Source organism: Streptomyces sp. MUSC 14 (assembly GCF_001866675.1).
In the GTDB taxonomy this organism is placed as follows: Bacteria; Actinomycetota; Actinomycetes; order Streptomycetales; family Streptomycetaceae; genus Streptomyces.
The window spans coordinates 1-115343 of record NZ_MLYN01000071.1 but is presented as its reverse complement, the minus strand read 5'-3'; the positions used below and the strand labels follow the sequence as shown (position 1 = coordinate 115343).

The 115343-nt window shown below is 69.8% G+C and carries 90 protein-coding genes and 9 pseudogenes; 52 read left to right on the top strand and 47 right to left on the bottom strand.

Annotated features, from left to right (window positions below; translation table 11 throughout):
- Positions 1-864 precede the first annotated feature (864 nt).
- The gene (locus BIV25_RS38785) at positions 865-4482 is read right to left on the bottom strand and encodes a hydantoinase B/oxoprolinase family protein (protein WP_071377247.1); all 3618 of its coding nucleotides are present in this window, start codon (positions 4480-4482) and stop codon (positions 865-867) included.
- A 339-nt stretch (positions 4483-4821) separates the two neighbouring features.
- Positions 4822-4965 carry a hypothetical protein gene (locus tag BIV25_RS51690; protein WP_177235566.1) on the bottom strand — a complete coding sequence of 48 codons (144 nt, stop codon included), beginning with the start codon at positions 4963-4965 and terminating at the stop codon, positions 4822-4824.
- Between the two features lie 1463 nt (positions 4966-6428).
- On the opposite strand from BIV25_RS51690, the gene BIV25_RS38780 reads away from it, so the two are divergent.
- The 10 genes and pseudogenes from BIV25_RS38780 to BIV25_RS38745 all read left to right on the top strand — a co-directional run bounded on the left by BIV25_RS38780 (position 6429) and on the right by BIV25_RS38745 (position 16143).
- Positions 6429-7172, top strand: coding sequence for a class I SAM-dependent methyltransferase (locus tag BIV25_RS38780; protein WP_071377246.1), 744 nt, complete (start codon positions 6429-6431; stop codon positions 7170-7172).
- Between the two features lie 635 nt (positions 7173-7807).
- Complete coding sequence (locus tag BIV25_RS38775; protein WP_071377245.1) at positions 7808-8290, top strand: flavodoxin family protein; 483 nt, start codon at positions 7808-7810, stop codon at positions 8288-8290.
- A pseudogene (locus BIV25_RS53670) lies at positions 8262-8360 on the top strand (PPOX class F420-dependent enzyme); the annotation flags it as partial. The gene BIV25_RS38775 and the pseudogene BIV25_RS53670, both read left to right, overlap by 29 nt.
- A 791-nt stretch (positions 8361-9151) precedes the next feature.
- Positions 9152-10603: an MFS transporter gene (locus BIV25_RS38770; protein ID WP_071377244.1), complete on the top strand. Its 1452-nt coding sequence runs from the start codon at positions 9152-9154 to the stop codon at positions 10601-10603.
- 20 nt (positions 10604-10623) lie between these two features.
- Positions 10624-12441, top strand: a complete 1818-nt coding sequence (locus BIV25_RS38765) for a prolyl oligopeptidase family serine peptidase (protein WP_256257096.1) — start codon at positions 10624-10626, stop codon at positions 12439-12441.
- Between the two features lie 56 nt (positions 12442-12497).
- The gene (locus BIV25_RS53665; RefSeq protein ID WP_256257095.1) at positions 12498-12620 is read left to right on the top strand and encodes a hypothetical protein; all 123 of its coding nucleotides are present in this window, start codon (positions 12498-12500) and stop codon (positions 12618-12620) included.
- A 98-nt stretch (positions 12621-12718) separates the two neighbouring features.
- On the top strand, positions 12719-14677 hold the full coding sequence (locus BIV25_RS38760; protein ID WP_071377242.1) for a RiPP maturation radical SAM C-methyltransferase: 1959 nt from the start codon (positions 12719-12721) through the stop codon (positions 14675-14677).
- A gap of 44 nt (positions 14678-14721) precedes the next feature.
- The gene (locus tag BIV25_RS38755; RefSeq protein WP_071377241.1) at positions 14722-15381 is read left to right on the top strand and encodes a DUF5825 family protein; all 660 of its coding nucleotides are present in this window, start codon (positions 14722-14724) and stop codon (positions 15379-15381) included.
- A gap of 209 nt (positions 15382-15590) precedes the next feature.
- On the top strand, positions 15591-15929 hold the full coding sequence (locus tag BIV25_RS38750) for a DUF6400 family protein (RefSeq protein WP_071377240.1): 339 nt from the start codon (positions 15591-15593) through the stop codon (positions 15927-15929).
- Positions 15910-16143, top strand: a complete 234-nt coding sequence (locus BIV25_RS38745) for a hypothetical protein (protein ID WP_071377239.1) — start codon at positions 15910-15912, stop codon at positions 16141-16143. The genes BIV25_RS38750 and BIV25_RS38745 overlap by 20 nt, the downstream gene beginning before the upstream one ends.
- 870 nt (positions 16144-17013) lie before the next feature.
- Here BIV25_RS38745 and BIV25_RS38740 read toward each other — a convergent pair.
- Positions 17014-18294: a DUF6348 family protein gene (locus BIV25_RS38740; RefSeq protein ID WP_071377238.1), complete on the bottom strand. Its 1281-nt coding sequence runs from the start codon at positions 18292-18294 to the stop codon at positions 17014-17016.
- 45 nt (positions 18295-18339) lie between these two features.
- Positions 18340-19305: an Lrp/AsnC family transcriptional regulator gene (locus tag BIV25_RS38735; protein WP_071377237.1), complete on the bottom strand. Its 966-nt coding sequence runs from the start codon at positions 19303-19305 to the stop codon at positions 18340-18342.
- 115 nt (positions 19306-19420) lie between these two features.
- On the opposite strand from BIV25_RS38735, the gene BIV25_RS38730 reads away from it, so the two are divergent.
- Complete coding sequence (locus tag BIV25_RS38730) at positions 19421-20857, top strand: FAD-dependent monooxygenase (protein ID WP_071377236.1); 1437 nt, start codon at positions 19421-19423, stop codon at positions 20855-20857.
- 629 nt (positions 20858-21486) lie between these two features.
- Here BIV25_RS38730 and BIV25_RS38725 read toward each other — a convergent pair.
- On the bottom strand, positions 21487-22248 hold the full coding sequence (locus BIV25_RS38725) for a G1 family glutamic endopeptidase (RefSeq protein WP_071377235.1): 762 nt from the start codon (positions 22246-22248) through the stop codon (positions 21487-21489).
- Positions 22249-22659: 411 nt separating this feature from the next.
- Here BIV25_RS38725 and BIV25_RS38720 point away from each other — a divergent pair, with 411 nt between their 5' ends.
- The 4 genes from BIV25_RS38720 (at position 22660) to BIV25_RS38705 (ending at position 27444) form a co-directional block, all read left to right on the top strand.
- Positions 22660-24099 carry a hypothetical protein gene (locus BIV25_RS38720; protein ID WP_071377234.1) on the top strand — a complete coding sequence of 480 codons (1440 nt, stop codon included), beginning with the start codon at positions 22660-22662 and terminating at the stop codon, positions 24097-24099.
- Positions 24096-25247 (top strand): hypothetical protein, encoded by a 1152-nt coding sequence (locus BIV25_RS38715; RefSeq protein ID WP_071377233.1) that lies wholly within the window; start codon positions 24096-24098, stop codon positions 25245-25247. Before BIV25_RS38720 ends, BIV25_RS38715 begins: the two co-directional genes overlap by 4 nt.
- Positions 25248-25478: 231 nt before the next feature.
- Positions 25479-26474: a hypothetical protein gene (locus BIV25_RS38710; RefSeq protein WP_256257094.1), complete on the top strand. Its 996-nt coding sequence runs from the start codon at positions 25479-25481 to the stop codon at positions 26472-26474.
- 211 nt (positions 26475-26685) lie between these two features.
- Positions 26686-27444: an ATP nucleotide 3'-pyrophosphokinase gene (locus BIV25_RS38705; protein ID WP_071377232.1), complete on the top strand. Its 759-nt coding sequence runs from the start codon at positions 26686-26688 to the stop codon at positions 27442-27444.
- A 95-nt stretch (positions 27445-27539) separates the two neighbouring features.
- Here BIV25_RS38705 and BIV25_RS38700 read toward each other — a convergent pair whose 3' ends face one another.
- Positions 27540-27902, bottom strand: a complete 363-nt coding sequence (locus BIV25_RS38700; protein WP_079177159.1) for a hypothetical protein — start codon at positions 27900-27902, stop codon at positions 27540-27542.
- A gap of 50 nt (positions 27903-27952) precedes the next feature.
- The gene (locus tag BIV25_RS38695; RefSeq protein WP_071377231.1) at positions 27953-29428 is read right to left on the bottom strand and encodes a DHA2 family efflux MFS transporter permease subunit; all 1476 of its coding nucleotides are present in this window, start codon (positions 29426-29428) and stop codon (positions 27953-27955) included.
- Positions 29429-29698: 270 nt separating this feature from the next.
- Here BIV25_RS38695 and BIV25_RS38690 point away from each other — a divergent pair.
- Positions 29699-30173: pseudogene (locus BIV25_RS38690) on the top strand (ATP-binding cassette domain-containing protein); the annotation flags it as partial.
- 198 nt (positions 30174-30371) lie between these two features.
- On the opposite strand, the gene BIV25_RS51685 reads toward BIV25_RS38690, so the two are convergent.
- Positions 30372-30728: a darcynin family protein gene (locus BIV25_RS51685; RefSeq protein WP_071377229.1), complete on the bottom strand. Its 357-nt coding sequence runs from the start codon at positions 30726-30728 to the stop codon at positions 30372-30374.
- Positions 30729-31016: 288 nt separating this feature from the next.
- Between BIV25_RS51685 and BIV25_RS51680 the strand changes: the two genes are divergently transcribed.
- Together BIV25_RS51680 and BIV25_RS38675 are read left to right on the top strand one after the other, a co-directional pair.
- Entirely contained in the window at positions 31017-31364 is a 348-nt protein-coding gene (locus tag BIV25_RS51680; protein ID WP_177235564.1) for a hypothetical protein, read from the top strand.
- A 228-nt stretch (positions 31365-31592) separates the two neighbouring features.
- A complete protein-coding gene (locus BIV25_RS38675) occupies positions 31593-32267 on the top strand; it encodes a hypothetical protein (protein ID WP_071377228.1) in 675 nt (224 codons plus the stop codon).
- 26 nt (positions 32268-32293) lie between these two features.
- Here the strand turns inward: BIV25_RS38675 and BIV25_RS38670 are convergent, their stop codons facing one another.
- Both BIV25_RS38670 and BIV25_RS38665 read right to left on the bottom strand, forming a co-directional pair.
- A complete protein-coding gene (locus BIV25_RS38670) occupies positions 32294-32776 on the bottom strand; it encodes an SAM-dependent methyltransferase (RefSeq protein WP_071377227.1) in 483 nt (160 codons plus the stop codon).
- A 269-nt stretch (positions 32777-33045) separates the two neighbouring features.
- Positions 33046-33489, bottom strand: coding sequence for an ATP-binding protein (locus BIV25_RS38665; protein WP_256257093.1), 444 nt, complete (start codon positions 33487-33489; stop codon positions 33046-33048).
- A gap of 312 nt (positions 33490-33801) precedes the next feature.
- Between BIV25_RS38665 and BIV25_RS38660 the strand changes: the two genes are divergently transcribed.
- From BIV25_RS38660 to BIV25_RS48355, 4 genes are all read left to right on the top strand, one after another.
- On the top strand, positions 33802-34668 hold the full coding sequence (locus tag BIV25_RS38660; protein ID WP_071377226.1) for a helix-turn-helix transcriptional regulator: 867 nt from the start codon (positions 33802-33804) through the stop codon (positions 34666-34668).
- Positions 34665-34916, top strand: coding sequence for a DUF397 domain-containing protein (locus BIV25_RS38655; RefSeq protein ID WP_071377225.1), 252 nt, complete (start codon positions 34665-34667; stop codon positions 34914-34916). Before BIV25_RS38660 ends, BIV25_RS38655 begins: the two co-directional genes overlap by 4 nt.
- A gap of 82 nt (positions 34917-34998) precedes the next feature.
- Complete coding sequence (locus tag BIV25_RS38650) at positions 34999-35817, top strand: SAM-dependent methyltransferase (protein WP_071377224.1); 819 nt, start codon at positions 34999-35001, stop codon at positions 35815-35817.
- 445 nt (positions 35818-36262) lie between these two features.
- Positions 36263-36973 carry a hypothetical protein gene (locus tag BIV25_RS48355; RefSeq protein ID WP_143076782.1) on the top strand — a complete coding sequence of 237 codons (711 nt, stop codon included), beginning with the start codon at positions 36263-36265 and terminating at the stop codon, positions 36971-36973.
- A gap of 204 nt (positions 36974-37177) precedes the next feature.
- Here the strand turns inward: BIV25_RS48355 and BIV25_RS38640 are convergent, their stop codons facing one another.
- Complete coding sequence (locus BIV25_RS38640) at positions 37178-38059, bottom strand: SDR family oxidoreductase (protein WP_071377223.1); 882 nt, start codon at positions 38057-38059, stop codon at positions 37178-37180.
- 88 nt (positions 38060-38147) lie between these two features.
- Here BIV25_RS38640 and BIV25_RS38635 point away from each other — a divergent pair, with 88 nt between their 5' ends.
- Positions 38148-38726 carry a TetR/AcrR family transcriptional regulator gene (locus BIV25_RS38635; protein ID WP_071377222.1) on the top strand — a complete coding sequence of 193 codons (579 nt, stop codon included), beginning with the start codon at positions 38148-38150 and terminating at the stop codon, positions 38724-38726.
- A 181-nt stretch (positions 38727-38907) separates the two neighbouring features.
- On the opposite strand, the gene BIV25_RS38630 is transcribed toward BIV25_RS38635, so the two are convergent.
- A complete protein-coding gene (locus BIV25_RS38630; protein ID WP_071377221.1) occupies positions 38908-39522 on the bottom strand; it encodes a TetR/AcrR family transcriptional regulator in 615 nt (204 codons plus the stop codon).
- Between the two features lie 100 nt (positions 39523-39622).
- Here BIV25_RS38630 and BIV25_RS38625 point away from each other — a divergent pair, with 100 nt between their 5' ends.
- A complete protein-coding gene (locus BIV25_RS38625) occupies positions 39623-40792 on the top strand; it encodes a S9 family peptidase (protein WP_071377257.1) in 1170 nt (389 codons plus the stop codon).
- Positions 40793-40913: 121 nt separating this feature from the next.
- Here BIV25_RS38625 and BIV25_RS38620 read toward each other — a convergent pair whose 3' ends face one another.
- From BIV25_RS38620 to BIV25_RS38600, 5 genes are all read right to left on the bottom strand, one after another.
- Entirely contained in the window at positions 40914-41567 is a 654-nt protein-coding gene (locus BIV25_RS38620) for a hypothetical protein (RefSeq protein ID WP_071377220.1), read from the bottom strand.
- A 396-nt stretch (positions 41568-41963) separates the two neighbouring features.
- Entirely contained in the window at positions 41964-43073 is a 1110-nt protein-coding gene (locus BIV25_RS38615; RefSeq protein ID WP_071377219.1) for a PP2C family protein-serine/threonine phosphatase, read from the bottom strand.
- A 692-nt stretch (positions 43074-43765) separates the two neighbouring features.
- A complete protein-coding gene (locus tag BIV25_RS50585; RefSeq protein ID WP_071377218.1) occupies positions 43766-43969 on the bottom strand; it encodes a hypothetical protein in 204 nt (67 codons plus the stop codon).
- Positions 43970-43995: 26 nt separating this feature from the next.
- Positions 43996-44772, bottom strand: a complete 777-nt coding sequence (locus BIV25_RS38605) for a GNAT family N-acetyltransferase (RefSeq protein ID WP_071377217.1) — start codon at positions 44770-44772, stop codon at positions 43996-43998.
- 218 nt (positions 44773-44990) lie between these two features.
- Positions 44991-45800 (bottom strand): SDR family NAD(P)-dependent oxidoreductase, encoded by an 810-nt coding sequence (locus BIV25_RS38600; protein ID WP_071377216.1) that lies wholly within the window; start codon positions 45798-45800, stop codon positions 44991-44993.
- Positions 45801-46900: 1100 nt separating this feature from the next.
- On the opposite strand from BIV25_RS38600, the gene BIV25_RS38595 reads away from it, so the two are divergent.
- Positions 46901-48271 (top strand): hypothetical protein, encoded by a 1371-nt coding sequence (locus tag BIV25_RS38595; protein WP_143076781.1) that lies wholly within the window; start codon positions 46901-46903, stop codon positions 48269-48271.
- Between the two features lie 75 nt (positions 48272-48346).
- On the opposite strand, the gene BIV25_RS38590 is transcribed toward BIV25_RS38595, so the two are convergent.
- The 4 genes from BIV25_RS38590 to BIV25_RS38575 all read right to left on the bottom strand — a co-directional run bounded on the left by BIV25_RS38590 (position 48347) and on the right by BIV25_RS38575 (position 54321).
- Positions 48347-50320 carry a potassium transporter Kup gene (locus BIV25_RS38590; RefSeq protein WP_071377214.1) on the bottom strand — a complete coding sequence of 658 codons (1974 nt, stop codon included), beginning with the start codon at positions 50318-50320 and terminating at the stop codon, positions 48347-48349.
- A gap of 501 nt (positions 50321-50821) precedes the next feature.
- The gene (locus BIV25_RS38585) at positions 50822-51520 is read right to left on the bottom strand and encodes a VOC family protein (protein ID WP_071377213.1); all 699 of its coding nucleotides are present in this window, start codon (positions 51518-51520) and stop codon (positions 50822-50824) included.
- Between the two features lie 549 nt (positions 51521-52069).
- Entirely contained in the window at positions 52070-52750 is a 681-nt protein-coding gene (locus tag BIV25_RS38580) for a DUF4232 domain-containing protein (protein WP_071377212.1), read from the bottom strand.
- A 422-nt stretch (positions 52751-53172) separates the two neighbouring features.
- Entirely contained in the window at positions 53173-54321 is a 1149-nt protein-coding gene (locus BIV25_RS38575) for a serine hydrolase domain-containing protein (protein ID WP_071377211.1), read from the bottom strand.
- Positions 54322-54485: 164 nt separating this feature from the next.
- Between BIV25_RS38575 and BIV25_RS38570 the strand changes: the two genes are divergently transcribed.
- The 4 genes and pseudogenes from BIV25_RS38570 (at position 54486) to BIV25_RS38560 (ending at position 59107) form a co-directional block, all read left to right on the top strand.
- Positions 54486-55067 carry a TetR/AcrR family transcriptional regulator gene (locus BIV25_RS38570; protein ID WP_071377210.1) on the top strand — a complete coding sequence of 194 codons (582 nt, stop codon included), beginning with the start codon at positions 54486-54488 and terminating at the stop codon, positions 55065-55067.
- A 456-nt stretch (positions 55068-55523) separates the two neighbouring features.
- Positions 55524-55637: pseudogene (locus BIV25_RS54765) on the top strand (alpha/beta hydrolase); the annotation flags it as partial.
- Positions 55638-56032: 395 nt separating this feature from the next.
- Entirely contained in the window at positions 56033-57961 is a 1929-nt protein-coding gene (locus tag BIV25_RS38565) for a glycoside hydrolase family 5 protein (RefSeq protein WP_071377209.1), read from the top strand.
- Positions 57962-58189: 228 nt separating this feature from the next.
- Positions 58190-59107, top strand: coding sequence for an endo-beta-N-acetylglucosaminidase H (locus BIV25_RS38560; protein WP_071377208.1), 918 nt, complete (start codon positions 58190-58192; stop codon positions 59105-59107).
- 198 nt (positions 59108-59305) lie between these two features.
- Here BIV25_RS38560 and BIV25_RS38555 read toward each other — a convergent pair whose 3' ends face one another.
- Positions 59306-59728, bottom strand: coding sequence for an NAD(P)/FAD-dependent oxidoreductase (locus BIV25_RS38555; protein ID WP_071377207.1), 423 nt, complete (start codon positions 59726-59728; stop codon positions 59306-59308).
- A gap of 269 nt (positions 59729-59997) precedes the next feature.
- On the opposite strand from BIV25_RS38555, the gene BIV25_RS38550 reads away from it, so the two are divergent.
- Positions 59998-60387: an Lrp/AsnC family transcriptional regulator gene (locus BIV25_RS38550; protein ID WP_256257090.1), complete on the top strand. Its 390-nt coding sequence runs from the start codon at positions 59998-60000 to the stop codon at positions 60385-60387.
- A 468-nt stretch (positions 60388-60855) separates the two neighbouring features.
- Here the strand turns inward: BIV25_RS38550 and BIV25_RS38545 are convergent, their stop codons facing one another.
- Positions 60856-61731, bottom strand: a complete 876-nt coding sequence (locus tag BIV25_RS38545; RefSeq protein ID WP_071377206.1) for a PhzF family phenazine biosynthesis protein — start codon at positions 61729-61731, stop codon at positions 60856-60858.
- 43 nt (positions 61732-61774) lie between these two features.
- On the opposite strand from BIV25_RS38545, the gene BIV25_RS38540 reads away from it, so the two are divergent.
- Positions 61775-62962, top strand: a complete 1188-nt coding sequence (locus tag BIV25_RS38540; RefSeq protein ID WP_256257089.1) for a pentapeptide repeat-containing protein — start codon at positions 61775-61777, stop codon at positions 62960-62962.
- Between the two features lie 71 nt (positions 62963-63033).
- Here the strand turns inward: BIV25_RS38540 and BIV25_RS38535 are convergent, their stop codons facing one another.
- Positions 63034-63927, bottom strand: a complete 894-nt coding sequence (locus BIV25_RS38535; protein ID WP_256257088.1) for an oxygenase MpaB family protein — start codon at positions 63925-63927, stop codon at positions 63034-63036.
- 24 nt (positions 63928-63951) lie between these two features.
- Positions 63952-64803, bottom strand: coding sequence for a 4-hydroxybenzoate octaprenyltransferase (locus BIV25_RS38530; protein ID WP_071377204.1), 852 nt, complete (start codon positions 64801-64803; stop codon positions 63952-63954).
- A gap of 298 nt (positions 64804-65101) precedes the next feature.
- On the opposite strand from BIV25_RS38530, the gene BIV25_RS38525 reads away from it, so the two are divergent.
- Entirely contained in the window at positions 65102-66373 is a 1272-nt protein-coding gene (locus BIV25_RS38525) for an NAD(P)/FAD-dependent oxidoreductase (protein ID WP_071377203.1), read from the top strand.
- Between the two features lie 316 nt (positions 66374-66689).
- Here BIV25_RS38525 and BIV25_RS38520 read toward each other — a convergent pair whose 3' ends face one another.
- The 3 genes from BIV25_RS38520 to BIV25_RS51675 all read right to left on the bottom strand — a co-directional run bounded on the left by BIV25_RS38520 (position 66690) and on the right by BIV25_RS51675 (position 75122).
- Positions 66690-73151 (bottom strand): type I polyketide synthase, encoded by a 6462-nt coding sequence (locus tag BIV25_RS38520; RefSeq protein WP_071377202.1) that lies wholly within the window; start codon positions 73149-73151, stop codon positions 66690-66692.
- A 2-nt stretch (positions 73152-73153) separates the two neighbouring features.
- Positions 73154-74881, bottom strand: coding sequence for a fatty acyl-AMP ligase (locus BIV25_RS38515; protein WP_256257087.1), 1728 nt, complete (start codon positions 74879-74881; stop codon positions 73154-73156).
- A gap of 88 nt (positions 74882-74969) precedes the next feature.
- A complete protein-coding gene (locus BIV25_RS51675) occupies positions 74970-75122 on the bottom strand; it encodes a hypothetical protein (RefSeq protein ID WP_177235562.1) in 153 nt (50 codons plus the stop codon).
- Positions 75123-76183: 1061 nt separating this feature from the next.
- On the opposite strand from BIV25_RS51675, the gene BIV25_RS38510 reads away from it, so the two are divergent.
- Positions 76184-76462: a hypothetical protein gene (locus BIV25_RS38510; protein ID WP_071377201.1), complete on the top strand. Its 279-nt coding sequence runs from the start codon at positions 76184-76186 to the stop codon at positions 76460-76462.
- A 57-nt stretch (positions 76463-76519) separates the two neighbouring features.
- On the opposite strand, the gene BIV25_RS38505 is transcribed toward BIV25_RS38510, so the two are convergent.
- A complete protein-coding gene (locus BIV25_RS38505) occupies positions 76520-76945 on the bottom strand; it encodes an SRPBCC family protein (RefSeq protein ID WP_071377200.1) in 426 nt (141 codons plus the stop codon).
- A gap of 94 nt (positions 76946-77039) precedes the next feature.
- Here BIV25_RS38505 and BIV25_RS54760 point away from each other — a divergent pair, with 94 nt between their 5' ends.
- Both BIV25_RS54760 and BIV25_RS38495 read left to right on the top strand, forming a co-directional pair.
- Positions 77040-77414: a hypothetical protein gene (locus BIV25_RS54760; RefSeq protein WP_143076780.1), complete on the top strand. Its 375-nt coding sequence runs from the start codon at positions 77040-77042 to the stop codon at positions 77412-77414.
- A 275-nt stretch (positions 77415-77689) separates the two neighbouring features.
- Positions 77690-79915: a CDP-glycerol:glycerophosphate glycerophosphotransferase gene (locus BIV25_RS38495; RefSeq protein ID WP_071377198.1), complete on the top strand. Its 2226-nt coding sequence runs from the start codon at positions 77690-77692 to the stop codon at positions 79913-79915.
- Between the two features lie 12 nt (positions 79916-79927).
- Here BIV25_RS38495 and BIV25_RS38490 read toward each other — a convergent pair whose 3' ends face one another.
- The 3 genes from BIV25_RS38490 to BIV25_RS38480 all read right to left on the bottom strand — a co-directional run bounded on the left by BIV25_RS38490 (position 79928) and on the right by BIV25_RS38480 (position 83686).
- On the bottom strand, positions 79928-81553 hold the full coding sequence (locus BIV25_RS38490; protein ID WP_071377197.1) for a glycosyltransferase family 2 protein: 1626 nt from the start codon (positions 81551-81553) through the stop codon (positions 79928-79930).
- Between the two features lie 1025 nt (positions 81554-82578).
- Positions 82579-82713 (bottom strand): hypothetical protein, encoded by a 135-nt coding sequence (locus BIV25_RS53645; protein WP_256257086.1) that lies wholly within the window; start codon positions 82711-82713, stop codon positions 82579-82581.
- A gap of 94 nt (positions 82714-82807) precedes the next feature.
- Positions 82808-83686: a GNAT family N-acetyltransferase gene (locus BIV25_RS38480; protein WP_071377196.1), complete on the bottom strand. Its 879-nt coding sequence runs from the start codon at positions 83684-83686 to the stop codon at positions 82808-82810.
- Between the two features lie 761 nt (positions 83687-84447).
- Here BIV25_RS38480 and BIV25_RS38475 point away from each other — a divergent pair.
- The gene (locus BIV25_RS38475) at positions 84448-85734 is read left to right on the top strand and encodes an IS110 family transposase (protein WP_071377195.1); all 1287 of its coding nucleotides are present in this window, start codon (positions 84448-84450) and stop codon (positions 85732-85734) included.
- Here the strand turns inward: BIV25_RS38475 and BIV25_RS54755 are convergent.
- A complete protein-coding gene (locus BIV25_RS54755) occupies positions 85714-86352 on the bottom strand; it encodes an IS5 family transposase (RefSeq protein ID WP_371273119.1) in 639 nt (212 codons plus the stop codon). The two genes, BIV25_RS38475 and BIV25_RS54755, sit on opposite strands and share 21 nt — an antisense overlap.
- 325 nt (positions 86353-86677) lie before the next feature.
- Here BIV25_RS54755 and BIV25_RS38465 point away from each other — a divergent pair.
- Positions 86678-87490, top strand: a pseudogene (locus tag BIV25_RS38465) (alpha/beta fold hydrolase).
- Positions 87491-87587: 97 nt separating this feature from the next.
- Here the strand turns inward: BIV25_RS38465 and BIV25_RS38460 are convergent.
- Positions 87588-88325: an SDR family oxidoreductase gene (locus BIV25_RS38460; RefSeq protein WP_071377193.1), complete on the bottom strand. Its 738-nt coding sequence runs from the start codon at positions 88323-88325 to the stop codon at positions 87588-87590.
- A 135-nt stretch (positions 88326-88460) separates the two neighbouring features.
- Here BIV25_RS38460 and BIV25_RS38455 point away from each other — a divergent pair, with 135 nt between their 5' ends.
- Together BIV25_RS38455 and BIV25_RS38450 are read left to right on the top strand one after the other, a co-directional pair.
- Positions 88461-89033, top strand: coding sequence for a TetR/AcrR family transcriptional regulator (locus BIV25_RS38455; RefSeq protein ID WP_079177150.1), 573 nt, complete (start codon positions 88461-88463; stop codon positions 89031-89033).
- Between the two features lie 156 nt (positions 89034-89189).
- Entirely contained in the window at positions 89190-89852 is a 663-nt protein-coding gene (locus BIV25_RS38450; RefSeq protein WP_071377192.1) for an FAD-dependent oxidoreductase, read from the top strand.
- Positions 89853-90771: 919 nt separating this feature from the next.
- Here BIV25_RS38450 and BIV25_RS38440 read toward each other — a convergent pair.
- Positions 90772-91680, bottom strand: a complete 909-nt coding sequence (locus BIV25_RS38440) for an ATP-binding protein (protein ID WP_071377190.1) — start codon at positions 91678-91680, stop codon at positions 90772-90774.
- Between the two features lie 402 nt (positions 91681-92082).
- Between BIV25_RS38440 and BIV25_RS53640 the strand changes: the two genes are divergently transcribed.
- The gene (locus BIV25_RS53640; RefSeq protein ID WP_256257085.1) at positions 92083-92346 is read left to right on the top strand and encodes a hypothetical protein; all 264 of its coding nucleotides are present in this window, start codon (positions 92083-92085) and stop codon (positions 92344-92346) included.
- A 135-nt stretch (positions 92347-92481) separates the two neighbouring features.
- Here BIV25_RS53640 and BIV25_RS38430 read toward each other — a convergent pair whose 3' ends face one another.
- From BIV25_RS38430 to BIV25_RS51670, 3 genes are all read right to left on the bottom strand, one after another.
- Positions 92482-93435, bottom strand: a complete 954-nt coding sequence (locus BIV25_RS38430; protein ID WP_071377188.1) for an alcohol dehydrogenase catalytic domain-containing protein — start codon at positions 93433-93435, stop codon at positions 92482-92484.
- A gap of 69 nt (positions 93436-93504) precedes the next feature.
- Positions 93505-93969 (bottom strand): pyridoxamine 5'-phosphate oxidase family protein, encoded by a 465-nt coding sequence (locus BIV25_RS38425; protein ID WP_071377187.1) that lies wholly within the window; start codon positions 93967-93969, stop codon positions 93505-93507.
- Between the two features lie 79 nt (positions 93970-94048).
- Positions 94049-94213, bottom strand: a complete 165-nt coding sequence (locus tag BIV25_RS51670) for a hypothetical protein (RefSeq protein ID WP_177235561.1) — start codon at positions 94211-94213, stop codon at positions 94049-94051.
- 774 nt (positions 94214-94987) lie between these two features.
- Here BIV25_RS51670 and BIV25_RS38415 point away from each other — a divergent pair.
- From BIV25_RS38415 to BIV25_RS38390, 7 genes and pseudogenes are all read left to right on the top strand, one after another.
- Entirely contained in the window at positions 94988-95191 is a 204-nt protein-coding gene (locus tag BIV25_RS38415) for a cold-shock protein (RefSeq protein ID WP_071377185.1), read from the top strand.
- Positions 95192-95703: 512 nt separating this feature from the next.
- Complete coding sequence (locus tag BIV25_RS38410) at positions 95704-96267, top strand: hypothetical protein (protein WP_071377184.1); 564 nt, start codon at positions 95704-95706, stop codon at positions 96265-96267.
- Between the two features lie 602 nt (positions 96268-96869).
- On the top strand, positions 96870-97034 hold the full coding sequence (locus BIV25_RS51665) for a hypothetical protein (RefSeq protein WP_177235560.1): 165 nt from the start codon (positions 96870-96872) through the stop codon (positions 97032-97034).
- 196 nt (positions 97035-97230) lie between these two features.
- Positions 97231-99159: an SDR family NAD(P)-dependent oxidoreductase gene (locus tag BIV25_RS38400; RefSeq protein ID WP_256257084.1), complete on the top strand. Its 1929-nt coding sequence runs from the start codon at positions 97231-97233 to the stop codon at positions 99157-99159.
- A 412-nt stretch (positions 99160-99571) separates the two neighbouring features.
- Positions 99572-99814 (top strand): annotated as a pseudogene (locus tag BIV25_RS53630) (IS5/IS1182 family transposase); the annotation flags it as partial.
- 1113 nt (positions 99815-100927) lie between these two features.
- Positions 100928-101149 carry a hypothetical protein gene (locus BIV25_RS50580; RefSeq protein ID WP_143076779.1) on the top strand — a complete coding sequence of 74 codons (222 nt, stop codon included), beginning with the start codon at positions 100928-100930 and terminating at the stop codon, positions 101147-101149.
- Between the two features lie 145 nt (positions 101150-101294).
- Positions 101295-101492, top strand: coding sequence for a putative T7SS-secreted protein (locus BIV25_RS38390; RefSeq protein ID WP_071377181.1), 198 nt, complete (start codon positions 101295-101297; stop codon positions 101490-101492).
- Positions 101493-101496: 4 nt separating this feature from the next.
- Here the strand turns inward: BIV25_RS38390 and BIV25_RS38385 are convergent, their stop codons facing one another.
- Entirely contained in the window at positions 101497-102390 is an 894-nt protein-coding gene (locus BIV25_RS38385; protein WP_071377180.1) for a LysR family transcriptional regulator, read from the bottom strand.
- Positions 102391-102472: 82 nt separating this feature from the next.
- On the opposite strand from BIV25_RS38385, the gene BIV25_RS38380 reads away from it, so the two are divergent.
- From BIV25_RS38380 to BIV25_RS38370, 3 genes and pseudogenes are all read left to right on the top strand, one after another.
- Positions 102473-103375, top strand: a complete 903-nt coding sequence (locus tag BIV25_RS38380; protein WP_071377179.1) for a DMT family transporter — start codon at positions 102473-102475, stop codon at positions 103373-103375.
- 304 nt (positions 103376-103679) lie between these two features.
- A pseudogene (locus tag BIV25_RS38375) lies at positions 103680-104177 on the top strand (alpha/beta hydrolase); the annotation flags it as partial.
- A gap of 1477 nt (positions 104178-105654) precedes the next feature.
- Positions 105655-106929, top strand: a complete 1275-nt coding sequence (locus tag BIV25_RS38370) for a hypothetical protein (RefSeq protein ID WP_071377178.1) — start codon at positions 105655-105657, stop codon at positions 106927-106929.
- Here BIV25_RS38370 and BIV25_RS53625 read toward each other — a convergent pair.
- The 3 genes and pseudogenes from BIV25_RS53625 to BIV25_RS53610 all read right to left on the bottom strand — a co-directional run bounded on the left by BIV25_RS53625 (position 106857) and on the right by BIV25_RS53610 (position 109131).
- Positions 106857-107735 (bottom strand): antibiotic biosynthesis monooxygenase, encoded by an 879-nt coding sequence (locus BIV25_RS53625; RefSeq protein WP_256257082.1) that lies wholly within the window; start codon positions 107733-107735, stop codon positions 106857-106859. The two genes, BIV25_RS38370 and BIV25_RS53625, sit on opposite strands and share 73 nt — an antisense overlap.
- Before the next feature lie 450 nt (positions 107736-108185).
- Positions 108186-108323: a hypothetical protein gene (locus tag BIV25_RS53620; protein WP_256257081.1), complete on the bottom strand. Its 138-nt coding sequence runs from the start codon at positions 108321-108323 to the stop codon at positions 108186-108188.
- A pseudogene (locus tag BIV25_RS53610) lies at positions 108320-109131 on the bottom strand (tRNA (adenosine(37)-N6)-threonylcarbamoyltransferase complex transferase subunit TsaD). The gene BIV25_RS53620 and the pseudogene BIV25_RS53610 overlap by 4 nt, the downstream one beginning before the upstream one ends.
- 634 nt (positions 109132-109765) lie before the next feature.
- Between BIV25_RS53610 and BIV25_RS38360 the strand changes: the two are divergent.
- Both BIV25_RS38360 and BIV25_RS53600 read left to right on the top strand, forming a co-directional pair.
- A complete protein-coding gene (locus tag BIV25_RS38360) occupies positions 109766-110617 on the top strand; it encodes a putative RNA methyltransferase (RefSeq protein WP_071377177.1) in 852 nt (283 codons plus the stop codon).
- Positions 110614-111391: pseudogene (locus tag BIV25_RS53600) on the top strand (IS5 family transposase); the annotation flags it as partial. The gene BIV25_RS38360 and the pseudogene BIV25_RS53600, both read left to right, overlap by 4 nt.
- A gap of 210 nt (positions 111392-111601) precedes the next feature.
- On the opposite strand, the gene BIV25_RS38350 reads toward BIV25_RS53600, so the two are convergent.
- The 5 genes and pseudogenes from BIV25_RS38350 to BIV25_RS38330 form a co-directional block, all read right to left on the bottom strand.
- Positions 111602-112198 (bottom strand): histidine phosphatase family protein, encoded by a 597-nt coding sequence (locus BIV25_RS38350; protein ID WP_071377176.1) that lies wholly within the window; start codon positions 112196-112198, stop codon positions 111602-111604.
- Positions 112199-112220: 22 nt separating this feature from the next.
- Positions 112221-113369, bottom strand: a pseudogene (locus tag BIV25_RS38345) (short-chain fatty acyl-CoA regulator family protein); the annotation flags it as partial.
- 312 nt (positions 113370-113681) lie between these two features.
- On the bottom strand, positions 113682-114272 hold the full coding sequence (locus BIV25_RS38340; RefSeq protein WP_071377175.1) for a hypothetical protein: 591 nt from the start codon (positions 114270-114272) through the stop codon (positions 113682-113684).
- Between the two features lie 16 nt (positions 114273-114288).
- Complete coding sequence (locus tag BIV25_RS38335; RefSeq protein WP_143076778.1) at positions 114289-114591, bottom strand: hypothetical protein; 303 nt, start codon at positions 114589-114591, stop codon at positions 114289-114291.
- Positions 114588-114788: a hypothetical protein gene (locus BIV25_RS38330; protein WP_071377173.1), complete on the bottom strand. Its 201-nt coding sequence runs from the start codon at positions 114786-114788 to the stop codon at positions 114588-114590. Before BIV25_RS38330 ends, BIV25_RS38335 begins: the two co-directional genes overlap by 4 nt.
- Between the last annotated feature and the right edge of the window lie 555 nt (positions 114789-115343).

The window sequence follows — 115343 nt, the reverse complement described above, 5'->3', positions numbered from 1 at the left end:
GGCATTCGGCGCAGCAGGTACGCCAGCCCCTCCGCCGGCCTCTCCACGGCCCCGTCGCCCCGCGCCGACCGTGGCCGCGCCCGGTTCCGCGCCCAGCGAGGCGAGGACGAGGACCACCAGGCCGGCGGCGGCCACATACAGGGGTGACCGTCAGCGGTGAGGCAGTTCCAGCTCGGCGATCGGGGTGTTCTTGTGTGCCGGCGGCGAAGCAGGCCGACCGCATCCCGTCGGTGTCCGTGAAACGCAACTGGGCGCCGGGACGGGGGCGTTCCTTGCAGACGATCAGCCGGATCCCCTTCGACCGGAGGGCCAGGCGGTCGCTGTCGGCGTCGATGATGGTCATCCCGGCAGGCCCGCCACCGGTTCTCCGGACCCACCATGGCCTGGTCGAACCCCGCCAGCGGGTGGTGACCGCAGGTCCTCTTCCAGTCCTCGCGTCATGGCGCAAGGGGTGCGGACACCGGGAGATCCACAGCGTCTTGCGGACTGTCTCCACCAACAGCGGGGCCCCGGTTCGGGCGAGCACCGAACGACCGCCGCCGTCTGCGCGGACACGGGGAGAGGACCCGATACGCTTCGACACCACCTTGTCAAAACGAGAGGCCAAGGCGCGTGCTGTTGGGGAGTGCGGCGCTGCGGGGCCGGCAACGGACGGGGACATCAAGGGTGAGGTGCAGGCCCAGTGGCGGCAATCTGAAGAAGCGACCGGCCTGCTGATGGGGTATTGGGGGTTTCGTGGGTGCCGGTCATCCGGGACTTCGAGGGGCAGTGCTACGGATACGCCGTGCGAGGCTTTCCCGCCACTGGGCATGCTGCTGGAGTCGCACGCGGGTGCCCTGCGGAGCGGCAACTGGAAGAAGTGGCCTACACGGGTGGAGACGAGGCGCGGCCGTAACCACCTCCGCCGGGGGTGCGCATGACGAGCACGTCTCCTGCGGTGACGTCTGCCGTGTCGCAGCCGCGCAGTGGCGTGACGGTGCCGTCGGTGCGCTGGACGAGGTTCTCGCCGAGTGCGCCGGGGTGGCCGCCGGACATGCCGTAGGGCGGGACGCGGCGGTGTCCGGAGACGACCGCGAGGGTCATCGGTTCCAGGAAGCGGATACGGCGTTCGACGCCGCATCCGCCGTGCCAGCGCCCGGCGCCTCCGCTGCCTTCGCGGATGCGGAACTCCTCCACCCGTACCGGGTAGCGCCATTCCAGGATCTCGGGATCGGTGAGGCGGGAGTTGGTCATGTGTGTCTGTACGGCGTCCGCGCCGTCGAAGCCGTCGCCTGCGCCGGAGCCGGAGGCGATGGTCTCGTAGTACTGGACGTGGTCGTTGCCGAAGGAGACGTTGTTCATGGTGCCGGAGCCCTCGGCCTGGATGCCCAGCACGGCGTAGAGGGCGCCGGTGACGGCCTGGGAGGTCTCGACGTTCCCGGCGACCGTCGCGGCCGGGTAGGCAGGAGAGAGCATGGAACCGGCGGGCACGCGCACATCGAGAGGTTTCAGGCAGCCGCTGTTGAGGGGGATGTCGTCGGCGACCAGGGTACGGAAGACGTACAGCACGGCCGCCATGACGACGGAGGTGGGGGCGTTGGTGTTGCCGGGCTGCTGGGGTGAGGTTCCGGTGAAGTCCAGTACGGCGCTGCGGGTTTCGCGGTCGACACGCAGGGTGACCTGGATGACGGCGCCGCTGTCCGTCTCGTAGCGGTGCTCGCCGTCGTGGAGGGTGGCGATGATGCGGCGCACCGATTCCTCGGCGTTGTCCTGGACGTGCCGCATGTAGGCGTGGACGACGTCGAGCCCGAACTGGTCGATCATCGCGCGCAGTTCGCGGATGCCCTTGTTGTTGGCGGAGATCTGGGCGCGCAGGTCGGCGAGGTTGGTGTCGGGGGCGCGTGACGGGTAGCGGGCACCCGTCAGCAGGTTACGGGTCTCGGTCTCGCGGAACCGGCCGTCGCGCACCAGCAGCCAGTTGTCGAACAGGACGCCCTCCTCGTCGACGGTGGTGCTGAAGGCGGGCATGGAACCGGGGCTGATGCCGCCGATCTCGGCGTGGTGGCCGCGTGAGGCGACGAGGAAGAGCAGCCGCTCACCCGCCTCGTCGAAGACCGGGGTGACGACGGTGATGTCGGGCAGGTGGGTGCCGCCGTGGTAGGGGTCGTTGATGGCGTAGACGTCGCCGGGCCGCAGCGTTCCGGTGTTGCGGCGCAGCACCTCCTTGATGGACTCGCCCATCGACCCCAGGTGTACGGGGATGTGGGGCGCGTTGGCGATGAGGTTGCCCTCCGGGTCGAACAGGGCGCAGGAGAAGTCGAGGCGCTCCTTGATGTTGACGGAGTGGGCGGTGCTCTGCAGCCGGACGCCCATCTGCTCGGCGACGGACATGAAGAGGTTGTTGAAGACCTCCAGCAGCACCGGGTCGACGCTGGTGCCGACCGCGACGCGGGACGGGCGGGGCCCGGAGCGGGCCAGGACGAGGTTGCCGTGGGTGTCGGCGGTGGCCCGCCAGTCGGGGTCGACGACGCTGGTGGCGTCCGGTTCGGCGACGATCGCCGGGCCCTCGACGGCGTCGCCGGGGCGGATGTCCTCGCGGCGGAACAGGCGGGTGGGCTGACTGCGGCCCTGTACGAACATCTCCACCGTGGCGGTCGGGCGCAGCGGGCCGTGCCGTGGGGGCGCGGCGGTCACGGTGTCGGTGGTGAGCGGGCCGGAAGAACCGGTTGCTTCGGCCGCGACGGTCTCGACGACGAGGGGTTTGTTCATGGTGAAGCCGTAACGGTCATGGTGTTCGTGCTCGAAGGCGGCCCGCATCCGGTCGGCGGAATCCAGCGCGACGGGCAGGGCGAAGTCGGTGCCCTCGTAGCGCAGCAGCGCACGGACGGTGGTGCGCACCGTCTCTCGCGGCACTCCGTCCTCGCGCAGTTGTGCGCGGGCCTGCTCCTCCAACTCGGCACGTACGGCCGTGATGCGCGCGGCCGTCTCCGGTGCGTCGAGCGGGGCCTCGACGGAGCGTTCGCGCAGCGCGACCGCGTCCGCCATGCCGATGCCGTACGCGGACAGCACCCCCGCCAGCGGCGGAATGAGGACGGTGTCGATGCCGAGCCGGTCGGCGACCGCGCACGCCACCTGGCCGCCCGCACCGCCAAAGCCGACGAGCGCGTAGCGGGTGATGTCCCTGCCGCGTTGGACGGAGATCTTCTTGACGGCGCCCGCGATGTTGAGGACGGCGATGTCGAGGAAGCCCGCCGCGACCTCCTGCGGACTGCGGCGCTCCCCGGTCGCGGTCGCCGTCTGCTCGGCCAGGTCGGCGAAGCGTGCGCGGACCGCCTCGTCGTCCAGCGCCTGGTCGCCCGTCTCGCCGAACACCCGTGGGAAGAAGGCGGGTTGGATGCGGCCGAGCATGACGTTGGCGTCGGTGACGGTCAGCGGCCCGCCACGCCGGTAGCAGACAGGGCCGGGGTCGGCACCGGCCGAGTCGGGCCCGACTCGGTAGCGCATGCCGTCGAAACGCAGGATCGAGCCGCCACCCGCGGCGACGGTGTGGATGTCGGTCATCGGCGCGGTCATCCGCACCCCCGCCACCTGCGTGCCCAGCACGCGCTCGATCTCGCCCGCGAAGTGGGAGACGTCGGTGGAGGTCCCGCCCATGTCGAACCCGATCGCGCGGCCGTGACCGGCCCGGCCCGCGGCCCGCGCCATGCCGACGACGCCGCCAGCCGGACCGGACAGCACGGCATCCTTGCCCCGGAAGTGCCCGGCCTCGCGCAGGCCGCCCCCGGACTGCATGAACATCAGCCGCACGCCGTGCAGTTCGTTCGCCACTTGGTCGACATAACGGCGCAGGATGGGGGAGAGGTAGGCGTCCACCACCGTGGTGTCACCGCGCGGCACCAGCTTGATCAGCGGGCTCACCTCGTGCGAGCAGCTGACCTGGGGAAAACCGATCGCGCGAGCGGCCTCGGCGACAGCGGCCTCATGATCAGGGTGACGATAGCCGTGCAGGAAGACGACCGCGGCGCTGCGGAATCCGTCTTCGTACGCTGCCCGCAGCGTCTCGCGGGCGGCGTCCAGGTCGAGCGGCCGGACCGGCTCACCGTGGGCGCCGATCCGTTCCTCCACCTCGATCACCCGGTCGTACAGGGCGTGCGGGAGCAGGATGCGACGGTCGAAGATGCGCGGCCGGTTCTGGTAGGCGATGCGCAGGGCGTCCCTGAAACCCCGGGTGGTGACGAGGACGGTCGGCTCTCCGGTGTGGGTCAGCAGCGCGTTGGTGGCGACGGTGGTGCCCATCTTCACCACCTCGATCCGCCCGGCCGGAATCGGCGCGTCCGGCTCCAGTTCCAACACCTGCCGGATCCCGGCGACCGCCGCGTCACGGTACGCCTCCGGACGCTCCGAAAGCAGCTTTCGGCTGACCACCCCGGAGTCCGGCGTCACTGCCACGACATCGGTGAAAGTGCCGCCCCGATCGATCCAGAACTGCCAGTGACCCGCCATGAACTCATTGTGCGCTCGGCCGACCGGGCGCGAGGGCTGACGACACAGGGCCGAGAGCGCATTCCCGCCAGCCGACGCACACCGGACCACGAGCCTGAGCGCCGAGAACACGCGAGGACACTGTCCGGGACGGGTTGGTCCGGGTCACGTTGGAAGGGGACGGCGGCACGCATCCCGCGGCGCACCGGCTGACGCTGCGGCGGATCCTGCAGCCCGGAGCGGAGAGCGCCGTCACTTTCGGCAAGAGGTTCACGCACTATCGGGCCGGAGCAGCCTGCCCCCGCTGTGCTCGGTTCTCGGGGCGAGACGTGCTGTCTTCGCTGTTGGTGCTGCTTCGGTTCAGAGCGCCGAGATCGGAGAGCAGCCGATACCGACACCGAGCAGCATGGGCGTCATGCCCGAGCAGCCATCAGCGCTGGCAGGCGTGGCAAGGATTGCGAGGAACGCGACGGTTCCGAGGACGGCAGCGGCAATACGGCGCATGAATTCTGTTCTTTCCAGTCTGGTGGACGCGTCCCGACATCGCTTCCCGCAGTCCCGCGCCGGCATACCGTGTGCCACTCGTGTGGGTCTGCCGTATCGACCGCCTGGCCTTTTGACGACGACGTCTCCTCGCCGCCCGCACACGTACGCGTCGGCCCGCCGCACCATCCAATTCGCCGTGATGTCGGAAGGCCGGATCATGATGCGAATTCGGCGGGGGCGCTCGTTGCGCAACAGACGTCTTCAGGACCGTGCGGATCACAACAGGTCCGTCACATGGTGCTGGGACGGCTTCGGCCGCCCCGTCGGTTGCGGCGCGGCCTGCAGCCATGCCGACCAGGCCGACGATGAAGGCGAGGAGCAGGCCGACGGGCATGACGGCGTTGCCGACGACGGTGCCGAGATGGTGCGCGACCAGATCGGGGGTCACGCTTTCGGCCAGGGTGCCGACGCCGGCAATCCGGAACGCGATGCGCACTGCGAAGACCGGGTCCACCACCAGCGGGCAGTGAGCAGCCTGCAGGCGCCTGAGGGCGGTGCCAAGGGCTCCGCTTCGGGGCTGTCAGCCGATGCCCATGAACGCCGACATCAGCCGGCGCAGCCGCTACTTCTTCCTCACCCACCCCCGCGAGGGCCTCCACCACCCGATCGAGTGCCTTGCTCACCTCAACGCGTATGACCTGATCCGCGGGGTACGACGGGGAGCAGCCGAAGATGCCGCACTCGTGGCGAACCTGCTGGACAGTGAGCTCATCGGCGACCCTCCCGCGCCCAGCGAGCCACATGGTGAGCGCTTCGGCGGTGCCGCCAACCACCTGGCCGCGACCACGCGGCCTGCTGCCCGGCATGATGGGAACAACGCGGCAGCGGGTGCGCTACGGCCGACCGGCCAACTCCAGGTAGCGCCCACAGGCGTCCATGTTCATCAGCGTCGGGTCGGGATGCGATTCCACGTCCTCCGACCCGAAGGTCTGACGGGGCTACGGGTATGCGTGCTTCCGGGCGGCAGGCACAAGCCGGTTCCCAGCCGCTGGGCCAGGCCAATCAGCTCGCGGGAGCCTCATCGGTGCCCGTCACGGAACGAGGCGCGGGCAACCATCTCGGGATCTCGTTGGTTGCGACCCAGATCATGCACCACACCCTGGTAATGCACCGTCACGTCACCGGTGAACAGTCGGATTCGAGCCCTGTGCAAGGACTCCACAGTCACCGTATCCCATGCGTCCGCCCGCCCCGCAGTTCGGCCCGGCGGCGGTCCGGGAGGAACGTCTTTCCCGACGATGTGACAGCGACGGGTCGTTGGGCGATACGAGGATCACCCGGTCGACTTCTCGTGCCATCTGCCAATACGGCGTCCTGAGGGTACGGGAGCAGACTCTCTGCCACGACCGCGCCCCGGCGAACCACCGAATCCGCTGGGCCGGCGCGGCCACGAACAGACGAAGCACAACAGGGGGCGCCACGTGAGCGTGCAGCAGTACGACAAGATCGGCGAAGCATTCGAGGGATTCAAGTCCCTGCCACTGATACGTTACGGGGAGGTACCGAGCTTCCTGGGCACGGTTGGCAACGTGAGCGGCAAGTCGGTTCTCGACCTGGCGTGCGGCACCGGTTTCTACAGCAGGGAGTTCAAGCGGCGTGGTGCCACGGACGTCCTCGGTGTCGACATCTCCGTCGGAATGATCGACGCCGCGCGGGAGATCGAACAGCGCGATCTGCTGGGTGTGCGATACGAGGTCGGCGACGTGGCCGAACTGCGGGCCCTCGACCGGCACTTCGACATCGCGACGGGCGTGCAGTGCCTCAACTACGCCGAGGACATCGCCGCGATGGAACGGATGTGTCGCAACATCCACCGGAACCTGATGCCAGGCGGAGAGTTCTTCCTGCTCGCTCAGAAACCCGACTACCGCTTCGACTGCCCCTCGCTGGACAAGTACGGGTTCCGCTGCGAACCGACGGGCGAGGAGAGCGAGACAGGGCCGCAGGTGCGGGTCACCGCTCTCCTCGACCCGGAGCCGATCACCATCGTCGCCTCCGCCCCGCGCCGCGAGGTCTACGAGGAGTGCCTGCGGGCGGCTGGGTTCAGGGATGTGGAGTGGGTCCCGCTCCAGGTGTCCGACGCAGGCATCCGCGAATTCGGCGCGGACTTCTGGACGGACCTCCTCGCACACCCACCGCTGGAGATGCTGCGCAGCCGCGCCTGACGGCGAACACGGTTCCGACCCACCTGACGTGCCTGGACGCGCGCTCCGTCGTAGGGAAGGCTGGCATGGAGCGGGCCGCGGCGGAGAGGTTTCGTCCCGGCCCGCGGTGCACGTGGCAGCGCCGTGTTCCCAACGAGTCGTCGGCCCTCCCGGCACCCGGCACTCGACCAGGACAGGAGCCGAGCGGGGCTCCCTACCTTCCGGCAGTCCGATAGATCCGGCAGTAGAGGTCAGAGCCGTGTCCGGTGGAGACCGCGTCGATCAGGGCCTGGAGTTCGGAGGGCGGGTTACGCCGGCTGCGGCACCGCCCAGCGCCGTCACCACGGACCATTTGATCCGCCAGGCTTCTGCGGGACTGGACGGTGACGCCAGTCGGAGCAGCAGGCAGATGGGTGCTCGGCCAACAATGGCCGTGAAGTTGCAGGTCAGTGCCGCGTTGACGTCGATCGCGTGAGACCGCTCTGGACCGGTGACACTTCCTCGGCACGTGACAGTCGGCGGGTGACGGTCACACGGTGACGGTCACGACGCATTCGCCCCGCCGATGTCACACCTACGGCACCCTGCCCGGTCTCTCCCATGAAAGGCGTGACAACCGGATACGTGGACCGTGGGTACACGGGAGGAGCAGCAGCATGAGGTCACTGATCATCTGTACGTCGGTGTCGCACGGCAACACCCGCAGGGTCGCCGACGTCATGGCCGACGTACTGGGAGCGAGAGTGGTCCGGCCGCAGGAGGCGGACCCGGCGGAGCTGGCGGCTTGTGACCTCGTCGGCTTCGGTTCCGGGATCTTCGCCCAGAGGCTCCACCCGGACCTGCTCCGCTTCGTCGCCTCACTGCCGCGGCAGCAGGGGCGGGCGTTCGTGTTTGCGACCAGCGGCCTGCCCGAGCCGCGACTCCGCCCGTTTACGCGCCCTCTGGTGGGCGTGCTCCGGGCCAAGGGCTTCGAGGTGACGGACGCGTTCTCGTGCCGAGGCTTCGACACCTGGGCACCGTTCCGGCTGGTCGGGGGGATCCGCAAGGGACGGCCGAACGGGGCGGATCTCACGGCGGCGCGCGCATTCGCCGAGGACCTGCAGCGGACCCGCCCGGCACGGGGGGAAAGAGCGTGCTGAGGAGTGCGGCGCCCGCAACGGCGTTCCCGGGGAACTGCTGGTACGGCTCCGAGTCACGAAGGTCAGATGATTCCGGATTCTCGTTCCCGCTGCCCGCGCGGCGGAGGCTTCTGATGCGGTCCCCGGCACCAGACAGCGGTGAGTGCGTGCTGCCGGTTCCGGGGCGGCAGCCGTGACGCGGGCTGCACTCCGGAGGTCGGCTCGGCGGGTACCGCGTGGACCCAACTGCGTACGGTCCGGGCCGCCGGAGTCCACGGACCGGATCCGTCGCGGCCGAGCGGACCTGACTGTTCTCTGACGGTCGGACGGGGAGCGTTATCAGCCAATTGCCGCGCCTGCTCCGGCGGCCGGTCGTCAGGTCTCACCTCACCGTTCGCTGGAACACGACCGAGTGGAAGTGGCAGTGCGCACCGGGTGTCGAAGCCGCAGCGGTTTCGCGGTGCAACGCCCGGAAAGCGGGGCCCGCCGGCACGTTGCCGTCTGCACCGTGCCGGTGACTCTGACACCTCTCGCCGCTTCGAGCGGCTGACGACGGTAGGGCGAAGGGCTTTCCTCGGCGGGCTCGTACGCGGCTGCGAACGGTGCCGACGGCACGGCGCCGGGCGCAGCGGCCGACGGGCGTCGCATAGGGCCACCGGCTCCAGCCAGGCCAGACGTGTGTCGGCCATTCAAGGCTCGGGCCACGGGAGACGGGAAGGGCTGGGGCTCTTGTTCCGGCCGCCCTGCGGTGGCTAGGCTCCGGCTCGCTTTCGCACGACCCACACATTTTCTGCACATGATGACCGGAATCGCCGGTTCATCAGTCGTGGCGGCGTACCGCACCGGGAACCTCGCAAGGGTCCGCCGGACGCCGGGGGAGGGGTGGAGGACATCGGCAGGTCTCGATTACTGCGACGCGACGGCAGGGCGTCGAGCGCGCCTGGTGCGGCGCCGCCCCCGGCGGGCACCGGGATCCGCACGGCGGGCGGACGTGATCTGACCGTTCTCTGGGGGATCAACTTCGTCGACGGACTCGGCAGCCAGGCCTCCGGTCTCGTGTTCCCCCTGCTGCTCCTCGATCTGGGTCACGGGCGCGGTACCGCAGGCGCGTTCGCCAGCGCCGCCGCCCTCGCCGGGGTGATCCTGAGTCCGCTTGTGGCCCTGCCGGCCGACCGAGGCCGCCGCCGTACTCTCATGACCGGTACAGCGGCGTCGGCGTCCCTGGCGATGGCCGGGCTGGCCGTCTGCTGCCTCGGGCACCCTCCTCTGTGGGTTCTGCTGGGCCTCGCGCTCACCGAGCGTCTGTGCGCGACGGCGTACGAGGCCGCAGCACGTGGTGCCCTGTCCCGGCTGGCCGGTGCCGCGGATCTGCCCCGGGCCGTGGCCGGAGTCCAGGCGGGCGATCAGGCCGCACTGGTGCTGGGGCCGGCGCTCGGCGGGCTCCTGTTCGGCGTGAGCCCTCTCCTGCCGTTCGTCGCGGACGCCGGCTCCTACGCGGCGGCGGCATTCGGGGTGAGGACCATACGGACCCCCCTCGACGGCACACCTGCCGGTCCTTCCCGCGGACCGGACGCCCCAGGGACTCCCGCGGACGTTCCGCCGGCGACGTCGGCAACGGTCCCGGACTCGCCCCGCGCCTCCTCGGACCCGCCCGTCGGCACGATTCGTCCCGGCACGATCCGTTCCGGCGCTCTGCGGGCCGGCGTCGCCGCGGTGGTCGGTTCCCCCGTGCTGCGGCTGGTCCTGCTGTGGTCCTGCGTCGCGAGCGGAGCCGTGACGTTGTTGTTCTACAACGCTCTGTTCGTTCTGGGCACCGAGGCGGGCAGCATCGTCACCGGAGGGGTGCTCGCGGCCTCCGGTGCTGCGGGTCTGGCCGGTTCGCTGGTGGCGGCGCGTGTGGTGCGCGGGCTCGGTGCCCACCGGTCGCTGACCGTGGCGACCTGGTTGCTTCTTCCGCCGTGTGCCGCGCTGTCCGTGGCCCGTGAAGCGTGGTCGTGGACTCTGTGCTTCTGCGGACTGTGCCTGGTGCTGCCGGTGGTCACCACCGTCCTGGGCGCGGCCGCGGTGTGGGCGGTACCCGCGGAGCTGCAGTCCCGGTCCGGCGCCGTACTGGGGTCGGCGAGCGCCGTGACCGCCGCCGGCGCGCCGGCAGGAGCGGTCCTGTTGATGACCTGGGGTGGTCCGGGGGCGCCTGCGGTGGCCTGCACCGTCATCCTGGCGCTGCTGGCCGTCCGCACACAGCGCACGGCGAACACGGTGCTGCCGCCTCTCACGCCCGCCCGCGGTGACCAGGACACGGGCCCCAGCGACGGCCGTACGGGCAGGGCACGATGACGAACTCCTATCGCGTGTTCGTGACCACACTGCCCGATGTGTGCCCGGCCGACCCGCGCCGCATGGTCTTCACAGCGGACTCCGGCGGCCGCTGCGAGGTCTTCACGTGGGACGCCGCAGCCCGGCGGGTCCGGCAGGTCACCGACAGCGCCGACGGCACGGCTCACCGGGCGATCGACGCCGAGGGTTACGTGTGGTGGTTCGAGGAGGACGCGACCGAGAGCGGCCTCTGGTGGTTTCAGCACTTCGACGGCGGCCCCCGGTTGCCGGGCCTGCCCGGAGCGCCGGCCGGGCGGCCGCGCGGGCTGGCGGTGACCGCGGACGGCACGGTGGCCGCAGCCATCGCCCACGCCGAGGGGACCACGGTCGTGGTGGGCCGGCGCGGTCAGCCACAGCGACAGGTGTGGTGCGCACCGGGGCCGCTCCGCTTGTGCGGCATCACGCCGGACGGCACGCTCATCGCCGTGGCGGCCGCTGCCGACGACCCTGCCGCCGTGAGGGTCGTGTCACGTGAGGGCCGAACGGTTCTCGCCCTGCCCGGATCCGCCGCACCCGGCGTCGACGGGGACGCGGCCGAGGGCCCGGCGGGCCCGATGCCGGCCGGCACCAGGCTGTGGTGTCAGGGATTCTCGCCCGGGCCCGGGCGACACGAGTTGCTCCTGGTGCGCGACCTCACGGACGGCTATGTCCTCCAGACGTGGACGCCGGAGGAGGGCCTGTGCACCCATCACTGGTGCCCCTTCGACACGGAGATCAGCGCCCGCTGGTACCCGGACTCGCGCGCGTTGCTGGTGCGTCAGGACCGGCAGGGTCGCTCGCTGCTCCATCACGTGGATCTGGATTCCCGGAGGAGGGTTCTCGTGCCCACCCCCGCGGGCAGCGTGCTGGATGCCGCGCCCCGGGCCGCGGGCGCCGTCGACTACCTGTGGACCGACACCGCCCATGCCCCTGTGCTGCGCGCCACGGACGGCATGGGGCTGCCTCCGTGCGGTTCCGCGACCGTGGTGCCCGGACGGCACACCGATCTGTGGACGCCCTCGTCATCGGGACGGGTGCACACCCTGCTGAGCCTGCCGGAGCGGCCGGGGTCCGAGCCGCCACCGGCCGTCTTCCTGATCCACGGCGGACCCGCAGATCACGACCGTGACGCATACGACGCCACGGTGCACTCGCTGGTGGCCTCCGGTTACGCCGTCGCCCGCGTCAACTACCGGGGCTCCACCGGTTACGGGCCGCGCTGGCAGCGGGAGTTCCCCGCCGGAGTCGGCCACACTCAGGTCGAGGACCTCGCCGCAGTCCGCGCAGACCTCGTCGCCCAGGGCCTCGTCGCCCCTTCCGCGAGCGCCCTTTGGGGTGTGTCCTGGGGCGCCTACCTCGTCCTGCTGGCTCTGGGCACCCGCCCCCGGCTGTGGCAGGCCGGTATCGCCGTCAAGCCGGTCGCCGACTGGGCGGCCGCCCACCGCACCAGCACACCGGCTCTGCGCGCGGTGGACGTCCGGCTGTTCGGCGGTACCCCGGACGAGCTGCCGGAACGGTACGCCGGCAGTTCGCCCCTCACCTACGCGGCCGCGGTCACGGCACCCCTCCTCGTCGTCGGTGCGACCCGCGACGTCAAGTGCCCGCCCGGGCAGATCCGCAGCTACCTCGCCGCGCTGGCCGCTGCGGACGTACCGCACGAGGCCATGTGGCTCGACACGGGACACGACGGTTACGACGGCGCGGCGCACGTCGCCGTCCTGCGTCGGTCCCTGCGTTTCCTGCGCGACCGGCTGCCCGCCCCGGCACCCGGCACCCTCACACGTCCTCCCGCGTCGACGGGAGGACCCCGGTCCCGCTGAGGCAACAGCGGGACCGGGCGGCACAGCACCGTCCCACTCGCAGAAGGAGGAGCACCGTGCAGAAGGACATCATCCACAACGACCCGCTCGCGGGCGACGAGGAGAACCGTAAGCCGGGCATCGGCATCACCATCACCGTGCCGTTCCGCAACGCCGACGAGGGCGGCGACGAGGAGTGACCGACGGCCCGGCCGGCCCGCCCGATCGGGCGGGCCGGCCGGGCCCCCGACCACCGTCCTGCCACGCCCCTGCCCCGCCGCGCCACAAGGAGCCGACCGTGCGCGTTCTCCTGCTCAACATGCCCTGGTCGCCGATCGACCTGCCCTCCCTCGCCCTGGGCATCCTCAAACGGAGCGTCGACGAGCGCGTCGCCGGGGCGACGTGCGACGTACTGCACGCCAACCTGGACTTCACCGACTGGATCACCCGGCGCACCGAGTTCTCCGCCGAGGACTACGAGTACTACGCGCTCTCGTCCTATTTCCTCGGCTGCGGCGACTGGGTGTTCTCCAGCGCGCTGTACGACGATCCGGCCTGGAAGGAGGCCGAGTTCACCCGGGCGATGTCCGGCAAGCTGCGTTCCAAGCGGATGCGGGTGACCCGTGAACTGCACGCGGCCGTCCCGCAGTTCGTGGAGGAAGTCGCGCGGCGGGTCGTGGACCTGGCCCCCGACGTCGTGGGGCTGACGTCCACCTTCCAACAGAACACCGCCGCTCTGGCCGCCGCCCGGCACATCAAACGGCTCGCCCCGCACATCGTGACGGTCATGGGGGGCGCGAACTGCGATGCCGAGCAGGGGGCAGCCGTCCACCGCAACTTCCCCTTCGTCGACTTCGTGATCCGCGGTGAGGGCGAGGACGCCTTTCCCCGCCTGCTCGAAGCGCTGCGGGACGGGTCGCCGACCGCTGCCCTGACCGACATCGCGGGTCTGTGCCACCGCACCCACGGGACCGACTCGGTCGCCAACCCGATGCCGACGGGCCCCTTGCCGCCGGCGGCGATCCTCCCTCCCGACTACAGCGGCTACTTCGAACGCCTCGCGGGGTCCGTGGCGCGCAACTGGGTCGAGCCGAAACTGGTCGTCGAGGGCGCCCGCGGCTGCTGGTGGGGGGAGAAGCACCACTGCACGTTCTGCGGACTGAACGGATCGTTCATGGAATTCCGCAGCAAAAGCCCCGACACCTTCTACCAGGAGATCATGGACCTGGCGGAGCGTCACCGCGTCCTGGACATGTACGTGGTCGACAACATCCTCGACATGCGCTACCTGTCCACCGTGCTGCCGCGGATCATCGACAGCGGCTACGACCTGCGCATGCACATCGAGATCAAGGCGAACATGCGCCGCCCACAACTGCGGACCCTCGCCGACGCCGGTCTGATCTACGTCCAGCCCGGTATCGAGAGCCTCAACAGCCGAGTGCTCGACCTCATGGACAAGGGCGTCAGCGGGTGCCAGAACGTACGGATGCTCCGGGACGCGGCCGAGACAGGACTGTCCGTCTCCTGGAACTACCTGCACGGTTTCCCCGGAGAGACCGCCGAAGACTACGCCCCGGTGATCCGCCAACTGCCCGCGCTGGAGCACCTCAACCCGCCGGTCGACCTGTCCGCCCGGATCGCCATCGAACGTTTCAGCCCGTACTTCGACCGGCGGGAACTGGGCTTCAGCGGACTACGTCCCGAGGAGCACTACCTGTTCACCTACGACCTGCCCGAAGAGGAACTCCACGACTTGGCCTACGTCTTCCAGGCACCCGAACGCGGCATCGGCGAGCCCACGGTGACCCAGCTGAACGAGGGCATCGCCGCATGGAAGAAGCACCACACCGACGCCAGGCTCACCCACGCCGACCTCGGAGACCGCATCATGCTGGTCAGCCGGCGTCGCTCGTTCGCCTGGCGCACCCTGTGCCTGACCGACCCCTTCGCCGTCGCCGTGTTCCGTCTGCTGGACCAGCCGCACGCCCCCGCGGCCCTGCACCGCAAGGTAACCGCGGACCCGGCCTCGGCCCAGCGCACCCTGCAGGACGTGCAGGACCTGCTCGACGAATGGACGACGCTCGGCGTGACCTTCACCGACGCCGGTCAGTACGTCCACATCGCGCCGGCCGCGGTCAACCAGGAGCTGCTGCGCCTGGACTACATGCGTCACGCGCACGCACGCCCGCTGCCCGGCCCCGCGGAGGAACACGCCGCGCAGAACCGGGCCGCACCGGCACCCGCGCTGCCCTGACCCCGGTCCACGGACCCGCTTCGCCCACTGACAAGGAACCGACCATGCCATTCAGCACGCCCCGCGCGACCGTCCAGGGCTGGCGCGACCATGACGACCACACCCGGACACTGCCGGGCATGTCCCTGGGACACATACCGCTCGCCTCCGATGCACGCGACGCCCCACGGCTGTGGGACCTGGGCGTTCGCCGGGCCGAGATCGACGCTCCGGTCGACCTCGCCGCGCCGGGACCCTCGGCCGCCCGATCGGCGATCGACCGGCTCTGCCTGATCCGCGACCTCACGGCCCGAGCCGTCCAGGTCGACTGGGACCTGCTCCTCCCGCCGGACCGGGCCGACCATCTGTGGAAAGTGCTGTCCCACCTGCACCCACCCCGGACCGTCACCGGCCTGGACGACGCCGAGACCGCCCTCCACGCCTGGCGCACACGTCACTACCTGTGCAAACTGCTCTGGCGCCAGGGTCCGGGTTTCCTGCAGATCCGCGACCGGCGCTGGGGCGACCTGCGTCGGTTCACGGCGGACGACCCCCGCTACCCCATGGCGATCGCGCGGCTCGACCGGGGCGCTCACCCCGCCGACATCCCCCGCGACATCCTCGAAGAGCTCAGTGCCGAACACCTCGTCCTGCAGATGGGCGACCTCGCCTGGTGGCTGCCCTACCGAGTGTCGCGATGGCTGCAGGAGGCCATGGCCGTATGAGTGACGGTGCTGCATCAACAGCCACCGCTCCGAGCACTCCTTGGGCGCCCCCTGCGCCGGGCAGCCGCGCACGGGACGCAGCGGGTACCTTCTCCGCCCGGCCACCGCCCCGAGCCGCCCGCCAAGGGGCGGTCTGTGACGCAGGGCTCCTGTGACCCCGCACACTCCCCCTTGACCGGAAAGGGGGTGTTTATTTAGTTTCCCACGACATGACCCCTCACGACCCGACCCCCGAGACGCCTCCGCGCCGGAACGAGTCCGGGCGCACGCCGGACGGCACCGCGCCGCCCGTGCTCGTCGGCTTCGACCTCGACTTCACCGCGCACGAGATCGAGCGGCGCGCGCAGGTCCTCGCCGCCCTCGGCCCGGACTGGGACCCCATCGAGGCGCTGCACGGCGAGGAGCAGGCGTACGACCTGCTGTACTCCGGTCTGGATGCTGAGCAGCAGCGCCTGTACGACGACCTGGTCACGGCCGGGGTGCTGCCGCGGCGCGCGGGCAGTGACGGGAGTGGCGGCAGCGACGGCGATGACCGTGCTGCCGCTTGATCCGCAGGCGGACCCCGGCCGCCGCGGGTGGGCGGCCTGCCCGAACTGCGCCGACGAGCGAGGCTGCGAGCCCTGCGCGGCGCGCCGCAGCTGCTCCGCGCACTGGCGTTACCTGCTGTCGAGCACCGGCAGCCTGCTCTGCCTCCAGTGCCCGGCCTGCACCCACGTCTGGGTCCACGACAGCGGCTTCGGCGCGACCCGCTCCCCGCTCTAGATGATCAAGCCCGATGCGTTCGACCGCCTGCGAAGGCCAACTGAATGGCGGGCGTACCTGGGGGATCGAACTGGAGCGCGGGAACTTCCGGTACAGGCGCTGCGTCTCTCCCGCATGCTGGCTATGTGGGGCGCCGCGCTTCCGGCGCTGGCCTTTCTCCTGTTCGTCTGCGGCGCGGCCGGGTTGATGACGCGACGGTTCAGGCGGCGCAGCGTTCTCCACCACGGTCGCGGCCCTGAGAGCCGACCTTTGACAGGATGCTGTTGCTGACCGACGCAGCGAGCCGGGCGGTGGACGTAAGCCCAGAACAGCGACTGTGGACGCTGGTGCTCCGGAACCCCTGGTTCCTGGTCGGCGGTCTCGTCTTCGGCCTGTCCGCCTGGGAGTTCGGAAGAGCGGACGGCTCAAGGATCGGAGCAGGCTGGCTCTGCCCGGCTTCCAGAGTTGGTCGGCTGGGCCGGATACGGGTCCTGCGCCTCCCGTACCTGGTTCTGCTACCTGGTGTGCCCGCCGGTCGGCACGCCGATCCTGTGGGTCCGGGCGAGCCCGACGCCGGACCAGCGCGAGGTGCTTCCGCACCGAACTGCCGCGGCCCTCGTTCAAGCGGGGGAAGAAGCGCCGGGGTGGGGGTCTGCTGAAGCAGGACTCACCGAGTTCGACTATTTCCGGCCTGAGATGCGGCACCCGCTGGTGCGGATCCAGCTCAAGCCGCCGCGGTCCAGGAGATCTGGCCACACCGATGACAGCTCGCTGTGACAGGCCGAGGCTCGGGTTGTGGGTGGATCGCCGGCTGCCTCGTCGGGCGGGGTACGACCGACGTGCGTTCTGTCCCGGCGGGGCTCAAGCCGCTGAGCAGCAACTGCGGTCAGCTCACCGGGAAAGTCGGGGATCGCGCTCGCCGAGGACGAACTCCGCGGGCCAGTGGTGGTTCAGCACCTTGGCCAGCAACGGGTGGGTGGACTCGACCACCTCGCAGTACGGGACCCTCCCTTCCCTCCTGACCGGCTGGCCCTCCAGGACGACCGGTGCGCGCAGTGTCTCCTCGCCCCACGGCCCGACCGCGTTGCACAACAGGCCCTCGAAGCGGTGTCCGGGCAGGGTGCCGTCGTGGACCCGCGTCACGACCTCCTCGATCACTCGGGCCGCGAGGTAGATCCAGACCAGGTAGACCACCGTACGGCTGTCCGCGAGCGGGACGGGGAGGCGCACCTTGAGGAAGTTGCCGATGCCGTCCGCGACCATCATCGTGCCGGTGTCGACCTGCACGCGCTTGGCCCGCTCCTCCTCGGAGAGTTCCGCGATCAGATGGGGCAGGTCCAGCTCGAAGCCCGGGTGTTCAGGGTTCAGTTCGCCGCCGCAGGAGCACTCCGCGCCGTGGGCATGGTGGGCGTCGAGGCCGGTCGCGAGATCGTTCGGCGCGGCGGCGTCAGCCGGCAGCGGGAGCAGTAGCGCGTAGTAGCGCACCGCGGTGAACGCGGTCGGCTCGGGCAGGTTCAGCGCGGCCATGGCGGCCGAGGCGGCTTCGTGGCGCTCGCCGTTGACCCGGATCTCCGTCTCCATCGCGCCGGGGCGCCCGCCGTAGAAGACTTTGACGCCGTTGAAGTAGGGGGATTCCAGGTCCGCGGTGAACGTGTCCGCGATGCGGTGCAGTACGTTCGCGTCCAGCAGGGCATGCTGCATCCGCCGGTTCTCGGTGGTGTCGACGCCGAAAGCCACAGCGCCGGAGATGATCGAGTGCCAGCCGGGCACGCCGCGTCGGTGATCGGGGCCCGCCTGATCCGCGAAGCGCTTGCGCTGGTCGAGGAGTTCGAGCAGGCACGCGCCAGCCGTCTGCACCCATGCGTCGGCCGCCTCGCGGGGATCGGCGGACATCGCTACCACACAGTCCACGAAGCAGGGCACGTCCGGCTGGATGCTCACGTCCGGGAGTGCGACCAGGTCGTAGTGCCGGCCACCCCCGTGCAGGGGCGGAGCCACCGCCACCGCCCAGCCGTGCGGGCTGAGCAGCGAGTTGCCCTTGAGCTCGGCGCCTTCCGTCAAGCCGGGCGCGAAGGCCTCCAGGCTTGCCTTCACCAGGGCGAGGAACTCGCGGTCGGGCAGGCGCTCGTCGGGCTGCTCGGCCCTTCGCGTACGGCGTCGTATCCAAAACATGCGGTGGATCCTACTGAGCCGGCCTCGTTGACCAGTGGTTCGTTGCTACGCGTGGTTCGCCGCCTGCTTGACGGTCTTGATCACTGGTGCCGTTTCGAGGTGTGTGATGGCCGGGAGTGCGGCGATCCGGGTGGTCAGGTACCGGTACAGCTCCCGCTGGTCCGCGCACACCACGCTCGCGTACAGGTTGGTCGGGCCGGTCGTGGCGGCGGCGAACGCGATCTCCGGATGCCCGGCCAGCGCCCGACCGGCCTCCTCCAGGTGCGCGGGGGCGACCGAGAGCCAGAGCAGAGTGCGCGTGTTCACGCCGAACATGTGCCAGTCGACGTCGATGTCGAGGTAGAGCAGGCCGTGTTCGCGCAGCTCCGCCATCCGGCGCCGGACCGTCGTCGGCGACCAGCCGGTCGCCGCGGCCAACTGCTCGAACGCGGCCCGGCCGTCGGTGGAGAGCAGGGCGAGGAGCTTGCGGTCACCGTCGTCGAGCCGAACCGGTCCCGGTCGGTGCGGCACGGGAGGCGGGCGCAGTCGTTCGATCGCCTCCGCGTCCAACGACCCGAGTTTTCCGACCAGGTTGTCAGGGCCGCCGTAGAAGGCGTGCAGCACGGAGTGCGCGGTCACGCCCTCCACGCGTGGGGTGCGGGGGAGTTTGGCCAGCAGCAGGGCTTCGCTGTCCGCCTCGTTCTCGGTTCGGACCACGCAGGTGATCTCGGTGCCGCCGGAGCTGAGGCTCACCCAGGACGTGTCGGGGCGTCTGGCCAGTGCCTCGGCGACCGGGAGCGACGCGGCGGGCGCACATCGCACCCGCAGAAACCACAGGATGGCGCCCAGCGCGGTGGGGTCGACACCGCAGAGTACCCGTACCGCTCCGGCCGACCGCAACCGGGCGTAGCGGCGGGCGATGGTGCGATCCGACACGCCCAGAACCTCGGCGATGGTACTGAACGGTGCGCGGCCGTTGATCTGCAGGGCGTGCACGAGCCGTCGGTCCAGCTCGTCGTAGTCGGATTCCACCGGGCTGAGATTAGAAGGTGTCAGATATCGGCGCAATCGAGCCGGTACCTGGCTCGGGCGCATCGGCCGGCGGAGCGTTGCTTCTGTCCTGATCGACACAGACAGAGGAGAGTCCGTGGACACCGATGTGATCGTCGTCGGCGCCGGCCCGACCGGAATGACGCTGGCCAACGAGCTGCTCATAGCGGGAGTGTCGACCGTGCTGGTCGACAGGCTGTCGCAGCGCAGCGACCTGTCCAAGGCAGGCGGCGTGCAGTCCCGCACGCTGGAGGGGCTCGACCAACGAGGGCTGCTGGAACCCCTGCTGGCCACCGGAGACCACCCCGTCACCACGGGCCACTTCGCCGGCATCCCACTGCCGCTCCACTCCAACCGGCACCGCTTGCCATGGCGGTCCGTGCCGCAGGTGGCGATCGAGGGATTCTTCGAGGCGCATCTCGCCGCGCACGGCCTTCACGCCCGCAGGGAACACGAACTGGTCGGCCTCGCCCAGGACGACAACGGCGTCACCGCGACTTTCGCCAACGGCAGCACTCTCCGCTGCCGTTACCTCGTCGCCGCCGACGGAGCCCACAGCACCGTACGGTCCCTGCTGCGGGCCGAGTTCCCCGGTCAGCCGGGTACGTTGACGATCACCGCCGCCGACGTGCGGCTGGGCGGCGTCGATCCGTCCACGTCACACACCTGGAACGAGGACGGGCACTGGGCGGCACTGTTTCCGCTCGGCACCGATCCGCAGGGCAGGCAGTTGCGCCGGCTGGTTCTCGGCGGGCCGGGCCGGTCGCTGCCGAGGGAGATCCCGGTCACCGAGGAGGAAGTCCGCCACGGCCTGAGCACCGTGTTCGGATCGCGGGTGCACCTCCTCGAACTGCGCTACGCCCGCCGTATCACCAACGCGTCACGGCAGGTCGAGCAGTATCGGCACGGGCGGGTGTTCCTCGCCGGCGATGCCGCTCATGTCCACCTTCCGCTCGGCGCACAGGGCATGAACACAGGGATGCAGGACGCGCTCAACCTCGGCTGGAAGCTCGGCGCCGCGGTGCACGGCTGGGCGCCGAAGGACCTGCTCGACACGTATCACGCGGAACGGCATCCGGCCGGGGCCGCCGTACTGCGCAACGTCCGGGCACAGAGCCTGCTGATGGACTGGGCCGGCACCCGTGATCCGGACGTGCTGGCCGCCCGGGAGATCTTCACGGACCTGGCCCAACTGCCGGACGCCCAGCGCTATCTCGCCGACCTGATGTCCGGGATGGCCGTCCGCTATCCGATGCCGGGCACCGAAACCCATCCGCTCGTCGGCCGGCCCGTACCGGACCTGGACCTCGGCCTGGCCCGGGTGCACGAACTGCTACGGTCAGGGCACGGCATCCTCCTGGACCCGGCCGACACCTTCGCCAGGATCGTCGGCCCCTGGTCGGACCGGGTGGACCGGGTGGGCCAGGGCGCCGACACCGAGCCGATGCTCATCCGGCCGGACGGCTACGTGTGTTGGGCCGGCCCGAACGACCTGGAACCGGCACTCGACCGCTGGTTCGGCGAGCTCCGCTGAGCCGATGTTCACGAAACCGGCCGTTGTGGAGAGGCTGATGGTCATCAGCGGGCGCCGTTGGCGACAACTGCCGTGCTTCGGCTGAGGCTGGGGATTGGCGGTCAGTCCTGTCCGGCGAGGCAGCCGTATACGAGGCGTCTACGGCACTGGACGTGGCAGAGGCCGCCACGGATGTGCTGCATCAGGTGCTCCGAAGCCGTGAAGGCGACGTCGGAAAGCCAGCCGCGCCGCACCGGCGAATGCGGTGTTCGGTGCGCCGGTCGGGGCTGCTCCGGCCGGCCATCCAGACCGTGAGGTGCTCGTCGAGCACGGCCACGGATGTGAACCAGGCCGACTCGTCGTCGTGGGGCGGGACCACGACGAACGTGTTGTCAGTGGGTCGGCCCTCGGCGGACCGCCTGTTCGCATTCCGAGGGCGTCCGCGCTCGCCTCATAGCACGCAGCGCGCGCCACGAACACGACTCGGCCGGACAAGGCCTTCGGTGCTGCCAGCTGACACCGGCCTCCTGCCACCTGTCACCCGCCGCATCGGGACCGAGGTTTCTACGGGCGATGGCGAGCCGGTGAAGAACGGGGCGGCCCCGGGACGCCGTAGCGCCCAGGACCGCTCCGCCGGAGCGAGCCGAGGCTCAGCTGTGGTTGTAGGTGACGGAGAAGTTCTCCCCGCCGCTCAATGAGGAGGTGGTGGCCTTGGTGGTGCTGCCCGACGCCATGTTGATCTTGTCGGGCGAGTAGTTGCCGATCGCCTGGCCGTTGGCGGTGGCGTTGGTGAAGCTCGCGGTGCCGAAGTCCGACAGCGGAAGCACGCCGGAAGAGCTCGACGGTGCCTCGGCTATGACTTCCGCGGACGCGTTGGACAGGCCGCTCTGTGTCTTGGTCGTGGTCTTCGTCCACCCCTTGGTGGTGTCCGTGAGGGTGAGCGTGTACTTGGTTCCGCTGCGGGTGATCGTGGAAGTGAAGTGGTCACCTGCGCTGACCGAGTTGCTGTAGTTGACGGGGTACGCCGGGTACATCTCGTACCAGGACGAGTAGACCGCCCGGCCGCTGGAGCAGTCCGCCTCGGTGCCCGTCTGCTCCACGGAGTTGCTGCCGTCGCCGTCGATGCCGATCCAGAACGACGAGTACGTGGTCGATCTGGTGCAGCTGACCGCCGGCTGCACCCAGCTTGCGGAGACGCTGGTGAAGGTCGTGCCGGTCGCGGCGTAGCCGGCCCAGTTGGAGCTGGTGCTGTTCCTGATGCCACCGACCAGTTGGTGGCTGCCGATGTGACCGCTGACCGGTGTCATGCGCAGCGCCGGCGCGGCGATCGCGGCCGCGGGGGAGGTCGCCAGCGCGGACAGGACGGCGGCGGCTACGGCTGTGGCTGCGGTGAGCCGGATCGTGGCAGACATGCTGCTCCTTCTCGCGGGATTCGCGGTGCAGACGTAACTGGCGGCCACCAGCGGGGGGAAACGTGCGCCCGTGGTTGTCAGTGTGCAGTCAAGATGCGTCATTGCCACCCGACTTCCGGGATTTCACAGCAAAGGACATGCCAAGTACCGTCCACAAAAGGCGTGTTGACGGCGATACCGCCCAGTGGATGAGGCCGGGAACCCGCTCACCCCCCCCCGCCGTACAGCCCCTGTGGCTCTCGGCTGACGTCCGGGATGATCCGTGTGGAGGGCTCGTAGCCTGCTCTGTTACGGTCCTGTGGCCGGCCGCGGGACTCCGGTGCGACTTCCGGAACCTGCCTATGAAGCAATGATTCGCAGCTCGTGCCCCCATTCCCCGGCCGGCATCCACACCTACGGGGAAGAAAACGGATGGATGCGTACGGGGACCTCATCGCAGCCGACGACGTGCTGCTCTTCGTCAACGCGGCGATCACTTCCACCGGTCAGCGCGAATTTCACAGCGACGCGGGCGAGCAGCGGCTGTCCTTGGACTTCCTCCATGCGTACATGCTGGGGAACTACCGTGACCTGTACGCCGGGGTCCTCGCGCTCGACATCAACGACTACAACGCAGCCCTCGTCATCCGACGGCTGTTGGAGACCGCCGGGGAGGCCACTGCCGACCAGCGTCGCAGCGAGGGCCGACTGATCGCGGGCCGGCTGGCGACACTGCCGCCGCAGCGCGTGTACGGGCTGTTCGATGCCCTCCACCGGGCCGGGGTGAACAACCGTCGTACGCGCGCGATCATGCGCGACTGGCTGTCCGCCCGCCCGGACCCGGCGTTCGACGCGGTGAAGTACCGCAGTGGTCTCAAGCGAGCCATGCGCCACGCGCACCTGGCCCCTGCCACCGAAGAGCTGGGGGCGTTCCTGTTCGCGCCGCTGACCCGGAAGCACTACGCGACGCCGCTCTTGGAGACGTGGCGCCGCGCACACTACGAGCAGACCGCTCTGTACGAGCTGCCCTATACGGTCGCCGAAGGCTTCGCCGCCAAGCACGGCATTCCCCGGGATGCGTTCCTGGAGCGCATAGCCCCACGGATGACCCGCCTGGAGACCTTGCGGCTGCAGGAGTCCGCGCACAAGATCGGGACCACAGGCGTAGAGGCGGATCTGGCCAGGATGCCGCTGACGCGGTTGACGACCTATGTGCTGTCACTGCCGGTCGACGACCGCCTGCGCCGACGCGCCGAGCTCACCCACGCCCTGGAAGCGGCCGCCGGCCGGGTGGCCGGCTCCCACCGGGGGAGCTGGGGGAAGGTCACCGCCGTCCTGGACGACAGCTTCTCCGCCTTCGGTTCGGTTCACAAACGCCGTCGACCGCTGGCCGTGGCCCTGGCCTGCCACTATCTGCTCGCGGCCCTTGCCGGTGACTACACCGGGCTGTGGACGTCCGGGCGAACCGACGCGTTGCTGGCCTGTCCGTACGGTCCGACGCCGGTGGGGCGGCGGATCCTCGACGCGCTGGACACCTCACCGTCCAGGCTGGTGATCGTCTCCGACGGATGGGACAACGCACCTCCCGGCCTGGCCGCCGAGGTGCTGCGCATCTGGCGAACCCGGCTCGACCCGGATCGTCGCACCAGCATCGTGCATCTCAATCCCGTCTACGACGCCGCCGACTTCGACGTGCGTCGCCTGTCCACGGCGGTGCCCACCGCGGGTATCCGTGACGCCGAGGACCTTCCCGCACTGGTGGAACTCGCCCAGTTCGCAGAAGGCCGGACCGGTCTGGCCGAATTGATCACCTACATGGACACCCGTGCCGCCCGAATGCTGAGCGGACACCAGCAGGAGGAGGCGCGATGACCACACTGGACCTGACCGGCCTGGCCACGCGCCCCGCACAGGTCTGGGGTGCCGTCCGTCTGGTGCCGCTCGTGCGTGACGAACCTGTCGTCGATCTCCGTCTGCGCCCACAGCTCTACGGTGATGTGGCCGGCCTCGTCCAGGTCGGCCCGCGCCGGGCCTATCTCTCCTACATCCCGCACGGATTCGTCGCCACGTGGACCGGTGACGGCACCCCGGCAGCCGCCTACGGCACCCAGCTCTCCGCCGACGGTGAGTCGCCTCCTGCCGCGACAATGGGCCTGCGCTTCCACCGCAGAATGGCGCGCCGCGAGGCCAAGGACCGACTGCGGTTCCTCCCCATGCACTTGGCGCTGGAAGGCTACCTGGCGCTGCACTTCGGTGGCCCCTCGCTCGCCTGGGAGGAGTGGTCGCAGCGTGCGATCCGCCAAGGACTCTCCCCGCGCGTCGAGGAGGCCTATGCGGGCGCCGAAGTACGCGGACTCGCCGACGCGCTCCGCATCTTCGAGATCCACCCCGACCAGTGCGGCGTGATGCTCTACGTCGCCGACGCACTCGCGGCCGCGTTCGCGGTCCCGCATCCTGACGACTACCGCGCACTCCACTCCACACTCCTGCAGGACCTGTACGGCGAACTGATCCACCACTACGCCACGCTGATGCCGCCGGTGCAGGACTTCCGGGCCCGCATCCCTGACGCGCACATCCGCTCCCTCGCCCACCTGCGCACGGCAGTTGCCGCACAGGAGCACACCTGGACGCGTTTCCATGACACGACGATGCCGACCGGCCTGCTGGAGCACGCGTACACCTGGCAGACGGTCTACCGGATGGGACGCTTCACGCTCTCCCGCTTGTTGCCGGCGTTCCGTCCCAAGCAGGAGAACCACATCGGTGAGGCCATCACCGACGACCAGGGCAGGACCGCCTACCTGAAGACATTTCGCCTCTCGGAGAACCAGGTCCGCCGCGGTCACCTCCTCAGCAGGCTTGCCGCCAACGACTGGCACCTGCCCACCACCGCGGCCGACCTTGGCATCACCGAGGCCCAGCTGGGGCTGCGCCTGGAGTCCGCCGGCTTCGGTCACCTGCTCCGCCAGGACGTCCTCGACGGATATCGCAAGCAAGGGCGAGCCCGGACCGGATGAGGCCGGGCGATGAACTGCTCTGCCGCAGCAAATGCCGGAGCGATGCCGCCGAGTTCCGAGAACGCCTCGGTGCCTGCCTCGGTATCTGCTTCGGAACCGTGGCTGCGCTCAGCACCCGTACGTCGAGGACACATCGCACCGATCGATGTGACCGGGCGTCGTGCGGCATCGCCGTACGAGCTCGCGGCAATTCGTTCGTGTGGTGCCTCCCGGGCCACGTACGGTCTGCGCATGACCAGGACCACGCCGGCCAGACCGATATCCGTGGAGGCCGTGTTCCCGGAGCTGACCGCTGAGCGGGGCCGGACCACGCGGCTGCACCCCAGGCCGGGGCGGCCCGGTATGCGCGACAGCCATGTCGGCGGGCCGATGCTGTGGCCGGACGACGAACCGTGGCCGGTCTGCCACGAGCCGCACCGGCGCGAGACCAAGGGGTACGCGCCGCACGAGATCCGCACCGCCCGGGCTGCGGGCGCACGGCCGCCGAGCCGGCCGTGGCCCGGCGCCGGACCGCTGGAAGAAGGCGGGCCGGTGCCCTTCGTGGGGCTCGCCCAGATCTTTCGCCGGGATGTCCCGGCACTGGCGTCCGGGCCCGACGGTGCGGACCTGGTGCAGCTCTTCCGCTGCCCGTTCACCCACGAACCCTGCCTGGAGCGCCGCTACCGCCTACGGTGGCGCCGTGCCGACGAGACCGAGCGCGCCGAAGGGTTCCTCGCCACTCCTCCCCAAGTACCCCTGCTGCGACGGGAACACGAACTTCCCGAGCCGTGCGTCCTGCACCCCGAGGAAGTGGACACCTATCCCTGGGCAGAGGACGACACGCTGCCTGCCCCGCTGATCGCGCGCATCGACGCATGGGAAGACGCCCGGGCCTCGGAACACGGTCCTGATCCCCTCAGCTACCAGGGCGACCTGTCGATCCCGCCCGGCTGGCGGGTCGGCGGCTTTCCCAGCTGGGCATCGACGGGTCCGATGGCAGTCGACTGCGCGTCCTGCGCGACGCCGATGCGGCTGCTGTTGACCGCCGCGAGCGGCGAGTTGGATGCCGACTCGCACAGCTGGGTACCGATGGAGGACCGCGACCCGTCCCTGCGGGGGCAAGCCTCGATCCTGGGCGGTCTCTCCGTTGCCCAGCCCACTCGGCTCCGCTTCGGCCGAGACTGCGACCTACACGTCTTCACCTGCCCGGCCGACCCCGGACACCCAGCCCGATGGGTGCTCTCCTGAGTCGGGTAGCCGTGCGGCACGGGAACGTGTCCCGGCTACCCGACGTGGAACTCCTTGCAAGATGACCTACGAGGTTTCGACCGACCCGGCGCTCGCGTTCGCAGGCCGCCGCAGCGTCGCGCCTCCCGCGCTCTCGCCAGTAACTCACGCCCGGCCTCAGTGGTTGTGCTGGTCGTAAGGCAACCCCCACCAGCGTGAAGGCGGACGTCGTATGACCCTCAGCACCACCACCTCCTGCATCGGCAGGGGCCTGCTCGCAGCCGGGCTCACCACGGCCCTCACGCTGACAACCGGGCCCTCGGCCGTCGCGGCCGGCGACGACGGCTGGAAGGGAGCCGGCGGGCTCACGCTGACCAGCAGCGACAACGCCAAGGTCGACGCCTATCTCAGCCACGCCCGCCAGGCCGAGCAGTCGATCAGCACCGACGTACGCGCCGCCGCCCTGATCTCGGGCGCGGAGCTGGTCGGCTTCGACCACCGGTTGAAGTCCGCGGATTCGCTCAAGCGGAAGGTGGCCACCTCCCTCAAGGACGACCCCGGGCAGAACGTGGACACCGTCCTCGACCGGCTCACCGACGCCGTCCGCTACACCCTCCAATGGCCCGACACCACCTACACCACCGGCGTGACCCGGGCGTCCGCGCTCCTCTCGGCCTGGGGTAACGGCAGCACCAAGTGGTCCAACACCTGGAGCCGTACCCACGGCTACAAAGGCCTCAACACCGGCTGGCGTGCGCCACGTTCGGGCCAGCTCTTCGAGGTGCAGTTCCACACCCCCGAAAGCAAGCACGCCCAGGAAGTCACCCACCAGCTGTACGAGGAACAGCGGCTGCCCTCCACGACTCCGGCGCGCAAGAAGGAACTCCAGGCCCAGCAGGACGCCGTCTTCGACGCCGTCCCCGTCCCGGCGGGGGCCGGCGGCCTCACTGCGCCCGCCTGGCCGGCCGTCCCCGTACCCGCCACGCCCTGACCGGGTTGCCGCGGCCGCTTGGACGCCGGCTTTCAGCGGCTGTGTCCCCGCCCGGAGTCGAGCCGGGCGGGGACACAGCGCTTGTGCGGGATGCGTCAGCTGTCACACCGGCAGACGTGGTGGTAGCGGTTGACGTAGTGGGCGGAGGCCCAGCCCTGGCCGTCGGCGAGCTTGTACCAGCGGTTGTCGCCGCCTACGTCGGTGCCTTCGGCCTTGCACCTGATCCAGACGTGCATGCCCGGACTGACCGCTCCGGTGGCCCAGTGGTGGGTGCCCGGACCGTAGCGGACGGTCAGCGGGGTCCGTGCGACCACGCGTCCTTCGACGCTGTGGTGCCGGTAGCCGTTGTGGACCGGGGCGGCCTGCGCGTCGACGGCGCCCGCCGGCGAACCGGCGGCGATACCTCCCGCGAGCAGGACCGTGGCGGCGCTTCTGGCGATGGAATGACGGCTCACCATGATGAGCCCCTCACACAGACAAGGCGGCTCGCCCGAGCGCCGGGGCACCGTCAGTGGAGAAGCAGCGCCGCGTTGTCGCGGAGCAGTGGTTGTCGGAACCTGCGTCGGTCGAGGACGAGCAGGAGGGCGGACAGCACGCTCAGCGCGGTCATCGTGCTGAGCACGAGATACGCGATGCCGAAGGTGTGGACCTCGTGCATCGGGCCATGGGCGAGTGTGTGCGGGACGCGGGTCAGGACCATGACGAGGGTTGCCGTTCCCAGTGAACTGCCGGTGTGATGCAGGGCGTTGAACTGGGTGCTGGCCTCGCTGGCCTGGCTCGGTGAGAGCGTCTCGTACGCGGCGGTCATCGCGGGTGTCATGGTGAGCCCGATACCGATGCCCCGGATCACTGTCAGGGTGACCAGCCAGGTGTAGGAGGTCGTCGCGGTGAGGAAGGCGAACGGGACCGTGGCGGCCAGCAGGATGCTGGTGCCGGCCAGCACGGTCAGCGCGCCGATCCGCTCGAAGATCCTGCCGGAGAGCCAGGTCGCGGCGGCCACACCCACGCCCTGCGGGGCGATGAGCAGGCCGGTGGTCGAGAGGTCCTCTCCGCGCACGGTCTGCAGGTACAGCGGCAGCAGGATCGCTCCGCCGATGACGGCGGCCCCGCTGATCAGCGCCGAGTGCGCGGCGGCTCTGAAGACGGTGTGGCGGTAGAGCCGCAGGTCCAGCAGCGGTCCGCGGCCCCGCATCGACCAGAGGACGAAGGTCGCGATCAGCACCAGTCCGGTGCACGCCGGCACCAGAACCGCCGCGGAGCCGGCGCCGTGGCCGTGGCCCGCGTTGGACACCCCGTAGGTCACACCGATCAGTCCCGGCGAGATGAGCAGGAGGCCGATGACGTCGAGCGTGCGTTTCGGGCCGGTGGGCCGGGGCCGTTTCAGGCGGAGCGTGAGGGCCATGGCGACCATGCCGATCGGAACGTTGGCGTAGAAGATCGCGCGCCAGCCTGCGAACGTCACGAGCTCCCCGGCCACCAGGGAGCCCATCACCGAGACGAGGAACACCGGGACGCCGAAGGCCGCCATGACACGCGGGAGTCGGCGCGGGCCTGCCGCGGTGACCAGCATCATCCGGCTCACCGACCCGAGTACCCCGCCGGCGGCCCCCTGGAGCACGCGGGCGGCGATGAGTTGCCAGGGCGTCTGGGACGCGCCGCACAGGACCGAGGCGACGGTGAACAGGCCGAGCACGGGCAGGTAGGCGCGCTCGGGACCGAAACGCTGCATGACCCACATGCTCGTCGGCACGGCCGCCGCGAAGGCCAGCAGGTATGCCGTCACGGTCCACTGGGCCGTGGACAGCGGCACGCCCATACCGGCTGCCAGTGGCCGTAAGGCGACGTGCAGGACGGCGGAGTCCAGGTGCGGCGTGATCTCGCCCGCGGTGACGACGATCATCGTCAGCTTGAGATGTGCAGGCCAGGGGGTGCTGCCGAGCGGGAGGTCGGCGTCCGGCGGCGTATTCAGCGAGGCTTCGGCCATCACCCTCTCATCCCGTCCGTCCGCGGCACCGGGACGGGCCCCGCTCCGCGAGAGCCCGCACGGCGTGAATGCCACTGAATAGATCAATTCGTTGCCCAGGCAGACTTTCCGGAACGAGGAGAGCTCATCCGGCCTGCCGCACCGGATCACCCCAACGGCGGCGGGCCCACCCTGCGGGATCGACCCTGAGGAGCCCGCAGGGTCGGCGTGGACGGGGGGCAAGGGCGTCCGATCGGTCATTGGCCGGGCTTGATAGTTCACCCGTCGAAGGTCGGCGCGCACGACTTCGTCGCGGGGGCTCCCCGGCGGCTATCTGCACCTGCTCGCCGAACGTGGCGCGTCACTGTCGGCGGGACAGCGCCAGCTGATCGCCCTCGCCCGCGCCGAACTCGTCGACCCCGCCGTGCTGTTGCTCGACGAGGCCACGGCCAATCTCGACCTGGTGACGGAGGCGCGGGTGGCGGCGGCGATGCAGCATGTCTCGGGGCGCCGGACCACCATCGTCATAGCCCACCGGCTGCAGACCGCGCGCACCGCCGATCGCATCGCGGTGTTCGACCGGGGCCGGATCATCGAGATCGGCTCACACGACGATCTGCTCGGCCAGAACGGACGCTATGCACGCATGTGGCAGGCGTACGAGGGTGCCGCGGTATCCGCTGCCGACGGCGTGCTCCGGGACGTCGGACGACACGACGCCGGAGCGGAAGAACGCGTCGGACAGCCGGGCGTCGCCTCCCCCTGACCTCCCTGCCGCCGGTGCGCCCTGCGGAATCCGACCAACTGCACACCGACTACGACGACTTCGCCGTCCGATACGTGCGCAGTCTGGCCTGGCGAGCGACATCTCGTCGGTGCGGCCGGAGCCGCCGGCAGCCCAAGCCGAGGACGAACGGCTTGACCGAGTCTGGCGGCCGGCCATCATCACGGCGCCGACGACGGCTCAGTCACGCTGCCCGGTCCGACGCTCGTAGTCGGCGAAGCCGTCCTCGATCGTCGGCAGTACAAGCTCCACCCGGAAGTAGGGCACGCTCCACAGCGGACTGTCGCGAAGCCCCTCGAACAGATCGGACCACGCGGTCAGGTCGTCGGTCGTCGCCACGAGGACATCGGACGGAGCGGCAGCCCAGGCTTCCGCGTCGAACCACCGGACCTGGACGGTGTCATGTGTGTCCAACAGCGGTTGCACATGGTCGGCGATAATCTGCTGACGCTCAGGGCGTCCCAGGGCGAGCCACGCGGGCAAGGCCGTGAGGTGCACGAATATGGTGAACCGCGGCTGCGGTTGGATGACAGTCATAGCCCCATTGTGGATCAACGAACGTCGTCGACAGCAGCGGGCCCTTCCCGGTCGGGAAGGGCAGCGGCGGCTGGTGGGGCATCCTGGTGTGATGGATGATGCCGAGGCGACATGGCAGTCGTGGTTGTCCGGATGTGCTCCGTCGAAGCGGGCTGCGGCGGAACGGCTGCGGATGCGGTTCGAGGCTCTTGGCGCTGCCGATGCGTCGGATCGGGCGAGGTCGGAGATCGATGAGGACATGCCTCAGCTGGCACGCTTCGTACTGCGGGGGCGGACAGGGACGCCCTGGTGCTCCAGGCTCGGGCCGTTGCCTACGAAGCAGTCTTCGTCGCGCTGGACGAGCTCGATTGCGGTGGGGACGTGAACGTGTCCGGTGTGGATGTCGGTTGGGTGGTCATGGAGTCCGGCGAGGACGGGTCTCCCACCGGTCACCCCCTCTCGGGGCTGCACGAGGACCTGCTGACGATGGATCCGAGCGGACACGACGGTGCGGACTTGTGGCTGCAGGTCACACAGCCGGGCTGGGCCGGATCGGCCTGCAAAGTAGGCAGGCAGGCGGTGAGCGTCGAGCAGCCGCCGTGGAATCCGCGCTCGCGGGTCTGCTGCTGCGGGTACGGCGGACCGAATCGCGGTTGACGCCGAGGCGGCGGCCGACGTCGTCGAGCGGCTGGTCGACGGCGACCATACGCGTGACCGGGGTGCGGTGGTGCAGGACGCGCGGACGGCTTTCGCGCAGGCGCTGGGGCGGTCACGGCAGATGTTCTCGGCACCCGGGCGCGAGGTCAGCCAGGCGGCGAAGGGCTCCGAGGCCCGCCCGGCAGGCATAATCGCGGTCAACTGGGCGGGCGGCGATGGGGTGGGAACGTGGGGCGTTCGGGCTGGCGAAGCCGACGGAAGGGCATACCGAACGAGCCGGCGCTCCTGGCCGCGGCTGCAGAGAATCCCGGTGGCAGCGTCGCCGAGATCGACCCGAGGTATGTCGACGACCCGAACGGCTACGTCCCTCCGGAAGCGATCCGCGGCGCGTGGTTGGTGGACAGCAGTGGGAAACTGACAGGTGAGTACGAGGAGAATCCCCGTCACGGGGTGCCGCAGGACGACTTCAGCAGGCTCACTGATCCTGATCACTGGCTCGGCTGGCTCGGTGATGATCCCGCGACCGCTGTCCGGAAGGGCATCGAAGAGTCCTTGCGCGCCCAGGTGGCAGACGCAGTGGTCGAGTGGGTCAAGATCCTTGAAACGCCCCGGTTTCTCACGGGCGGGCGCAGGCGGACAGAGGACGCACAGCTCGTGCTGGTCACCCGCGCGGCACTCGCCGCGCCGTTTGCGTTGTCCGTGAGCACAAGGCAGCACGGGCGTTCCGTCCTCCTGGGGGTGTTCTCCTGGGCAGCGGTGAACCTCTCTTCGCCCGAAGTCCGCAAGGACCGGCACTGGTTCGACCTGGGGGCCGGGTTGGACTGGGCTGGTGAACGGCTTCAAGAGCGGATCTACGAGATTGACGGCGAGATTGACGGCGCGGATGGGACAGCCGACCGGTAGAGCGGCAATGCCACGGCCTCGGTCGGTCAGTAGTACCCGCGCATGAGCTCGGTGGCCCATTCCGGCTGGACGACCTGGCCCTGCGGACCGAACTCGGCCATGTAGGGCTTGATGTCGAGGACGGGGGTGCCGTCCACGGCGTCCAGCCCCTGGACGTGCAGATCGAGTCCGTCGACCTTGATCAGGCGACAGCGGGACACACCGAGCCGGTTGGGGCGGTTCTTGCCGCGCTGGGCGAAGATCCCGACTCGGGGCCACTCGGTGTTGCCGCGGGGGTGTCGGGCGCCGGTCTCGATCTTCTCCACCGGGACCCGGTCGAAGTGGTAGACGACCTCCAGACGGGAGAAGGCGTCCAGACCGGCCACCGCATCTGGTGTGAATCGAGTGGCATCCAGCCGGATGACGGCGGCCGCGCCGCCACAGTCGTCGTCCCGGACCTCCTCACGGCCGCCGGCCACCCGGCCCACCGGAAGAGAGGCCACCTGGGCGGGAGTTCCGATCTCGGGCATGTGTCGCGCCTTTCGCGAAAACGTACGGCAATGCGCGCAGGCCGTTCCAAGGCGCTCACCGTACCGGGTGGCACGGTGCCAGGATCTCGCCCATGCGGCCGTCCTGTCGTGCCCGGGGGAGGCCGGCTGAGCGACGGCCCGCTGAGCGACCGCCCCATAGAGCTGAGATCAGCAATCAAGGCCCCCGCCCGGCCGGATGATGTGTCCGCACCCGCGTCTCTGTTGGCGGCGCCGGGCCCGGTCGGCCTCAGCGGCCGGCCTCGGCGACGTCACGCGTGAGCCCCCAGCTCCGCCCAGACGACGTTGCCTTTGGCGCGTGTCGAGCGGGCGGAGCCCCAGCGGTCCGCGATCTGCCGGACGAGGAACAGGCCTCGCCCGCTCTCCTCGTCGGGGCCGGTCTGACGCTGCGACGGCGGGAGCGGGGTGTGACCGTCGTCGTGGAGCTCGATCCGCAGATGCTCGTCGTCGGTCAGGGTGAGACCGCACAGGACGTGACCGCTGTGCGTGTGGATCACGACGTTCGTGATCAGCTCGGAGACGAGCAGCACAGCGTCGCAGCAGAGGTCGCCGGGAACGTGCCAGGCACAGAGCCGGTCGCGCACGGTGTCGCGGGCGGCTTTGACACTGGTGCGCAGGGCAGGCAGGCCGAACCAGTACTCCCGGCGCCGCGCGGTGGCGGCCAGGGCCGGGGCTGAGGTCGTGCGGAGGGTCACGGATGTCGCCTTCCAGGGGGACGGGCGCGGTGAGGGGAGCGGTGGGTCACCGGAAACCCTCGTGGGGGGACGCGCGTTCGGGCATGCAGCCCGTGGCGGGAAACCGTCGGATGGCATCAACCTCATTGAGCGCAGGCGGAGTTGGTGCCACGTCAGGACTGCGACGTGGCCGCTCACGAGGCCAACTATGCTCGTGCTCGTGGTCGCGCTGCAACCGTCTCCCTGATAATTTCAGCGGGAGCGTATCGGCCCGGCGTGTTCATCAAGTCCCTTTCACCACCCAGTGGATGACGGCTCTTCAGGAGGTTGGGCGTGAGTGAAGCCCGTTCCGGCGGCAGCGCACCCACGGTTCTGCGCATGATCCTCGGCCGTCGGTTGCAGGACATGCGGCAGAGTGCGGGTGCCTCGTTGGAGGACGCGGCCAGGGCCCTGCGTGTGAAGCCCTTGACGATCCGCCGTCTGGAGAAGGCCGAGGTTGCGCTGAAGCCTCTCTACGTCGAGAAGCTTCTGGAGACCTACGGCGCGGACCGTCAGGAGATCGACGAGTTCGTCGCCCTGGCCGAACGGGCCAACGAACCCGGCTGGTGGCACGCCTACCGCGACGTCGTCCCCAGCTGGTTCACCGCGTACGTCAGCCTGGAAACCAGCGCGACGACCTTGCGCACGTACGAGCCCCACTACGTCACCGGCCTGCTGCAGACCCGCGATTACGCGCGCGCAGTCCTGCGCGGCGGGTTCCCGAACGGCAGTGAGGAGGAGCTGGAGCGGCGCGTGGAACTGCGGCTGCGCCGCCAGAGCCTGTTGGAGGGAGCGGACGCCCCCACGTTGTGGGTGGTGATGGAGGAAACCGTCCTGCATCGGGCGGTGGGCGGCTCCGCGGTGATGCGGGAGCAGATCGACCGCCTCCTGGAAGTGTCCGCGCTGGACCACGTCAGTCTCGACATCGTGCCCTTCTCCGCAGGTGCTCATGTCGGGGCGTGTGCCCCTTTCACCTATTTCCGGTTCGCGGAGCCGGAGCTGCCCGACGTCGTCTACAGCGAACTCCTCTCCGCCTCCGTCTACTTGGACGAGCGTGTGGATGTCGCTGCTCATCTGGAGGCGCATTCCCGCATGTCGCTGCTGACGTCGTCCGAGGACAGCACGGCGCTCCTGAACCGCATGCGCAAGGAGTACTCATGACCACCACAGACGAGAGCGTCTACAACGGGATGTCGGCCTCCGAGCTCGGCGAGCAGGGCTGGGAGCGCCCCTGGAGCGGGCCGAACGGCGGTCAGTGTGTGGAGACGAAGCAACTCGCCGACGGCCGTGTGGCCGTGCGGCAGTCGTCCGATCCGGCCGGACCCGCGCTGATCTACACGCCCGAGGAGATCACCGCTTTCGTCCGTGGGGTCAAACAGGGAATGGCGGATCACCTGACGGCCGGATGAACCGACGGCGGGCGGGAGGGACGACATCGGTCCCGTTCCCGGCCTCCGGGCATACGGATACGACACCTTTCAAGGGGAGAGAATGACCACCAGCCAGGCCGGCCGGGACCTCGACACGAGCAGGCCGCACTCGGCCCGCATGTACGACTACTACCTCGGCGGCAAGGACCACTTCGAAGTCGACGAGAAGGCGGCCTTGGCCGTCGCCGACGCCTACCCCGGCATCTTCGTGTGCGCCCGGGAGAACCGCGCGTTCATGCACCGGGCCACCCGTGTCCTGGCGCAGGAGTACGGCATCCGGCAGTGGCTCGACATCGGCACGGGCATCCCGACCGAGCCCAATCTGCACCAGGTGGCCCAGTCCGTGGTGCCCGAGGCCCGGGTCGTGTACGCCGACAACGACCCGCTCGTCCTCAAGTACGCCGAGCGCCTCATGCGCAGCACGCCGCAGGGGCGTACGACATACATCGAGGCCGACGTCAACGATCCCGCCTCGCTCCTGACCGCCGTCGAGGCGTCTGAGGTCCTGGAATTCGACCGGCCGATCGCCCTGTCCCTGAACGCGCTGATGCACTTCGTCACCGACGCGCAGGACCCTTACGGCATCGTCGGTCGGCTCCTCGACGCCCTCCCTGCGGGCAGCGCCCTCGCCCTGAGCCACTGCACGCCCGACTTCGACCCCGCCACCTGGGAGAAGGTCACCGCGATCTACACAAGTGCCGGGACTCCGGTGCAGTTCCGCGCGCAGGAGGACGTCGCCCGCTTCTTCGACGGCCTCGACGTGATCGAGCCGGGTGTCTGCGTCGGCCACCGCTGGCGGCCGGCCGCAGCCGGCAGCGACGGGGCGCAGCCGACGGATGCTCAGGTCAGCCTGTGGACGGGCGTAGGTATCAAACGTTAGCCCGTCGCGGTTGCCCGTCACGGGAAACCGGCGCACGACCGCCACAGGTGATCGCCGTCGATCTGTGGCGGGAGGGAGCGAGGGAGCGCGATCATGGCCCGCCACGCCGACCGATCCCTCACCCCCCGCCCAGCCCATGCGGCGACCGAGAGCGGCGACGCCCGCCACGTCGTCCGCACCGAAGCCGGTTCCACCGGTCTGCGAGCCTCGGCTCCGGTGCCCCCCATGCTCACTGATGGGGCCTGGCTCGACGTGCTTGCCCATCCGAAGCGGACCGCCGACGCCGAAGGAGCTCCCTGTGTCCCTCCCCGCGCATCGCACGCATCCGCGACCGGACGTTGCCGGCCGCCCCCACACCCTCCGGGAGGCCACCCCGCCCCGTGGCGACGTCGTGCTCTACACGACGAGCCTCAGCTCCCGCACCGCCGGCCAAACACTCGCGTCCTTGCGCGAGTTCGCCGCACAGCAGGGCTGGTCCGTCGCGCACGAGGTGTACGACCTGGCGCCCCTGCGTGTCCCGGCCCGCCTGCGCACGGGCTGGGGCACCGTCATGCGGCTCCTCGCCATGGGCCAGGTCAGGGGCCTGGTCGCGGCGGCCGAGCGCGAGGTGGCGGGCACCCGTGCGGAACAGACCGCGCTCCGCGCGTGGCTGCTGGGCCTTCCCGCGTTCGCCGCCTACCCCCACACCACTCGTCACGCGACATCGCCGACCGCGGACATGCCGACGCCACATCGCAGTGCGCCTGTCGACCGGGAGTGGTCCCAGTCCTACGTCATGCACCCGGCGAGCCTGCGGCGGCTTCGATGCGAGGCCCGCATGCGCCTGACCTTGCTGAGGTGGCCCGGTGACATCGCCACCGCCATCGAGGTGCTGTCGCGGCTCGTGCACGACGCCGCCACCCACGATCAGTCCGCCGACGGGACGCCGCGGCGAATGATGCTGCGGCTGGCCGTGACCGAGGACGAGGAACTGGTGATCGACGTACAGGACCCGCGCCCTGGCATTCCGGTCGGCAGCGCTGCCCCCGCCGGTGAAGCGGGGACAGGTCTGGCGTACGCACGCCTTTTGGGTGCGAAGGTAGACCACTTCTTGTCCGAAGACGCCCGCTTCAGGACAGTTCGGGCTGTACTGCTGCCTGGCGAGGCGTCGCTGTGACGGCGTCGGCGGTATGGCGGCACCTCCCCGATGGGAGCCGGTGTCGCCCCTTTCGGCGTCCTCGCCGTCGATGGCACCGACCGGCGGCGCCGTCCGTTCGCCCGAGCACCGCACCGAGGTTGACCGGTCCCATGCCCGGCGCCACGCCTCGTTGGGCGCCGGAAGAGGTCGTGGCGAACCGGGCGCGGGGTTCGCGGGCGTGTGTCAGGGCTGAATGTTTTCCAGGTCCTTGAGGAGGCTGGAGTGCGTGGGCTGCCACCCGAGGGCAGCGCGGGTGCGGTCGCTGGACGCCGGCTGGTCCATGGCGAAGATCGGGCCGAACGGGCCGAAGCTTTCCTGCGGAATCTCCTTGACCGGAAGGTCCAGTCGCCGGCCGATGACTGTCGCGATGTCCCGCACCGCGTCGCCTTCGTCGGCGACGGCGTGCCAGGACGTCCCGGCCGGTGCCGACTCAAGGACCAGTCGGAATACGACTGCTGCGTCGAGTGCGTGCACGGCCGGCCAGCGCTGGGTGCCGTCGCCCGGGTATCCGGCCACCCCGGTGCGGCGCGCCGCGTCGACCAACAGGCCGGCGAATCCGCCCTGTCCCTCGTTGTGGACCGTGCGCGGCATACGGACGGCCATGCTGCGCAGACCGCGTGAGGCGAGATCCAGCAGTGCGGTGACCGAACGGCCCCGGCCGCCCACCGGTCCGCCGGTCGGCAGCGGATCGGTCTCGGTGGAGGCGCGCCCCGGCACCCAGGGTGTACCGGAGACCGTGACGATCGGGCGATCGCTTCCGATGAGTTCCTGCCCCAGCGCGGCGAGAGCGGCGCTCTCCTCGGCGATGGCCTGTGCGAGCGCATCCGGACTGCCGTAGTCACGTCCGAACGCGAGACTGATCACGCCGTCGGACTGCGCAGCACCGGACCGCAGGACGTCGAGGTCTGCCAGATCTCCTCGCAGTACCTGGGCGCCGGCGCTCTCAAGAGCCTGCGCGGAGGCGTCCGAGCGAGCCAGTGCGAGAACGGTGTGGCGGTGGCGCAGCAGTTCGGCGACGACGGCGGAGCCGATGGTGCCGGTACCGCCCGTGATGAAGACGTGCATGAGCCCTCCCCGAAGGTGATGGGACTGTTGTCCCATCGCTGACCCTACACGGTGACGGCACAGGTGTCCCATCACTTATGCTGACCCCATGGCTAGATGGCAACCAGGAGCGCCCCAGCGACTCGTCGTCGCGGCCGTCGACCTGTTCACCGAGCAGGGGTACGACGCCACCACGGTGACGCAGATCGCCGAGCGCGCCGGCGTCACCAAGAGCACCTTCTTCCGGTACTTCTCCGACAAGCGCGAGCTACTGGTCGCCGGCCAGGAGACGCTCAGCAGGCTGCTCGCCGACGGCATCACGGAAGCGCCTGCCGGCGCCAGCCCGCTTCAGGCGGTGGCGGCAGGTCTCGAACGCGCCTCGGGCGCCATGGGGCCGGCGAACCGCGAGCTCGGCCCCCGCATCAAGGCCGCCGTGGCAGCCAGCACCGAACTCCAGGAGCGCGACACCCTCAAGAGCGTCGGTCTCGCGGCCGCCATGACGGCCGCGCTCATCGCCCGAGGTGTCCCCGACCCGACGGCGCATCTCGCGGGCGAGCTGGGGGTCCTCGCGTTCAAGCGGGGCTATGCCCAGTGGTCCGAAAGCGCTCGTGATGACGCGGAAGGACTCGCGCCGTACGCGCTGGCAGCTCTGGAAGACCTGCGCGCGGCAACTGCGTCCCTGGGCTGATCGATCCCGTGCGGCTGCCACTGGGCTGGCCGTATCGGCGCCGGTGTCGCATCGGCGAGACTGGCCGGCAGACGTGTTCAGGCGTGCCTGACCCGCCCCGTTCCGCCGGCGGAGACACGACCGGGGACGCGAACCGATTCTCTTCACGCAGCTCTGCTCCGACCCGACCGAATCGGTGAGGTCAGTGGACGGCCGCCCGCAACGCTGCCTCGATCGCGTTGGCCAGCGTTTCCAGGTACTCGGCGTCGCTGCTGCCCTGTATGACCAGCACGCGAAACGCGAGCGGTGCGATCAGTAGGTCGATGCCGAGAGCCAGATCCAGCTCCGGGGGGAGTTCGCCGCGGTCGATCGCGTTCTGCAGGATCGTGCGCGCCGCCGCCCGCCGTGGTGCGGCCACTCCGGTGTGGAGGCCCTGTGCCAGAGCGCCGTCGTGACTGGCCGCGGCGAACAGTCCGGCCGCGATCCGGGCGAGTAGTGGATCGGCCAGTTGGTCGCGGAAGGCGGCGAGCAGCTCGCGCAGGTCGGTGCGCAGGGCACCCGTGGCCGGCGTGGGCGGGAGGGCGTCGGACACCTTGCTGCCGATCAGCTCGGTGACCATGGCCTGCTTCGAGGGCCAGCGCCGGTAGAGCGCGGCCTTGCCCACGCCGGCGCGGCGGGCCACCGACTCCATCGACATCCGCGCGTACCCGGCCTCGGCGAGCTCGGCGAAAGTCGCCTCGGTGATCGCCTCGGTCACCCGCTGCCGCAGGACCGCCCCGCCGGTCACCGGTCGGCCCCTCTTCTGCTCCACAGTCATGCTCCGAGCTTAGCGAACGGAACGGTTGCGTTCCATGTGTGTTAGCTTCGAGTGAGATGGAACGCTGCCGTTCCGTTCCATTGATGGAATGGGGCCGATCATGAAATTCCTCTACGACGACGAGTCCTTCTCCTTCGAGGCACTGCGTGCCGCGGGCTACGCCGCCTACGCCGGGGCCGACCTCGGCGAAGTCCTGGTCACCTGCCGGCAGATCCCGGAGGGCGACGAGGAGGCCTGGTCGGCCCAGTGGGCCGCGACGGCGGCGCGCGTCGAGCGCATCGGCCGGGACGCACTGGCCGCCGGTCACCGGGTCAGCGCCCGGGAGGCGCTGCTGCGTGCGTCCAACTACTACCGCACCGCCGACTTCTACCGCCGCGAGAACCCCGCCGCTGACACCGAGTCGGCGCGGCTCGCCAAGGCCTCCCAGCAGACGTTCGCCGACGCGGCCGCCCTGCTCGACACTCCGGCCCGCGCGCTGCGCATCCCGTACGAGGACACCACGCTGTCTGCGTACCTGTTCCTCGTCGACGATTCGGGCACCCCGCGCCCCACCCTGCTCTACCACGGGGGGTACGACTCCACGCTGGAGGAGAACTACCTGGCCCTGGCCGCAGGTGTGCTGCGGCGCGGCTACAACGTCCTCGCGTTCGACGGTCCCGGCCAGGGCAGCACCGTCCGCGAGCAGGGTCTGCACTTCCGGCCGGACTGGGAGGGCGTGGTCACACCCGTCGTCGACTTCGCGCTCACCGTGCCCGAGGCGGACGCCGAGCGGCTCGTGCTCGTCGGCACGAGCCTCGGCGGCTACCTCGCCGCGAGGGCGGCCGCCTTCGAGCACCGCCTCGCCGCGTGCGTGCTGCACGACGGCACCTGGGACTTCCACGAAGTGATCGCCGCACTGGCCAGTCGCGCAGCCTCGGTGCCCGGTGGCATCGAGGCGTTGATGGCGCGGAACACCACGGCGCGGTGGGTGGTGCGCAACGGCCGGTGGACCTTCGGCGTGTCCGGCATCGATGAACTGGTCAAGGCGAGCGAGGCGTACACCATGGCGGGTGTCGCCGACCGGATCACCTGTCCGACACTCGTGCTCGACGCCGAGAACGACCAGTTCTTCAAGGGGCAGCCGCAGCGGCTGCTCGACGAGCTGACGTGCCAGAAGGAGCTGATCTCCTTCCGTGAGGACGAAGGCGCGGGCGAGCACTGCCATGAGGGCGCGATGTCCCTGTTCCACCAGCGCACCTTCGACTGGCTCGACACCCTGCTCGCCGGCTGACGGCCTCGGATCGCGCGGGGCGAGTACGCGCGGTCCGCCGGCGAGGGCGCGGTCCGGCCGTGCGAACCGACATGCTCGGCATCGCCGGTCGCGCCGCGCGTATCGCCGAAGGGCGCCCTGGTCAGTCGTTGGAGCGGCGTCGGCGGTGCCAGGCGGTGGCGAGCATTCCGAGGAGCATGAGCAGGCCTCCTGCTGCGATCAGGATGTGTTGTGTGCTGAGCAGGCTGGAGCTCCAGCCCGCAGCCGCATCGTCATGCGGTGCGGGGGTGTCCTTACAGGGTGCGGTGGAGGGGCGGTCGCCGCGCGGGCGGTCACGGTCTTCGCCGTCGTCGCGGTGGTGGTCGTCGCAGTGGGCTTCGGGGAAGGGGAAGGCGCGTTGGTGGTTGTCGTAGGTGTTCACGACGAGGAGCGGGTGCACTCTGAAGAATTCCTTGATGGTGAATGCATACTGCGCCGTGGTGGTGGAGGAGTAGTTCACGTTCAGGTACTTCGCGACGCTGAACTTGGCCCAGGGTTGCTCGGGTGACCAGGTCGTGGATTTCGGGGTTCCCTTGAGTACCAGGGCTTCCGGTCCGCGCCGGCCGTTGGTCAGGAACGCTCTGAGGGTCGGGCTGATCAGGACGACGCGGCGATGGCTGTGACAGTCGCGCCAGGGATTGCGGTGCTCGTCGTCGCGGTCTCCTTCACGCACCCGCAGGGAGGCGGGCGTGTGCCGTACGGTCGAGGGCGCGGCGGCGCCGGCCGGCGGGGACGCGAGGACGATGGCCACGCCCATCAGTGGTGCTGTAACCCAGGGGCGATGGTTCATCCCGTGACCTCCATGAGTGGTGGACGCAGGCGGCCACCCGCTGACCTCAACGTTCGAATCCGGGGTGAATGTATGAGAAACCGGCGCGCCATGTCGTGAACGTCTTCGGCGCCGTACAACTTGCCACTCAAACGCAGCAGTCAAGGCGGAAGGGCCAGGTTCTGGGCGGCTTCGGCCGGGTGGTGGGCGTGGCGGGCGAAGGCCGACTCCCGGGGCCGCGTCGTTGCCACGGAGGCGGGCCCGGCGGCTGCCGACCGTCCGCCCCATCGGTGTCCTGGTCCTGCCTCAGGTCCGGGAGAACACCTCGTCCGCCACCACCTGAGGCGATCTCCTGTGCTTCCCGGCGAACGCAGCGGGCCGGACTCACAGGCCGACGACGACCAGGGCAGTGTCGTCGGTGGCGTCACCGGGCGGGAGCAGGTCGTCGAGCACGGCGTCGGCGAGGGCTTCGGGGTCGTCTGCCTTGTGACGGGCCAGAGAGTCGGCGAGCCGGGCGAGGCCGGTGTCGATGTCCTCGCCGCGGCGTTCGATCAGGCCGTCTGTGTAGAGCACGAGAACGGCTCCCTCGCGGAAGGCCGCGGCAGCCTGGATCCGGGGAGCGTGTTCCGGGCGGGCGGCCAGTGGCGGGTCGGTGGCCTGGTCCAGGAACTCGACAGTCCCGTCCCTCTGCAGGAGCCCAGGCGGGGGGTGGCCGGCGCTGCTGTAGGTGATGGTGCGGGTCTCCCAGTCGACGAATGCCGTGGCGACGGTGGTGTTCTCGGCGCCGTCGACGGAGCGGGCGTACAGCCCGAGGACTTCAAGGGCGCGGGCGGGGCCTTCGGAGGCGAGGGAGGCGGCGGTGAGTGCGCTGCGCAGCTGTCCCATGACGCCCGCGGCGGGCAGGCCGTGGCCGACCACATCGCCGACGGCGACGGCGATGCGATCGCCGGGCAGGTCGACCAGGTCGTACCAGTCGCCGGCCACGTTCAGCGCTTCGGCGGCGGGCCGGTAGCGTACGGCCGACGGGTGCCGGCCCACCGGCCGAGGAGCGGGCAGCATGGCTTCTTGCAGGGTCAGCGCGACTTCACGGGCGCGGATGAGTTCGGTGACGTCCTCCACCCGGTGCAGCAGCATGGTGACCCGCCCGTCAGGTCCGAACACGGGGATGTTGGTCATGTTGAAGTACCGCTCGTGCCACACTCCGGGCTGGTCGGGGTCCTGTGTGTCGTACTGCTGCAACGCCACGATGCTGCGCTCGCCGGTGCCCGCCGCCTGGCGCAGTGATGCCAGAACCCTGAGCAGGAGGGGCTCGGCAGGGTCTTTCTCGGGGTGGTCGTCGGGCACGAAGCGACCGACCACTTGCTCGCGGGTGAGGCCTCGGAGGCGCAGGAACTCCGCGTTGGCGTCCGCGTAGATCAGCTGCGGGGTCACCAGCGCCGCCGCCCCGGGAAGGGCCTGGAACACCGCCGCGTAGTCGACCGCCGGTTCCTTCATGACTTCCCTGCCTCGCCCCGCAGCTCTGTCCCTCTTCACGATACGAGCGGGGAGTCACGGCTCGCCTCATGATGTTGCAGTCCCAGCGCCCGCCGTCGTCACGGAATGTAGTTGTTCCTGCCGCCCGGTGGCGCCCCCGCGGGAGCAGGAGCTCCCGTGGGACCAGCCACATCGGCGGTGCTGCGTGTGTCTGCCGGGCGCGACGTGCGATGATGCCCAGCCTGGCTGCCCGGCGTGCGGAGGGCGAACGTCCCGCCTGCGCCCGTCCACGGGCTGACGGCCATCGAAGTGATCACCGATCGGTACGGCGTGCCCGGCGCGTGCCGCCGCGTGGGCCGACACCGGAACCGTTTTCCGGCCAAGGCTGACGTGGTCGCCGCCGGCATCGACAGCGGTGTCGAGGTGAGCGGGATCTTCCACCTGAGCCCGGGCGGCCCGGCGGCGGGCCTCAGTCCCGAGCGGCGTGGCTACTCGATCCCGGCCCGTCGGCGTTCGGTTCCGCGACCGGCCTGGCGAACGCGATGCACCGCGCGGCCGTCACCCACGCCGAACACGAGAAGCGCACCGGCGAGGTACGCGTCGGCGTGGAGGTCGCGGACTCCGCCCCTCGTCCGCGGGTGCGATGCCGGGCCAGGACGCCGTCGGCACCGCCGGCAGCTCCGCAGGAGCCTCCTCGGTCCTTCGGTAGATGTTCACCCGGTCGGGGTGGTCCGCGGCCGGCGCGTAGCCGGTCGGCATGCCGGTGCCGTGACCGACCACGGCGAACCGCCGGTGGGCGGTGGGGTGATCCGGTGGTGGAGGGTGAAGGAGTCGGCCACGTGCTTCAGCCGGGTGATCACGAGCTCATGACTGCCTTCGAGGATCGGCAGGATGAGCAGCCGGGGCTTCCTGGGCACCGGATCTCCTTCTCGCCGGGGCGATGCTAGGCGCTGAGCCGACGGTGTGCCACGGGGCTCCCGACGGCGTAGTGGACGTATTCGCGCACGAGCCGGAAACCGGCGTGCCAGGCCAGGAGGCGGCTGGCGCGGTTGTGGAGGGAGCAGTTCCAGCTGGGTGTGTGGCCGCGGGAGGTGATGTCTGCGCACAAGGAGGTGACGCAGGCGAGGGCGAGGTGGTGGCGTCTGCGGTCGGGCACGGTGTAGACGGCGACGTCCTCGTAGCCGGTGCCGCGGAAGTAGGTGCAGGTCATGGCCAGGATGTGACCGGTGCGGTGCACGGCGGCCCAGGCGTGTCCGGAGGCGGCGAGACCGAGTGGGCCGTCCCAGCTTGCCGAGAGCCAGGACGCGGCGGGGCCGAGGGCGTGCAGAGCCTCGGTGTCCGCGGGCTCCAGGCGCCGTACGGTCACGCCGTGCGGGACGGTGGCGGGCTGAGGCGTGGCCTGGAGCGTCCAGACCATGCGCTCCCAGGGGGTGAGGCTGTCGAAGGCGGCGCCGAGGGCGGGCAGGAACCGCGCAGGGGTTTCGACCCGGTTGCCGGCCAGCGGGGCGAGCAGATCCGGTGTGAGGTGCTCCGGGCTGCCGCGCAGCACGACGTGGCCGGCGCAGGACACGGCTACCGCGCTCGGCCGGACGGGCGTGTCGGCCCACCAACTGCCGATGCCGGTGGCCAGTACGTGCTCGCCGATCGTGGCAGGGCCGGGGGAGCGGGTGGGGAACCAGCGCGCGAGCATCCGCGCGTCCGGCGGCGAGATCTCGATCATCAATGCCTCGTGGGAATGAGGGGGACGGAGTACGGATCGGGCGGGCGACCGGAAGAGCGGTGATCCCTGTCGCCCGCCCTGGGGCGGACGGCGTACGCCGCCCTGATACTCGTCAGTTCTGGCAGGCCTCGCTGCCGTGCTTCGCCTTCTTGCGACGGGCCTTCTTCTTGCGGGCTCGCTTCGACACGTGCGTCAACTCCTGTTCCTGTTCGGCCGTTTCAAGCGGTGCGGCCGACCAGCAGGTCGGCGAGCTTGTTCAGGCGGCGGATCGTGCGGTCCTCGGACGCGGCCGGGGCCGGGTCGACGCGCTCGGCGCGGTCGTAGTAGGCGCCGTTGACGATCTCGACGGCCGGGTCGCAGAGTCGGACGACGTGCGCGGCGCCTTCGGCGGGGGAGACACCCTCGTGGGCGTAGAGCGGGAGCAGCGCGGTGTCGCAGACGCCGGGGTTGACGGAGGCGGCGGTGACGCGCGGGTCGGCCGCGAAGACCGTGAGGGCGAGCTGTGACTGGGCGTAGGCGGCCAGGCGCGAGTAGCGGCGGGCGCGGTTGGGGTCGGCCCACTGGATCGAGCCGGTGCGGTGCAGGGAGGACGAGACGTTGACGACCCGGCCGCCCGGGGCCCCCGTGAGCGCAGGTTCCAGCAGGCAGGTCAGCAGGTAGTGGGCGAGGAAGTTGACCTGGAAGGCGATCTCGTTGCCGTCGGCCGTCACGGTGTGCCGCTCCGGGGCCGCCATGCCGGCGTTGTTGACGAGGACGTCCAGATGCGGGTGGGCGGCTACGACCGTGTGGGCGAGGGCCTCGACCTCCTCAAGGCGGCCGAAGTCGGCGTAGTACGTGGCCAGTTGCTCTGCCTTCACGCCGGCCTCGGCGATCAGGCGGTCGGCGGCCGCCCGGGTCTCCTCGGCGGTTCGGCCGTGCAGCAGCACGGTGGCGCCGTGCTCGGCGAGCTGCCGGGCGGCTTCGAAGCCGATGCCCGAGGTGGCGCCGGTGACCAGGACGGTACGGGAAGAGAGAGTGGAGTCGGACATGATCCCATCCAGGGTTGCGGGCACGTCGACGTGGCCCCGCGAGGGGCGGTGGACGTGCGGTGAGAAAGGACGAACGAAGGGCGCCGGAGCCGATCACGGCGGCCCCGGGTCACGGAAGGCGGCGTCGGCGGGACGCGGGCGCTTCCGCTCAGCGCGGCTCACGGCACGACGGCCGAGCGGGACTCGGCGGTCGGTCGAAGAGAAGCCAGGCGCTGTTCACGAGCTTCATGGAAGCCGTGCCACACATTCCGGACAAGCCGAAACGCCTTTCTCTGACGGCGCCCTGACGTGCACATACGGGACTTTGACGGGCAAGCGGTCGGATCAGCGCCGGGATGCCTGCGAAGGTCGTCAAGGCGCCGCCTGTGACGAGGGGCTGCTTGCCGATCTCGACCGTGTTGCCGGCCCCATGGGCAGCCGGTCTGCCGATGTTCATGGCCACGCCGCCGTTCGTCGCGGAAAACGCCTTGACGGGGGACGGGGACTGTGACCGCGGCCGTGTGGTGCCGGGGCCCCGGCACCACACGGTGGCGCATGGACGTCGGCATGGGACGACGACAGACGCCGTGCGCGGGTGTGTGCCTCTCAGGCACGCACCGGACCGCCTTCGTGCCGCACCGGAGTGACGGCACCTCAGCCGTGGGGGCCGCTGACGCCCGCGGCCCCCGTCGGCGGCCGACAGTGAACCTAGCCCTGTTTGCGGTGACAGATGCTGCGTCAGCAGGGGAATTGGCGGCACCCGTACGGCGCGGGCGCGACCGCCGTCAAAACGCCGTCAAACAGAGCTGAGGAGTCATCAGGGACCCGTCAACATTCGTCATGAGTGGCCGAATCTGGTCGCAGACTGATCGCCACGGGGGACGGGTGACCGTCCGTAGCGTGATGTTGGAGGGACCGTGACTCTCACGGCCGGGTCGGCGCAGGATCCTCGGACCGAGGAAGGCGAACCGCCACGCCCAGCGGTGGGCGTTCCCCCCGGGGGCGGCCCCGGAGCGCGGACACGAGGGTATGCGCGGACGGCCGGACCGGGTCCGGGGCTGCGCCTGCGGCGGCAGGCCGAGGCCGCGTCGGCCGCTCTCCGCCGCCGTTACCGGGCCACCGTGCCCGCGCGGTTGCGCCTCCTGCGCGCGGCCACACTCCTGCTCACCGCCACCCTGACGACCGTACTGCTGGTGGCCGGCCTTGCCACCCTGGGCACGTGGAGCAGCGTGGCCGACCGCGACGCGCCCCGCACCACCAGCGCCGCCGATCTCAAACTGGCCCTGAACGACATGGACGCCCAAGCGGCCAACATCCTGCTGTCGAACGGCGATGCAGGGAAGGGGCGGCTGCAGACGCCGTACACGAAGGCCCTCGGCTTCTACGGGGACGCCCGGCGCGAGATCGGGCACGATCTGCGCACACTTTCCGTCGCCGCGCAGGGCAGCGGGGGCGACGAGAAGACCGTGGAGTCGCTGACCGACGACTTCGCCGAGTACCAGGAGCTGATCGGCCGGGCGCTGGAGAACGACGGCCACCCCGGCGGCAGACCGGCCGCCCTGACCGACTACCGTCGGGCGACCGACCTGCTGCGCACCCGACTCCTGCCCGCCGCAGACACCTTGGTGTCCTCGAACGACGCGGCCTTCGACACCGAGTACCTCTCGGCCCGCTCCACCCTTTCCGCGCAGCTCGTCACCGTCTCCGCGCTCGGCGTCCTGCTGCTGGCCGTGCTCGGCGTCCTGCAGTGGTACCTGGCCCGCAGCTTCCGGCGCGTCCTCAACCCCGGGGTGCTGGCCGCCACCGTCTGCACACTGCTCACGGTGATCCTCGGATCCTGGATGCTGTCCGCCTCGGCCGATCACCTGCGGGTGGCCCGGCACGACGCCTTCGACTCCGTCGTCGCCCTCTCCCGCGCCCGCGCCATCGCCTACGACGCCAACGCCGACGAGAGCCGGTACCTGCTCGACCCGCTGCGGCGCGGGCAGTACGCGGACTCGTTCCTCGCCAAGTCGCAAGCGCTGTACGGCCTGAAAGGCGCCACACTGGCGACGTACGACGCGGAACTGGCCACCAGCTGGCAGGCGTACGAGACCGATCACCACGACCTGCGCTTCACCGGCGAGTTCCGTCGCGAGCTGGACAACATCACCTTCCCCGGCGAGGGGGCCGCAGCCGAGAGGACCGTGGAGACCTACGCGGTCTATCAGCTCGACGACCGCAGGATTCGCGCACTGCTCGCAGCCGGTAGGGGGCGTGAGGCGGCCGAGTTCTGCATGGGCTGGGACCCGGACACGTCCAACGCCCACTTCGAGACATGGATGGCTGCCCTGGACACGGTGTCGGGCATCAACAGCGCCCACTTCACCTCCTCGGTACGGGACGGCCGATCGACCGTGAACGACCTGCTCCCGTGGGCGGGCGGGTTGCCGGCGGCGGCTGCCCTGCTGTCCTTGCTCGGGCTGCGGCCCCGGCTGGCCGAGTTCCACTAGGCATCTGCCGGCCGGCCGTGTCAGGTGACGCCGCTCGGCACCCGCCTCGCACGGGCCCTGCGTGACAGGCAGCGCCTACACCTCGATGTGAGAGCCCATGATGACCGTGCGATCGCGGGGGAGGCCGAAGTACTCGGCGGCGTCTGCCGTGATGTAGGAGGTGGCGATGAACAACCGCTTGCGCCAGGGTGCCATCGTCGGTGACTTGCCCCGCCGGAGGTCGATCTTCGACAGGAAGTAGGACGCTTGGTCGAGCTGCAACGGTCCTTCGGTCTGGGCCGGAGTGAGCATCGTCAGTGTGCCGGGCACGTCCGGAGTATCCATGTAGCCGAACCGCGCGGTGACGTGGATGATCCCGTCGTCGGCGTAGCCGAGGTCGTCGACGGCGATCCGTTGGCCGGCCGGGACGCGGGGCACGGGTTTGGTCTCGAGGGAGAGGAGCACGACCTGGTCGTGGCGTACGTGGTTGTGCTCGACGTTGGCCCGCATCGCCAGGGGAGCGGTCTGCTTGCCCCGGTTGAGGAAGACGGCCGTGCCGGGGATCCGGAGCGTGGGTACCTTCCCTGTGCGCAGGTCGTCGATGAATTCGGGCAGTGGGCCTTCGAGCCGTGCCCGCTCTGCGGTGACGATCTCGCGTCCGCGTTGCCAGGTCGTCATGACGGTGAACGCGGTCAGGCCGATCAGCAGTGGCAGCCACGCGCCGTGGACGAGCTTGGTCATGTTGGCCGCGACGAACAGCAGGTCCACGAAGAGGAGCACGGATGCCCCGATGGCGATCAGCCACTTGGGCGTGCCCCATTTCGCGCGGGCGACGTAGAAGAACAGCAGGGTGGTGATGGTGATGGTGCCGGTGACCGCCATGCCGAACGCGAAGGCCAGGGCCGCGGAGCTGCGGAAGGCGAAGACCAGGGTGAGGACCGAGACCATCAACAGCCAGTTGATCCAGGGCACGTAGATCTGGCCGATGGTGGATTCGGAGGTGTGCGCGATCCGCATCCTCGGCAGATAGCCGAGCTGGGCGGCCTGCGAGGTCACCGAGTAGGCGCCGGTGATCACGGCCTGGGAGGCGATCACCGTTGCCGCCGTGGCCAGCACGACCATCGGCAGCCGTCCCCAGCCGGGTGTGAGCAGGAAGAAGGGGCTGCTGACGTTGTGCGGATCGGCGAGGACCAGCGCGCCCTGCCCGAAGTAGCTCAGGATGCAGGCGGGGAAGACGAGGAACAGCCAGGCGCGGGTGATCGCCCTGCGGCCGAAGTGCCCCATGTCCGCGTAGAGCGCCTCGGCGCCGGTGACCGCGAGCACGACCGCGGCCAGGGCGAAGAAGGCGGTGCCGAAGTGACCGAACAGGAAGCCCAGGGCGTAGGTGGGGGACAGCGCCCGGAGGATGGCCGGATGGTCGGCGATGCCGACGACGCCGCAGGCGCCGATGGCCGCGAACCAGACGATCATGACCGGCCCGAACACCCGGCCCACCGCCGCGGTCCCCCTGCGCTGCACCAGGAACAGGAGCACGATGATCACCGCGGTGACGGGCACGACCGCACTGTCCAGTGAGGGCTGGACGACCTTGAGTCCCTCGACCGCGGACAGCACCGAGATGGCCGGGGTGATCATGCTGTCGCCGAAGAACAACGACGCACCGAAGATGCCCAGCGCGGCCAGTACGGCGGCGGCCCGTCCGGCCCGCCGCGAACTCCACTGCCGTACCAGGGTGATCAGCGCCATGATGCCGCCCTCACCGTCGTTGTCGGCGCGCATCGCCAGCAGCACATAGGTGACCAGCACGATGATCACCACCGACCAGAACACCAGCGACACCACGCCGTACACGTTCTGCGTGCTGACCGGGACGGGGTGCGGGTCGCTCGGGTCGAACACGGTCTGGAGGGTGTAGATCGGGCTGGTCCCGATGTCCCCGAAGACCACGCCGAGAGCACCGATCACCAGCGCGAGCCGTGCCGTGTCATGCGCGCTCGCACGACGAGCCTCAAGCGCTCCCGGGGACGGCGATCCGTCATGCGGTCCGGTCCCCTGCCAGCGATCGGCCATGGTGGTCCTCCTCCTTGCGGGCCACTGTGCCGAGGCCCGGCGCATCGGGACGGACGATACCGATCACCAGCACGAATGCTGGGAGGTGGACTGCTACCTTTCAGTGACGTGCCCGCGCTTTTGGGCCTGCCCGACTCATCGAGGCGGGCCACTCCCGCCCGGCGGTCGCCGATGTCGCGACCATCACGTACAGGGGGGCTCGACGCTGCCATGCGGCTTCGTGCTCTGTCCGGCTCATCCTGCCGCCTGCCGGGCGGCAGCGCGTTCAGGCATCGCGTGCGCAGGGAGCCCACGTCGTGCAGGCAGTCGGTGCGGCAGCTGATCGAGTCGGTCCACGACACGCTGACGGGCAGCTGGACCGCGAACAGCGCGGCGGACGTACCTTCGGAGGCGTTGCCGTCCGGGTCGGCCGGCGCGACCTCGCACTGACCGCCGCGACCTGGCGCAGCTACAAGAGGCGACCCCGTCGCAGGAGGCGCAGAGGAGCAGAGGCGCAGCCGTTCACGCGCGGTCGGTGTCCGGCTCGGGCGGGCCCGCCACGCCGACACATGCCTCGTTGCCCTCGGGGTCGGACAGCACCCAGTTCGACGGCGCGTCGGCGTCGTTCACCATGCGGCCGCCAGCCGCGAGGGCTGCGGCTATCCGGGCCTCGGCCTGGTCGTAGGGCACCCACACGTCGACGTGGACCCGGTTGCGCTGCGGGCGCGGTGCGTCCATCTGCTGGAAGTAGAAGGGTGCCCCGCGGCGGCACGGGTCGATCAGGTCCTCGCCGCTGTTCGCACGGTCCTGGTAACCGAGCAAGGCACGCCAGAACGCCACCACGTCGGGACCGGCGAGGGCATCGATGGTGACCTGGACGGTCTGCACGGCGGACGGGTCGGCCGGTATGTCCAGTGTGCGTGCCAGCTCCGAGATCTTCCGGGCCAGCTCGACGTGCCGTTCGGTCAGCCCGTAGTAGTCGTCCACCACCTTGATCAACCGCACGATCACACCCTCCTGCCGCACGTCGACATCCGGGTGATCGTCCCCAACTCCCGGCACTTCACTGATCGCCTGCACGAACTGGGCACCGACCGCGAACGACCCGGTACGGAAGTACGCACACGCCCCCTCGCCCACGACACGCCAGTCCTCCACACCGGCGGTCGCGTGGAACTGTTGCGGCCTGATGCGCTCCGTCTTGCTCGCTGCGTAGGTCATGCGCTCAACGTAGCGTGCAGGTGCGACAACTCCTCGGGACGGGCGGCCACGTCTGTCGGGGTGCGGAATCTGGCGGTCGAGGGCGGGATCGCGCGGTCGGCCAGGAGGGGCCGCACTCCGCATCGGAGAGCTCGTCCTTGGCGCCCGCGCCTCGCGCGGGGAGTCGTTCACCGCCCCGGCGTTCGTAGCGAAGCCGCTCACGTCGGTGTGCCGGCGCCGGGATCAACGAGTCGGCCAGTGCGTCCAGTTGCTCGATGACCATGCCTGCCAGCTCCGGGGCGCGGAGCAGAGAGGTGCTGAGTCCGTCGGGGCGTCCGGGCTGCTCGGTGGTGAGTACGGCGGCGGCTTGCGGTCCTTCCTCGCGGCCGTCGGCCGGTTGGGGCCCGATGGGGTGGCGCGTGCAGTTCCCGTCACGTTTCGAGGGGTACCTCAGAACCTGCCGCAAGACCGGCTGCCAGGCGTCGCCGACACGGCCCGCTGCAGATCGGATGGCCAAGATCCCGGCGGGATACAGCGGTCAGCCGCCATGGCTGACCGCGGTCATCACCCCTACTTGGTCGTGTGCGTCGGGTAGACCTCGACGTCGGTGTAGGCGCCCTTGATCGCCCCGGCGCCCGCGGGCCACTTCAGGCTCACGGTGTGGGTCTCGTTCGGGGGCGTCACCAGGATGTCGGTCGGGGACGCGAGGCTCTTGCCGCTGGTGTCGATGTCGTAGGCGAGGTCGAAGACAGCGGCGTCACCGGGCTTCAGGGTGGTGATACGCGGCTGGGCGTGGCCGCGCTGGATGGGGCTCGAGGTGTGGTCGGCGTCCTTGATGTCGACGCCCGCGAAGCCCGTTGCCGAGCAGGTGGTCGAACCCCGGTTGACCATGGTGATGTCGATCCTGCCGGAGACCTTGTCGGGCGCGGCGTCCCTGGCGTCGATGGCCAGGTCCGCCGTCTTGCAGAACGTGAGCTTGCCGCCGGTCTTCGTCGCGCCGTTCGCCGCGCCGGCACCGGCGTCGGTGCCCGCACCGGAGCTCGACTTCGCCTTGCCGGCCGCCGAGCCGCCGGAGCCCGAGCCGCCTTCCGGCTTCGAGCCACCGCCCGAGGGCGAAGACGGCGAGGACGAGGACGACGAGGAGTCCTTGGCGGACGAGCCCTTCCCAGAGCCGTCGTTGCCACAGGCGGTGAGCGAGAGGGTGGCGGCGACGCCGATGGCGGCAAGAGCGGTGATGCGAGTGGACTTCACGGTGTTCCCCCAGAAGTAGCGCGGTGCACGTGGTCGGAAGTATTTGTATCTCGCAGCCAGTTACAGGCGGTTCTCCGCGATGTCTTCGTTCTGTCACTGGCGTACCGACGTGACGGTCCGCGAAGGCGCCACCGTACGGTCACCATCCCGGCCCGAGTTCGACCGCGGGTGTGAGGCGCGTGGTGTCGACGACCTCGGCCTCGGCGTGCCGCTGTGTCCAAGTTGTCTCGCCGACCTTCTCGGTGTCGAACACCCGTGAATCCGGCGTTGGTTGCTGCACGTACGCACTGGTCGATCAGGGGACTCGACGCTGCTGACTTCGCTCCGAAACGCCGGAGCCGGTAAGCATCTTGCCGATACGCTCGGCAGGGCTCGGCGTCAGTGTGCGCCCCGGGTGTCCCACGTCCGCGCCGAGATCCTCGTCACCGTGCGGCGGCTCCGTACAGGGCGCGGATCAGGCGGTCGTTCTCCGGGCCGGCGGCGGCGGGGAAGGGGGTGCGCCGGCGGGTGTAGCCGTAGGCGATTCCGTTGCGTGGGTCGGCGAAGGCCTGCTGACCGCCCGCGCCGCTGTGGCCGAACGAGCCCTGACCGAGCTGCGGGTGGTACTCGGAGGTGGCGTGGAACCCGATGGTGAACGCCTTCTGCGCACCGAGGACCAGGTCGTGGCCGATGGACTGGATCTGCCCGACTGTCGCGAGAGTCTCCGGCTTGAGCAGCGGAGCCGATCCGTCGACCGCCCCGATCGCCACCGCGTACATCCGGGCCAGACCGCGCGCCGAGGCCACCCCGCCGAACGAGGCCGTACCCAGAGTACGGACCACCTGGAGGTTCGGCAGTTCCCACACCCCCGGGTTCTGCGGGTGATTGCGGTTGAAGGCGATGCCGGACAGGCTGTTCGGGCCGCTCGCGGACGCCGCCAGTACGGCCAGTCGCTCGGGAGTCGCCACCATCGGCTGGGCACTCAGGAACCGGGATTCCTGCTCCGGGGACAGCCCGAGGTGGAAATCAACCCCGTACGCGTCGCGCACACGCCCGGCGAACAACTCCTGAACGCTGTGCCCGGTGGCGCGGCGCACCACCTCGCCGCTGAGCGCCCCCATGACCAGCGCGTGGTAGCCGAACGCAGTACCCGGCCGCCAGTACGGGCGCTGCGCACCCAGGCGCTCGGCGACGATCCGGTCATCGGCGAGTTCCTCGACCGTGAACCCCGTGTCGGCGCCGACCAGGCCGGCCCGGTGCGCCAGCAGCTCGCGCAGGATCAGGTCCCCCTTGCCCTCCACCGCGAACTGCGGCCAGTAGTGGCTGACCCTCTGCTCCAGATCCAGCACGCCTTCCTGCACGAGTGACGCGACGATCAGGTGCGTGGCGCCCTTGGACGCGGAGTACGCGCCGAACAGTGAATCCGCGGTGATCTCCGGGCCCGTCCACAAGTCCACGACCCGTTCCCCGTGCCGGTAGGCCACGAGCTGCGCGGCGTAATCGCCACCCTCCCCGGTCGCGACCGCGGCGAACTCCTCGCGCACCGGCTCGAAGCCGGCAGCCACCGTCCCCTGCACCACGTTCCCGTCCATCAGCGCTTCCCCTCGACTCCATGACGGCATGGGTTTCGGCGGGCGTCCCGCTTGCCCAACCGACTTAGCTACCAATGGTTACTTATTCTTCTGCGCTGATCCAGTCCTGGGTGGAAACTCTTGTCACCGGCACCTGCCGACGGTGGTCTCGTATAGTCCTGGCCATGGCCGATGCCCCGACGACCCGATCACGCCGGGGACGCCCCGCACAGATCAGCCGCGAGCTGATCGTCGACACCGCCATCTCGACCGGGAACCTCGACACCCTGACCATGCGGGAGCTCGCCGCCCGCCTCGGGGTCACGCACGCCGCGCTCTACCGCTGGGTGGCAAACCGCGACCAGCTGTTCGACCTCATCAACGAGGTCATGGTCGAGCGCGTCCTTCCCGCCGAGGGCCCACGGGACCATGACTGGCGGCCCTGGCTCGCACGCCTCGCCTGGGGCATGCACGACTGCTTCCTGGCTCTGCCCGGCTACGCAACCCGCGTCTCGCGACCGCACCGCCACACCGTCCAGAGCTTCGAACGACTCCGCAGCAGCGTCGTCACCGCCTTCACCGACGCCGAAGTCCCGCCCCACCTGGCCGAACAGAGCTGGTACATCTTCATCACGTCCATCGTCAGCTGGCTCGCTGTCCAGGAGCACCCCCTCGACCTCGGCGACAGCACCCCCCGCTTCGAACTGTTCCTCGACACGCTTCTCCGCGGCCTACCCGCGCAAGAACCGGGCGCCGAACGACGATAGACCTCGGCATCTCAGGGCGATGGCGGTGAGAGGTCGAGCAGGAGCCCGGTTCCGGCCAGGTTCGGGAGGCTGAGTCGAGCGGCAACTCGACGCGGCTCAGGTGACGTTTGCCGCGGAGGACGAGCCTTCCTGGCCGCTGCGCCGGTGCTGCTGCCACGCCGGGTCCTGCGCCGACTCCGGCTGTTGGTCCGGCCCGACACCGTGCTGTGCCGGCACCGTGAGCTGACCGAGCAGCGCAGCGCCTGCGCCTGCCGGCCGAAACGGCCCGGCGGCCGCCCATCGTAGCCTTGATCCGCCCGATCCGCCCGATCCGCCCGATCCGCACGCCGATCCTGCGTCCGGCCAGGGAGAACCCGTCCCGGGGCTACCGGAGGGTGCTCGGCGAACTCGCCGCCCCAGGCGCCAAGGTCGCCGCCTCAACCGTCTGGGAGATCCTCCGGGCCGGACGTTCCGGACGGCTTCGACTGGGGCTCACGCACCGCCGACATCGTGGCCGCACTCTGGCCGGAACGTTGCATGCCTGTCGTGTCGGTGAGCGGATGCCTGATCACCGACCTCGCGGAGGACAGGACATCGCCCCCTCTTGGTCACCCTCGGTGTGGCTTGGGAAGTGCTTCACCGGCAGGTAGGTGCTTTCCAGGCCCCCCACGCGTAGCAGGCGAGGTGCAGCGGCTGAAGCAACTTCGGCCCGCCCGCGTGGCGCAACGGATCCAGCCGACCACGACGCCGCGCTCCGAGACCGCGGCATCAGCATCGGTGCGCGTGTCGAGTCGAGGAGATCCGCAGGCTCCGTGAACGGGCAGCTGCCCGCTGCCCTTTCGCGCTGATTCCATCAGTTCTCTCGGACTCCGGGGCCGGACCCCTTCCCTGTGCACCTCAGGTGGTGGACACTCGCCCACCGGGCCGACGTCGTCACCCCGGTCGCACAGCTGTCCTCCACTCCTCCTCACGCAAGGGCTTCCCAGATGCCGTTCGCCCCTGTCGCCCTACGGGTCGCCGTCGCAGCCGCAGGCCTCCTGCTCGTCGCCGCCCCGGCCACGGCGGTGTCCGCCGGCCCTCCCGTGGCGACAGGCCATGCAGTCCGGCCAGTTGGGGCCACCGAAACGGCCTCCTGGTCAGCTCCCCTGTCGACGCAAGGCCGTTACATCGTCGACAGCCAGGGCAGGAGGTTCCGCCTCAAGGGCGCCAACTGGGACGGTGCGCAGGGCTCATGGCTGGGCAGCGGCAGCGTCACCGACCCCGCCAACCACCACGCAGGCCAGGACTCCCACGGCATCCCGCTCGGCCTGGACCGCGTCCCTTTGGAGCAACTCCTTGCCGACTTCCATCAGTTGGGCATCAACACAATACGGCTGCCGTTCTCCAACGAGATGATCCACAGCACGACCCCCGTCCCCGACACCGCGGTCACCGCCAACCCGCAGCTGCGCGGAAAAACACCGCTGGAGGTGTACGACGCGGTGGTCGACGCGCTCAGCGGGAGCGGTTTCGCCGTGATCCTCAACAACCACACCAACACCTCCCGCTGGTGCTGCGGCGTCGACGGCAACGAACGCTGGAACAGCTCACAGTCGATGCAGGCGTGGGCCGACGACTGGGTGTTCATGGCCCGCCGCTACGCCGGTGTCCCGCGTGTCGTGGGAGCCGACCTCTACAACGAGGTCCGCCGCGACGTACTGGACGATCCGAACTGGGGCATGGGCGACGACCACGACTGGTACGCCGCCGCCCAGTTCGCCGCCGACCGCATCCTCACCGAAGCCGATCCCCGGCTCCTCATCGTCATTGAGGGCATCAACTGGACCGGCATACCGGCGGACGGCCTCCCGCACGGCCGGCCGATGCTCACGCCCGCAGGCACCCTGTCCCACACCCTCGTCGACGCCCACAAGCTGGTCTACTCCGCGCACTTCTACGGCTACACGGGCCCGCACCACAGCGGTGCGACCGGTATCGGCGAGACGCACGACCCCCGTTACCAGGACCTGAGCCGTGACGATCTGTACTCGGCTCTGCGGGACGAGGCGTTCTTCGTCGAGGAGCCGGGCCGGCACTACACCGCGCCGGTCTGGGTCAGCGAGTTCGGCATCGGGGCGAACGAGACGAACCCAGCCGCCCGGGCCTGGTTCACCAACATCACCGACTACTTCGCCGACCACGACACCGACTTCGCCAGCTGGCCGCTGGTCGGCTTCGCGGGCCACGACGACTGGGCGCTGCTCAGCTACGACGAGTCCGGGCACCGGTCCGGCATCCTCGACTCCGGCGACTGGCGCGCGACCGCCTGGCAGCACCTGATGTCGGCGCCGGGCGCCAGCGGCCCGGTGGCGCCCGTCCCCACGTGGCGGATGCTCGCCGTCGACCACGGCGACGCGGTCGAGTCCCTGCGGGTGCGGGCCACGGGCGACTGGGACCCCGGGGCGTACAAGGCCGCCTGCCCCGACGGGCTGCGTCTGATCGGCCTCGGCCACACCAGCGGGCGCGGGCTGTGTACCGACACCACGGGCAGCGGTCCCGCCGACCTGCGCGCGGCCGGCGACGGACAAACGGTCGTCACCGACGAGCGCTATGTCCCGGCGGGCGACGACTGGGCGTCCGGATACACCAAGTTCCAGTGTCCTTCCGGCAGTTACCTCATCGGCTACAGCGTGCGCGGCGAGCGCGTGTCTGCGGCGCTGTGCGCACCCGCGCTCCCCCCGCTGGCGGGAGCCGGCCGCACGGTATGGTTCGACCGGTCCGACAGCCGCCCCGCCGACGCCTCCGGCGGCGACTTCGCGTACGCCGACTACAAGGGCCAGTGCGCCGATGACGAGTACGCCGCCGGCATCGCCTTCACCGCCAGGGTGGGCAGCCGCCCGGGGCCCGCTGCCCTGCTGTGCCGCCGGCTCGCCTGACCCCTCCCCGTCCAGTCCGGCGCCACGTCGCTCAAACGGCCTGGGCCGAGTTGGTGCGCTTCCTCTCCCTTGCCCAGGCTCCGAGTCACGGCGCGATGTGCGTGGGAGTCGTGAAGAGTCCTCGCATGGTTCTGGGGATTCGGTCACGGGAGCGGAAAGATCGGAGGGCTCACTCGGCGCTTGCGGACAGGTCGGGCGCCGCTCCACGCGATGGGAGACCGATCAACGATGTTCACTCTGGTGCGGAGCAGAGTACGGGCGGCCGTGCTCGCGCTCTCGGCCGTCACGGCCCTCACTTCGGGCGCGATCGCCGCGACCGGCGCGGCAGCGGCCCCCGCCCCCGCGAAGCAAGGACCGACCTCGGTGGCGTATGTCGAGGTGAACAACAACAGCATGTTGAACGTCGGCAAGTACACCCTCGCCAACGGCGGTGGGAACGTCTTCGACATCGCCGTGATCTTCGCGGCGAACATCAACTACGACACGGGCGCGAAGGCGGCGACCCTGTACTTCAACGAGAACGTGCAACGCGTCCTCGACAACGCCGCCACGCAGATACGGCCGTTGCAGCAGAAGGGCATCAAGGTCGTCCTCTCGGTGCTCGGCAACCACCAGGGCGCGGGATTCGCCAACTTCCCGTCTCAGCAAGCAGCTTCGACGTTCGCGAAACAACTTTCGGACGCCGTGGCGAAGTACGGCCTCGACGGTATCGACTTCGACGACGAGTACGCCGACTACGGCAACAACGGCACCGGCCAGCCCAACGACAGCTCCTTCGTGTACCTGGTGTCGGCGCTGCGCACCGACATGCCGGACAAGATCATCAGCCTCTACAACATCGGGCCGGCCGCGTCGCGCCTGTCCTACGGCGGCGTCGACGTCTCCTCCGAGTTCGACTACGCCTGGAACCCGTACTACGGCACCTGGCAGGTCCCCGGCATCGCACTGCCCAAGTCGAAGCTCTCACCGGCGGCCGTCGAGATCGGCGGGACCTCGCAGAGCACCGCCGCCGACCTCGCCCGCCGGACAGTCAGTGAGGGCTACGGCGCCTATCTGACGTACAACCTCGACGGCAACGATCGCAGCTCCGATGTCTCCGCGTTCACCAGGGAGCTGTACGGCAGTGACGCCGTCTACGCGCCGTAGGCCGATCGCACTCCCCGGCGCCCGGTGTCCCCTCGGGGCTTGCCGCATCCCATAGGCCCGCGCACCGGTCAGGCCGCGCTTTCGACAACGATGTCGGAGGCGCGGTCGCGACCGGTTCCTCCGCAAAGGCACCGACCCAGCCGACGTCTTCCGAGCCGCCCTCCTCGCCCGAGGCGAGAACCCGGGCGCTGGTACGAGTCATTCAGGAAGGGACCGGTGCCCGACGAGGCGCTCGCCCGCCGAGGCGGAGGCCCGGACGGCGTCATGCCCGTCCGCGCGCATCGCGCGCTCGTAGCCGGCGATCGCGGACAGCAGGGGCTTCACACCGGCGGCAGCGGCGACGAGTTCGGCCCCCAGCACCTGGGCATCGCGCAGCGCGGTGTCGGCGCCCAGTCCCGGAGCCGGGCTCATGGCGTGCACCGCGTCGCAGATGACCGACACGTGCGTCGGCTGCCATGCCACTGCGGGGACGTGACTGCGCAGGGTCAGCGGTTGCACGGTGTCGACGTCCCAGAGGCGGACGAGCGTGATCAGGTCGGGATGCCAGGACGCCACCCGCTGGAGGGCGTAGCGCTTCAGATCCGCGGGGGCGGACGCGTACAGCTCGGTGTCGCCGGGCATCCGGGAGGCCCTGGCGCTGAAGATGCCCGGCGCGAAGTCGCGGCCGACCTCGTCCCGGAACGCCGGGTCGCGCTCGCGGACCAGGGATGTGCCCGGGTTGCTGCGTTCCAGGGGCGCGAAGCTGACGACGTCGTCGTGCGGGCCGTTGACCAGCGTGAAGGCGGAGTAGAGCTGCGAGGGGATGCGGCTTCTGGTCTCCGCGGTGAGCGGGATCTTCGCCGCGATGTGGCGGGCCTCCAGGTCGACGGGCCGGTGGCCCGGCAGGCGTTGTGCGCGCCTCGCGACGCCTTGACGCGCTGCTCCAGCACCGCGTCGTCCACATCGACGTCGAGATCGCCGCGGCAGCCTTGGGCTATCACGCTCGCGCGAACCTCTGGCTTCGCGTGCACCCGTCGGCGGTGAAGAGCGCGGGCCGCACACTCGCACAGGAACCCGAGGTCGCCTTCGCCGCAGCCATCTCCGGGCCCTGGAACATCCACGCCGTCGCACACTGCCGGGACCTTGACGAACTGTTCGAGTTCACCACGGATCGCGTCGGATCCCTCACCGGACTGCAGAGCATGGAGGTCTCACCCGTGCTGAAACACGTCAAACAGGCCGGCACTCTGCTCTACGACGATCGTCTCGTCGAGCCCACCAGCGCTCGTGCACGACGTTGAGCGGCTGCCGAAGGCCCCGCCGCTCGGCGGCCGACGTCACGCCGTAGCCGACGGGATGCTCATCCTCCAGCGGTCGGAGCAGGTCGAGGCGACGGTGCCCGCTGCCCGCAGGTGACTTTTCACGGCCGGACTGCCCAGGGGCTTGATGTCGTCGGACGCGATCCGCCGACGCTCACCAGTGGTACGCGATGGGCCAGGCGCCCGGAAGTACAGCCGGAGAGCGAGGCCGTCCCGGGACGCACGCCTGCTGATCGAGCGCGCGTGGCCGTGCACCCGGTGCACCTGCCTCCCGCCCGGCAGCGGAAGCCCCGGAGGACGACCGCTGCCGCACGGACCGCTGCGATGGGTGATGTTTCTGCCGTGGGTCCGGTGACGCAAAGGTGCGCGGTTTCAGTCGAGGTGGTCGGCAATGATGGAGGGTGCCTTCTCGGCGCCGATGCCCTCGACCTCATGGCATGGGCCGGCGCGTCAGCTGATGCGGGCTCCCGTGCCGCTGACCCGGACGCGCGGGTCACCCGGGCGCAGCGTCACCGTGAGTTCACCAGGGCGGCCCAGGTCCTCGCCCTGGTGCAGGGTCAGGACAGCGTCCTCGGGGACCAGGCCGAACTCACGGACGTACGCACCGAACGCGGCGGCCGCAGCGCCGGTTGCCGGGTCCTCGACGACGCCGCCGACGGGGAACGGGTCACGCACATGGAAGACGGTGGCCGACTCCCGCCACACCAGCTGGACCGTGGTCAGGTCCAAGCGGTGCATCAGGGTTTCGAGGCGCGTGAAGTCGTACGCGAGATCTGCGAGGCGCGCGCGTGTCGCCGCCGCGAGAACGAGATGGCGGGCACCGGCGAACGCGACGTGCGGCGGGAAGGCGGGGTCGAGATCGGCGGCCGGCCAGCCGAGCGCGGCGAGCGCCTCCGTGAGATCGGCGTCGGCGATCTTCTCGTTGTGCGGCTCGACACTGGTGAGTGTGGCCCTGACGGTTCCGCTCTCCTCGGCCACCTCCACCGGCACGGTGCCGGCGCGCGTCGCGAACAACAGCTCCCCCGGGCCTATCCGCTCGGCGAGCGCGACGGCGGCCGCGACGGTGGCGTGCCCGCAGAACGGCACCTCGGCCTTGGGGCTGAAGTAGCGGATGCTGTACGCCCGTCCCTCCTGGCCGCCGAGGCCCTCCGGGGGCGCGGTCAGGAACGCGGACTCCGAGTATCCGAGGTCGGCGGCGATGGCCAGCATGTCGCTGTCGTCCAGGGCTGTGGCATCCAGAACGACGCCTGCGGGGTTTCCGCCGTCGGGGGTACTGGAGAAGGCGGTGTATCGCAGTACGTCGGGCCGTGGCGCATTCGTCGTCATGCTGGCGGCAACGCGGGGCGGTCCCGCGGCTATTCCCAGTGCCGTGACCACATTGGGTTCGCAGGGTTCGGCCTTGCTCTATGATCCGATGGCTATGGGGGAAACCGTTCATGGCCGCTCGCGCGCGACTCGCACGGTCGCCGTGGCGTTGGCCGGGGTGGCGGCACTGGCTGTGCTGTTCGGTGTGCTTCTCGTCCTTCCGGGGATGGTGGTGGACCACGACCTCGCCGGTGGCCACCTTGCCGCGGCAGACCGGATAAGCGCGGTGAACAACGTGCGTACCACGCTCCTGCAGGCGATCGGTGGCGCGGTCGTCCTGTTCGGCGCCTATGCCACCTGGCGGCAGTTGCGTGTCAGCCAGGACGGGCTGAACGCCACCCGGGAGGGCCATGTCACCGACCGCTTCAGCCGGGCCGTGGAACAGCTCGGCAGTGACAAGCTGGACGTGCGGATCGGCGGCATCTACGCACTGTGGCGGATCGCGGACCACTCCGCCCGCGACCACGAGGCCGTCGTCTCGATCATGGCGGCATACCTCCGGACGCACCTGCCGTGGCCGCCCCAGGAAGCGGGCGCTCCGGCAGCGGACGCGTCCATCAACACGGTGCGCCCGTTGGAGACCCGTGCCGCCGATGCCCAAGCGGCGCTCACCTGCCTCGGGGTCCTCGGCCAGGAACGCAGCCCGGGTTGGCTCAACGTCAGCTTCACCGACCTCCGTCGCGCCGACTGCGACGGCCTCTGGCTGAACGGCGTCAACCTCGACGCCACAAGCCTGGAAGCGGCGAGCGTGTTCCAGGTCAACCTGAGCGGAGCGTCACTGATCGAGGCCAACCTGAGGCATGCCGAACTCGGGACGTCGATTCTCCGTCAGGTCCGTTGTCTCGAAGCCGATCTACGCGGCGCACGCCTGGTCAAGGCCGACCTGAGAGAGGCGGACTTCTCCGGTGCGGACCTCAGGGAGGCGAACCTGCGCAAGGCTCGGGCCCATGGGGCGGCGTTCGTCGGTGCGGATCTGCGATCGGCCGACCTGCGTGGCTGCGACCTCGGCGGTGCCGACCTGCGGGACGCGAGACTCGACGGCGCGTTGGCGAGCGAGCTGACCATCTGGCCGAACGGCTTCGACATCGGCGTGGCCGGCCTCGTCATCACCGAGGATCCCGGCGCCGAACCTGACGTTCTGCTGCCGGCCGCCGCGATCACGAAGCCGATACCGCCCCTGCTGTCGTCCTGAAACCGCCCCAACTGCGGTCGGGCTTCGGACCGTCCGGCGCGCTGTTGCCGGGCGCCTCGAAGATCTCGACTTCATCCCTGCCGCGCCCCCGCCAGCCGGCTCCGTGCGGCGGCCTGGATCCGGGAGGGCCCGAGTCCCCATTGAAGGGTCCGTCCGACCGCCGTCGCCAGGGGCCGGTCCCAGCCGGTACGGACCGGGGCCGGGCGGTGGATGCCGAGTTCGGTGCGGGCCCAGTCGGGGAGGAGTCCGATCGAGGCGTTCGTGAGCAGGCCTGTGACCAGTCGCTCCCGTCGTGTCCGTCCGAAGCGGCGGAGGAACAGGACCGAGTCCAACGCGGCCGCAGTGGCGTGGAGTTGGGGACGCAGGCGGGCCAGGTAGCGCTCCACTTCGAGGGACGTGCGCGGTACGTTCCGCGCGCCCAACGCCTCGGCCACGGGGGCGACTTGGCGGTAGTAGGCGTCGCACTCGGCGGGGGTCAGCCGGAGCGGCCTGGGCGCGTAGGTCTGGTGGCCGGCGAGGAAGCTGCGTACCTCGGCGGTGTGCACCCAGGTGAGCAGGTCGGGGTCGTCCGCGCGGTACGGCCGGCCGTCGGGAGCCGTGCCGTGCACCCGGGTGTGGATCCGCCGGACGAGGTCGATCACCTCGCGGGCGGCGGCCGAGGAGCCGAAGGTGGTCGTGGTGACGAACCGTACGGTGCCGTTCAGCCGCCCGACCGGATCGGCGCGGAAGTCGGAGTGCTGGTCGACCCCTGCCATGGCCAGCGGATGCAGCGACTGGAGCATGAGTGCGGCGAACCCGCCGGTGAGCATCCCCGTGGCGTGCCCGTGCACTCGCCACACCGGGTCTCCCGGCGCGATCCCGAACAGCCCCGGATCACCGGGCGGACCCGCGTACCGATCCAGCTTCAGATCCCCGCCGTGCACGGTCGCCGTGAGTTCAGCAGCGATCCGTTCCCGCAGTCCCACCAGCACCTCCAGGGTCCGTGTCCGTCAGCCGAGGGTACCGACCCGCCCGGCGAGCACGGCCACGAGGATGAGCAGTCCGCACAGGGGGTTGGTGCCGAACGCCCGCCGGCAGGCCCCGACGTCCGCAGGGTCGGCCCGCCACACCTGCCATCCCAACTGCCCCGCGACCACGCACAGTCCGGGCCAGTACAGCGGCCCGAGCCCGGCCACGAACCCGAACGAGGCGAGCAGCACCACACACCCCGCGTACACGCCGCCCACCAGCACCCGGCCACGGCGCCCCAGCAGTACGGCGGCCGACCGCACCCCGGCCCGCACATCAGCCTCCCGGTCCTGGCAGGCGTAGATCACGTCCGTCCCCACGGCCCAGCAGATCAGCGCCCCGTACAGCACCCCGCCTCCGAGCCCGAGCCCTCCGGTCAGCAGGCCGTACACCAGCGGCAACGTCCAGTTGATGGTGATCCCCAGCCACACACGAGGCCAGTGGGTGACTCGCTTCATATACGGATACACCGCCGCGAGGGGCGCCCCGGCCGCCGCCCACACCACGGCCTCCACACTCCAGAACCCCATCACCAGCGGAGCGGCGGCCCCCACCACGACACACAGCACCAGTGCCCGCCCGGCCGGCAGCCGCCCGGAGGCGACGGGCCGCCCCGCCGTACGCGGCACCTGCGCGTCCAACCGCGCGTCCAGTACATCGTTGAGCCCGCAGGCCGCCCCTCTCGACAGCACCCCGTACACCAGGAGCAGCAGCCCGAGCAGAGCCCCGTCCCGGGGCCTGGCTGTCGCACCCAGGGCGATCCAACCGGGCACCACCAGCAGCCAGGCCCCCACCGGCCGGTCCAGCCGCAGCAACTCCAGATACGGCCGCACCCCGGCGGGGCCCGCCCCACCAGCCGGGCGGCACGGCCTTGGGCCGGGACGTGAGTCGAGGCGTGGGCCGAGGCTTGTAAGGGGACGGTCATACCGATTCATGCCCCTTTCCAGGACGATTGCGTGCTGATCGGTCCAACCTAGCCCCGGCCAGGGCGAGTTCCCCGTCCTTTCGGGGAGATCCCTGGAAACGACGGTCCCACGGGCAAGGGAAGCGGTCTACGAATCTCCTGAACAGGTGGCTTCGAGCGAAACCATCTGTTGGACAGGATCGCGGGCCCGTCCCAGGATGGTTGACATGGCGAGTGAAGAGACCGAAGTGGTCGTCGTCGGGGCGGGCCAGGCCGGCGTGGCGATGAGCGAGCATCTGGGCGCCGCCGGCGTACCGCACATCGTGCTGGAGCGGCACCGTATCGCCGAGCGGTGGCGTTCGCAGCGGTGGGACTCCCTGGTCGCCAACGGGCCCGCGTGGCACGACCGGTTCCCGGGGCTGGAGTTCTCCGGCATCGAGCCCGACGCCTTCGCACCGAAGGAGAAGGTCGCGGACTATTTCGTGGCGTACGCCGAGAAGATCGGCGCCCCGATCCGGTGCGGAGTCGAGGTGACGTCCGTGCGCAGGAACGACGGCCGGCCCGGTTTCCGGGTCGAGACGTCGGAAGGCGCCATCGACGCGCGCATCGTGGTGGCCGCGACCGGGGCGTTCCAGCGGCCCGTGATCCCTCCCGTCGTCCCGGACGGGGCCGTCCCCGTGCAGATCCACTCCAGCGGATACCGCAATCCCGAGCAGTTACCCGAGGGCGGTGTCCTCGTGGTCGGCTCCGGTTCCTCGGGCGTCCAGATCGCCGACGATCTGAGCCGGTCCGGTCGCCGGGTGTTCCTGTCCGTCGGCCCCCACGAGCGTCCTCCGCGTGCGTACCGTGGACGTGACTTCTGCTGGTGGCTCGGTGCGCTCGGACTCTGGGACCTGGATACACCTCCCCAGGGTGCCCAGCATGTCACCATCGCGGTCAGTGGTGCCCGCGGCGGCCACACGGTGGACTTCCGCGACCTGGCCGCCGACGGTATCGAACTCGTCGGCATGACCGCCTCCTACGACGAGGGCGTACTGCGCTTCGCGCCGGACCTCGCCGCGAACATCGCACACGGCGACGCCCATTACCTCGATGTCCTGCGGACGGCCGACGACTACGCCGAACGCAACGGGCTCGACCTGCCCGAGGAGCCGGAGGCCCACACCCTCGGACCGGAGCCGGACTGTGTGCGCGACCCCCGCCTGGAACTCGACCTCGCCGAGGCCGACGTCACCTCGATCATCTGGGCGACCGGCTTCACCGCCGACTTCGACTGGCTCCAGGTCGACGCCTTCGACGAGAACAGGCGGCCCAGCCACCGACGCGGAGTGTCCTCGGAGCCCGGCGTCTACTTCCTGGGCCTGCCCTGGCTCTCCAACCGCGGATCGAGCTTCATCTGGGGTGTCTGGCACGACGCCCGGTATGTCGCCGTCCACATCACGACCCAGCGGGGCTGCCGCGCGTACGGCACCGCGGATCCGGCGAGCCTGGAGACCTGAGGGGGCCGTGCCTCCGTCCGATGTCGTCTCGTGGCAGGCGCGTCGCCCGCACAGGACCTAACATCCAGCCACTGGAGATCGGCGCCCGCGTTGAAATGCGGGCCGCCCGTGCCCAGCGGTGCAGAGTGGTGGGACGCGAAGTAGACCGGTCCGGCGGCGAGCGCCCAACCTGCGCGCACGCGGCGTCGATGCAGATGCGGAGGTCCTGCGCATGGGGCCCGCAGTGCCGCCCATGTTCGCGGTGCGTGACCCGGACGGCAACAACCTCATCCTCATCGAGAGCTCGTGAACAGGTGGTGTCCGTGATGGCGGCGCGCTATCCGGACTGGTCTCGCGTTCGTGAAGTCGATGACGATGAGGGTCGGAGGTCGGTGTGGCCGTTGCCGCTGCCGGCCGACCCGTCCGAAGTGGCTGCGGGTCCCGGGCTCGCTTTCGCCAGGACGGTGCCGAGGTGTCGGGCGACCGAGTCGACGTGGGGCGGGTCGAGCAGAGACAGGTGGTGTCCGGGCACGGTGATCACAGCGAGGTCCGAGCACACCGCGTCCCAGCCGCGCGCCGGGTCCTGCCGGTCGAACAGGTCGTCCCGCAGGGCGTCCGGCGTGATGTCCGCCGCACTGAGGAAGGACACCGGACCGTCATAGGGACGCGGGGTGTAGCGCTCCAGTGCTCGGGCATCCAGGAGCGACGTCCGCTGGTGGTTCAGAATCGCGTCGCTGACGGCGCTGTTGACCAGCCCCGCGTCCCGCATCGCAGCGACGACGAGCTGCACCTGTGCTTCGTCGTCGAGGCCCGCCAACTGCTCGTAGGGTAGCGAGATCCGGCGCGCGTAGGTGACTTCGAGGAACTCGACGAATCGCTCGAACCGCTGCTCGGTACGGGTCGCGGCAGAGCGGCTGGTGTCGTCGGGCAGCGGGATGATCGAGTCGATCAGGGCCAGCACCTCCACCCGCTCGCCCGCCAGGCGTAACTGCTGCGCCGCTTCGAACGCGAGGGAACCGCCGAACGACCAGCCCGCCAGCCGGTAGGGGCCGTGCGGCTGCACCGCCCGCAGCTCGGGCACGTACTGCCGGACCCGGTCCTCGATCGTGGAAAGCCCCTCGACCCGGTCGAACCCGTACACCGGGATGGCCGAGTCGAGCAGTTGTGTCAGCTGGGCGTAGACGGTGGTGTCGCCGCCGCCGGGGTGGAAGAAGAACAGCGGCGGCTTCGTGCCCTCGCCCCGCAGCACCCGCGGGTGGGGGCCTGGGCGGTCCGGCACGCGCACGTGAACCGCCATCCGCTCGATGGTGGGGTGCGCGAACAGTTCGGTGACCGTCAGGTCGCGTCCGCTGCGTTCCTTCAGCAGGGCGGTGACCCGCTCGGCCAGGGACCGGTCGCCGCCGGCATCGTCGAAGTCCGTCGTGACGCCGACGTTCACGCCGAGTACGTCCCGCCAGACGCCGGCGACGAGCCGTTCGGCACGGTCGCGGGCCCTGACCATCGGCGGAGCTGGGACGCCGGCGTCGCGCAGGCCCAGTTTGTCGAACAGCCACCGCTCGGTCTCGACGACGCTCGCCCCGCGTAGCAACAGGGACAGCGGCAGAGTCAGGTCGAAGTCGTGCTGGACGGCATGCCGGATGCGGACGGCCAGCAGCGAGTCGACACCCAGCATGGTCAGCGGTGATCCGGTGTCCAGCGATTCCGGCGGGCTGCCCAGCACCGACGCGATCCGTGCGCGCAACTGCGAGGAGGCCGCCGCCCGTGCCGTTTCCGGGGGGAGTCGTCGAAGCCGGGAGACATCCGCCCAGTCGTCCGAGGAGTTGGCGTAGGGATGCAACAGCGGCTCGAAGAACGGCATGTGCGTCAACTGAGGGAAGGCCGTGACCAGCGCGGGAGTGTTCAGGCGCAGCGCACCGACCTGCCCCAGGTTCCGGCCGAGTGCCGCGATGAGCACCGCTACAGCCTCCGCCGGCTGAATCGGATGCAGCCACGGGACGTCCAGCCCGGCGACGGCTCCGACATCGGCCCAGGCGCCCCAGGCGATGGACGTGCCGGGCAGGCCCTGTGCCCGACGCATCGCGACCAGCGCGTCGAGGTAGGCGTTGCCGGTCGCGTAGGCGGGCTGGCCGGGCATGCCGTGCAGCGCGGCGACAGAGGAGAAGCCCAGCCACCAGTCGAGATCGAGGTCGCGCGTCACCTCGTGCAGCCGCCATGCGCCATAGGCTTTGGGGAGCCAGGAGCTGTGCAGTGTCTCGAGGTCCAGGTCGCCCGTGGCGCGATCGTCGAACACCGCGGCCGCGTGGATCACGCCTCGTACCCGACCTGCGGCGGCCACCAGCCGTTCGGCCACGCCGGCTTCGGAGATGTCGCCCAGGACGACCTTGACTTCGGTGCCGCCGGAGTTCATCCTGTCGATCGCCTCGGCCGCGGCCGGCCCGGCCGGCGAGCGCCCGTTGAGGACGATCCTGGCCGCGCCCTGGCAAGCGAGCCAGTCGGCCAGGAAGATGCCGATCCCACCGAGACCACCGGTGATGATGTATCCGCCGTCGTGGCGCACCACCGCGGATGCGGCCGCGCCGGCTTCGGGCCGCCGGTCCACTTCGGGCAGCCACTCCAACCGGGCCGTGTGCCGCACGCCCGACCGCCACGCCACCTCGTCGTCGGTGCCCGCGGCCAGCTCGCCGCGCAGGGCGGCAACCGAATCCTCGATCGTCCCCAGCGGGTCCAGATCGACAACTCCCAGCCGCAGCTCGGGACGCTCGCAGGCCAACACACGGACCAGCCCGCGCAAGGATGCGAACGCCGGGTTCCCCGGCTCGCCCGGGCCGACGGCGAACGCACCGGTGGGCACCAGCAACAGGCGCGGCGGCCGGCTCGACTCGGCCAGCTCACGGACCGCGTGGGAGACGGCGAGCACAACTCTCTCGGCCTCGGCGAGACCGCCGTCGGGCGGCAGCACGAACAGCACCGCGTCGGCGTCCGGCGTCGTGCCGTAGCCGCCCTGCCGCGCGCCGAGCGCGGCGCCGAGCGCCGTCGGCCGCTCGCTCAACACGAGGATCGACTCTCCGGCCGTGTGACACGTTCCGAGGTCAGCCGGCCGCCACACGGGCTGCAGGAGCCGCCCGGTCAGTGGAGCGGCGATCTCGGCATGGTGGACGGCACGCACGACCACGCGCTCGATCTCCAGCAGCACCTGGCCCAGCTTGCTCACCAGGGACAACTCGCCGAGCCAGTCACCGTGTCGGTCGACTTCGGTGAGCCGGGCATGGACTCGTACGCCCCGGGTGAGATCGCCGTGGCAACGGACGGTGCCGTACTCGACCGGCATCCGTGGGGACATGGCACCGGGGTCGTGCAGGGCTGCGGCGAAGACCTGGAGACACGACTCGACCAGGGCAGGGCGCAGACCGGGCCCGAGATGCCGAGGCGGGACGAGTTCGGCGGTCGCACACAGCTGCCCGTCCCCGGCGCGTGAGCTGACTCGTGGCTCGCGCATGCCCGAGAACGCAGGCCCGAAACTCAGGCCGAGGAGCTCCAGTCGCCGGCGGACATCGTCGGCAGGGACGGGCGCGAACTCGCTCGCGTCCACTGCCGGCACATACGGTTCAGGGCGCTCGGGTCCGGCGACGGACGCTTCGGCGCTCGCGTGCAGCAGCCAGGTTCCGTCCGCCGCCCGGGTGTGCATCCGGATCGTGCCGTCTGCGAACGTCGTCGTGACGGTGGTGTGGTCGTCGAGTGCGAGTGGCAGGTGCATCGTGACAGCGCGCAGCACGACCTGTTCGGGCCGAACGCCCCATGCCGTGCTGGACACGGCGGTCGCCATCTCCAGAACCACCCCGCCGGGCAGGACCGGACGACCGTCGAGGCGGTGGTCCGCGAGCCACGGATGCGCGGCCGTGCCGAGATCGGACCGCCACACGTGACCGCCGCCATCGGGTAGTTCGGTGTGGACACCGAGGAGCGGATGGTCACCTGGGGGCAGCGTGGCCTTCAGGGGCGGGAGCCAGTGCCGGGTGTGCCGCCAGGGGGTCGTGGGAACGTCGATGATCCGGCCGTCGCGTGGCGGTTCGGCCTGAGCGGCTAGTTCGAGGGTGGCGAGCTGCGAGTGGAAGTGCCCGACCTCGTCAGGACAGTTGCGCAGGCTCGACAGCACCAGGGTGTCGGATCGTCCGGCGAGATTGTCGGACACGGCGTGTCGCAGCACGGGATGGGGCGACACCTCGACGAATGCGCGGAAGCCGTCTTCGGCGGCCGTGGCCACGGCCGCTGTGAACAGCACCGGCTTGCGCAGGTTCTGTGCCCAGTAGTCGGGATCGAAGGCTGGCCGGCCGTCGGTAACTGTGCTGTACACGGGAATCACGGCAGGCTGAGCGGTGATTCCGGACAGACCGTCCACCAGTGCGGGTGTGATCTGGTCGACGATGGGCGAGTGCGCGGCGACGTCGAGCCTGAGCAGGTGAGCGAGTCTTCCGTCGGCCTCTGCTTCGGCCACGATGCGGCGTACTGGCACGGCATCGCCCGCGATGACCGTCTGTCCCGGTGCGGACAGCACGGCGATGCTCACGCCGGGGTCGTTCGCCACGAGCTCGGCCGCCTCCTCGGCGGCTGCCTCCAGCAGCGCCATGGCGCCGTCGCCGGCGAGCGAGGCCAGCAGCTTCGAGCGGAGCGCGACCACCCGAGCTCCGTCGGCCACGGTGAGTGCCCGGGCGACGACCGCCGCCGCGACCTCGCCGAAGGAGTGGCCGATGACTGCGGCCGGGTGGACGCCGTAGTGCCGCCACAGCTCGGTCAGCGCCAGCTGGATGCCGAACACGAGCGGCTGGACGCGGTCCATCGTGGTCGCGTCGACACCGGCGAGCAGATCTTCCCGCAGGGAGAAACCGGCCTCGGCTCGGATGACCGGGTCGAGTCGGTCGACGGCCGCCGCGAACACCGGTTCCTCCGCGAGGAGTTGCCGGGCCATGCCCGCCCACTGGGACCCGTGCCCGGAGAACACGAACACGGGTCCCTGTGCGAGGGTGGGCAGTTCCTCGGGGGCCAGGTTCCGGAGCCCCGCGATCAGGTCCTCCCGGGTCCTCGCCACGACCGCCGCCCGGCGCCGCCCGTCGAGTCGGCGGGCCAGTGTGTACTCGATGTCCCCCGGCGCGGGCCGGGTGTCCCGTACCCACTCGGCCAGCGCCACCGCATGCTCCCGCAGCCTTTCCGTACTGGCCGCACCCACCAGGAATCGGCGCGGAGCGTCCTGTGGCTGGATGCCTTGCGGGATCGCCGTACCACGGTCCTGTTCCAGGACCGCGTGGGCGTTGGTGCCGCCGAAACCGAAGCCGGAGACGCCGGCCAGAGCCGGCCGACCGGCGCCGGGCCAGGACCGGAGCGAGTCCGCCACGACCACGCCGAGATCACCGAACGGAATGCGCGGGTGAGGAGGCGAGCAGTGGATGCTGGGCGGGATCAGCCCGTGGTGCAGCGCCAGCACCGTCTTGATCAGCCCGGCAACGCCGGCCGCAGCCTCCAGGTGGCCGAGGTTGCTCTTGACGGATCCGATCAGGAGCGGTTGTCGACGCCCGGCGCCGAACACCATCCCGAGGGCGCGCGCCTCGATCGGGTCGCCGAGCAGCGTACCCGTGCCGTGTGCCTCGACGTAGTCCACCTCGGAGGGATCGACCCCGGCCTGCCGACAGGCCGCGTGCAGCAGCGCTTGCTGTGCTGCACCGTTGGGAGCGGTCAACCCGTTGGAGCGGCCGTCGGAGTTGATCGCGGTGCCGCGAATCCGTGCCAGCACGCGGTCACCCGCTGCCTGCGCGTCCGAAAGCCGCTTGAGTACGACGACGCCCACGCCCTCGGCGCGCACGATCCCGTCGGCATCAGCCGAGAACGGCCTGCAGCGACCGTCGGCCGAGCTGACACCCATCTCGTCGAAGCATGCCGTCACGCCCGGTCCGAGCAGCAGGTTCGCTCCGCCGACCAGGGCGACCTCGCACTCACCCGACCGAAGGCTCTGCACCGCCAGGTGAACCGCGACCAGCGACGACGAGCACGCGGTGTCCACGGCCAGGCTGGGGCCGCGCAGGTCGAGCAGGTAGGACAGGCGGTTCGCAGCGATCGACAGCGCCGCGCCGGTCGCCGCCCAGGAGTCGACAGCGGAGAGGTCGCCGATCGACCGAGCCCCGTACTCGGTACCGCTGATGCCGACGAACACGCCGGTATCGCTTCCGCGCAGCGACCGGGGCGCGATCCCCGCGTGCTCCAGCGCCTCCCAGGCGACCTCCAGCAGCATGCGCTGCTGCGGGTCCATCCGCGCGGCCTCGGCGGGCGCGATGCCGAAGAACTCCGCGTCGAAGCCCGCGACGTCGTGCAGGAACCCACCCCACCGCGTCACCCGATCGGTCACCGAGGCGTACTCGGCCCAGCGGACGGCCGGAACCTCCGACACGCCGTCGCGGCCGTCGGTGAGCAGCCGCCAGAACTGTTCCGGCCCGTGCACGCCGCCGGGCAGCCGACAACCGAGGCCGACCACGGCGATCGGGTCCCCGGACACAAGGGGAGAGACGGGTGGCGCGTCCGGCTCACGCGTCTCGGTCAATGCGTCGACGAGCCGGTCGATGCTCGGATGGTCCCACAGCAGGGTCGCCGGCACGGTCCGCCCGAGAAATTCTTCCAACTCACCCGAAAGCTCGACGGCGTCGCGTGAGGACAGTCCGAACTCCCGCAGCGGAAGCGCCGGATCGACGTCGTCCTCGTCCAGCTGACAGACCTCGGCGATCCGCTCGACGAGCCGTCGCCGGATGCGGTCGGCCATGGTCATCCCCGCCCCCAATGGTGCTGTTTGGTCGCGGACCGGGCGACCTTCCCGCTCGAGGTGCGCAACAGCGCCCCGACCGGGACCAGTTCGAGGCCACGCAGCTTCACGTCGTGCGCTGTGGAGACCGCTCGCCGGACGGCGCGGCTGACCTCGGCCTCGTCGACGTCGCCGCCGCGACGGTACTCGGCCACCACGGCGGCGCCCTCCACACCGTGTTCGTCGTGTACGGGGAAGGCAGCGACACCGTCGCGCCGGATCGCGGGGTGTGCGTCGCACACGGTGGCCTCGATGTCCTGTGGGTAGTGGTTTCTGCCGTCGATGATGATGAGGTCCTTGAGCCGGCCGGTGACATAGAGCAGACCGTCGTGGATCATGCCGAGGTCGCCGGTCCGCAGCCAGCGGCCGGGGGCGTCGCCGTGTCGCGCACCGAAGGTTTCCGCGCTCCGCTCGGGCTGCTGCCAGTAGCCGTCCGCCACATTGGGGCCGTCGACCCAGATCTCGCCGACCGTTCCGTCCGGAAGAGCGACGAGTCGTTCCGGATGAACGACGCGGACGCTCAGACCCACCGGCCTTCCGGCAGCCACCAGTTCGAGCGCCCCTGACGTTCCCGGCCCGACCGGTACACCACGGTGCCCGGCCAGTGCGGCCCGCTCGAACGCGGTTACCACCGGACCCGCGTCGTCCGTCGCCGTGACGAAGACGGTCGCCTCGGCCAGTCCGTACGACGGCCGAAGCGCGGTGGCTGCCAGACCGTGCGGGCCGAACATCCGCTGGAATTCGGCGATGGTGCCTGCCCGCACCGGCTCGCTGCCGATGATGAGTACCCGTACGCCGGAAAGATCCAGCCCGGCGCGGTCGGCCTCACTGGTCTTGCGGGACACGTACTCGAAGGCGAAGTTCGGTGCGGACGACATGACGGCGGCTCGCCCCGACATGGCCCGCAGCCAGCGCACAGGGCGCTTCACGAAGTCGAACGGAGTCATGAACACCGACCGGCACCCCGCGAACACCGGCGCGGCCAGCTGCTGGATCAGGCCCATGTCGTGGAAGAACGGCAGCCACCCGACGACGGTCCAGTCCGTGGTCGCCCGGTAAGCGGCCGCGGCCTGCCACGAGTTGGCGACCACCGCGCGGTGCGTGATCACCGCACCGGCCGGATCTCGCGTGGATCCCGAGGTGTACTGCAGGTAGGCGGGTTCGTCGAGGCCGATGTCGGGGGCCGTGAAATCACCGTCCGGCTGGGCTGGATCGTTCACGGCGATGATGTGCTTCGGCCGGGGGACCGAGTCGTTCTCCGCGAGAGCGCGCACTTTTTCGAGCGCGTCCAGTGAGGTCAACCACACCTCGGGCGCACAGTCGGACAGGACGTGGACCAACCGACCAGTGTGCTGGCTGCCTTCCGGGGCGAACAACGGCACCGCAACGGTTCCGGCGTGCAGGGCACCGAGGAAGGCGACCACATACGTCAGGTCCTGCGGTGCGAGGATCGCCACCCGCTGACCACGCGAGGTGACCCTGCTCAGCTCGACGGCGACCGCGCGGACCCGCTCCGCCAGTCCGGCCCACGTCACCGTGCGCTCGATGCCCTCACGGTCGGACGCGTGGTCGAGAAAGGTGAACGCAGGAGCGTCCGAGTGCGATCTGTCGAAGAGGTAGCTGGTCAGCAGCTGCAGATCGGCTGGCACCTCATCGTCGGAGGAATGGCTGTCGGTCAGGGACATCTGCATTTCACCTACCTTGACTAGCAGGATTCCGGGGGCCGTCCGTACGCACTCCTGGACATCTCGGCCGAGCTTATCGAGGGCCCACCGATGTTCAGGACGGACTGTTGAGGAAGTCGCTGATCAGTTCGGCGACTTCGGCGTGATGGGTACTCGGGGCTCCTCGGCGCCCGACGGTGTGGAGTCGTGGATCGGGGACGGCCGCGGCGAGGTTCTCGGCGACGTCGACGGAGTGTCCTGTGGCCACCAGGGTGGTCGGCGATCGCGCAGATGGTGATGGCCGTTGGCCGCGTGGCGGCCTGCACGGTGCTGGAAAGCGGTCCGGGCCCGGCGGCTTGTCCAACGGTCGTACCCGGCAACCGTTCCCATCCTCCGGGGAGGGTTTGCAGACGACGACGTGCTGCGGCGGGCCCGGTTTCGCCCGTGCCGGGCCCGCCCCTGCTCTCCCGGCTCGAAGATCCGTGTTTACGTGTGGTGCGGCAGGGGTGTGACGGCCCGGTACTCCAGTGCGCTGTAGGAGTGGACCCTGGGACTCAGGGGCCTCGTGGCACCTGCTCGCCCCCAAATTCCGAGCGGGTAGTCGCGCAACGAGGGGCAGGCGGGTGAACCCCCATCGGCTGCCTGCCCCATGCGCACCCCGGCGCCCGGTCCGAGGGGGGCGTGCGTCGGCCCGGGCAAATCAGGAGCCGCACGCTCGGCAACCGAACCATCGGGCCCCTGCGTCATGCGTCGGTCGAGAAGCATGGCAGCGGCCCTGCTTCCTGCCCTGATCCTGTGCTTGCCCCGAGTTCCCGGGGCGGGTTTCTGTCATAGGCGTTCGTCGCGTTCGTCAATGACCGGCACTGTCGACGTCCAGCAGCGACGGGGTCAAGATCTGTCGACGACGAAAGACTCTCGTCCTGCATGATCAGCCCCCCGTCGCCACGGCGCAGCACAGCCGTGCGGCGCACCGGTCCCGGACCGGTCGGCCGACCGCCGTCGGGTTCCGGGGCGAAGCCGACGCTCAGCCAGTGGAGTGGCCCGTCAGGGCGCACCCGCCGTGCACATCGACGACCGGTCCGAGGCGCTGAGCCCCGTCTCACGGAACAGGTCCAGGTCCGCCCTCTCGCGCAGCAGCCCATCAGTGGCCGCGTCCGAGACCGCCGTGGCGGGGCCGAGGCACGCGTCGACTCCTGCACCGCCGGCCGGTCGGAACGGTGTACATGTCCCGCCACCAGACCAGGCGGCCGCGCACGCCGGGAGGGCCGATCGCAGACCTGTACGGCTGGGCGTGGACGGTTCGGCCTCGCGACGGCCTACGGTGGAGACATGAGCGAGATCGTCGTCTACGAACTCGACAAGCCTGTGGCAACGCGCTCCTCCACAGGGGTGCCGAGTGGCGCGGAACGGCGCGTGCGCAAGGTGCACGCGGCGCCGGTCGCCCCGGGGACGCGTACCGCCACCGGGCCGAGAACCCTGTGCGGCAAGGACACCTTCGCCATGGAGGCGGCCGACTGGAAGCCCTCCGAGCGCCCCGGAGCACGGTGGTACCCGGCGGAGTACGCATCCGTGGTCTGCCCCGACTGCGATGCCGTGATCGACACCTGACCACGGCGAACGGCCGACCGCCTGTCTGACGTCACCGCGCTCACGGTCTTCCTGCGGCTACCTCCGTTCCACGTATTCCTTGAAGTGCTCCAGGTCGCCGCGGACGAGTCGTTCGATCGCGTTCGTCTGGGCGAACCCCTTGGGTCCGCCGAAGGTGTCCCGGACGGTGTCGGGGTCGTACTCCAGGCGTGCCTGGATCCGGGTGTGGTTCTGGTCGATCGGCTCGAGCGAGAAGGAACCCGTCAGCTCGGGGGCGCCCACGCTCAGCCACTCCATCACGCGCTCGCCGCGGTCGGAGACCTCGGCCTCGACCTCCCGCGCTCCGCCCCTTGCCTCGACCTCCAGCTGTGCTCGGCCTCCGGCCCCCGTGCGCGCGCCCCGCACTCCTTGCACGAAGCGTGGATAGTTCTCCACCTGGTGAATTTTCTCCCAGGCCGTATCGATCGGAACGTCGATATCGACGTGCAGTTCGAGGGTGCTCATGGCTCACCTCCGCGTGCATCTCATGACGCATCGCCTTCTGCTCACAGTGTGCGCCCGGCAGGAACCGGCAGGGGAGGGGAGAGCTGAGAGCCAGGTGGCTCCGGAGGTCGGCCACTGGTCGGCGGTGGCACTGATCGGCGTCGTCCACACGCTGGTCAGCGGCGACCTCACCGGCACCGTGGGTGCGCCGCTGGAGACGAGCGCCTGGGTCTTCGCGATCGTCCTGACGGTCGTGTTCGCCTTCTGGCACCGGCGCGAGCGGACCCTGTCCATCCACCGCATCGACACCATCAGCCGCAGGTCCCTTGTCGCCTGCGGATTCTCTACTGATTCACCCTTTTGGTTGGTGTTTCTGCCGGATTTCGAGCGCGATGCCATTGCTCTTCGATATGTCCGGTGTATCCAGCTCGTCATGCCCGGAACGGCCGCGCTGGTCCTACTACAACATGTAGGACTAGTGTGTGCTTGAGGAACCGCCGCGTTCCCCTGCGAAGGGGCGCCTTGGTGTGTCGCTGGTCAGGGTGGTTGGTTCCTTCATGTCAGGGAATGGCGCGATATGACCTCACGAGTGCGGCGGAACGCCGTCATCGGACCGGTGCCGCATCGGCTTGGTCGGTACAGCGACCGACAGCGCACAGGCGCACGAAGTGGCTCGGCGGAATCCCGAGGCAAGCCCTGGCATCGGTGGACTCCGGTCCGAGCGTGGAACACACATGTCAACACTTTCCTGGAGGCCCTGTGGTAATGGCGGACACCCCGGCCGTGCAGCCGTCCGAAGAGGTGCTCATCAGCGTCGTCCTCCCCGTCTACCGGGTGCAGGAGTATCTGCCGGAGTGCCTCGACTCGATCCTCGGGGCCTCGCAGTCCTTTCGAGGTGTCGAGGTCGTGGCCGTGGACGACTGTTCCCCTGACGACAGCGGTGCCCTTCTCGACGCGTACGCGGCCCAGGACCAGCGGCTGCGCGTGGTCCACCTGCCGCAGAACGTCGGCCTCGGCCGAGCGCGTAGCGAGGGCCTGGCCCAGGCCAAGGGGGACTACGTGTGGTTCGTCGACAGCGACGACCGGCTGACCGACGGAGCGCTCGCCGCGGTCGCTGCGCGGCTGCGGCGGACCGAGCCTGACGTACTTCTCGTCGACCACGCCCTCGTCGCCCCGGACGGAGCCGTGGAGCGCAATGTGCGTGCGCATCAGTTCCGGGGCGCGCCCGAGACGTTCACGCTCGCAGAGCGCCCCGGCACCCTGGACCTCATCATGACCGCGTGGAGCAGGGTGCTGCGCAGAGAGTTCCTGCTCGGCCTGGACCTGGAGTTCGGGCACGGGTACTACGAGGACATCTCCGTCACCTACCCCGTCCTGCTCGCTGCGCGCCGGCTCAGCATGCTCGACCGTGTCTGCTACCATTACCGGCGCGGGCGTGAGGGAGCGATCACCAACACCTCCAGCCCGAAGCACTTCGATCTTTTCGGCCAGTACGAGCGGATCTTCGCCTTCATCGACCGCGAGGCCGAGACCGCCGAGCCCTTCCGCAGGGCCGTGTTCGACCGGACCGTACGCCATGCGACGACGGTGCTCGGCACCCCCGGACTCGTGCCGGAGAACATGCGGCGCGACTTCTTCCGGAAGACCTCGGAACACTTCCGGAGATTCCGGCCGAACGACTACTTTCACCCGTCCGGGCTGCGTGGCCTGCAGTACCGGCTGGTGGAGCGGGGTGCCTATCCCGCGTACGCGGCCATGGAACCGGTGAACCGGCTCCGCCTCGCACTTCGTACCGCCCTCGGCCGGGCGCGCCGTGCGGCACGCCGGGCACCCCGACTCGCGGCAACGGCCGTGCGGCGGGCCTACTACCGTGCCTGCCTGGTGCTTCCCGTCGATGACAGGCTCGCCGTCTACGCCGCCTACTGGAGCCGTGGTTACGCCTGCAACCCGGCGGCCGTCTTCGAGAAGGCCCGCGAACTCACGCCCGCCATCCGCGGCGTGTGGGTGGTCGCCAAGGACAGAACGGGGTCCATTCCACCGGGAGTCGACTACGTCGTGGACGGATCGGCACGGTGTCTGCGCACGATGGCGCGGGCCAAATATCTGGTCAACAACGTCAACTTCCCTTATGAGCTGCCCAAGCGACGGGGCGCGGTGCTGGTGCAGACACAGCACGGCACCCCCCTGAAGAAGATGGGGACCGACCTGCGGGACCACCCCGCTGCCGCACGCGGCATGAACTTCGACCGGCTGGTGGAGCAGTGCCGGCGATGGGACTTCCTGGTCTCGCCGAACCCGCACACCACCGAGGTGTTCACCAGGGTCTACCCCGGCGGCTACGAGGTACTCGAAACGGGCTATCCGCGCGTCGACCGGCTCGTCAACGCCTCGCTCGACCAGGCGCACCGCGTCCGGGACGAACTGGGCATCGCCCCCGGGCAGACCGCCGTCCTCTATGCGCCCACCCACCGAGACCACGAGGACCGCACGTCGGCTCTGCTCGACGTGCGGCGGTTCGCCGACGAACTCGGTGACGACCACGTCCTACTCGTGCGCGCGCACTACTTCGACACCCCTCAGACCGCCCCGTCGCAGGGCGTCGTGGACGTTTCGTCCCACCCGTCGATCGAAGACCTGTGCGTCGCTGCCGACGTGCTGATCACCGACTACTCCTCAGTGATGTTCGACTACGCCGCGCTGGACAGGCCGATCGTGATCTACGCACCCGACTGGGAGACGTACCGTCGCGCACGGGGCGTCTACCTCGACCTCCTCGCCGAGGCGCCCGGAGCGGTCGCCACCACTCAGGAGCAACTTGCCGAGATCTTCCTGAGTGGCGAGTACACGGGGCCGCACGTGGCCGAGCAGCGCTCCGGATTCCGGGCACGCTTCTGCCCCTATGACGATGGACACGCGGCCGAACGCGTCGTACGCAGCGTCTTCCTGCCGGAGCCGGCCAACAGCAACGGGACGGCGACGACAGGAAGTTGACATCGTCGCCGCTCAACTCCGGGCGCGGCGGTTGATGCGTCCCGCGACAACACGGCGCATCCCGGAGAGGCCGTCCGCGACGCGCACGGCGAGACAGCCACTGTTGGTGGCGTACGGCTGGAGCAGCAGCACCCGTCCCCGACGGCCCATCCGTACCAGCCGCTTGAGGCCGGATCCCGCACGAAGCGGCCTTGTGGCCGACTCGCCGTCCCGGAAGGTCAGGGTCACCCAGGCATCCCAGGTGGTGATCGTGCCGCCCTCACAGAGCGCCGCCGCGTCGGCGGTGACGACGGCACGCCAGCCGGGTCCGCCCGACTCGGCCTCCCACGCCGCCTCGTACCGGTGCGTCGCGCCCGTCACCCGGTGCCGCAACTCGACGGTCGCCTGCTCCGGGCCGGCGTGCGCGGTCCTGCCGTAGAGGTCGGCCAGCCGCAGTTCGAGCACGAGCCGACGCCCCGTGCCCACGTTCCCGAGGACGTACAAGGGCAGCAGTGCGACCGGCGCGTCGGCGAGACCGTCGAGCACGATCTCGCCCGTTCCCTCGGACGGTGAACCCGCCTCGTCCCACAGCGGTCGCCGCGCGTCACCGGCGTACGGCGGGGTGAGCCGGGGCGGGTTGGCCGCCAACTCGGCCAGCCGCCGGACGTCCGCGGCACTTCGCTCGCGTCCGAGCAGCACCTCGGCGCGCCATCGGGCAGCGAGAGTGGCCCGGCGTACGGCCTCCGCCTCGAAGGTGCCCACGTGTTCGCGGGTGATCCGCCACCAGGCATCCTGGTACTCCTGCGTGCGCTGCGGCAGTTCGCTCAGGTAAACAGCGAGATCGAACTCGAGGAATTTCGTCTGCGCGGCGATCAGCAGCTCCTGGTCGCCGCTGTCCCGCACGATTTCCAACACCTGCTGATGGGCGGTGACGCGGTCCTGCCAGTTCTGGATCCGGTCCCGGCGGAGCGAGATCGAAGCCTGTCCGGTGCCGTAGCGCACATGCCAGATGTAGACGGTTTCGGGCGTGACGGCGAAGCGCGGACCGGCCGCGTAGACACGCGCGGTGAACACGAAGTCCTCGTAGTGCGCGGCGCCGTCGGGGAAACGGATCCGCCGGGACACCAGGAAGTCACGGCGATAGATCTTGTTCACCGACAGTGTGTCCCACAGCGTCTGCGGGCGCCCGGCCACCCCGTCGTGCACCGACTCCGTCGTGAACAACTGTTCCTGCCAGGGGATTTCACGCCCACCGGGCAGCTCGCGCCGAACGCACAGGCCCGCCGCCACGTCTGCGTCATTCCGGAGCGCGACAGCGAGAAGCGTGTCCACAGCCTTCGGCGCAAGCACGTCGTCGCTGTCGAGGAACACGAGCCACGGGTGGCGGGCCGCGTCGATACCGTCGTTGCGGGGGGTGCCACAGCCGCCGCTGTTGACCGCACGGCGTACGACGTGCACGCGCGGCTCGGAGGCCGCGAGCCGCCCGAGTACCAGAGGCGTGTCGTCGGTGGAAGCATCGTCCACGACGACGACCTCGCCGACCGCATCGCCCTGTGCGAGAGCCGAGGCCACGGCCTCCGCGACGTGCTCCGCGTCGTTGTAGGCGATGACCACCACCGTAACCGCCCCGTCGTTCGCGCTGGACAACTTTGCTCCCATTCGTGCGATCGTGACAGGCGCTCTCAGCCCTTGACGGGGAGAGGACCCGTGGGCGGGGCCCGATGAACTCCTACATTATGTAGGACCAGGTAGCGCCGTGGCCGGGAAGGTTCGCCGGCTGTGCGGGCCGCGCTCGCTCTGTCGCTGAATACCGCGCTGGAGGACTGCGAGAGCGGCTGCCGGCACCGGCACGAGCGCGTGAGCCGGGTTGACCGATGAGCGCGACGAGCATGGCGGTCGTCCGGCGGTCCGTGTGATGCGCGGCGGGTCCAGCGACGAGGCACAAGATCGAGATCGTAAGAAGGTGGGGGCACCTCCCCTGAGCCTGTGGCGGCCCAAGACGGGGTCGCCTGAACGATTCCCCCGTACTCGTCCGGGCAACAACTTGCTCGTGTATGGGCAGTAGGGCCATGGACGGTGACCGGACGTTCCCCTGACACTTCGCCACTTGGGCCGGCCTTGCGCGAAGCAGCATTACTGAGCTGGCCGCGTCGATCGGATGGCGTCCCGTTTCCCGCACGAGTCCGTACACTCACGGCAGGCTCGGCGAAGGCGTAACGCGGCGTCGAGACGCTCTGGCACTCCGGTGGCAATGCGTCCTCGGTCACGCCGGGCCCGCGGTGCGGGACCAGCGGCACCGCATGGCCTGCGACCTGAGTGGTCGCCGGTACGGCCCCGGGCCGCGCGGAGCATGGAGAAGTTCACCTGATCGCGCCACGGACCGCCGCGCGACTGACCACAGCGCCACTGCGCGGAGCGCAGCACGCCCTCCCTGACGAAGCCCGCCTTCTCCAACGCACCCTGCTCGGCGAGGTTGGCGCTGTCCGTCCAGGCCTGGAGCCGTTCGGCCCTGGTTGGTCGAGGAGGTACTCGGCCGGCACAGGGCCGATCGCCAGGGGCCAGCAGGTGGAGGCGGCGGGCCGCCGTCAGGCGCTGGCGAACCACTCGACCCGGCCCACCGTCCGGCCCGCTGCCGCGACGGAGAGCACGCCGCTGTCGGGGCCGAGCAGACCGGTCTCGGCGAACTACCGGCGTAGGCCAGCCGGTGAACCGAAGCCGAACCACTGGGACTGGCCGGTCTCCTCCGGCCCGTTGAACTCGCGCTCGAACAGGTCGAGATCGTCGGCGATCACCGGGCGCGGCGTGATCTCATCGGACATGGAACGATTCCTGGTTCTCTCGCCCCTAGGGCCTGTTGTGAAAGTGCCGACGGCCGGACGAGGTAATGCCCAGGTCCGGCCCGTCCGCCCGTCTCTACAGGTCGAGCTGATACTGCAGTGTCGTGTGCGTGGGCAGGTAGCCGAGGCTGTCGCTGATGTGTCTCATGTGCGTGTTGCTGTCGGCGGTGTCGGTCAGGAGGCCGCCGAGGTCCGGGTAGTGCCCGTGGGCTTGTCGGATCGACTCGGCCTTCATCCAGCGGCCGAGGCCGTGTCCGCGGTGCTCGGGCAGCACGCCGGTGCCGTAGTGCTGGGCGTCGCCTGTGCCGCTGCCGGGGACGACGAGTTCGGTGAACCCGGCGATCGAGCCGTCGGAGGTGTCGATGGCGACGACGGTGTGCAGGTGGTCGCCGCGCTGTTCGACGGCCTTCGCCGCGGCCCGGACCCGGTCCACGTCCCAGGTCGTGGTGCCGTGGTCGGTGTCCTCCATGGGCATGTCGTCCATGGCGCGACGTGAGTCGGCGAAAGTCTGGGCGAGATCGTCGGGGACGGTTCCCTGCCAGGACGCCAGCCGGTAGCCGGGATGCGGACGCTCAACGATCTCGGTGAGGGAGGGCATCTCCACGTCGGCCAGGGGCAGGCGGGAGTACCTCAGGGTGAGGACTTTGCGGAAGCCGCGGGCTGGCAGGAAGTGGTCGCCGGGCGTTCCGGCCTGAGCCTGTGCGACGACACAGCGCCGGGTGTTGTCCCGGGCGGCGGCCACGGCCGTGTCGAGGAGCCGGGAGCCGACGCCCTTGAGGCGCTCCACGGGATGGACGTGGAGGGCCAGTTCGGCCAGGTGCGCTTGTCCGCCATCGAACAGGCGTAGAAAGGCCGTCCCGACGGGGATGGAATCGGCGTCGGACGCCAGCCATGCAAGGCGTCGGCTGTGCGCCCCGTGAGCGGGGTCGGTCAGTGGGGTGATGCGGAGCGACAAGGTGTCTCCGTCGTGAGGAGGTGGCAAAGGTCAGTACGCGGGCTCAACTGCTGGGCACTCCTGCGCATGTGCTCCACACCTCCTCGTCGACAGCGCCGGTCCGGATCAACATGGACGGCTGGGAGAACGTAGCTGGTCTATCGGCTCCTCGGCAAAGGGTTAACTGAAGGCTGCTGCGGCCGCGGGGTCGCAGCCACCCATTGATTGCCGCGACCAGCACGGTTGCCTCGTAGCGGACGGCGAGTTTGTCGTATCTCGTGGCCATGGCCCGGTGGCGCGTGAGGCGATTGGTCCCGCATTCGACCGCGTGCCGCTCGCGGTAGTCGGCCTTGTCGAACGTCGGCGGCCGGCCGCCGCGGGAGCCGAGCTTCTTGCGGTTGCGAACCTGGTCCTTCTTCTCCGGGATCGTGCACCGGATCCCACGTCGGCGCAGGTAGGCGCGGTTCTTGCGGGAGGCGTACGCCTAATAGGCACTGTGGATTGGCAGTTGTCGGTCCTGGCAGGGGCCGGGCGAGACGTCTGGACTGTATGCAGCGCCTGGGAGTGCTTCGACAAGAGGGACGCATGCACGGCCTCTGCCGATTCGAGCTCGGCGGCCAGACCGTGCCGTGGTTCGAGCCGTTCCCAGGAACACCTCCCGATCAGCCGGAGCCGTGCAGCTCTTCACGAGAGCGAGGACCCTGGACACCGCTGGGGCCACGGACGGCTGATGGGGTGGTGCGCCCACGAGCGCTTCCATTAGGTCGCCGGGTGGTCCTGCCATGGCTCGACACGGACGGACAGGGAAGGCCCGAAAGGAGTGCGCGGTGGACGTGACCTGCGGAATCGACTGGGCTGAGGATCACCACGACGTCGCCGTGGTCGACCAAGACGCCCGACTGCTCGGAAAGCTCAGGATCGGCGACGACGCAGCGGGCTTCCAGGACCTGCTCCGGTTGCTCGCCGACCACGGTGACAGCCCGGACAAACCCATCCCGATCGCGATCGAGACATCTCGCGGACTCCTCGTGGCCTGTCTGCGGGCTTCTGGCCGCCGGGTGTACGCGATCAACCCGATGGCTGTCGCACGCTACCGCGACCGGCACGTCGTCTCCGGCAAGAAGTCCGACCATCAGGACGCCGTTGTCCTGGCGAACATCCTGCGGACCGACGCCGAGCTGCACAGGCCGCTGCCGGACGACTCTGACCTGGCCAGGGTGATTGCCGTCCTTGCCAGGGCCCAGCAGGACGCTGTCTGGGACCGCACCCGGGCCCACAACCGACTCCGATCGCATCTGCGCGAGTACTACCCGGCGATCCTCGAAGCGTTCGCCGACAAGAGGGAACAGCTGCTGGCGCGTGAAGCCCGCGCGATCCTGGCGATCGCACCCACTCCGGCCGAGGCCGCCCGGCTCACCCGGAGCAGGCTCACAGCCGCCGTCACACGGGCCGGCCGTCAACGTCGGATCGAGACCGAGACCGAGAGACTCCTCGAAGTGCTCCGTCGCCCCTGGCTTCGCCAGCCGTCCCTGGTCGAGAAGGCGATGGGGCAGCAGACACGCGCACTGCTCGCACAGCTCGAGACGGCCTGCCGGGCCTGTGACGAGCTGGCACACGACACCGAAGAACTCTTTCTGCAGCATCCCGACGCGGAGATCATCACGAGCTTCCCCGGACTTGCCGTGCTCACCGGTGCCCGGATACTGGCGGAGATCGGAGACGACCGCACCCGGTTCGCCACGGCCCGAGACCTGAAGGCCTACGCCGGAAGGGCCCCCGTGACGAGGGAATCCGGCAAGAGCCGTCGCGTCAGCCACCGCCGAGTCAAGAACAGCCGCTTGGCCGCGGCCGGCCGGCACTGGGCGTTCGCCGCACTCACCGCTTCACTCGGAGCCCACTCTCACTACAACCGCCGGCGGGAAGCCGGCGACCGCTACCACGCGGCCCTCCGCAACCTCTTCAACCGCCTGATCGGCCAACTTCATCACTGCCTGACCACCCGCCAGAAATTCGACGAGGCAGTCGCCTTCGCCCCGCCGACACTGCCATCACTCGCAACAGCTGCTTGACCCCATAGCCGCATGGGGTGTCTTGTCGGCACGCACGCTGCCCGGCCGCTTGCGGGGACGCCCCGGTCCCTGCCGTGGCACCCGGATGTTCTCCAGGACCGGTTGGAACTGCGGGGAATCCCCACGCTGCCCGGCCGTGATCACAATCGGCAGGGGCTTCTGCCCCTGCTCGACCGCGAGATGGGCCTTGGTGGTCAGCCCGCCTCGCGAGCGACCGAGACCGTGGTCGCCCGGCTCGACCTCCACGCCGCTGGGCGGCTCCTTGTGAAGATCCCCCTTTTGACCGCTCCGGCGGCGTGCTGGTGAGCGCGGCAGATCGTCGAGTCGACACTGACATCCCAGGTGATCAGGTTCCTCGCGTCCGCCTGGGCCGGTAGGTCGGTGAAGACTCGCTTCCACGTGCCGTCGCTGGCGGCGCCGGAACAGGACGTAGACCCGATGCCACGGCCCGTACCGCTCGGGCACATCCCGCCAGGGCGTCCCGGTCCGGGTCCGCCACCGTATGCCGTCGATCAGCTGTCGCCTCGGCCATATCGGCGGCCGGCCAGGCTTCGTGCCCTTCGGCGACAACGGCTCCAGCCTGGCCCACTGTTCGTCCGTCAGATCTCCACGCGCCACAGCGCGTGATCATTCCACGACCAAGATCGACTTTCGCAACACGCCAGGACTCGACCTCGTACGGCCGGCGTGGGCATGGCGTCTGACTCGTCCACACGCCGAGCCGCCCCGGGCCGGATGCCCCGTGACGAGCGCCGGGACGATCCGCCGTGCACCGGGCTCGGTGGCTGCGAAGGGCGACTCGACCCGGCAGGTCTGTACGACCACATCTCGCGGCGATCCGGACGGCGGCTGAGACGCGCCGCTCCTGGTGTCCGGTGTCATTCGATAGTTGGCGTTGCCAACGGATGGCCGCCCAGGCGACCGACGGCAACGGGAGGCAACGATGGGCAAAGTGATCCTCGTCCACGGCTTCTGGCACGGAAGCTGGTGCTGGAGCCGCGTGGTACAGCAGCTCGCCGCACGCGGCGTGACGTCCGTGGCCGTAGACCTCGAAGGGCACGCACTGAACGGCAGGTAAACCAGCGCGTGGTGGGACCGCCCGTTCGATCCCGCTGCTTTCGCTGGCGTTACGGCGTCCTCGGCCGGAGCGATGCTCGTCGAACAGATCAGGACGATCGCTGGCGGCGAGCCCTGCGTCGTGGTGGCGCACGGTCAGGGCGGCACCGTCGCCACCGCCGCCGAGCTGGCCCCGCACCTGTTCGCTCATCTGGTGTACGTGGCCGCGTGCGGCCCCGTTTCCGGTCTGCCCTCCGCAGCTTACAGTTCGGTCCCTGAGGATCAGGGCGAGCTGGTGCTCCGCCTGCTGAGGGGCGACCCGACCGGTGTTGGGGCTGTCCGCATCAACCCCGGCGACCGCGACGGCCACGCCGCGATCCACGAGACCTTGTACGGCGACGTGGACGAGACCGCGGCTACGGTGGCGATCAGCCTGCTCAGCGCCGACCGTCCGCTCGGCATTCCCGCCGAGGCCTTCACCATGACGGCCGGCCGGTATGGTGCCGTGCCCCACACCTACGTGGTCTGCACGAAGGACAACACGATCCCGGTAGCGCTGCAGCGTCGCTTCGTACGCGAGATCGACGCCGTGTCCAGCGCACCGACCACGGTCCTCGAACTCGACAGCTCCCACTCGCCGTACCTGTCGCAGCCGGCCGCCCTCGCGACCGCGATCGCCGGACTGCGCGGGCGTGCCTGATACGTGATCGTGTGGCAGGCCGAGGTGGGGTGACAGACGCGCATGGGAGTGGATCGCGATGACCGGCCGTTCGCTCTGTGTCGCTCCGGGCTGGTCGTCAGGCTTGCACGGTTGGGCGGACCACGATTTCGTTGACGTCGATGCCGTCGGGCTGCTCGATCGCGTAGCCGATGGCTGAGGCGATGGCGGAGGGCGGCATGGCGATCTCGTCGCGCTGCCGGGCGAGCGCCGCTGCCGTCTCGGGGCTCCCTCCCTTGCCGACGCCCTCCGTGTCGGTGAAGCCTGGCGAAACGAGGGTGACGCGCAGGTCGGGGCCGGACTCCTGGCGCAGCCCTTCGGTCAGCACCTTCACCGCCGTCTTGGTGGCCGCGTAAACGGCCATGGGGGACTTCACCAGGTAGGCCGCGGTGGAGGCTACGTTGACGAACTGCCCGCAGCGCTGCTGCCGGAAGATGGGCAGCGCGGCCCCGATGCCGTTCAGCAGGCCAGTGATGTGGGTGGCGACCATGGCGTCCCAGTCGTCCTGGCGTAGCTCGTCGAAGGGCGAGACCGCCATCGTGCCGGCGTTGGAGACCAGGACGTCGAGTCGGCCGAAGCGGTCGAGTGCCGCATCGGTCAGGCGCTTGAGGTCTTCGCGGCGCGTGACGTCGACGACGACCCCGATGGCCGACCCACCCTGCGCTGTGATGCGGTCCACCACTGCGTTCAGCCGGTCCTCCCGCCGGGCTCCGAGTACCAGGCGGGCCCCTTGCTCGGCGAGATGGATCGCCGTTGCCTCTCCGATGCCGCTGCTGGCGCCCGTGAGCGCGACGACTTTGTCCTTGATGCCTGACATGACCAGCCCTTTCGCGAGGTGTGCAGGTCTGTGATTCATCTACAGTGGAACTGGGGGAGCCCCCAGTTAGCCAGGCTAAGTGGGGGCGCCTCCGTTTAGCAAGCTGGGGAGCCTGAGAAGGGATGGCGAGGGCTGATGGTCGAGGGAGCGCAACGGCCGTTGCGAGCTGACGCACGGCGTAACCGGGAGAAGATCCTCACGGCAGCGGTGCGCGTTTTCGCAGCAGAGGGTCTCGATGCCCACTTGGAGCGCATCGCCAAGGAGGCGGGGGTGGGAAGTGCCACGCTGTACCGCAACTTCCCCACCCGCGAAGCGCTGGTCGAGGCCGTCTACCGCCACGAGGTAGCCCAACTGTGCGACGCAGTGCCCAACCTGCTGGCAACAAAGCCGGCCTTCGAGGCCCTTCGTGCCTGGACGCGTCTCTTCCTGGACTACGTGACGGCCAAGTACGGCATGATCGAGGCCCTGCGCGCCATTGCCGCCACGGGGAACAATCCGTACGGCCACAGCCGGGAAATGATCCACGCCGCCGTGAGCACTCTCATGGACGCGTGCGCGGCCGCTGGGAAGATCCGCACCGACATCAGCCCCACCGATTTCGGCGCCGCCCTCGAAGGCATTGCCCTCACCTCGGCGAGCCCCGAACGACGGCAGCAGGCAGAGCGTCTGCTCGACCTGACCCTGGACGGGTTGAAGACCCGTCCATGAGGGTCGTCTCGAAACACAGCGGCATCCCGGTCCCGCAGAACTTCGTACGGTTGATTTCGGACGGCGTCCCGCGTCCCCGCAAAGCCTTCTGCCTTACCGAAGGTCGTGCCGACGACCATCGGTCGGCCTGGAGCGACGACGAGGAGGGCAGAACCTGTGGCCGTCTCATCCGAGGACGTGGCCCGCGCCCACGGTCTGGATCCCGCACGGCTGGTCCTGGATGCTGCCATGCCGACGTGGAACGCGGCCGTGTCGTCGCGGGCGGCCTGCGTCGTCCGGTGCCTGACCACCGCTGACGTCCGGGCCGCCGTCCGGATCGCCCGCGAGCTCGGGCTGCCACTGTCGGTGTTCAGTGGGGGCAACGACTGGCTCGGCCGGGCCGTACACGACCGTGGCCTGGTCATCGACGTCTCGGCGATGACCACGATCGAGGTTGATGTCGGGGCGCGGACCGCCCGGATCGGCGGCGGTGTCCGTTCGGACGTGCTGGCCCGGGAGACCGAGTCGCACGGCCTGGCGCCGGTGACCGGCACGGTCGGGCTGGTGCACATGCTCGGCTTGAGCCTGGGTGGTGGCTACGGCCCACTCGAAGGGCGGTTCGGGCTGGCCTGCGACAACCTCGTCTCCGCCGAACTCGTCACCGCCGACGGGTCCGTACGCACCGTCGACGCGGAGCACGACCCGGACCTGCTCTGGGCCTGCGCGGCGGTGGCGGCAACTTCGGGGTCGTCACCAGCGCGGTCCTGCGGCTGCACCGCATCGGCCCGGTCTGCAGCGGGATGGTGGTCTACCCGTGGTCGCAGGCGGAACCGGTCCTGACCCGGCTCGACCCGCTGCTCACCTCGGCCCCCGACGAACTCAGCGTGCAGACGATCATCGCGAGCGGACCCGACGGAGCCCCGTTCGTGGCGCTCATGCCGACCTGGAGCGGCGCCCCCCGGCGGGGCCCCGAGGCCACGGCCGCGGTGAGCGCTCTGGGTGACCCCATCTCCTCGCAGATCGGACCGACCGCCTGGCACGCGATGATCGCCGGGGTGGCGCAGTCGTTCCCGGCGGGGCGGCACGCGCACTTCCGAACCCGCAACGCCGCGTCCTTCACCTCGCGGGTGGTCCACAGCCTGGTCGAGGCCGGCTCCTCCCGGACCTCCCCCCTGTCGGCGCTGTCGATCCACCCCTTCCACGGCGCGGCGACCCGGGTCCCCGTCACCGAGTCGGCCTTCGGTGAGCGACGACCTCACCAGATGATCGAGATCGTCGGCATCTGGGAAGCCGGTGCCCCCTCGGACGCCCCATGGGTGGACCGGGTGCACGCCTCGCTCGCCGATGACGCCATGCCCGGGGGATACCCGAACCTGCTCGGCCCCGACGACGTCGACCAGGTCCGCGACGCCTACGGGGCAGGTGCCGGGCGGCTGTTGGCGGTCAAGTCCCGGTTCGACCCCGACCACGTCTTCACCGCCACCCCGCTCCCCGCGCCGGGCCGGGCCGCTGAGCGTCCGATCCTCGCCGTGGCCGGCCGGACGGCGCAGTTCACAGGGTCGCCGCAGTCCCTCCAACTCCTCGTCCGTGAACACCAGGACCACCCCCAGCACCCTCCACCAGAGCCGGAAAACGCCGGTCAGGCAGCTTACTCAGCCCTATCCGCCCGAAAGTTCCCGGATACTACGGTGCCCTCCCAGTGCTGTTCCGCAGAAGTGCGTGAGGGTCTCGGGAAGGCGAGTCTGGTTGGGTCGGGTTGTCACGTGAAAGAGAAGTGGGCTGCGGCCTCGGCCGGCGTGGCCCCTTGCTGGCGTCCGGGGACGTCGTGGACGGCGTTCGCGCCCTCGGCGTGCAGTTGGTCAGCCCCGGCGTGTCGGGCCATGACTGCGGCGTAGGCACGGACGTCTGCTGCGGTGATGTCAGTACGGCCCTGCTCGGCGTGCTGCTGAAGGAGAGCGCCGAGGTCCGGGGCGAATCGCAGAATGGTCGCCGAGGCATTGAAGCGCATGGCGATGGCGATGAGTCGGGCGCGCGCCTGTGGGGTGACGTTCGTGGACTCGGCGACTGCTGTTTGTCCGGCGGCGAGCCGGGCGACGACCCTGCGGTCACGTTCCTCGAAGATCCGCGCGTCCGCGGCGTCGGGGTCCGCCTCGGTGGGCGAGGTGCCGAAAAGCGCTGCGCGGATCTCGTCGCTGGAGACCACGGCGTCCTCGTCGATCTGCCCACGCGCGATCAGTGCCCGCACGAAGCTGGTCTTGCCGGAAGCCGGAGGGCCGACGAGGAGCACGAGTCCCGCCGGCACGCGGGTCGGTCCGGAGCCGCCCGGCGCGTGGGCTTTGAGGTACGCGTGGGCTTTGAGGTAGAGACCGCCCACGCAGTCCAGGGCCTCTTCCGCCGAGCCTGCAGGCAGGCCGCTGGGCAGGATGTCGTCCCGGTAGCTGTCGTTGCCGGGCTGGTAGAGAGCGAAGCCCCAGGTGTGCAGGGCACCGGTGAAGCGCAGGCGACACAGCCGCAGTCGCTCGCCGTCCTTCAGCTCGCCGTCCACGTAGGCGAAGCCTGCTCGGAAGCGGACGTGGACCCGGGCCAGCTGCGGCCAGCGCTCGGCGGCGTGGGCGTTCAGCCGTTGCCGCACGTGGTGTTGCATGGACTCGGGCGGGTTCTTCGGCACGGCTCCATCCTGCCGAACCGGGCCGCATCCTCGCCATGATCACTGGTTGTGACGGCGGAATCGGGGCGAGAGACGGCGGTGGCCGTGGCACTGAACGGGTAGTCACGCGAGCTGCTGCAACGGGCCACCTCCGCGGCGAAATCGCGGGTCCGGCAGGTACTTTGGGCCCGGATCATGTCGACCGCGGCCGACGGATCGGACAACGCAGCCATCGCTGATGGAGATCCATGGAAACGGCTCTGGCCGCAGTTCGGACATCACGGTGATGATCGCAGACTGGTCATGGCTGGGGGGAGATTCCGCCCCGGGAGCGGCTTCCGGGGCTGAGGAGCGCCTGGTAGGCCGACGAGACTTCTGGGCCGGGCAGCGGTGGAATCCGTCCGCGACCGCGTTGATCCTCTGGTGCGGGCCGAGTTGGACACGTTGTTGCTCGGGTTGATCTGGGTCGGGCTGGACGGTGAGGCGCAGCACACGGATCCGGGCTTCATCGGCGACGACCCCAGTGTGTATGGGCTGCTGCTCGCACGGTCACCAGACGGCGTGCGGGAACTGGCCGCGCTCCAGTGCGAGCACGGCGGGCCCCTGTTCGTCCTGGTGGCGAAGTGGGGCCATGTCCTCACCGAAGTCGGCCGACGAGGCGGGGGCATCATGGGGCTGGGCGAGTAGAGCAAGGCCGTTTCAACGAGTCCCATCAAGGGTGCACCACCCGCTCGAGAACCGGACTGTGATCGACCTGGGTTGGCGTTCGCCGAGCGTCCTGCACCTCCTTGGACACACGCCCGGCTGCATCGCTTTCCAGGTTCAGGGCACCAGGATGACCTTGCCGAACTTGCCCGTACCGGCCAGGCGCTCGTAGGCGTCGGTGAACCGATCCAGAGGATAGGCCGTGTCGACGGGTACGTGCAGCCTTGCCTGGGCCAACAGCGGCGTCACGTACGTGCGCACGGTGGCGGCGAGGATCGCCTTCTCCGCGTGCGATCGCCCGCGGATGGTCGTGCCGATCAGCTGGGCCCGTGCGAGCATGAGGTCGAACATCCGAAGCGGCGCCGTTGTGCCGGCCTGGACGCCGACGACGAGGACCTTGCCCCGGTTTCGGAGCAGAGCTACTCGCTGCAGGCAGTCCTCGCCGCCGACCAGTTCCACGATGACGTCGTACGGCGCGTACGCGGATTCCTCGTCGGGGGTGACGACGTCCACCCGGCCGTCGGGGATGAGTGCCTTCACCCGGCTGTGGAGTTCGGGGCGTCGTACGCTGGCCACGGTATGCGCCCCGCAGACCGTGGCGACCTGCACCATGGCCGTGCCCACCCCGCCTGCCGCGCCGTTGACCAGTACTCGGTCGCCGGCTCGGATCCCGGCCTGGGTGACCAGGGCGTCCCAGGCAGTGGTGAACGCTTCCGGGAAACCGGCGGCCTCCTCCCATGACAGGTGCTCAGGCACCGGCAGGAGAAGGTCTGCGGGGATCGCGATCCGCTCGGCGTGGCCGCCGCCGCCGACCAGCGCCATCACCCGATCTCCCGGCGCGACCTCCACCACACCCGGGCCGACTTGCTCAACCTCGCCGGCGACTTCCAGGCCGGGTACGTCGGCCGGCCAGCCCGGTGGCGCCGGGTAGTCCCCCCGTGCCTGTTGCAGGTCAGCGGCGTTGAGGCCGGCAGCCTGAACCCGGACCACCACAGCCCCCGGCCCCGCGACCGGCTCTGGACGCCGCCTCAGCTGGAATGTCCCCTGAGCATCGATCACTACGGTTCGCATGTTCCTGCATCCCTGTATGTGCTGACCGTTCACGGGGCTGTCGTCCAGTTGGCCGCCGGTCGGAGACGGCTACTGTTCCAACCACGCTCCGTCGCGCATGATGACTCTTCCGCGAAGCTCTGGCTCGCCGCGCCAGGCGCGCACAGTCTTCGGCGCCATGCGAATGTACAGAAAGGAACCCTCCTCTCCGCGCGGGTCCCATCCGAACTTGGCGGCGAACGCTTCCGCTGCGTCTCCGGGCACGTCCTGGGCCGGGAAGCACTCCGCCTCACCCTGGAGAAGCACCACGTCGAAGGTATCCGGCAGCGCCAGGCGCACGCGCGGCTCTTCGCTGACGTTCCGTGCGGTCACGGAGGTGGCACTGGTGCACATCCACACCGCGCGTCCATCCCACAAGAACCACAGCGGCACCTGATGTGGCCCGTGATCAGGATGAGACGTCGACATCCATACTTCCCGCTCGGCGACAAGCCGTTCAACCGTGTCGCGCCGACGCTCCGCCGTCTGGCGACGAACCTTCCCCGTGGTGTTCATGAGTGCTGACGCTACCCAGCATGCCCACCGCGCGCATGAGGCCAGGGACCTACTTCCAACGAACGACGATCTCCTCGGCCTACGGCTCGGCGGCGGCCGACTGGATTGTGCTCAGCGAAGCCGACGGACGCCGGGTCAGGTGTCGATGCTGCTTGTGGAGCTTCTTCTGGCTCCGCTCGGCCACCAGGAGGCGGTGGCCGCCGGCGTTGATGACGAGCTTGAAGCGGGCGCACTGGGTGCGCATCGTGTCGGCGGTGTTGACGACGCTGCGTAGGCCGATTCGGTCCAGCGGTAGGGCGGAGGCTGAGAACTCGTCGCCCTTGCGGCGCCCATGCACTGGGCGATGACGGTCTGGCAGGCGTGGAGCGCGGTGATGAGCCGGTGGACGGCCGTGCCGCCGGTGCGGGAGCCGCGCACAATCTTGCTGTCGACAGCCGGGCCGACCAGAGTGTCATCGGCTATGTCGATCGGGCCGGTGGCGTACCGGGCAAGCCAGGCGCCCACGCTGTCCTTGAGCGCGCCGCCGCTCAGAGGGGCGAGCAGTCGCCTCCGAAGCGGGCGATGGCGGCCAGGGTCGTGGCTCGCAGCGCCGTCGCAGGACACCGATCACGGCGGATGAGACGCGAAGTCGGCGACTGACGATCGAGGCGCCGTGGGCCAAGCGCCTCGATCGGATGACAGGCGTGTGCAACCAGCCCCAGCGCTGCGGCGCACTCCATCGCCCACTGGCCGGACGGTGCCCGGCACGGCTTCGGCTTCTCCTCCTCGACCGTGGGCTCGGCCCCGCCTTCGAGGGGAGAGAACACGACGGGACACGTCGCCGTCGTGGCTATCGCTGGCCGAGCACCACCAGCCGGTGTAACGTCGTGATCAGCAGTCGTGGTTCCGAAGTCCCGTTCGCCCGTGATCGCAATCGCGGGCGTTTTTGCTGTTCAACGCCTCTCCGGACCAGGGCGATCACCTCCGGGTCCCGCACGGTGCGGGACCTGTCACGAGTCCCCTCGAAGGAGACAGACACATGGCCAAGGGCACTGTGAAGTGGTTCAACTCGGAAAAGGGCTTCGGCTTCATCGAGCAGGACGGCGGCGGCCCGGACGTCTTCGCCCACTACTCGAACATCGCCGCCCAGGGCTTCCGTGAGCTTCAGGAAGGCCAGCAGGTCGAGTTCGACGTCACGCAGGGCCAGAAGGGCCCGCAGGCGGAGAACATCCGCGCCCTGTAACGCCAGACATGAAGAAGGCCCCAGCCGGGATGCGCCCACCGGCTGGGGCCCTTCTCGGTCCTGCCCGCCCCGACGGAGCCCGCGCCGCCGGTTATGGCGGCGTTGCCGGTGCGCCGGTGGCGGGTGGCTGCTGGGCCGAGGGGAGTCCGGTGCGGACCGAGCGCCTGGCGGTGCGCTGACTGCTTCCCCTGCCTGCCTGATGTGGGTCAGGCGCTGGAGGGAGTGTCGTCCGGGTGGCCGGTCCAGGAGCCGACCCCGGCCAGTCGCGTCCGCGATGTACTGCCATGGCGCTGTGCGGCGGGGCGCCGCGTCGACGGATATCGCCTTGCACGACGGCACGTACGAGGAGTACGTCGGCCGGTCGTGCCGCCCGGAGGGCCGCACGGACGTCTACCCCGGACCGCTTGTGACGAGCGACGACAGAACTGCGCGGGCCGTGCGGCGGACTCCCCGATGTGCAATTGCTTGATCAGCCAAGAATCGCCCCCTGGGATCGCTGAGAGAACCTGAATATGCTGCTGTGGGACGAAGAGTCGGAAGATTGGGAGGAAGTTCTGTCCGAGGTGACTCCCCTCCGCCGGAAAGAGATCGCCCTGGCCGGCATCGCCATGGCCGTTGACTCGGTCCGTCCTTCCTGTGACGCGGTGTTCGCCCATGACACGGTCGCCTGGGTCCGGCAGACACTGGGACGATGCGGCGCGGAACTGGAGCGGCCGACGAGCGAGCTGATTGGTACCGAGGAGTTCTTCGACGAACCGCACTCCCTGGTCGACCAGGACAGCGCACTCGGCCTCGCATCCCTGGTCATGGCAATTTCCACCTACGTCGATTGCCTCGAAGGGGACTTCACCGCGGAGTGCACTCTCGACGTCCTCTCCGTATCGTATGAGACGGTCCTCAACAGCGAACGCATCGGCAAAGTCACGCCCGATGCGGAGCGGCAGAACGAGAACTGTGTCCGAGTGATCGAAAGGCAGCGGGAGTTGATCTTCGGATCCTCTGCGGTTGCAGGCGAGAACGCTCCGAGGCGATGCTGCGCCGTCTCCTACGGTAGTGCGGTACCGGGGTCTGCCTGACACGGCGCTTCATGAGTTCCCCATCGAAGATCCAGAGGGCATTGAATCCTGGTTCGTCGAAGTCGTGACAACTGCGGACCTTGCGGTCCGGGTCTGGGCTGTTGAGTGCTTACGCGATGCCGCAAACGCCGAGCTTGTATCGAAGAATCCATGAAGCTACCGAGTTCATACGGATCAAGACATAAGGAATCGTGAATTTCGGGGAGGGGGGCGGAGCGTTTGGCGGGATCTCGGGTGATTCAGGATGTGTTGCACCGTAATTTCGAGACCCCTGGTACGGAACTGTTGCGTCAAGTGGCTGAACGCAAAATCAGCCTTCGGGAGGGCCGGTGGAAGCGTCCGGGCCACTTGCGGACCGGATGTCGGGGTGGGGCGGGGCGGGTCAGGCGGTCGAGGGTCCGAGTGACTTGGTGGCCGAGGGCTTGAAGCCGGTGGACGAGGTCGCGGGTCCTGCGGGCGGGGTTGCGGTGAAGGCCGCCGGCCTGGGACCACCCCCGCAGGGCGATGAGCCAGAACAGCCGCAGTGCCCGGCGATGTTCCCGGGGATATCGCCGCCTGACGGCATGTTCCCAGTTCTCTCCGTCCCCGGGGAGGACCCGCCGATGCTTCCTGACCGACCCCTCGCTTCGCTGCCTGCCGTCCTGGAGCCGGTGCAGGGCAGCTCCATGACGCCGACGTTCCGCTCCATCGCTCCGCTGGTCACCGGCCCGTTCGCACAGACCTGGTCCGACGACCGCGCCCACGCGTTCTTCTCGCGCGCCGCCTGAAGCCGACCCGGACATCCTGGGCATCTCGTTGTCCCACCTCATCGTGCGCCGACTGCTGCCCGGTCGCCCGGCACTGACCGCCGCGATGGACGACACGCTGTTCAAGTGGCGTGGGAAGAAGGTGTTCGGGGCGGTCTGGCAGTAAGACGCCGCGGCCAAGGAACCCAAGCGGGTCGGGCGCGGGACCTGCTTCGTCGTGATCGGCATCGTGATCCAGCTGCGGTTCCTGGCCCGGCCGCTGTGCCTGCCGGTGATGGCCCGCCTGTGGCGTCCGAAGCAGGAGCAGAGCAAGGTCGACCTCGCCTCGCACGCGACGACCCCCGCCGCCACCCTTCTGCGCATCCCCGACGAGATGAGCTTCGCGGAAGCGGCAACCTTCCCGGTCGCCTTCCTGACCGTCCATCACACCCTGGTCGAGCAAGCCCGCCTCAGCCCCGGGGAGACCGTGCTGGTGCATGGTGGAGCCGGCGCGGTGGGACTGGCTGTCCTGCAATGCGCCCGCGCGCACGGCACCCGGGTCATCGCCACCGCCGGAACCGATACCAAGCGAGACCTACTCCGCACGCTGGGCGCCGAGCACGTCCTCGACTCGCGCAGCCTGGACTTCGTCCCGCAGGTGCGGGAGCTGACCGGCGGGCAGGGCGTCGATGTCGTCGTGAACTCCCTCAGCGGCGAAGCCATCGCCCACAACCTGGACCTTCTGCGTCCCAACGGACGGTTCATCGAACTAGGCAAGCGCGACATCTTCCTCAACAACCCGGTGACGCTGCGCCCCTTCCACCGCAGCCTGACCTTCACCGGCTTCAACCTCGACGCTGTGATCAGCGACCCCGTCCGCGGCCCTCGCCTCGTCGCCGATCTCGCCACGCAGATCACCCGCGGCACCTACCGGCCGCTGCCCCACACGGTCTACCCCGCCGCCCGTGTCGAGGAAGCCTTCCACCTCCTGCAGCACTCCCGGCACACCGGAAAGGTCGTCATCTCCTTCGACCCTCTGGACGAGCCCGTCCCCGTGGAACCCGCTCCCGGCACCATCGCCCTCGACAGCGACAGCACCTACCTGATCACCGGCGGACTGGACGGACTCGGCGCCGCCACCGCCCACTGGCTGGCCGACCACGGCGCCCGGCACCTGGCCCTGCTCTCCCGCCGCGGACCCCACGCGCCCAAGGCGCCCGCCCTCCTCCAACAGCTCACCGCACGCGGTGTGCACGCCACCGCCTACGCAGCCGACATCACCGACCGAGCGGCGCTGCGCCACGTCATCAACGCCGTGGATGCCGCCGGGCATCCGTTGCGCGGCATCGTCCACGCGGCGATGCACATGGACGACGCACCGCTGTCCGAACTCACCGACGACCGGTTCGCCGCCGTCCTTGCGCCCAAGGCGGCAGGCGCGGCGCTGCTGGACCACTTCACCGAGGACTGCAGCCTGGACCTGTTCCTCACCTACTCCTCCGTCTCCGCCGGCATCGGCAACCCCGGCCAGTCCGCCTACGCGGCAGCCAACGCCTACCTGGAAGCCCTCGTCCGGGCCCGGCACAACATGGGAAAGCCGGGCACGGCACTTGCCTGGGGACCGATCGGCCAGACCGGGTACGTCGCCCGCAACGCCATGGAAACCGCCATGACCGAACGCGGCCTCGAACTCCTGACCCCCGCAGAGGCCCTGACCACCGCGGGCCTCCTCATGGCCGGCGGAGCCGACGTCGCCGGAGTCGGCCGCTACCGGTGGGGCGCCGTACGCCACCTGGTGCCTGCCGTGACCACACCCCGATTCGCTCTCCTGGCCCCGGCTTCTTCCATGACCTCTCCGGATGTCCGCGACGAACTCCTGGAGACTCTGGCCGCCCTGCCGACGGCCGAGGCTCTGGGCGTGATCACCGACAGACTCTCTCACCTCCTCGCAAGTGTCCTGCAGACCGATCCGGCCGACCTGGACCCCACCCGCCCCGTCACCGACTTCGGACTCGACTCCTTGCTCGGCGTACAGTTTCTGGCCCAAGCCCGCGACCTCTTCGCCGTCCGCATCGCACCGGCCGACATGGCCACCGGACGCACCCTTTCCCACTTCGCCCGCCTGATCCGTCAACGACTCAACCTCCACGCCAACGATGCGGAGTAGCACGGCAGTTCACCCAACCTGATGGGTTCCGTTGTGGCGGGTCGACAGGACGCTCGGGGCGTGTCGCGTGGGTGTACCTCATCGCAGTACTCGCGCTGATGCCGAAGACCCGCATCATGTGCACGGGGTCCTCGCCCACGCGCGCGCCTCCTTGGGCAGGGGATCTTGTCGCAACGGGCCTCAGCCGGTCACGACGCGGTGTTCTCCTGGCCTTTCCCGCAGCGCCGTTCGTCTTGGGACTGGCCTCGGATGACCTGTACGTCCTCGTGGCTTACGCGCAGGCGCACCCACGCACACGGTGCACCTGCGACGCATCAAACACTGCCGGAGCAGATGGAAGCCAGTGTGGGTGGAGGAGCGGATCAGCGGGCGCTGCACGCCTTACACCGTGTCCCTTCGCAGCGACCGTTCCAAGCCCCAGCGACTGCATGCCGACAAAGCGTACGACGTTTCTGACCTGCGGCGACGGTTGCACAGCCAGCACATTGGCGTCCGCATCGCCCGCAAGGGAATCGACTCAAGCGAATGACCGGGCCGCCGACAGAGGGGCATCAAGCCCACCTCCGGGTGACCGGCTACCGCCGTCTGCCACCCTGCTACGAGCGACATCCTCGCCGCAGCCCTCTGCTGCTGCAAACGCCTCGCCAAACTGACCATGGGCGGGGTCCAGGTGCGTGCTGTAGCGCCCCTGGTTCCAGCGGCCTCCATTGGGGTGGCTTCAGATCGCGTACGGCGCGTCTGACCCGAAATCTGAGCAGCCGTACGACGTCATGAGGGCAGCAGTAATTTCGTCCGAATACATCCTTGTATGGAGGTATGTCATGATTCTTTCTGCTGTCGGCAGCGTGCTCGGTGTTGCCACGAGCGCGACGGTTGGCCTCGTTGGTCTGCTTCTCCACGCCGTTGGCGCCGTCATCTGACGTGTGCCTCTGCGGCATCACTGGCGTGGCTCGGAAGCAGCGGGCGTCCCTGGTGAGAGGGGGAAAGTCCCTCGCTCTCGTGCGGCTTCCTCCCTTGGGCGGCCGACAGGGCAGACGATGAAGCCGCTCGCGGCGATTGCGCCGATCAACCGGTCGTCGTCGCCGTGTCGGCGGACGTCGACGCCGCAGAGGTAGTCGTCGGGACCAGCCCGGTCCGGGTGCCGACCCACGGCTCTGAAGCGACCGCAACTGTCGCTTCCGTGGGAGTCCTGGCGGACCGGGCCCCCGCTCGGTCCCCGGCTGATCCGGTCCCCGACGAGGATGCGGCACAAGTACAGGCGCGCCGATACCGATTCCTCGCCCAGTGGGGTGAGTTCCGCAGATCACAGGTGCTGGTGCCGCTGGGTACGCCGCCCGGCGGCAGCGGCGGCGAAGCCCCCTTGACGGTGGACGCCGGTGGTGTCCGGCGGATTCTCGCCTTCTCCGACCAGGCGGCGCTGGCACGGTATGTGCTCGCCCGAGGCGAAGCTGAGTGGGGGTGGCGGTACGGGGGCGTGTGGGTGCTGCTGTGCTGGATGCGGCTGTACCGACGGTGGCCGAGGCGGGGATGCCGTGCAGTGTGTTGGTGAACGTGGCGGACGGTGAGGGCGGGCGGGGGAGGGGGAGTAGCGGAGGCGGTTCCTGGTGCGGGCTGGTGCGGGCTGGTGCGGCTAGGGTGGGGCTTCGATCTGCGGGTCGTCGGGCTCGCGCTGATCGCTGACGGCATCAGGAAGGCCTTGGGTGAGGAAGCCGGGCCTGTCGACGACGTGGGCCGGTCGGACACGGGGCGTGGTTTCGATGACCTTGAGATGGACGGTATGACCATCGGTGACGAGACCGTCGGCGCGGTCTTCCACTCATTCGGCGAGCGCTGCCCATGGGGTGTGCGAGCCCTGATCGACGAGGCCAACCCGTACGCCTCGGAGCAGCAGATCGAGAGCCAGAGCTGGAGTCAGTCGGCCGGGCCCGCCTGGCTGCACCCGCAGTACAGCCTGAAGTCGTTCCGCGACGGTGCCACAGCCTCCGAGTAGGTTGTCAAGGGGATGGGGCGTGATCGGGCGACCGCGGACCAACGTCCCGGCGTGGAGCACGTCCGAGTCTCGCCGGCATGGACCAGGACGACTACAAGGCCTTGGTGAACACCATGCTCGGCCTGAAGCAGGACGGGCGGGGCTGATGTCGGGGCGAAGCAGGCCCAAGGGCGAGATCCTCAGCGGGGGAAAGATCCTCTACGACCACGCCAAGCGTGAAACGGGGCACCTGGTCGGCGAGGGAGCGGATCTCACCGGCGACGCACTCGACAAGGTCGGTGCGTACAGCGTGGCGCAGGTGGTGCGGCACGGTGGAGACCAGGCTGTCCCGGCATGTCGCTGAGTCATCAGCAGGCTCGGGTTTTCCCCGCGCGCACCAGGCCTTCCAAGAGCTCGACGGCGCGCCGGGCGGCGGGCTGCCGCGCGATCGACTTCTTCACCGCGAGACTGAGATATCGGACCGGGGTGGGGGACACCAGGGCGACGGTCGTCAGGTCCTCCGGCAGTTCGCCGATACCGAGCGCCGGCACCACAGTCAGCCCGATTCCCGTTGCCACGAAGGACATCGCGGTCCGGTAGTCGTGTGTTTCCACCACGAAGCTCGGGGAGAACCCGGCTTGCGCGCAGGCGTTGAGGAGTACTTGGCGGCACGCCCCTTCGCGGAGGTCGTTGTCCACCCAATGCCGCTCGGCGAGCTGTGCCAACGGCACCTCGGCCACCTCGGCGAGTGGGTCGTCGACGCGGACGATGGCGAGGTAGGGGTCCTGGGCGAGCCTGTGCACATCGGTGGTCCCGGGGCGCTCGACACCCGTCTCCTCCACGAAGATGTCAATGTCCGGGTCGGCCGGCGTGAACTCGGTCAACAGCAGGTCCAGCCGGAGGTCGGGGAACTCGGCACGCAGCGTCGCAACGGTCGGTGCCAGCCACGCTGCGCCGGCCGAGCCGAAGTAGCCGATCGAAAGGCTGCCGACCCGGTCGGCGCGGAGATCGCCGACGACCCGCTCGACCCGGCTGAATGCCTCGAACAACGTGTCGGCTTCGGCAGCGAGGGTCCGGCCGGCCGGGGTGGGCTTGATGCCGCGACCGGATCGTTCGAAGAGCTGCAGCCCGGTCTCCCGTTGCAGCGTGGCGAGCTGTTGGCTCACCGCGGACGGTGTGTAGCTGAGTGCGGAGGCGCTCGCACGGATCGAACCCGTCGCGACGACCGCCCGCAGGACCCGGAGCCGTGGGATGTCCAGCATGCTGCGAATATACAGCCATGCTTAACAAACGTATAGAACTCGTCGCTTGTGCTGTACGAAGGGTAGGGATGACGATGCCTGGGTGACTGATCCAGTTGAGACCGCCCGGCCCACCGGCACCAGCAAAACAGACATCGGCAAGATCACGGCCGCCGCCGGACTCGCGGTCGTGCTGTGGGCCTCGGCCTTCGTCGCCATCCGCGGCGTTGGGCACGCGCTGTCCCCTGCGCCGCTGGCGCTGCTCCGGCTAGGCGTCGCGGCCGTCACGCTCACAGTGATCGCGGGGGCCAAGCGCGCGGTCCGCATCCGCCTGTCCCGCAAGGCGTTCCTGCTGATCGCGGCGTACGCCGTCCTGTGGCTCGCCGGGTACACCGTCGCCCTCAACGCGGGGGAACGGCATGTCGATGCCGGGACCGCGGCATTGCTGGTGAACCTCGCGCCGCTGCTTGTCGCTGTCACTGCTGGGAAGTTCCTCGGCGAAGGCTTCTCACGATCTCTCATCGTCGGCTCGCTCGTCGCGCTGGGCGGAACCGCGATCATCGCGACCGGGGCCACCGCACAACGCGACTGGGCAGGCGTTCTGCTGTGCCTGTTGGCCGCCGTGCTCTACGCCGCGGGCGTCATGATCCAGAAGGTCACGTTGCGGCACGTCGACGGGCTCACCGCGATTTGGCTCGGCTGTGTCGTCGCCACTGTGGTCCTGCTGCCCTGGATGCCGCAACTGGTCGGCGAGTTGCAGGTGGCGTCCGCGGGAGCGCTGCTCGGCGCCGTCTATCTGGGCGTGTTCCCCACAGCGGTCGGTTTCACCGCGTGGGCTTACGCGCTGCGCCGCATGAACGCCGGTCGGCTCTCCGCGGTGACCTACGCCGTTCCGGCCGTATCGGTGCTGCTGTCGTGGCTGCTGCTCGCCGAGATCCCGACGGCATACGGGCTCGTCGGCGGCGTGCTCTGCCTGACCGGTGTCGCCATCTCTCGTCGGCGGTGAACGCCGGCCGGATCGATCGCGTAGCCCTGGTCCTCACGGTCAGGGTCATGGGTCTCGCCCTGCCGCAGGACCTCGACATCGGACGCGGGTCGCGGGCGTTGGAAGCGCTCTTTGGCCGTTCCACCTGAGGCTTCCGGCCTGCGGGTCCACCTCCAGCCACGGCCAACGCACGGAGACGTAGTGATGGGTGACCCCGGTGACGGCGGCCTCAGTGAACGGGCACTCCAGCAACAGCACGTCACCGGGCTGGTAGTCGTGACTCATGGATGCATTCTGCGTGCCTGCACTGACAGGCGACCGAGCCATGGAGTCCCTGCTGGGCAGGCTGCCCCGCGCCGAGGACTTCTTTGCCGCCGGGGATCCTTGGTGGCTCGGCTTCCATTCCGCCGAACCCGGCCTTGCCGAGACCGTGTTGGAGGGGCACGAGGCGGCCTACGCCGACTGGTTTCTGCGCGCCGACACGCTTGGCGACGGGGTGCGCCCCGCCGTCCGGGCGGCCTCCGTCCGCGCGTACACCGGCCGCCAGGCGATGAGTTGCGCGTTCTCGTTCTACAGGGCCCTGCCCGAGAGTGCGGTACAGATCGAGCAGGCGGTCACCACCGCCCGTCTGACGGTGCCAACGATGGCGCTGGACGCCCGGTCCGTCGGAGCCGTGTTGGAACGCCAACTCCGCCCAGTCACCGACGATCTCACCGCACACGTCATCGAAGACCGCGGCCACATCATCCCGCCGCACCGGCCGCGCGCCCTGCTCGCGCTGCTGCATCCGTTCCTGGCCGGTGAGGCCGCGAAAGCAGTGTGACCGGGGAGGGGGCTGACATCGACCACCAGCATCCGCACCCCGGCTGACCGCAACAGCGGCAGCACCAGTTACTCCAGGTCGGCCAGTCGCCAGCGTGCCCCCATCCGGATGCCCTCCGTCGCGCACACGACCACGGCCAAATCGGCTGCAGTGCATGCGACTTCGGAATGTGCGGAAAGTCTGCAATTCACTGCACTCCGCGATGAGCGGCCGACTCATCCGTGCAAGAGACTACGGACCTTCACAGTGTGCACGTACATGGCCACCCACTCCACGAGTGCATGGGGCAAGTCGAGTGCGACATGATAGATGATCAACGATGCCCCCGAGCAGCGTGGTTGAGACATCAGACATCTCGATCAACAGCTCGGGGCCTCGCTCGTTGGGCTTCGTCGGTCGTCTCCTGATCGGTGGCCGGCTCGAAGGATCCCAATGATCCGCATTGCCTCCATCGGCAACCTCGGCAAGCGCATAACGGACGAGACCCTGCCAACCTGGCGCGGATTCTTCTAGGACATGCAGGGTAATACGTCTAGATCAAATGCGCTCTTGGCGGACTCAGCCAGGACACCCTCCGCAACATCCTGATCCGCCGAGCCTGTGAATCGCCCCATCACCTCACTGCGGGCCTTGTCGACATCAGTTTCATGACAAGGAGTGGAGGCCTGGCCGCCGTCCGCGCTTTTGTCCGACGGTGGTCAGGTCAGGTTCTGCGGGTAGTTCCCGGGGTACGTCGCCGACACTCGGCGGGCCGGCTGCTTGGGGCACACGGGTACTCCTTCAGCTTGGGAGGCGTTACGGGACTCAATCGACGGTGACAGGGGGGTCCGCTCGGCGCTTCACCGACGAGTCCGAAAGCCCTCGGCGGGGCGGTACGGGCGGTCGCCGGCAGCACGGTCAGGCCCCGACGGTCGCAGAACCGCAAGTCGCCCAGGTCGATCACCATGTGCCGATGGCCGGCCAGGGCAGTACGTGAGGCCGTACGGACCTCGGGCGCGCTGGGGACCCCGGCCACGCTCACCCGGCAGCTGCCGGGCCCAGTGGTCCGGAGGGCGACCTCGATTGCATCGTGCACCCGGCATCCTCTTCACCCGGGGCCCTTGCCATAGGGAGAACCCTGCCGCCCAGTCCTGTCCATGCGGGCCGGCAGGTGACCGCTGCGGCGAACGACAGCGGCAGGGCGGTTGCCGGAAGGTCATCGACGACCCCCTGCCGCCGGCCCGTGCAGGACTCGGGTCGTCGGCATTGGACGTGGTGGTGTATCCGGCGCTTTCACGCGGCGGTCCGAGTGGAAGACACACGCGCAGGCGCGAGCGCGCGCGTGCGCGTTACGCGTGCATTCAGTCAAGGGTGTCTTGGCTGATCGGGTATTCGAAGTGGGTCTCTCCAGCAACGGGCGCGTCGAGGTGACATTCCCCACGTCACAGGCGACTCCGTAGTCAGGATATGTACAGGTTGGTCGATCCAACCTCGTCGCATGACAACGACAAGCGAGGCACGCACGCGCAACGGGCGGCTCCTCCTGAACAAGGTTCCCGAGGTCACCATCTGGTTCTGGGTGATCAAGATCCTGTGCACGACCGTCGGTGAGAGTTTCGCCGACTGGATCAACATGAAGCTGGGCGTCGGCCTGGTGAACACGGCCTGGATCTTCACCGCGGTGTTCGTGGTGGTTCTCGGCGTCCAGCTGCGGCTGAAGCGGTACGTCCCGTTCCCGTACTGGCTGACCGTGGTCGTTGTCAGTGTCACCGGCACGCTGTACACCGACATCCTGACCGACCAGCTCAACGTGCCACTGTGGATCAGCTCCACCGTGTTCTCGGTTCTGCTCGCCGTGGTCTTCGGCGTGTGGTGGCTGCGCGAGCGCACCCTCTCGATCCACTCGGTCACGACACTGTCGCGTGAGTCGTTCTACTGGCTCACCGTTCTCGTCACCTTCGCGCTCGGCACCGCGACCGGCGACTGGACCCTGGAGCTGACCGGCTGGAGCCCAGGAGTCTCGGTCCTGCTGCCGCTCGGGCTCATCGCGGCGATCACGCTGCTGCGGAAGTTCGGCGCGAACCCGGTGCTGTCCTTCTGGCTCGCCTACATCCTGACCCGCCCGCTGGGCGCCAACATCGGCGACTGGCTCGCCTCCCCGAAGGTCGCTCAGAACCCGGGCGACCCGACCGGCCTCGCGCTCGGCACCTTCACCACCAGCCTGATCTTCCTCGGCCTGATCCTGGCGACTGTCATCTACCTGACGGTGACCCGCTCCGACGTCACCGAGACCTACGAGGCCACGCACACTCCGCAGGTCACCGCCAACCCGCACCGGGAGCGCGTCGCGCTGGCGGGCTTCGGCCTCCTCGCCGTCGCCACCGGGGGCCTGCTGGTCTGGGCCCACAGCCAGCCGCACGTCGGCCCGGCGCCGGAGACCGACGCCACCTCCACCGTTCAACTCGCCCCTGGCCAGGCCGTGAAGAAGTTCCCGCCCGCGAAGGTGGATGCCCTGAAGAAGCTCGCATCGACCTCGCTCAGGAACGCACAGTCCGGGAACGCGACCGGGGCCCACGCCGCTGCCCAGTCCCTGCGTGATCTCTGGGACGCCGACCAGGCTTCGCTCCAGCCGCTGGACAACACCGGCTGGACGTTCATCGACGCCCAGATGGACAGCGTCCTGAAGACCTTCGGCATCGATCACCCGAATGCGCCGATGTCACCGGCGCAACAGGAAGCCGAACTCAACACCCTCCTCACAGATATGCGCTGACAGGCTTGATCCGCGCCGGGAACGCAGTCGCCGGCCGTGACGGGCGCACCACTGGAGGCCGGTGTCGCGCTGCCCGGCGCGATACCGGCCTCATCCGTCACTCCATATGCATTCAGGCCCAGCGGCGCCGCGCGTTCAAGGCCAGGCCGACGCCGACCACGATGCCGACGCCGGCCATCCAGCGGGTCGCGGCGGTTGGCGCGAGGACGCTGTGTGGGCGACAGCCAGAGCTGTCTCGGGCCGGGGAGTGCGGCGTTGCTGGGGCTGGCCCGTCTTGGTGGCGGATTCATCGAAAGGGCGCCTCCGCGTGCCGCCTCGCGACATCGGATCAGTGGCGGTGGGCCGACTCCCCCCCGGAAGAGGCGTGGCTGGACGTCGATGGCGATGGTGGCCGCTTCGTCCATGCGGATCCTGGCCTCGCGGTTGGCGAGCATCGCGCGGTAGTGATCTTCGCTCTCCCATTGGGCGTAGTTGATGACGCGTTCGCCGTCCTGGGAGGCGTGGAAGTTGGCGCAGATGAAGCCGGGCTGGTGCTTCATCGTCTCCTCGGTGGCGCGGGCGAGCAGCTCGATCAGCTCGGCCTGACGGTCGGGCGAGACGGTGAAGACGTAGATGAGTGTCGCCACGGGGCGGGCGGAGTCAATGTGTGCCGTGACGGACCCGAGGTTCTGCGACGCGAAGTTCTCCAGCGGCATGGCGGCGAGGGCGCGCGCCCGATGGCGGGGACCCAGGAAGACGACGATGCCCTTGCCCTCCGGGGAGGGATGGGTGGCCTGGGGCCAACCGTGGCGGCGGTAGAAGGTCATGGCCTGGGCGGACCGGACGGAGGTGAGCAGCCAGGAGCGGCCCCCGGGTGCGTCGCCCTGACCGCCTCCAACAACTCGCCGGCCATACTCGTGTCCTGGCCATCGCGGCGGACGGCGAGTTCGTCGATCTCACGGGCGCCGCACACCCATTCCGCAGTGCGCTCCGGACCCAGGGCTGCGGCGGCCTGAAGGGCGACAGCGGTCGGTGGGGAAGGGAGCCTGGGGTGGTCCAGGCGGTGGCGAAGCCGACGGCGTCCGGGCCTGCGAAGGCGAGCGCGGTGGCGAAGCCAGGGCACCGTACGTTCGCCACGAGCCGCTTCGCGAACGCATCTGCCCGCTCCTCGTCCTCGTACCAGGGCGGAGCGCCGAAGGCATCGAGGTGGACGGAACGCAGAGCGCCGGAATGCTCCAGCAGGCGCTCGTCGCGGGAGACGCGGATGCCCGCGGCCATCAGGCAGCCACCCCGATCCGGGCTGTGGGTTGCGGGGCGGCGTACTCCTCCAGGGGAGCCGATGGGACGATCGACAGGTCCAGAGGCGCCGGTGTGGCCCCGGCCCGTACGAGGAGGTCGCCGACGGCTGCGATCATCGCCCCGTTGTCCGTGCACAAGCGCAGGGGAGGAACGAGCAGTTCGATCCCGGCCGTCGGCAGCGTTCCTCGGCCAGTGACCGGACGTACGAGTTGGCGGCAAGTCCGCCCACGACGACCAGTGTGCCGACGCCAAGCTCCGTGCAGGCGGCCAGGGCCTTGAGTGTCAGTACGTCGGCGACCGCCTCTTGCAGCGAGGCGGCCCCGTCTGCCACCGGCAGTTCCCGCCCGGCGTGCCCTTCGGCCCACCGGGCGGCCGTCTTCAGCCCCGAGAAGGAGGAGTCGTACGAGCCCGGCAACGGGCGTGGAAGGGAAACGGCAGGCGGATCCCCCACGTGCGCGGCCGGTCGATGGCCGGGCCGCCGGGATAGGGAAGACCGAAGGCGCGCGCGACCTTGTCGAAGCACTCGCCGGCCGCGTCGTCGAGGGTGTCGCCCGAGATGGGTGATCGGATCCCGGGCCAGGTCGCGCAGGGGAGCAGCGAGGTGTGGCCGCCGGAGGCGATCAGGATCATGCAGGGGTCGGGCGACGGACCGTGTTCCAGCGCGTCCGCGGCGACGTGTCCGGCGAGGTGGTGGACGCCGTACAGCGGCACACCGAGCGCGTATGCGAGACCTTTCGCGCCGGCCAGGCCAGCCTGGAGCGCTCCCGACAAGCCGGGACCGGTGGTGACGGCCACCGCATCGACATCCGACAGTGTCAGGTCGGCCTTGTCGAGAGCGTGCCGGACCACCGGACGCGGCGCGTGGATGTGGGCGCGGGCGGCGATCTCGGGCACCACGCCGCCGTAGCGAGCGTGTTCATGCATTCTGGACGTGATGGCGTGCCCGAGCAGCCGCCCTTCCCGGACCAGGCTGGCGCCGGTCTCGTCGCACGACGACTGGATGACCAATGACCAGCACGATCGGAGCAGGCCCCATGGCAACCCTTCTTGCAGCCGTTCGCCGAGAAGTGAGGGCCAGAACCCAGTGATCACCGCACCTGACCTCACGATGATCGGCCTGTCGTTCGCCGTCGCGCTCATCATCGGTACGATCAGCTGCTGGGCCTGGTCGCGGACCAGGCCGGGCTGCACGGACCGATCTGGGACTGGGTCTCCGGGCTGGATCGGAACATCGTCGGCTACGTCAGTGGGCGAACGGCATGGCGCGCTCGGTGGCGGCGCAACAGCCTGCGGACTAGGCCGTGTCTCTCAACTTCGACGGGCATGAGGGATTTCGGCGAGGCACGTAAAATCATGGCGTGGCATTCATGAGCACCCCGCACTGCTGCTTCCTGTGATCGGAAGGCGTTGAGGGCGATGTCGGACAGCATCGCCCTCCTTGGCGTGTCTGCCGTGCGAACCACCTTCCCGGCACTTGCCCGTTCCTTCCTGAGGCAGTGACCTTCCGTATGCGCGTGCAGGCACGGTCTCTTCCCTTCAGCCTTGCCAGGAGTGCCTCATGCCCGCGTTGCTTCCCTCTGCCCTCGAACTGTCCCTCGACCTGTTGCGCTGCCCGGCGTGCCGCATGCGCCGCCTGCACCCCGACCGCGGCGCACTGCGCTGTCCGGTGGGCCATACCTTCGACATCGCCCGCCATGGCTACGCCAGCCTCCTGACGGGCACCCGCGCCACCAGCGGCGACGACGCGGCCATGGTCCAGGCTCGGGACCGTTTCCTGGCCACCGGCAGGTACGCCCCCATCCGACAGGCCGTGGCCCACCTGGCGGCCGACTCAACCCCTGAGCGGGGCACGGTCGTGGACGTCGGATGCGGCACGGGCTACTACCTGGCCGGCCTTCTCGACCAGCTGCCCGGCACCCGAGGGCTGGGCCTGGACACGTCGGTGCGCGCGCTGCGCGTCGCAGCCCGATCCCATGCACGAGCCGCCGCGGCGACCTGGGATGTCTTCCGCCCCTTCCCGATAGCTGACGGGGTGGCCGACGTGGTGTTGGACGTGTTCGCGCCGCGCAATCCAGCCGAGTTCTGCCGAGTACTTCGCCCGGCCGGGCGGCTGATCGTGGTCCGTCCAACTGGGCAGCACCTGGCCGAGCTGCGCGGCCGGGTGCCTGCGATGGTCACCATCGACCCGACCAAGGAACAACGCCTGCACCGGGCAGTGGACCCCCACTTCGAGGCCGTCGTGACCGAACACGTGGAGTACTCGACAGCCCTGGGCGGGCCGGAGGCCCTGGACCTGGTGGGGATGACGCCGAGCGCACGTCACTTGAGCCGCACAGAGGTGCACGATGACGGCCTTCTCCCCGACCGGGTCACTGTCTCGGTACTGGCCACCGCCTACAAACCTCGGTGACCACGAGCGGGCGCCTGTGCCTGCCGACCGAGGCGCGGTGGGCACGCCTGGCGTCCTGGCTGCCTGGCAGCGCTGGGAAGACAGGGCGCCCGGTCGCCGACCACCGTCGCATCATCGACGGGATCATCTACCGGTACCGCACCGGGATCCCGTGGAGAGATCTGCCCCGCGAGGCGTCCGGCCCCTGGCAGACGGTGTGGAAGCGCCATCGCAGGTGGGCGGCTGACGGCACCTGGGACACGATTGTGGCGCGGCTGACTTCTCAGGCGGACTCGATCGGCGGGACCGACTGGACGGTCTCGGTCGACTCGACGATCAACCGGGCTCACCAGCACGCCGCGAACACGACCTCGGCCGGACAAAGCCGTCGCCGCTCCCACCTGGCGCAAGGGAAGCGAAGTTTCCGCGACCGAGGGTGAGCCGCCGGACCATGCGGCAGGCCGATCCCGCGGTGGTCTGACGACCGAGATCCGTCACATCGTGGATGGCAAAGGACGCCCGGTGGCCGTCGTAGTCACTCCGGGACAGGTCCACGACGGGCGGGCACCGTCCCTCGTGCTGGGCGACATCCGGGTCCCGAGACTCGGCTGGGGCAGGCCGCGAACCACACCGGACGCGCTGTTCGGAGACAGGGCGTACTCCTCCTGGCAGATCCGCGCAGACCTCGCGGCCCGAGGCATACGCACGGTGCTCCCCGGACGCGCCGACCAGCAGACCAACCGCAGGAGAAAGGGCCGCGGTTGCGGACGTCCCTGCACCTTGGACACCGAGACCAGACCTACAAGCGCAGGTGTTGTCTTCGCGCCCATGGCCGAGCGACTGCTCGACCTGGCTATCCGGGCATCGGCCAAGCCGGCACCGATTCAGCCGGAGCGTGTCGGCGCAGCATGACGCGCTCGGCAGCATGAGATGAGGCACCAGAGGGCCACGCCCCTCCAACGAGGCGTGACCCTCGGGCCGTTCACGAGAGGCCGTCGCCTCCTCTTACCGCGCCACGGTGTCTCCCTGCGCCGGGGCGACGAGGGGCCTGCCGAGCCGTAGGTTCCAGCGGCCGGCTCGTCCGCTGAGTTCGCTCGCCGTCGACGGCGCCATGTCGAGCCTCCAGAAGGCAGTCTCCGGCAAGCCCAGTACATGCGTCACCGCGGCCCGGACCACCTCGGGCTCGACCACGGCGATCGTACGGCCCTCCGTGTGCTGCGCGGACGCCAGCCAGCGCCCGACCCGCTCGCACACGTCCCGCACCGACTCGCCGCCGTGTGCCGCCCAGCCGGGATCGGTGAGCCAGTGCCCCACCGCCTCCGGCTCGGCCGCTCCCACCTCGTCGAGAGTGCGCCCTCGCCAGCGGCCCACATCCAGGCCGCCCGGCTCCGGTGTCTCCACGCCGTCGAAGCCGAGCGCGGCCGCCGTCTCCCGGCAGCGCACACTCGGGGACGCGACTGCACGCGCGGGCGTGGCCGGCGATCCGGCGGCCTCACGGGCGCGCGCCGCGCCGATGTCGTCGATCGGGTCGCCGTCGTAGAAGCGGGCCTGGCGCAGCGACGGGCTCGTGGCGGGCGAGACGAAGGTGACACGGCTGGTCACGTGGCTGCTCCTGCTGTCGGTGTCATGGGGTGCGGCTCTCCACGGCGTACGGCACGTACGCGCGGCGGTCCGGGTCGATGGCGAGGCGTCCGCCGGCCGGGGGCCTGGCCCGCTGGGCGCAGGCCCGGCGTTCGCGGATCCGGCAGCCCAGGCCGATGGGGTGGCGGCCCGGGAGTCGGCCAGGACAATGCCCTCGGCGTACACGAGCCGATGCGCGTGCCGCAGTTCGCAGCCGAGGGCGACGGCGAACTCGGCGCACGGTGCGAGATGGCCGAACCCGCCGCGGGTGAGGGTCCGCGCAACCCAGAAGTACCTTTTCCCGTCCGGCATTTCCGCGACCTGCGTCAGTGTCCGGCCGGGCGCGGAGAACGCCTCGTACACCGTCCACAGCGGGCACGTGCCGCCCATGCGGGAGCAGTGGAAGTCGGTGGCCGACTGCCGCTTGGAGATGTTGCCGGCCCGGTCCACCCGCAGGAACGAGCACGGCACGCCCCGGCTGCCCGTGCGCTGCAGGGTGCTCAGGCGGGTGGCAGACCGTCTCGAAACCGACGCCGAAGCGGGCGGAGAGCAGCTCGATGTCGTACCGGACGTCCTCGGCGGCCCGGTGGAAGGCCGGGTACGGCATCAACAGGGCGCCCGCGAAGTCGTTCGCCAGGCCGATGCGGGCGAGGGCCTGGAACTCCGGTGAGGTGAGTTCGGCGGCGGCCTCGGCGAGCTGCAACAGCAGCCCGGTGTCCGGGTCGTAGTGCCGGGCGTCGGCGGAGGGGCTCGGTGCGGATCGCACCACCCGGACGCCGTGCCGCTCGGCGAGCCGCGCGGTGAGCGGGTCGACGCTCCGGCCCGGCCGCAGCTCCAGCGCCGCCACCGACCGTTCGGCCTCGGTGTCCAGCGGCTAGAAGTGGTTGTGGTGGGCGTAGAAGAAGTCCCGGATCTCGTCGTGCGGCTCGCCAGGAGGAGGCACGGTCCCTCGTCCGGAGCGGGCACCCCCAGTGTCCGGGGCGGCGAGGACGGCGGCCCGTTCGGCGGTGTCGCGGTAGCGGCGGTGCAGGGCGACCAGGGCGCGCGCCACTTCTGGGTGGTCGCGGGCGGCCGCGGAGAGTTCTTCATCCGGTGGGAGCGGTACGCCGCACGCCGCGTCGGACAGCGCGGCCCGCAGCGCGCCACAACTTCGGATCCTCGTCTGGGGCGTACTCCCTGAACGGGCCGAACTCCCCGGGTGCCACGAAGCCCCCGGCAGCGTCGGTGTAGCTTCCCCCGTGCCGTGGGGTCAGGGCACAGGTGTGGTCCGGAATCCGGGCGGTCGAGTCTCGTTCTGCCGAGTGCCGCCGGCCTCCGATCCCGCGGGTAGAGCAGCGCAGAGGACGGCATCGGCGACAGATGCGAGAGGCCGGGCAGTTTTGGAGGGTGCGGCGTACGCCGGGCTGTGCGAGCCGGTCAACCGGGCGGGGGACACAGGCGGTTGGGCAGTCGACCCGGCTCGCGCTCAGCGGCGTCCGTGGCGGCGCTCGGCCCGATTGCGAGGCGGGAGCGGTCGGGCGGCCTCGGCCCGCGCCTCCTGCTCGCGCACCCGGCGCTCGTAGTCCTCGCGGGCGCCGATCTCGGCGGCGGTGTGGCGCGCGAGCGTCGGGGCGGCCCAGGTGCCGATCGCCCAGGCGACGATGGCGGGCAGGACGGGTGCGAGGAGCAGCAGCGTCCAGCGGCCACCGACGGCTGAGGCGGCGTTCCTGCGCTGCCGGGAACGGTGCTCCCGCCACGCCTGTTCGGGGGAGGGGATCTCCACCGGTGCGCGCCGTGTACGCACGAAACCCGCGACCAGGCTGAGCAGGCAGGCGACCGCCGTCACCACGTACACAGCGGTACGTGCGGAGCGGGGCACTCCCACGGCTTCCCAGAACCCCGCGTAAAAGGCGGTCACGACGAGCCCGGCGAACAGCAGCAGCGCGAGCTGGAAGCAGCCGTGTGCGATCCGGCGCAGCCAGTACCCGGCGCCCCGGTCGAACCAGGTGGTGCCCAGGCGCGGAATCGCCGCCGGCTCCACCTGCTCCGCGGGGGCGCGGTCCGCCGTACTTTTCATGTCCTCCCCACCAACATCAGAAGATCTTGTGCCACAGCGCCTTGGACTTGTCGCCAATCCCGTGGCCGGTGCCGGTCACCATACCCTCGCCCGCGTGCCACGCCTGGGTCCCGGAGTGGCCGATGCCGTACAGCGTGCCCTCGCCGGCGCCGTGGTCGTCCCAGTTTTGGCTCCAGTGCTCGTGGAGCAGCTTGTCGGCGAAGGTTTCCACGCCGACGACGACCGCGCCGCCGACCGCGGCCGTGGCGACCACCCCGTCCACCGGGATCGAGGCCGCGAGACCGACACCGGCACCCAGGGCCACCAGGCCGCTGCTCATGTCGACGAGGACCGAGTCGCCCAGGCCCAACCCTCGTTGTGGTCCTGCTTGGCCTCCAGGCCGCCGACGGCCACCGTGGCCGCGACGTCGATGACCGGGATCTCCTTGAGGAACCGGGGAGCGCCCTCGGCGAGTTCACCGCCGTACAGGACGTCCGCGACCTTGTAGTTGAGGTACCGCGGCGCAGAGTACGGCATCGGCGACACACGCGAGAGGCCCGGTAGTTCCGGAGCGCACCGCCCCGGACCGAACCGCAGCCCCCACCGGGGGGCTTCCCCCAGTCGGCCAACGGCTGGCTCCGTGCGTGCACATGCCTGTCATAGGAGGAACGCCTACGGCGCCTCCGGGCGTCTTCACAGGCTGAGCTTACGGTCGCTGGGCGTGAGCTTTGCTGTCGTCTGACGCGTTGGGGTAACGATGCCGGGAAGACATACAGCTCAGGCTCTGAATGATGCTGCTGTCATTGCGGTGTTGACCGGATGCGGAGCAGCGGATCGATCGGTGTCGGAGGCCACGACGAGCGCCCCATCCTCGGCAAAGACCGATGTGGTGCCTGACAAGGAGCGGGTACGTGCCGTGCTGCCCGGCGATACCGACCTGCCTCCCGGATGGAGGGCGGCGACCGCGTATCGCATGGATGGCCCAGGTAAGGATGGCTCCCTTGCCTTTGGCCGAAGGGCGTACAACGCGCCTCATCTCAACGGTGACGTTGGGTTCGGGCTTAAGACGTCATCTCATTTGGTGAGTCTGCG

Bases quoted from the DNA above. Each gene is read 5' to 3' on its own strand.
- BIV25_RS38750 (WP_071377240.1), top strand. From the start codon at position 15,591: ATGACCCCTCACGACCCGACCCCCGAGACGCCTCCGCGCCGGAACGAG.
- BIV25_RS38655 (WP_071377225.1), top strand. From the start codon at position 34,665: ATGACCACCACAGACGAGAGCGTCTACAACGGGATGTCGGCCTCCGAG.
- BIV25_RS38635 (WP_071377222.1), top strand. From the start codon at position 38,148: ATGGCTAGATGGCAACCAGGAGCGCCCCAGCGACTCGTCGTCGCGGCC.
- BIV25_RS38335 (WP_143076778.1), bottom strand. From the start codon at position 114,591: ATGAGCAGCGGCCTGGTGGCCCTGGGTGCCGGTGTCGGTCTCGCGGCC.
- BIV25_RS38640 (WP_071377223.1), bottom strand. From the start codon at position 38,059: ATGCACGTCTTCATCACGGGCGGTACCGGCACCATCGGCTCCGCCGTC.
- BIV25_RS38370 (WP_071377178.1), top strand. From the start codon at position 105,655: ATGACAACGACAAGCGAGGCACGCACGCGCAACGGGCGGCTCCTCCTG.
- BIV25_RS38600 (WP_071377216.1), bottom strand. From the start codon at position 45,800: ATGTCCGACTCCACTCTCTCTTCCCGTACCGTCCTGGTCACCGGCGCC.
- BIV25_RS38670 (WP_071377227.1), bottom strand. From the start codon at position 32,776: ATGCCCGAGATCGGAACTCCCGCCCAGGTGGCCTCTCTTCCGGTGGGC.
- BIV25_RS38455 (WP_079177150.1), top strand. From the start codon at position 88,461: ATGGTCGAGGGAGCGCAACGGCCGTTGCGAGCTGACGCACGGCGTAAC.
- BIV25_RS38505 (WP_071377200.1), bottom strand. From the start codon at position 76,945: ATGAGCACCCTCGAACTGCACGTCGATATCGACGTTCCGATCGATACG.
- BIV25_RS38460 (WP_071377193.1), bottom strand. From the start codon at position 88,325: ATGTCAGGCATCAAGGACAAAGTCGTCGCGCTCACGGGCGCCAGCAGC.
- BIV25_RS38410 (WP_071377184.1), top strand. From the start codon at position 95,704: ATGCTGCTGTGGGACGAAGAGTCGGAAGATTGGGAGGAAGTTCTGTCC.
- BIV25_RS38515 (WP_256257087.1), bottom strand. From the start codon at position 74,881: ATGCAGATGTCCCTGACCGACAGCCATTCCTCCGACGATGAGGTGCCA.
- BIV25_RS38415 (WP_071377185.1), top strand. From the start codon at position 94,988: ATGGCCAAGGGCACTGTGAAGTGGTTCAACTCGGAAAAGGGCTTCGGC.
- BIV25_RS38390 (WP_071377181.1), top strand. From the start codon at position 101,295: ATGTCGGGGCGAAGCAGGCCCAAGGGCGAGATCCTCAGCGGGGGAAAG.
- BIV25_RS38700 (WP_079177159.1), bottom strand. From the start codon at position 27,902: ATGGTGAGCCGTCATTCCATCGCCAGAAGCGCCGCCACGGTCCTGCTC.
- BIV25_RS53625 (WP_256257082.1), bottom strand. From the start codon at position 107,735: ATGACCTTCTACCGCCGCCACGGTTGGCCCCAGGCCACCCATCCCTCC.
- BIV25_RS38615 (WP_071377219.1), bottom strand. From the start codon at position 43,073: ATGAAGGAACCGGCGGTCGACTACGCGGCGGTGTTCCAGGCCCTTCCC.
- BIV25_RS38495 (WP_071377198.1), top strand. From the start codon at position 77,690: ATGGCGGACACCCCGGCCGTGCAGCCGTCCGAAGAGGTGCTCATCAGC.
- BIV25_RS53620 (WP_256257081.1), bottom strand. From the start codon at position 108,323: ATGATCGCAGCCGTCGGCGACCTCCTCGTACGGGCCGGGGCCACACCG.
- BIV25_RS38575 (WP_071377211.1), bottom strand. From the start codon at position 54,321: ATGGACGGGAACGTGGTGCAGGGGACGGTGGCTGCCGGCTTCGAGCCG.
- BIV25_RS51685 (WP_071377229.1), bottom strand. From the start codon at position 30,728: ATGACTGTCATCCAACCGCAGCCGCGGTTCACCATATTCGTGCACCTC.
- BIV25_RS38705 (WP_071377232.1), top strand. From the start codon at position 26,686: ATGACCCTCAGCACCACCACCTCCTGCATCGGCAGGGGCCTGCTCGCA.
- BIV25_RS38720 (WP_071377234.1), top strand. From the start codon at position 22,660: ATGGATGCGTACGGGGACCTCATCGCAGCCGACGACGTGCTGCTCTTC.
- BIV25_RS38525 (WP_071377203.1), top strand. From the start codon at position 65,102: ATGGCGAGTGAAGAGACCGAAGTGGTCGTCGTCGGGGCGGGCCAGGCC.
- BIV25_RS38425 (WP_071377187.1), bottom strand. From the start codon at position 93,969: ATGAACACCACGGGGAAGGTTCGTCGCCAGACGGCGGAGCGTCGGCGC.
- BIV25_RS38340 (WP_071377175.1), bottom strand. From the start codon at position 114,272: ATGAAAAGTACGGCGGACCGCGCCCCCGCGGAGCAGGTGGAGCCGGCG.
- BIV25_RS38510 (WP_071377201.1), top strand. From the start codon at position 76,184: ATGAGCGAGATCGTCGTCTACGAACTCGACAAGCCTGTGGCAACGCGC.
- BIV25_RS51690 (WP_177235566.1), bottom strand. From the start codon at position 4,965: ATGCGCCGTATTGCCGCTGCCGTCCTCGGAACCGTCGCGTTCCTCGCA.
- BIV25_RS38330 (WP_071377173.1), bottom strand. From the start codon at position 114,788: ATGCCGTACTCTGCGCCGCGGTACCTCAACTACAAGGTCGCGGACGTC.
- BIV25_RS38740 (WP_071377238.1), bottom strand. From the start codon at position 18,294: ATGTTTTGGATACGACGCCGTACGCGAAGGGCCGAGCAGCCCGACGAG.
- BIV25_RS38605 (WP_071377217.1), bottom strand. From the start codon at position 44,772: ATGATCGAGATCTCGCCGCCGGACGCGCGGATGCTCGCGCGCTGGTTC.
- BIV25_RS38565 (WP_071377209.1), top strand. From the start codon at position 56,033: ATGCCGTTCGCCCCTGTCGCCCTACGGGTCGCCGTCGCAGCCGCAGGC.
- BIV25_RS38360 (WP_071377177.1), top strand. From the start codon at position 109,766: ATGCCCGCGTTGCTTCCCTCTGCCCTCGAACTGTCCCTCGACCTGTTG.
- BIV25_RS38745 (WP_071377239.1), top strand. From the start codon at position 15,910: ATGACCGTGCTGCCGCTTGATCCGCAGGCGGACCCCGGCCGCCGCGGG.
- BIV25_RS53645 (WP_256257086.1), bottom strand. From the start codon at position 82,713: ATGTCCGATGAGATCACGCCGCGCCCGGTGATCGCCGACGATCTCGAC.
- BIV25_RS38475 (WP_071377195.1), top strand. From the start codon at position 84,448: ATGGCTCGACACGGACGGACAGGGAAGGCCCGAAAGGAGTGCGCGGTG.
- BIV25_RS38545 (WP_071377206.1), bottom strand. From the start codon at position 61,731: ATGACGACGAATGCGCCACGGCCCGACGTACTGCGATACACCGCCTTC.
- BIV25_RS38625 (WP_071377257.1), top strand. From the start codon at position 39,623: ATGAAATTCCTCTACGACGACGAGTCCTTCTCCTTCGAGGCACTGCGT.
- BIV25_RS38385 (WP_071377180.1), bottom strand. From the start codon at position 102,390: ATGCTGGACATCCCACGGCTCCGGGTCCTGCGGGCGGTCGTCGCGACG.
- BIV25_RS38620 (WP_071377220.1), bottom strand. From the start codon at position 41,567: ATGGGCGTGGCCATCGTCCTCGCGTCCCCGCCGGCCGGCGCCGCCGCG.
- BIV25_RS38755 (WP_071377241.1), top strand. From the start codon at position 14,722: ATGCCATTCAGCACGCCCCGCGCGACCGTCCAGGGCTGGCGCGACCAT.
- BIV25_RS50580 (WP_143076779.1), top strand. From the start codon at position 100,928: ATGGACGGTATGACCATCGGTGACGAGACCGTCGGCGCGGTCTTCCAC.
- BIV25_RS38650 (WP_071377224.1), top strand. From the start codon at position 34,999: ATGACCACCAGCCAGGCCGGCCGGGACCTCGACACGAGCAGGCCGCAC.
- BIV25_RS38520 (WP_071377202.1), bottom strand. From the start codon at position 73,151: ATGGCCGACCGCATCCGGCGACGGCTCGTCGAGCGGATCGCCGAGGTC.
- BIV25_RS38560 (WP_071377208.1), top strand. From the start codon at position 58,190: ATGTTCACTCTGGTGCGGAGCAGAGTACGGGCGGCCGTGCTCGCGCTC.
- BIV25_RS38785 (WP_071377247.1), bottom strand. From the start codon at position 4,482: ATGGCGGGTCACTGGCAGTTCTGGATCGATCGGGGCGGCACTTTCACC.
- BIV25_RS38710 (WP_256257094.1), top strand. From the start codon at position 25,479: ATGACCAGGACCACGCCGGCCAGACCGATATCCGTGGAGGCCGTGTTC.
- BIV25_RS38725 (WP_071377235.1), bottom strand. From the start codon at position 22,248: ATGTCTGCCACGATCCGGCTCACCGCAGCCACAGCCGTAGCCGCCGCC.
- BIV25_RS51665 (WP_177235560.1), top strand. From the start codon at position 96,870: ATGCTTCCTGACCGACCCCTCGCTTCGCTGCCTGCCGTCCTGGAGCCG.
- BIV25_RS38585 (WP_071377213.1), bottom strand. From the start codon at position 51,520: ATGACCTACGCAGCGAGCAAGACGGAGCGCATCAGGCCGCAACAGTTC.
- BIV25_RS38430 (WP_071377188.1), bottom strand. From the start codon at position 93,435: ATGCGAACCGTAGTGATCGATGCTCAGGGGACATTCCAGCTGAGGCGG.
- BIV25_RS51670 (WP_177235561.1), bottom strand. From the start codon at position 94,213: ATGCGCACCCAGTGCGCCCGCTTCAAGCTCGTCATCAACGCCGGCGGC.
- BIV25_RS38555 (WP_071377207.1), bottom strand. From the start codon at position 59,728: ATGCCCGGCGACACCGAGCTGTACGCGTCCGCCCCCGCGGATCTGAAG.
- BIV25_RS38590 (WP_071377214.1), bottom strand. From the start codon at position 50,320: ATGGCCGATCGCTGGCAGGGGACCGGACCGCATGACGGATCGCCGTCC.
- BIV25_RS38695 (WP_071377231.1), bottom strand. From the start codon at position 29,428: ATGGCCGAAGCCTCGCTGAATACGCCGCCGGACGCCGACCTCCCGCTC.
- BIV25_RS38715 (WP_071377233.1), top strand. From the start codon at position 24,096: ATGACCACACTGGACCTGACCGGCCTGGCCACGCGCCCCGCACAGGTC.
- BIV25_RS38490 (WP_071377197.1), bottom strand. From the start codon at position 81,553: ATGGGAGCAAAGTTGTCCAGCGCGAACGACGGGGCGGTTACGGTGGTG.
- BIV25_RS38570 (WP_071377210.1), top strand. From the start codon at position 54,486: ATGGCCGATGCCCCGACGACCCGATCACGCCGGGGACGCCCCGCACAG.
- BIV25_RS38775 (WP_071377245.1), top strand. From the start codon at position 7,808: ATGAGGTCACTGATCATCTGTACGTCGGTGTCGCACGGCAACACCCGC.
- BIV25_RS38630 (WP_071377221.1), bottom strand. From the start codon at position 39,522: ATGACTGTGGAGCAGAAGAGGGGCCGACCGGTGACCGGCGGGGCGGTC.